Source organism: Rhodococcus sp. NPDC060084, from assembly GCF_042730335.1.
Taxonomy (GTDB): domain Bacteria; phylum Actinomycetota; class Actinomycetes; order Mycobacteriales; family Mycobacteriaceae; genus Rhodococcus.
Genome location: NZ_JBHWWX010000007.1, coordinates 1 through 115,343, shown reverse-complemented (window position 1 = coordinate 115,343; position 115,343 = coordinate 1). Strand labels below are relative to the sequence as shown.

Here is a 115,343-nt window from a genome sequence, read left to right as displayed (position 1 = left end):
CTCGGCAGCCCCGCAGCATGACCGGGGTGGCGGCTTTCCCGAGTCGCCACGAGACGGGCACACCGCCACAGCAGAGGACGTCGATCGTCCGAGACGGGGCCGTAGGATCGTGTGGTGAACGAACCGTCAACCGACCCTGTCGCCGCTGCCGTCGCGATACTCGACGAACGATGGCCGCTCACCGTCGACGAAATGGCCGCGGCGCTGTCGGATCGTGGTTTCGGCGACGTCTGCACGCTCGAAACAGCCCTCGAACTGGGCGACGCGTTCGACGACCCGCGAATCATGCACTTGAGCGACGGCCGGTTCGTCTTGCCGCGCAACCTGCTCGAGGGACGCATCTGGACGCACCGCCTCACGGCCGGGGAGATCTCGGCAGACGCGATAGAACTGTTCGACGTGATGATCCCGGTCTGCCTGCCGAGCGCGGACCCGGCGATGCGTGTCGTGATGCCGGGCGAGGAATCGTTCGAAGCACGGGGGTTGCCGGGCGTGGCCTGGGCCCGTCTCGGGGTGTTGCTCTTCCCGGAAGGCTTTCTCTCCGACACCACTCTCGGTGACCTGATCGCGGTGACCTGCGTCGGTGGGGAACTCGTCGTCGACCTGTATCCCGACCAGAATGCCGGTCGCGGGAGTCTGGGCGGGTGGCTGGCCGATCGCGCCGCCCGGTTGTCGGACCCTGAGGACGCGCTGTACCCCGACACCGATCTGTTCGTCGCCCTCGCCGACGACAAGGATCTGGCCCGGGACGCGTGCCTGCCCCTGAGCGAGCAACTCGAGGGGGCCGGACTCGTGCGGGACGGATTCCGGCTGGTGCGGTCCGGCACCGTCACTTCGGCACCGACAGGCGGATACCTGGTCGAAGTAGCCACCGACTCCTTCTCCCGTGCCTTCGATCTCGACACGCGGTCCGCACGGGGCGCCATGGCATTCCTCGCCCTTGCGGGATCGCTTGCCGTCGGCAGCGACAGCACCACCACCCTCGACTCGCATTTCGCGGAGCCCGACGACTTCGCGGGTCTCGCCGACGCGCGTGTTGCCCGGGTGTGCGTGGACGAAGCGCTCGGGCGGCTCGGGTTCGATCCGGTGGTGGTGGCCGCGGCCGCCGAACAGGTGCTGCGGCGAGGACCGCGCCGGACGCGTGCGAGTGCCCTCTGGATCGCCGGCCGGGCCGCCCAGGTGGGCGGTGACGTGGACGAGGCCGAACACCGCTACCAGCTCGCCCTGGCAGAGAGCCCGGACTGGGAACCTGCGCTCGAAGACCTCGCCACGATCGCTGCGATGCGAGGTGATGCGGCACGCGGTCTTCGCCTGCTCGAACGGGCCACCGGGGGCACATCCCACGGCATGTATCCGTTCCTTCGTCGTTTCGAGCCGGTCGAACATCCGGAGCTGGGGCGCAACGACAGGTGCTGGTGCGGATCGGGACGCAAGTACAAGGTGTGCCATCTGGGACGATCCGACGCATCACTGAGCGACCGTGCGGTGTGGCTGTATGCGAAGGCGAGCGTGGTCCTCGACGAACCGCGGTGGACCGGAGTGCGTGCGGAACTCGACGTCGCAGCGGGGACACACGTGGGCGAGTCCTCGGTGGATCGGCTCGTCGCCGATGTCGCGCTGTTCGATGCGGGGGCGTTCGACGAGTTCGTCGACAACTGGTCGGCGCTGCTCCCGGTCGACGAAGGTGAGCTCGCACTGCGATGGAGGGGAGCGTCCCTCGACGGGTTCGTGGTCGAGGCAACCGATCCGGGAGAAGGACTCACCGTCCGGAACGTGCGGACCGGCACCGTGTCCGACGTCCGGGACCGCACGGTCTCCGCCGTCCTCGACGGTGCCACGGTCGCGCTCCGGCTCCTGCCGGTGGACTCGGAACTACACAACTACGGCGGCGTGCACGTCGTGCCCGAGCAGCGTCGCGAGTTCGTACTCGATATTCTCGAGCGTCCCGAACCGGCTCCTTCCGATCTCGTCCGGGCCTTGACGTCCGAGTGACAGGACGTCCGAGCGACAGGACGTCCGAGTGACAGGGTCTTCGAGCTACCGAGAGTCGGCGGCAGCTACGTTGCGGAGGCGAACAGATCGCTGACGGCGTCGAGTGCGCTCGCGCACCGGACGTCGTCGGCATGGAGTTTCTGCATGAGTGTTGCCTCGGTGGGCGAGCACACGCCGTCGAGCACGTTCTCGGACACGACGGCACAAGCGATGTGGCCCGGCGTATAGGTCCGGGTCGTCTGCCAGCCTTGTTGAACTGCGATTGCACGCACCGCCGCCCATTGGGATATCTCCGAAGCATCGGGATAACCCACGAACAACAGGCGTCGCTGGGATGTCTGCATGTGTCGAGCCCCTGTCTTGTGCTGTACCTCAGAGTGGTGCGGCCTGGACTGTGATCGAAAAGTGACGTTACGCACACACCGTGTCCACGTGAAAACTATGACAGACACGCAGCCCTACTCGCCGGTACGGCGTGTCGCGCTCGATCGGTGGGGAAAGGCCAGGTGGGGGGGTATCGCGAGAAACCGCGGGGCCACCGCGCCGGATGTACCGGCGGGGTGGCCCCTGGTTGTGTTCGGGCTCGAGCGCGTGCGCTCGTCAGGCGGGCGCCGCCGCCGTCGGGAGCAACCTGGCGAGGACGTCGGCGAGGGTGATCAAGCCGACCACCCGACCGTCTTCTGTGACCGTCGCCAAATGATTGCGAGTTTCCCGCATGGTGCGCAACGCCTCGTATACAGGCACCGACATGTCGAGAGTCAACGCCGGCCGCATCAGATCCGCAGCGGTGACGTCGGCGTCCGCACGCAGGCTGTCCCGTACGTGCACGACTCCGTCGACAGGGCCGTTGCCGCGCACCAGCAGTCTCAGGTGACCCGTGCGACGGGCCGTCTCCTGGATCTCCGGCGCAGTGGCCTCCGGCCGCACGCTGCTCGGCGGATGGGGAGTAACGATGTCGGCGAGAGTGAGTGCCTCGAGCTCGAGCGCGCTGGTCAGGTGACCGTGGTACCTCTCGTCGAGCGTGCCGACAGTCGCGGAATGCTCCACGAGGTGACGCAGCGCATCCGAATCCTGGCCCGTGCTGACCTGGTCGACCGCATCGACACCGACCTTGCGGAGGCACCAGTTCGCCAGATGGTTCAGCTGGACGATGACCGGCCGGGTCAGCCACATGAAGCCACGCATCGGAATCGCGAGCATCGTCGCCGACTTCTCGGGATGCGCGATGGCCCAGGACTTCGGCGCCATTTCTCCGACGACGAGATGCAAGAACGTCACGACGATCAGCGCGAGGATGAACCCGGCGACATCGGCCAGCCACAGCGGCGCTCCCCACGCCCCGAACAGGGGTGTGAGCCAGTGGTGCACAGCGGGCTTGGTCGTCGCGCCGAGCGCGAGTGTGCACACCGTGATGCCCAGCTGAGATCCTGCGAGCAACACCGACAGTTCCGACGCGCTGCGCAGGGCCGCACGCGCGGACCGGCTGTCCGGTGCCGCGTCTTCGAGCCGGTGGCGGCGCGCGGCGATCAGGGCGAACTCCACGGCAACGAAAAACGCGCTCGCCGCGATCAATCCGACCGTGACGACCACGACAACCCAGGGATTACTCATCGTGTGCCGCCTCCTTGTTCTCGACGGTCACGGTTCTCGAGGGTTACGCGGAGCGAGGCCGGCACATGCTTGTCGATGTCGCGGACCTCCGCCACGAGCATTCGACGTGGTGGCCGTTCCTCGTGGACGAGGTCCGCGGGATCGGGATCGAGTGGGATCTCGACCGTGTCTCCGATCTCGGGCAGGCCACCGAATTCGGTGATGACCAAGCCGGCGAGTGTCTCGTAATCACCTTCGGGCAGTTCGTGTTCGAGGGTGCGGCTCACCTCGTCGAGGTGGGCGTCGCCCCGAATCAGCCAGCCGTCGCCGTCACGCACGATGACCTCGGCCGAGGCCGCCGGATCGTGCTCGTCGGCGATCTCACCGACGAGTTCCTCGGCGATGTCCTCGATCGTGACCACGCCGGCGAAACCGCCGTATTCGTCGATCACCAGCGCCATCTCGTCGTTCGCGGCGGTCAGTTCGGTCAGCACGTCCGGCAACGGCAACGTCGCGGGGACGATGACCGGTGGACGGCACACCGACGCAGCTGTGCCTGTCTGGACATCGGCGTCGAGAAGATCGTGCAGATGTACGACGCCGCGCAGGTCGTCGGACGACGTACCGACCACGGGGTATCGCGTGTGCCCGGTGCTCATCTTCGCGAGGATGTCGCTCACCGGTTCGTCGAGGTCCACGACGTCCACATGTGCGCGCGGGATCATGGAGTGTTCTGCAGTGCGGGTGGGGAAGTCGAGGATGCGGTCGAGAAGCGTCGAGAGTTCCTTCGGGAGTTCGCCCGCGTTGCGGGACTCGGCGACGATGTGCTCGAGGTCGCGGGGTGTCGCGGAATGCTCTACGTCGTGGACGGGTTCGATTCGCAGTGCTCGCAGAAGCAGGTTGGACGAAGCGTCGAACAGCCGGATCAGCCAGCCGAACAGCCTCAGGTAGATCGTCGTCGACAGTGCCAGCCACAGTGCGACCGGTTCCGGCCGTGCGATGGCGAGGTTCTTCGGGACGAGTTCGCCGAAGACCATCTGGATGACTGTCGAGAAAAGGACGGCAAGCACTGTGCCGAACACCACACCGACTGCGGTGGGGATTCCTAGTCCGCCGAATGCTTCTCCGAGCCCGCTACCGATGAGGGGCTCTGCGACGTAACCGACGAGAAGGCCGGTGACGGTGATTCCGAGCTGTGCGCCGGAGAGCATGAAGGAGGTGCGTCGTGTGACGGACAGGGCGCGTGCGGCGGAGGTGTCGCCGCTTTCTGCGCGGGCTTTCAAACGCGACCGGTCTACGGCCATGTAGGCGAATTCCTGGGCTACGAAGTAGCCGGTCACCGCGGTAATGGCCAGAACGACGGCGATACCGAACGCGATTCCGAGGGCGGTCAACACGGGAGGATCCGGGGCTCGGTGACAGGGGGGTCGTCACTGTTGGGCGGGATGGGTCTTCGAGGTTTGCGCTTGGCGCGACTCATGGCTCTCTCTGGTAACTCGCGGACAAAGGGTCTTCACAGGATAAGACGGATATGCCTGCCGCAAAGTTCCCCGTGCGCCGGAAGTGCGATCGTCGGCACACAGGTGCAGTCGTCGTCTCCCCGTGGGGCACGCATCGTCGTGCGGCCTGGGGCACGCATTGTCGCGAAGCGTGGGGCGACCGCACCTGCGGACGTGTGATTTACGTGACGATGTCAGGGGCGCGACGAGAACAACCCTTCGTACTCGGGCGCGGCGGGAGGCGGGCTCTGGGGCACCGATTCGGGCACTGTCTCGTCGTTCGGGTTGCTCGGCTGCAGGAAGAGCGGACCGGTGAACTCGCTGTCGTGGCTCATGCCGTCCTTCTTTCGGACTCGGGCTTTCGGACTCGGGCTTTCGGGAACGGGGCTTCGGAACTCGGGGCGAGGAAACGTCCTCGGCGGTGAGGGTTGCCGGGGCGGGTAGAGAGGGCGCGGGGTCCTGTGACGATCGGGCCCGCCGACGATCACGTGCGCTGGACGTTCAGGTGCGATGACGATCGAGTCCGCTCGGATGTGCTTGTGGAGCACGGGTGTTCATCGGGCTGCGTGGTGCGGGCTACGACCGTGCGCTGCATCACACCCTATATGTCGATGTCGGCTACGGCGACGCGACACGGCGTCCGGACGCGCCGCGCCTAGAATCTTCCGGTGCACACCGTGTCCGACACTCTCCGCTCGCCTCGACGACTCACGACCGAGGTTCTTGCCGGTTTGGTGACGTCGCTGGCGTTGATCCCCGAAGTCGTTTCCTTTGCGGTGATCGCCGGAGTCGACCCGAAGGTCGCGCTCTACACGTCCTGCATCATGGCGATGACCATCGCGTTCGTCGGCGGTCGGCCGGCGATGGTGTCCGCCGCGGCCGGTGCGACTGCATTGGTGATCGCACCCCTCGTCGCCTCGCACGGACTCGACTATCTGATCGCGGCCGTCTGGCTCGCCGGTGCGCTGCAGATCGTGCTCGCCGTCGCCGGAGTCGCGAAACTCATGCGATTCATCCCACGATCGGTGATGATCGGCTTCGTCAATGCCCTGGCGATCCTCATCTTCGCGGCGCAACTGCGACATCTGTTCGGGGTGCCGTGGCTCGTGTATCCGCTGGTCGCGGCGGGGATCGTCATGATCGTGGTCATCCCGAAACTCACGACCGCAGTGCCGGCCGCGCTCATCGCGATCGTCGCACTCACCGGTGTGGTCGTCCTCTTCGGTATCGACGTGCCCGACGTCGCCGATCAGGGCGAGCTGCCCGGGGGCTTTCCCACGTGGATGATTCCCGACGTCCCCTTCACCATGGACACCCTCGCGATCATCGCCCCGTATGCGGTGGGCCTGGCGCTGGTCGGACTCATGGAATCACTGATGACGGCGAAGCTCGTCGACGAGATCACCGACAGTCGTTCCGACAAGACCCGCGAAGCGTGGGGCCAGGGTGTTGCGAACTGGGCGGGTGCGCTCTTCGGTGGCATGGGCGGCTGCGCGATGATCGGCCAGACCATGATCAACGTCAAGGAGGGACGCGCGCGGACCCGGATCTCGACGTTCCTGGCCGGCTTGTTCCTGCTCCTGTTGTGTGTGACGGTCGGCGACGTGGTCGGGGCCATCCCGATGGCTGCGCTCGTGGCGGTGATGCTCGTGATCGCGGTGACCACCCTCGACTGGCACAGCATCGCACCGCGGACGTTGCGCTTGATGCCCCGGAGCGAAACCGTGGTGATGCTGGTGACGGTCGGCGCGACACTGGTCACCGACAATCTCGCGATCGGAGTGGTTTCGGGTGTGCTCACGGCGATGGTCGCGTTCGCTCGGCGCGTCGCGCACATGACCCGGGTGGAGACGGTCGACGAGGGGGAAGGCAGTCGCACCTACCGGGTGTCCGGCGAGCTGTTCTGGGCGTCGAGCAACGACCTGGTGTACCGCTTCGACTATGCGGGCGATCCCGAGCACGTGGTCATCGATCTCACCGATGCGGAGGTATGGGACGCCTCGACCGTGGCGACGTTCGATTCCGTACAGCACAAGTACGCGGAGAAGGGGAAGCGAGTGGAGATCGTCGGACTCGACGGCGTGAGCATGGAGCGCCTCGAGCGCCTGTCGGGAAATCTCGACTGACCCGATCGTTGTCGGAGTACGCGGGGCACGTCACCGACTCCGAAAACCGGACAATCCCCGCAATAACCTTCGCCCCGAGTCGATCTCGCCCCCCAGGCTGCGCAAGCGACGGAATGCGGTAACAATGGGATGCCAGTGGCAGACGTCACTGATACGACCGATGTACACCGCCTGATAGGAGAAGCACCGTGATCGATTTGGCCTTCCTGGCAGATTTCTTCAGCGCCGCCGCGAACCTCTTCGAGGCCCTGAACTTCTTCTCCGGTTCGGCTGAGGCTGCCGGTCTGTAGCGGGCTCGTAGAGCGCAGCGAGGGCCCGTGGGTTCGACCCACGGGCCCTCGCCGTTCCGTCGTCGGTGGGAACCGGTCGTCCGGGTCATCCCCCGAGATGTGCGACCGTCGCCTCCAGGGTGCTCGCCACCAGTTCGAGGTCGGTCTCGGTGTGCTCTCGGTCCTGCGGCAACTGCTGCCGCAGTTCCTCTCCCGTGACGACGACGAATGCTCGACGGCGCTCGTCGGTGTCGGCGGCGTCCACGACGTGGAACCGGCCCTCCTCGAGAACCAGCACGGGGTCCGGAGACGACGAGCTGAGCAGGTCGCGCAGATCATCGGCCGTCAGATGGGTTGACACATCGTCCTCCTGATTCGATGGGCGGGTACTCGTCGCTGCGTACCCGGCAACGCACGCCCTGAATCGGCGACCCGGCGCCGGAACGCCCACGCTGGATCGGTGGGAAACCTGACGTGAGTCGACCCGATCGGCTGCGATACAACTGATTGATGACAGAGACGCGATCGTCGGACTGTGCTGAAGCACAACGCAGGGTTCCTCGGCGGTGGAAGCAGATCGATCCCTCGCGTCGGGGTGTTGTGCTGGCTTGGGTCGCTTTCACTCTGACGTTCGGTGGCGCCCGACTCGTGACGTGGCTGATTCAGGTCGACACCAGCAACCTCGGTGACGTGAGCGCAGGCGGAGTGCACCTGCACCACTATCTGTGGGGGATCGTCCTGCTGGCAGGTGTTGCGATCTTCGGCCTGGTCGACCGGACTCCGAAAGCGCGAGCGTGGATGGGTCTCGCGTTGGGGGTGGCGCTCGCTCTCATCGTCGACGAGGCGGCACTGCTGATCACTCTCGAAGACGTGTACTGGCAATCCGAAGGATGGCCGTCGGTCGCGCTGGCGATCAGTGTGATCGGCATCGTCGGAACGGGACTGGTGCTGACCCGGAGCAGATCCGGAAACAATGGCGGGTCCGGGAATAGTGACGGATAACAACCATCCGACCCAATGGCGGAAACGCGGCCGCATCGCCGCCGCGCCGGTCTACAGTTTCCGAAACTGCCGGCGGACGAGCGGGCAGCGACAGTAACGGAGATCCGATGACTTCCGTATCGCGATACGTCGCCCGAGGTGTTCTCGCAGTGGGATGTGCTGTAGCCGTCGCCCTGGGCGCGGCGGGGACCGCTGCCGCCGACGAATGGCCGCCGATGCCCGATTATCCCACGCCGTTCGTGCCGTTCGAGACGAAGAACTTCCTCACCCCGACCGACCCGGGCTACTGGAATCCGCTCGACGCACGGGAGCGGCTCACGTCGCCTTTCGGGACCTCCACGCGAATCGTGTGCACCGCATTCCACGGCGTGACGTACGACTGCTGGCAGGCCGACGAGCACGGAAACCCGCACAAGCTCGTGAAATTGCCCGCGAACATACCCAGCGTGACCGGCAGTTCCATGCCGGGCGGAGGAAACAGCCATTACGTCTATCCGGGGTTCATCCCCGGCATCTGACGCACGCCTGCACCAGGCGGATGCGTTCGCCTGCGGTCGCGTACGGCATTCGATTACGGTCGAAGGACCGCGACGAAGGGCAGCCGCACGATGACCTCGAGCAACGAGTCTCCGCGAGTGGTGGTGGGAGTCGACGGGTCCGAATCGTCGATCAATGCTCTCCGATGGGCAGCGCGACTCGCGTCCGGCCTCGGCGCGGGCATCGACGCCGTAACTGCGTGGGAGCTTCCGAACACCTACGGATTCGTGGCGTATCCCGAGGACTACCGCCCCGACGTGGACGCGGCGAGCGTGCTCGGGACGGCTCTGACCGATGCGTTCGGAGAGAACCGTCCACCGGGTCTACGCGAGCGCGTCGCCAAAGGGAATCCGGCTCAGGTCCTGACCGAGGCGAGCCACGACGCAACCATGGTCGTGGTGGGCAGCAGGGGACACGGGGGATTCGCCGGACTGCTACTCGGTTCGGTCAGTTCGTATGTCGCCGAACATGCGGCGTGTCCCGTACTGGTGATTCGGCGAGGCGCCCGCGGCCTGGAAGAGCCCGTCGATCCGGCGACCGCCGATCGATGAACTCGAAATAACCTCGTCCGGAGACCTCGGCTCCTCGCCACACCGCCCTGTATGCGAACCCGGTGACGAATCCGCTGCCGAGACCGAACGTGAACTCGGTATCCATGGTCGCGTGCAGATCCAGCCACGCGTGTCCGTCGGCGTCCACGACGACGAATCGGGTCTCGGCCGGTACCTGCATCGGGACTCCGTACGGCGTCGGTTCGGGTGAGTCACGCAGTCGCACCACCTCGAACGAGACGTTCTCGAAACGGGTGCCGTACCTGTCGCGGGACCGGTGCAGCGCGGTGGTCATGAACGGGACTCCGCCGAGGGAGTACCGGCTCAGCAGGATCTGGTTGTCGGCATCGAGATTGACGATCTGGTACACGAAGTAGTCGAGCGGTGCCTTGAGTGCCGCGGGTAGTGGACGGTCGCGCAAGAGATACGGGCTGGGGCAGGCCCCGTATTCGAAGGAACACAACCCGTTCACCTCCGCGGTGGTCCCGCGATGGGTGATCGTCCCGTCGTACTCGGTCAGTAGCCCGAAGTGCTTGTAGACCGGGTTGTGTCGGTATTGGTGAGGCGCAAAGCGATATCGACGCCGCCGAGTCGACCGGCAAGCCGGTACTCCGGGTAGCTGCCGGTCAGCGTCAGGTCGTCACCGAACCGGACGAGTGAGCCGTCCGGTTCGGCAACGAAGGTGTCGCCGAATGCATAGTTGCCGAAGTGCGCGGGATGGGACGCCGCGGTCCCGGCCACCAGCGCCGCGTTGCGGCGAGGACTCCCGGCGATCGCGTCGTCGTTGTCGAATGCGACGGATCCCGTCGCGCCCACCAGGGACATCATCGAGAAGAACCGGTGCGGCTCCGGGAGATCCGGAATCATGACTCCGAAATGTGTCCATCCGTACCGGCGGGACCGCAGATGCGGCAGGAGGATTTCCGGTTCCGAGAAGGGTTGTCCGTCCGATGATTCGGCCGAATCGGCGATGCGGAGTGCAGAGCGCAGAATGCTCCGGATACCGGTGGACGCGATGCGATGCATGGCCGGGATACTGCCACGTGGATGAACGGGCAGCGTCAGGACACTGCGGCTCGCAGCAACCGCAACTGGCCGATTTCTGCGACGTTCTTCATCAACTCGGCGTCCACCCACGCGATCATGTGGGCGACGGTCTTGTCGGGGTCGTCCGGCCACGGGAACGGCGCGGGGGCGTCGAGATCGGCGTCACCGAGGGTGTCCAACAGGGCCGTCCACTCGTCGCGCAGGCCACGCAGCCAAGCGATCGCCGACGCACCGTCGCCCGGCCACCGGATCTCGGTGCGCTCGCGGGGAGTCCGGCCACGGGCATGGTCGATCGTCACCGACCACCACCAGCCCAGGTGCCAGGTGAGCCAGCCGATCGTCGGTACCGGCGCGGGGTCGGGCTCGGATTCGTCGAAGTCCGATACCCATTCGCCGTCGTCGCCGCGGCGCACCGACCAGCACAGCGGCGCGGGTTCCCACAGGAAGTCGCCGGGTTGCAACTGTCCGAGGTGCAGTTCGAACAGCGACCAGGTGAGGTCGAACTGCCAGCGCAGCACATCGAGTCGGGGCGAGGACATCGGCTCATCGTAGGGTGGCCGCGGTCCGTGGCGCAGCACCCGACCCGCGAAAGTGAGGCCGGCGACCGAAGCGGCGAAGTCCATCCCGGGGATTTTCCCAGGGGGCGGACCGCCGGTTCGGTCGCCGGGCACGATTGCCGGTCTCGCTCAGGCACGTCCGTGCGCGCGGATCACAGACCGGATCCGGAAAGTCCTGTGATGGGGGATCACCAGGGAAGGGTGTCGGGTGTGCTCGTGGCGGGGGCGTCGAGAAGCTTGTCGAGCCACAGCACCGCTTCGACGAGCATCTCGAGACGGCTCATCCAGTCCATGCCCAATCCGACGGGACCCAGTTTCACACGCGCTTCGGAAGCGCCACCGGCGAGCACGTCGGCGACGGCCTTCATGACGCTCGATTCAGGTTCTTCGAGGCTGCTGAGGTCGACCTCTGCGCCGCCCGTGGTGCGGATCGTGAGAGCGACACCCTCGTCGCCGCGTAGTCCCGGTCCGAGCTTGCTCACCAGAACGTCTGCGATGCTGCTGACGACCCACCGGTAGACGCCGTTGTAGGGAGGCGGGTGCGAATCGGTGCTCGAGATGAGCGCGCCGACGGCCTCGGTCAGTTCGTTGTAGGCCTTGCCGTCCGCGAGGGCGAGCAGATACCCGCCGACCTCCGCGTCCGTACGTGTGATGCCGAGTGATTCGTCGTTCATCTCGGTCGGGTGCCCGCGAGAGTGCGTTGCCACACATCCGGTTCCGGAACCGGTAGTACTCGCGAGAACAGTGGTCTGCGTCACAAGGACCTCGTACGCTGAGATCATGAAGCACATCAGCACCGGCCCGCACGATGTGACCGTCGATGTCGGGGACATGGTCGAACTGCACTTGAAGGAGAACACTTCCCGCGACTACTGCTGGTTCACCAACCGGGTGGGTGCGGGGCTGGTGCTGCACGACGTCCGGTGCGTGCCCTCCGAAAATCCGTTTCCCGGGGCGTCGATCGACCGGATCTTCTACCTCAAGGCACGGCGTCCCGGGCGCTGGCCGGTGTCACTGCGCATGCGGCGGCTGGCCGACCTCGACGCCGATCGCGCACAGATGACGGTGACGGTGCGCAACGGCGTCTCCGGTCAGCGCAACGCGTCCGGGGAATCCAAGTCGCGCGCCGAGTAGGTGTCGCACGCGTCGACCTGTCCGGTGCGGTAACCGGCGAGGAACCATTTCTGGCGCTGCTCCGACGAACCGTGGGTCCACGCTTCGGGGTTGACGCGACCCGACGCGGCGGACTGGATCCGATCGTCACCCACAGCCGACGCCGCCGACAGGGCGTCGCGGATGTCGGTGTCGCTGAGTGGCGACAGGAACGGCTGCCCGGTGTTCGGATCCGGCATCGTGTCCGCGTAGTACGCCCATACCCCTGCGTAGCAGTCGGCCTGCAATTCGGTGCGCACCGCACCGGACTCCGGCCCGCGCGGGTCTGCCTGCGCACGTCCGAGGTCACCGAGCTGGTTCTGGATGTGATGCCCGACTTCGTGTGCGACCACGTACTCCTGCGCGAGTGGTCCGGCACTGGCGCCGAAGCGGGTGACGAGGTCGTCGAAGAAACTGGTATCGAAATATGCCGTCTCATCGGCCGGGCAGTAGAAGGGGCCGATATCGCTGGTGGCATTGCCGCAGCCTGTCGAGGTCGCGCCGGCGAAGAGCACGACCTCGGGTTGCACGTACGGCACTCCGGTCTGCTGAGCGAGATTCTCATCCCACACGAGATCGAGGCTCCCCACCGTGCCCACGATGCGGCAGTCGACCTTCGCGTTGAAGTCGGCGCCCGTCTCGCATCCTTCGACGGTGCCGCCTGCCCCGTACCCGGTGGACTCGCCGGGGTCGCCGGAGCCGAGCAGCGACCCGGGATCTCCACCGAACAGCAGCGCGAGGATCAGGATCAGGATGCCGCCGGTGCCGCCGCCGAGCGCGATCTTGCCGCCGCGTCCGCCGCCCCCGGTACGGACTCGGCCCGGGTTCATCCGTGCGCCCTCGTTGAAGGTCATCGCATCGCTCTCTCGTCGCAGTGCCCAGAAGTCGCACAAGCTTGTCACGAGGCGATTCGGCATGCGTGTGCCCGCCCTGTTCTTGTCTTTCGTAGGATTACACCCGACGAACCCGTCGCTGTCGTTTCGAAAGGACTTCCGTGCTGCGCACCCATCTCGCCGGCTCGTTGCGAGCCGAGCACGCCGAGCAGACTGTCACCCTCACCGGTTGGGTCGCTCGGCGCCGCGACCACGGCGGGGTCATCTTCATCGACCTGCGCGATGCGTCGGGGGTGGCGCAGGTGGTCTTCCGCGACCCGGGAGTGCTCGAACAGGCGCACCGTCTGCGCGCCGAATACTGCGTCAAGGTCACCGGCGTGGTCGAGATGCGGCCCGAGGGAAACCAGAACTTCGAGATTCCCACCGGCGCCATCGAGGTCAATGCCACCGAACTCGAGGTGCTGAACGAGTCCGCTCCGCTGCCGTTCCAGCTCGACGACCAGGCAGGCGAGGAAGCCCGCCTCAAGTACCGCTACCTCGACCTGCGACGGGAAGGCCCGGGCAAGGCCATCCGGCTGCGCAGCAAGGTCAACGCCGCCGCACGGGCAGTGCTGGCCCAGCACGAGTTCGTCGAGGTCGAGACCCCCACGCTGACGCGCTCCACGCCCGAGGGCGCCCGTGACTTCCTGGTACCCGCCCGCCTGCAGCCCGGGAACTTCTACGCACTGCCGCAGTCCCCGCAGCTGTTCAAGCAGCTGCTCATGGTCGGCGGCATCGAGCGGTACTACCAGATCGCCCGCTGTTACCGCGACGAAGATTTCCGTGCGGACCGGCAGCCCGAGTTCACCCAGCTCGACATCGAGATGGCGTTCGTGACGCAGGACGATGTCATCCTGCTCGCCGAAGACGTGCTCGAAGCACTGTGGCGTCTCGTCGGCTACGAGATCCGGACGCCGATCCCGCGGATGACGTACGCGGATGCGATGCGTCGTTTCGGGTCGGACAAGCCCGACCTTCGATTCGGGATCGAACTGGTCGAGTGCAAGGAATTCTTCAAGGACACCACCTTCCGGGTCTTCCAGGCCGAGTACGTCGGTGCGGTCGTCATGGAAGGTGGCGCGAGCCAGCCGCGACGCCAGCTCGACGCGTGGCAGGAATGGGCCAAGCAGCGCGGGGCCAAGGGTCTGGCGTACGTGCTGGTGGGGGAGGACGGGGAACTCACCGGTCCGGTTGCCAAGAACCTCACCGACACCGAGCGCGCCGGACTCGCGGCACACGTGGGCGCGAAGCCGGGCGATTGCATCTTCTTCGCCGCCGGCGCCACCAAGCCGATGCGTGCACTCCTCGGCGCGGCACGCGGGGAGATCGCCCGCAAGCTCGACCTGATCGATCCGAACGCGTGGGCGTTCGTGTGGATCGTCGACGCGCCGCTGTTCGAACCGGCCGCAGACGCGACGGCGAGCGGCGATGTGGCACTGGGGCATTCGGCGTGGACGGCGGTGCACCACGCCTTCACCTCGCCCAAGCCCGAATTCATGGACACGTTCGACACCGACCCCGGATCGGCGCTTGCGTACGCGTACGACATCGTGTGCAACGGCAACGAGATCGGCGGCGGTTCGATCCGTATCCACCGTCCCGACATCCAGGAACGCGTGTTCAAGGTGATGGGCATCTCGGAGGAGGAGGCGAACGAGAAGTTCGGCTTCCTTCTCGACGCGTTCAAGTACGGCGCGCCCCCGCACGGCGGCATCGCCTTCGGCTGGGATCGCATCACCGCTCTGCTCGCCGGGATGGATTCGATCCGCGAGGTCATTGCGTTCCCGAAGTCGGGTGGGGGAGTCGATCCGCTCACGGACGCTCCGGGGCCCATCACTCCGGAGCAGCGTAAGGAGTCGGGTATCGATTACAAGCCCGAACCCGAAGCGGACAAGGCTGCACCTCCCGCCAAGAGCTGATTCGGCTACCGGCTGATCCGGCTGGGTCGAGGCCGCACGTCCTGAGGGGCGTGCGGCCTCCGCTTTCTCTGGGGGGCAGTTTTCCTCTGACCGGCGGAGTTCGAATCGGACGGAAGTCCTAGAAATACCGAATCCAACGCCGACTCGAAACCCCGCCACGAACCCGCCGCTCACAATGCGAGCGCTCTCGGCGTCGTCGTGCTCGCCGTTTGCGCCCCGGAGCAGGCGGGTACCTCGGTCGGGAGATCGCGGTGCCACCGTCGGCACCGCACCGGAGGAGGAACCTGCACATGCCCGACGCAAGCGTGATGATGTACAAGCCCCTTGCCCTGGCGGCGAGTGTCGGGGGAGGTGTGCTCGCGGGAGCGGTCTTCCAGCAGGTGTGGAAGCGAGTGGGGCAGAATCGCCCGAAGCCGGAACCACAAGACCTGTCACAGAGCACCCGCGACGTGCTCATCGCAGCCGCGTTGCAGGGCCTGATCTTCGGCATGGTGAAAGCCGGCGTGGACCGCGCAACCGCGAAGAGCTTCAGCAAGGTCACCCACAAGTCGCCGGCATAGTCACCTTCGGTCCGGAGCAGTGACGTGCGGCACCCCGCACGCCGCCGGGTCCGCCGCGAATACACGTTGAGCAACTCCACCTGGCAGAGTTGACCCGTCGCCGGTGCGACGGTCGAGCGAGTCGTGAACGACGGTGCGCCGACGGAAAGATCGAGAGGGCGGCGCTTCATGCACGACGTGGCCGAGGCGGATCCGGTCGGGGAGTACGACACCCCGTTCAGTCCGCAGTACGACGAGCTACACACCGCTTCCGGTGAGATCCGGGAGCACTGGAGCGAACTCGCCGGGGTGCTCGAGGGCCGCTCGCCCGCGGTGCTCGAGCGCTACCGGCGACGTGTACGCACCCTGGTCGACAATCACGGCATCACCTACAACCCGGTCGACTCGGTGGGCCCGGACGGAGAACCGACCGGCCCGGTGCGCTGGGAAGTAGACGCCTTACCCCTGGTTCTCGCCGCAGACGACTGGGCGGTCCTCGAACGAGGGCTCGTGCAGAGATCGCGCGTGCTCGACGCACTGCTGGCAGACCTGTACGGCCCGCAGCGCACACTCACCACGGGCTTGCTGCCTCCGGAGTTGGTCTTCGGCCATCCCGGATACCTGCGAGCGGCTCACGGAGTCACTCTTCCGGGGCCGCATCAACTCTTCATCCACGCGGTGGATGTGGCGCGGCATCGCGACGGTAGCTTCCGTGCGATCCGCGACCACACCCAGGCGCCGTCCGGTCTCGGCTACGCGATGGCGGATCGTCGGGTCGTCGCCCATGCGATGCCGGAGATCTACACCACCGCCGGCCCGCGGCCCCTCGCACCGTTCGGTCACGCGCTCAGGCTCGCGCTGCGCGATGTCGCGCCCAGCGGTGTCGAGGACCCGTTCGTGGTGGTGCTCAGTCCGGGTGCGCAATCCGAAACAGCCTTCGACCAAGCGCATCTCGCGAGCGTGCTGGGCGTGCCGCTCGTCGAGTCGGCCGACCTGACCGTGCGGGAGGGGAGGCTGTGGATGCGTTCGCTGGGGTCGCTGACCCGCGTCGACGTGGTGATGAGGCGCATCGACGCCGACTACGCCGACCCGCTCGACCTCCGGCGTGATTCGAGGCTGGGCGTGGTCGGACTCGTGGAAGTCGTTCGTCGCGGTGGAGTGTCACTGGTCAACCCGCTGGGCAGCGGAGTCCTCGAAAACCCCGCGCTCGCGGGATACCTTCGACCACTCGCCCGGGCGCTGCTCGACGAGGACCTCCTGCTCGAATCGGAGGAGACCCATTGGGGCGGAACCGCCTCCGGACTCTCGGAACTCACCTCGCGCCTTCCCGATCTGGTCTTGCGCTCCACCGTCACCGCGGAAACCGTTGTCGGTGAAACCTTGACCGCCGCGGAGCGGGAGGAATTGCTCGCCCGCATGAAGGCGCAACCGGGCAACTGGGTGGCGCAGGAACGTGTCGAGTACTCCCACGCGCCCAGCCTCGACGGAACGGCCGTGACGGCGTCTCCCGTGAGTCTTCGGTTGTTCACCGTTGCGCAGCGCGTCGGATACACGCCGATGCCCGGCGGACTGTGTGAGGTGCTGGTACCGGGCGCCGCGCCGGAAACCGAACCGCGAGTGGCGGCGAAGGATGTCTGGGTACGGACTGTCGCGGGTGGCGCCACCACCGACGCGGCGGGCTCTACCGCTCCGGAATCGCTGCCGCGCTTCGCGGCGCCTTCCACCGAGGTGGTGGCCTCGCCGCGCGTGCTCAACGACATGTTCTGGATCGGCCGCTACGGCGAGCGCGCGGAAGATACGGCGCGACTGCTCGTTTCGATGAGGGAGCGTTACCAGGACTACCGGAACCGGCCGTGGCTCGAGGGCAGCGACTGCTTGCCTGTTCTGCTCGGCACACTTGTCGCGACCTCACAGCTCAGCGAGGGTGTCGCGATGGTGGACGACCATCGCAACGTCGTGGCGGAGTTCCGCGCCCTCACCGTGGATCGTGCGCGGCCGGGCTCGCTCGCGCAGTCGTTCGGTGGGCTCGAGCGCGCTGCCCGCGCCGTGCGCGACCAGCTCTCGCACGACACCTGGACGGTCCTGGCCGACGTGCAGCGCGCCCTCGACGACCTCGCGGTCGATCCGGAAGACGACGGCGCGCAGCTCGGCGCGACCCAGTCGGCGGTGCTCAACGGCATGCTCGCCCTGTCCGGCCTCGGCGCGGAATCGATGGTGCGCGATCTGGGCTGGTACGTGATGGACATCGGCAAACGCCTCGAGCGGGGCCTGGCGCTGGTGTCGCTGCTGTCCTCGACCCTGACCCGCGAGCACACCCGGCCCACCGAACGCGCGCTCATGGAGTCGGTGCTCGCCGCGGCGGAGAGTTCGGTGACGTTCCGGCGACGCAACACCACGGTGCGGGTCGCCGCCGTCGCCCAGCTGCTCCTGTTCGATCCGGGTAATCCGCGCTCGCTCGCGTACCTCCTCGACCGGCTGCGCGAGAACCTGGTGGCATTGCCGCACTCGTCGGGCTCGTCCCTGCCGGAACGGCTCGTCGACGAACTCCTCGCGACATTGCGCCGCTGCGACCCGTCCGACCTCGAGACCGTCACCGACGGTGTCCGGGCGGAGTTCGCGCGCCTGCTCGACTCCACCCACGCCGGGCTGACGGAACTCGCCGTCGTCTTGATGAAGGGACCGCTGTCGTTGCCCGGCGGAACCCGGCCCCTGTGGGGCGGCACAGAGCGGAGGGACCTGCCATGACAGTCGCCGACGGATCCAGCGAGCCCGGTGTGCGGCGGTACCGCATCACGCACCGCACCACCTACCGCTATTCGGGCGCGGTGACCTCCTCCTACGGACGCGGATACCTGCTTCCCCGCGAAACCGACCGGCAGCAGGTGCTCTCCAGTGAGGTCACCGTGAGTCCCGCGCCGGCGGACATGTCCACCGGCGCGGACCTGTGGGGCAACCGCGACCTGTTCTTCCACGTCACCGACACGCACGAGGTGCTCGAAGTGGTGGGACGCTCCGAGGTCGCGGTCTCACCTCCGCACCCGGGGCGGTTGCGGACGCCGGCGTGTCTGGCGCCGTGGGAGACGGCCCGCCCGGCCGGCCCCGCCGGTGCGCTGGCCGTCGACTTCGTACTCGACGTGCATCCGCCGGAGGTCGACGACGACGTGCGTGCCTACGCCGAGAAGACGTTCACGGCCGGGCGGCCGATCGCCGAGGCGATCGTCGACCTGACACACCGGATCTTCACGGACTTCACCTACCGGTCGGGGTCGACATCCGTGTCCACCCGCGTTGCGGAAGTGCTGGCGGCCGGATCGGGTGTGTGTCAGGACTTCGCGCGCCTGGCGATCGCCTGCCTGCGCTCCCAGGGGCTCGCAGCACGCTACGTCTCCGGATATCTCGCGACCGACCCGCCGCCCGGGAAGGAACGCATGGTCGGGGTGGACGCGACGCATGCGTGGGCGTCGGTGTGGCTACCGGACGGCACGTGGCTGGACTTCGACCCCACGAACGATCAACTCGGCGACGAGCGGTACACGACCGTGGCGTGGGGACGTGACTACGCGGATGTGTCGCCGTTGCGGGGCGTGATCTATACGGAAGCGCAGGACAGCACGATCGAGGTATCGGTCGATGTCGCGCCGATCGACGAAGAATTCTCCGCTGCGGGAGGACGTTCCGATCAGGGCGATCGAAACCCCGTGGACATCGGCAACACCTCCGCGGGCACCCGGTCGTCGATCTCGTGAGATACCCGATGTGCTGCCCGGACGGTGCAGGTCAGGACAAAGCGGATGTGCCCTCGCGCGCGTGACCATCGAAGGTCCTGAGTGACCGAGGTCTTCTGCGAGCCCATTTAGTGACCGGGAACCTGTAGATTGGTTCGTGATGACTGCAACATTGGCGGACCCCGTGTCAGAGGTAGTGCAGGCAGCCGAGCAGCTGCTCACTCGTCGTACCGGGGCGCCGGTCAAACTGGCGGATCCCGTCGACCTCGGGGGCAGTGGCAGGTCGGTCGTTCTCCGGGTGCGGGTCGCCGCGAACCCCTTCTCGTTGCCGCGCACACTCGTGCTCAAGCAGGTGCCGCCGTCGCGCGGTGCCGGCCACGTCGACCTCCACGGTTCCGCGACAGACGAGCAGATCGCGTTCCTGCGCGAAGCGGTCTCCTACCAGTTCGCGACCGCCCTCGCCAAGGACCACCGTCCCGGTGCGGAACTGCTCGCGTACGACTTCGCGACCCGGTTGCTCGTCCTGAGCGATCTCGGCGACGCGACCCCTCTCGCGACCCTGATGCGCAGTGGTGACAGCGAGACCGTCGGCAACACGCTCATGGCGCTTGCGCAGGCTCTCGGCCGGATGCACGCCGCGACCGTGGGACGAGAAGAGGACTTCGCGGCGTTGCTGCGCCGCGCGGACGTCTCGCATGTCGCCGACACGGTGTCCGAACAGGCGATCGACGCAGTGCGCGGTGTGCCCGAACTGCTGGGTACCGATTTCGGTCTCACCGTGCCCGATTCGGTCCGGGAACGGGCCGAACGCGCCGCAAAGCTGTTCACCGGCGGTCGTCACCGGGCCTTCAGCCCGTCGGACCTGTGCCCGGACAACATCGTCGTCGGCGACGACGGCGTGCAGTTCCTCGACTACGAGTGGGGAGGCTTCCGGGACGCGACCCTCGATATCGCATTCGCCCTGACGTCCTTCCCCCTGTGCGTGTGTGCCGTTCCCATGACCGTGGAGCGGATGCGGGCGATGGCCGACGCGTGGCGCGCCGAGGTCGTCGGCATGTGGCCGCACCTGGCCTACGACGAAGTGCTGGCCGAACGCCTTCTGGACGCGCTGCTGGCGTGCGTCTGGCTCAGCACCCATCTCTTCCTGCCCGAGGACCACGCCCGGATCGCCTCGGTACGCGAGCACGAACTGTCGGTGCCGCGAATCGAAGCACTGCGTTCCCGCTGGATGCTGCTCGCCGATTTCGCGGCCGACACCGGCCACGACGACGTCGCCGGACATGCGCGCGAGGTGCTCGAACAGCTCGAGGCACGCGAAGCGGCCTGACGCCCACCAGTCCGGGTCACACCGGCGGTACGGGTTCGACGCATGCGGTGCCGTTCAGCACACGGAAGCCCGCTGCTCGTCGTGCGCCGGTCGACGGGTCGGTACGGTCGCCGAGGAAGAACCATTCCATCTGCACCGCATCCGGGGTCACCTCGAGCACCCCGAAGCCGTGCGAGTCCAGTTCGACGAACCGAACGTGCCGGTTGGTCGACCGCACGACCTCCTCCAGCGCCGGTGATGCCGTGCGCGGCGGGACCCCCAGCAACTCGTCGATGTTGGCCGACGTCACCGACGGCACCACGAACTCGGTGGCGACGGTGCCCGCACCCGGATAGGCGGCCGGATCGGCGGGAATGTCCATCGCCCACGACGTGTGGATATCGCCCGTGAGGAACACGACATTGCGTCGTCCCGCACCGCTGATCGCGTCGAGCAGACGCCGACGGTCGGCCGGGTACCCGTCCCACTGGTCGGTGCTGAACGGCACCCCGTTCGACGGCGCACCGAGCAGTGCGGTGAGCGCACCGGTCGTGCGCACGTCGAGGGGAGGGAGCAGGAGCGGTGCGAACATCACGGAGTTGCCGACGAGCTGCCATCGAGTCGGAGAACTCGTCAGGCCCGCGGTGAGCCAGGCCATCTGGTCCTTGCCCGTGATGGTGCGGCCGGGCTCGTCGACAGTCTTCCCGTCTACCGGCCGAGCCTGCTCGGAACGGTACGTGCGCAGATCGAGCATCGACAGTTCGGCGAGGTCACCGAACCGGAGCCGCCGGTACAGACGATCGCCTTCCCTCCGGACCGGCATCCATTCGTAGTAGGCCCGGACCGACGCGGCCTTGCGCGCGGCCCAGTCGCCCTCGGTCGCCGGGTCGTGGTTCTCGGCACCGCCCGACCACGCGTCGTTCGCGGACTCGTGGTCGTCCCACACCACGATCCACGGCACGAGGGCGTGTAGCCGCTGCAGATCGGGGTCGGTCTTGTACTGGCCGTGCCGCATCCGGTAATCGGCGGTGGTGACGATCTCGTGCGACGGACGATGCGCCCGTACTTCGGATCCCGTCGAAACGGGGAACTCGCCGGCCGCGTACTCGTACAGATAGTCGCCCAGATGCACCATCGCGTCCAGGTCGCCGCGTGCGGCGAGATGCCGGTACGACGCGAAGTAGCCACCCTCCCAGTCCGCGCAGGACACGACGCCCAACCGGAGACGCTCGACGTGCGCGTCGGCGGCCGGTGCGGTGTGTGTGCGCCCGGTGGGGGAGACGGCCCCGCCGGCGAGGAAGCGATAGTAGTACTCCGTGTCGGCGGCCAGGCCTGTCGCATCGACCTTCACGGTGTGGTCCGCGTCGGCTGTCGTCGACACCGATCCCGAGGCCACCGTGTCGGAGAAGTCGGCGTCCCGGGCGATCTCCCACTGCACCGTGGTCGCGGGGCCCACGCCCGAGCCGGGGACCGCATCGGGTGTGGGAGTGATGCGGGTCCAGAGGACGATCGCGTCGGGAAGCGGGTCACCGGAAGCCACGCCGTGTGCGAAGACAGGCGGAGCCGCCGACGCGCCGGGAGCGGTCGCCGCGGCCAGGGCAGACGTGCCGGCGACCACCGCGCCGGCTCGCAGGAGTGTTCGACGCGTCACACGAAGTAGGGGCACGGCGTCGATCTGACCATGCCGAGGGTCCCGATTCAGGGCAAACGGCAGATATGCACCGAAATGTCGCCGCTTGTTCACCGGGTACTGCGACCGCGACGGTCGGTGGGAGCTTGTAGCGTCGGAGTGGTGAGTGACGTATTCGGTGCGGAGGATCCTTCGGCAGAACCGGACGCCCTCTTCGAGGCGCCCCGCGCAGAGGAACCCGAACCCGAACCGGAGATACGCCGCGCACCCGCAGCGCCGACCGGGCCCTCCGCTCCGCTCGCCGCCCGCATGCGTCCCGCGAGTCTCGACGAGGTGGTCGGCCAGCAGCACCTGCTCGAACCCGGCGCTCCGCTCCGACGCCTCGTGGAAGGTTCGGGCGCGGCGTCCGTCGTGCTGTACGGCCCGCCCGGGACCGGGAAGACGACGCTCGCGTCATTGATCTCCGGTGCGACAGGCCGGCGGTTCGAAGCGCTCTCGGCTCTGTCCGCCGGTGTGAAGGACGTGCGTGCGGTCATCGATGTGGCGCGCCGCCGCCTCGCCCACGGCGAGCAGACGGTGCTGTTCATCGACGAGGTCCACCGGTTCTCGAAGACCCAGCAGGATGCGCTGCTCGCCGCCGTGGAGAACCGGATCGTGCTGCTCGTCGCGGCGACGACCGAAAACCCCTCCTTCTCCGTCGTCGCTCCGCTGCTGTCGCGCTCGCTGGTGCTCCAACTGCAACCGCTCGGCACGGAGGACATCCGGCAACTGCTCGAACGCGCCCGCGTCGACGAACGCGGACTCGGTGGCGTGGTGGACATCACCGACGACGCGCTCGATCACCTCGTACGTCTCGCAGGCGGCGACGCGCGACGCGCGCTCACCGCGCTCGAGGCGTCCGCCGAGACGGCGTCGGACCGGGCCGGCGACGGCGACGCCGTCATCGATCTGTCCACGGTCGAGTCGAGCATCGACAGGGCCGCGGTGCGCTATGACCGCGACGGCGACCAGCACTACGACGTCGCGAGCGCGTTCATCAAGTCGCTGCGCGGCTCCGACGTCGATGCCGCCCTGCACTACCTGGCGCGGATGATCGTCGCGGGGGAGGACCCCCGCTTCATCGCCCGGCGCCTGATGATCCAGGCCAGCGAGGAAGTGGGAATGGCCGACCCCACCGCGTTGCAGACCGCCGTCGCCGCATCACACGTCGTGCAGCAGGTCGGGATGCCCGAGGCTCAGCTCGCTCTCGCCCAGGCCACCATCCACATCGCGACAGCCCCCAAGTCGGGTGCGGTCACCGCTGCGCTGGGAGCGGCGATCGCCGACGTCAAAGCGGGCAAGGCCGGGATGGTGCCCGCGCACCTGCGTGACGGGCATTATCAGGGCGCGCAGAAGCTCGGCAACGCCGTCGGGTACCGCTACCCGCACGACCATCCGGACGGCGTGCTCGCCCAGCAGTACGCGCCCGACGAACTGGTCGGGGTCGACTACTTCCGGCCGACCAACCACGGAGCCGAACGTGAACTGGCGTCGCGGGTGCCGAAGCTCCGCCGCATCGTGCGAGGCGAGCGGTAGGCGGGCGTGACGTCCGTCGTACCGACCGGAAGCCGGTTGCGCCGGGACGTTAAGCTGAACGATGGCCGTTTCGCGCGGCCGGCAGGCCACACCGGGCAGTTCCCGGAACCGTCACACGACAAAGGACCATGACGTGCAGACCCACGAGATCCGTAGGCGCTTTCTCGATCACTTCGTGAAGGCCGGCCACACCGAGGTACCCAGCGCGTCGCTGATCCTCGCCGATCCGAATCTCCTGTTCGTCAATGCCGGCATGGTTCCCTTCGTGCCGTTCTTCCTCGGGCAGCAGACCCCGCCGTACACCCGTGCGACATCGGTGCAGAAGTGCGTGCGCACGCTCGACATCGAAGAGGTCGGCAAGACGACCCGGCACAACACGTTCTTCCAGATGGCCGGCAACTTCTCGTTCGGGGATTACTTCAAGGAAGAGGCCATCGCCTTCGCGTGGTCGCTGCTCACCGGCTCCGTCGACGACGGCGGATACGGCATCGATCCGGAAAAGCTCTGGGTCACCGTGTATCTCGACGACGACGAAGCGTTCGCGATCTGGCGCGACAAGATGAACGTGCCGGAGGCCCGCATCCAACGGCGCGGCATGAAGGACAACTACTGGTCCATGGGAATCCCCGGCCCGTGCGGCCCGTGCTCGGAGATCTTCTACGACCGCGGCCCCGAGTACGGCGTCGAGGGCGGCCCGGAGGCCGACGAAGACCGCTACATCGAGATCTGGAATCTCGTCTTCATGCAGAACGAGCGCGGCGAAGGCCGCTCCAAGGACGACTACCCGATCCTCGGACCGCTGCCGAAGAAGAACATCGACACCGGTATGGGCGTCGAGCGGGTGGCGTTCCTGCTCCAGGGCGTCGAGAACGTGTACGAGACCGATCTGCTCCGTCCCGTGATCGACAAAGCCGCCGAACTGACAGGCGCGGTGTACGGCGCCAAGCACGAGGACGACGTCCACTTCCGGGTGATCGCCGACCACGCCCGCACGGCCGCGATGCTCATCGTCGACGGCGTCAACCCCGGCAACGACGGCCGTGGATACGTTCTGCGTCGTCTGCTTCGCCGGATCGTGCGCTCGGCGCGTCTGCTCGGCGCCGACCGTCCCACGATGGCCGAGTTCATGACCGTCGTCCGCGACACGATGGCGCCGTCCTACCCCGAACTCGCGACCAACTTCTCGCGCATCGAGACGGTCGCGGTCGGTGAGGAGACCGCGTTCCTCAAGACGCTCGGCACCGGCAGCAAGCTCTTCGAAGGGGCGGTCGACGCCGCGAAAGCACAGGGCGAGACCGTGCTCGGCGGAACCGCCGCATTCACCCTCCACGACACCTACGGCTTCCCCATCGACCTCACGCTCGAGATGGCGTCCGAGGCCGGATTGACCGTGGACGAGGACGGCTTCCGGTCGCTGATGGCGGAACAGCGCCAGCGCGCGAAGGACGACGCGCGGGCCCGCAAGCACGCGCACGCCGACCTGACGGTCTACAAGGAACTCCTCGACCGTGGCCCCACCGAGTTCACCGGCTTCGGTGAACTCGTAACCGAGGCGCACGTGCTCGCCGTGATTACCGGGGGCGAACGCCTGCACACCGCATCCGCCGGGCAGAAGGTCGAACTGATCCTCGACCGCAGCCCCCTCTATGCGGAGTCGGGCGGCCAGATCGCCGACGTGGGAACGATTACCGGGCCGGGTCTGAAGATCAAGGTCGACGACGTCCAGAAGATCGCCAAGCAGTTGTGGACGCACAAGGTCACCGTGGTCGAAGGACAGGTGACCGAGGGCGACGCGGTGCTCGTGCAGGTCGACCCCGAATGGCGCAAGGGCGCGACACAGGGCCATTCCGGCACCCACCTCGTGCATGCCGCGCTGCGGGAGGTCCTCGGACCCAACGCCGTGCAGGCCGGTTCGCTCAACAAGCCCGGCTACCTGCGGTTCGACTTCTCCTGGCCCGGTGCGTTGTCGGAGCAGCAGAAGCAGGACATCGAGGTCGTCACCAACGAGGCGGTCGCAGCGAACTACCCGGTCAACACGTTCGTCACCGACCTCGACAAGGCCAAGAAGATGGGCGCGATGGCGCTCTTCGGCGAGAACTACGGCGACGAGGTGCGTGTCGTCGAGATCGGTGGCCCCTTCTCGATGGAGCTGTGCGGCGGCACCCACGTCCAGCATTCGTCGCACGTCGGGACCGTCACGCTCCTCGGTGAGCAGTCGGTGGGGTCGGGTGTGCGCCGGGTCGAGGCCTACGTCGGACTCGATTCCTACCGCCACCTCGCGAAGGAACGGGCATTGCTCGCAGGCCTGTCGTCGACGCTGAAGGTTCCCTCCGAGGAGGTGCCCGGACGCGTCGAGTCGCTGATCGAGCGGCTCAAGGCGGCAGAGAAGGAACTGGAGAAGACGAAGGCGGCCAACGTCGCGGCGGCAGCGGGCACTTACGCCGGCAAGGCGCAGCGAATCGGCGACCTGCTCGTGGTGGCCGAGGCGGCTCCCGAAGGCGTCACCGGCAACGACCTGCGCACCCTGGCATCCGATATCCGCGGCCGGCTGGGCTCCGAGCCCGCTGTCGTGCTGCTCCTGGGCAGTGCCGACGGAAAGGTTCCGTTCGTCGTCGCCACCAGCAAGCCCGCGCAGGCGATGGGCATCAAGGCCGGCGATCTCGTCGCGAGCTTCGGACCCGCGATCGGCGGACGCGGCGGCGGCAAGCCCGATATGGCACAGGGGGCGGGCTCGGATCCGTCCGGCATCCGTGCCGCACTCGATGCCTTCCGCGCCCGGCTCAGCGAGCTGGCCGGCTGAGCGTGGCTGACCTGCCGGGCCCGGATCGACCCGGGGCCGACGACCCCGGCCGAGGCCGACGAATCGGGATCGATGTCGGGAGCGTGCGGATCGGGGTCGCTTCGAGCGACCCCGATTGCATCCTCGCCACGCCCGTCGAGACCGTGCCGCGCTCGAAAGACCGCGGTCCCGACGCGCCGGATATCCGGCGCATTGTCCAAATCGTTATGGAATACGAGGCCGTGGAGGTTATCGTCGGGCTTCCGCAGACGCTGCGCGGTGAGCCCGGCAAGGCCGCGAAACTGGCGAGCGACTTCGCTCGCCGCATTCGCAGGCAATTGCCCGACGTTCCCGTGCGCATGGCCGATGAACGTTTCACCACGGTCACTGCGGCGCGTGCCCTCCGCGAGAGCGGGGTGAGCGCAAGGGGCGCGCGGCCGGTGATCGACCAGGCCGCGGCCGTGGCCATTTTGCAGGGTTGGTTGGACGAGCGGAGCGCAGCAGTGAACGAAGCCGACGGAGACCTCGGGGGAAGCCGGTGAACCGGCACGGGCAGTCCGACGACCGTTCCGAACCCACAAGGCAGGGGTTGTTCTCCGACCCGTACGCCGGTAGCTACCGGGGACCGGCGGATCGGCGTGGCGAAGGCGACTACCGCTACGACACTCCGCCGCAGCAACCGCACCCGACGCGTTCGCCGGACGACGACGAGACGAACGTGCTGCATTTCGAGGAGGGGGCGTTCGACGGTCCGCCTCCCGGTCATGCACCCGGCTCCGGCTATGCGCCCGAGCAGAGCGGACAACGACCCGGCTACGCCGACGACGAATACGCCGACGGGTACTCCTACGCACAGCGCGAGGGGTACCGCTACGACAACACCGGCGATGCCTACGACGACACCGGAGACGGATACGACGGCGACGGCTACAGCCGCCACCCCGCGCCTCGGGACGGGAACAATCCCTACCCCGCAGCCGCCCCGGGCCGCGACTCCGCCGCCGCCCCGCGCGACGAGTACGACGACTACGACGAGGACGACTACGACTCGTCCGCGTACGACGACGAGGACTACGCCGAGACACGCGCAGTACCCGCGGCTGTCGGCGCGCCGTCGCCCCGGGGCAAACGAACCGGAGGCGCCGTCGCCCGCAAGAAGCGCGGACGCATCCTCGGGTCGCTTGCCGCGGCGCTGGTGCTCGTCGTCCTCGTGGGCGGTGGTTACTTCGCCTACACCAAGCTTGCCGGGCCCGATCCCGCACCCGACTTCACCGGGCCTGCCGGACCCGAGGTCGTCGTGCAGGTGCAGCCGGGAGACACGGCACAGGAGATCGGCACCGAGTTCGTGGACAAGGGCGTCGTTGCCAGTTCCGCGGCGTTCTACGAAGCCGCCGTGCAGAACTCCGGAATGAACGCCCTGCACCCGGGCTACTACCGGGTGCCGACCAACGTCCCGGCGGTCGACGCTGTTACGGCGCTGGTGAGCGGCACCAGCCGCGTGGGCGCATTCGTCGTCTCCGAGGGCCGGCAGCTTCACGACATCCGCGACGTCAATACCGGCGCGGTGCGCAAGGGCATCTACACGCTCATCTCCGAAGCAAGCTGTTACGACGACGGTGGCACGCCGACCTGCCTGACCTATGAGGAACTCGAAGCAGCGGGCGCGAGCCCCGACCTCGAAGCTCTGGGAGTTCCGGAGTGGGCCCGCGAAGCGGTCGCGAACGTCCCCGACCGGGCACGCCAGCTCGAAGGGCTGATCGCAGCCGGAAGCTGGGATATCGACCCGAGCGCCGAACCGGTCGAGGTGCTGCGCAGCCTCGTCTCCGCGAGCGCCGCCAAATACGACGAGACCGGTATCACCGCAGCTGCCGCGAAGGTCGGGCTGACCCCCTACGAACTGCTGGTCGCTGCGTCGCTCGTCGAGCGGGAAGCGCTGCCTGCCGATTTCTCCAAGGTCGCCCGCGTCATTCTCAACCGCCTCGAAATCGGGCAGATGCTGCAGTTCGACTCCACGGTGAACTACGCACTCGACGAAACGGAACTCGCCACCACCGACGCGGACCGGGCACTCGTGACCCCGTGGAACACCTACGCGAGCGTGGGCTTGCCGGCGACACCGATCTCGTCGCCGAGCATCGGCGCCCTCCAAGCGGTAGAGAACCCCGAACCCGGTGAGTGGACCTACTTCGTGACGATCGACGAGAAGGGCACGACCCTGTTCGCGAACAACTACGAAGAACACCTCGTCAACACGCAGAAGGCTCTGGAAAGCGGAATTCTCAACAGTGGCAGATGATCTGAACGCGGTGGCCCGCAGGGCCGCGGTCCTCGGGAAGCCGATCGAACATTCGAAATCCCCGCTGTTGCATCTCGCGGCCTACCGGGCGCTCGGGCTGACGGACTGGACCTACGACCGGATCGAGTGCACCGGCGAGGAACTGCCCGGTCTGGTGTCGGGTCTCGGGGACGAGTGGGTCGGTGTCTCGGTGACGATGCCCGGCAAGTTCGCTGCCCTGGAATTCGCGACCGAGCGCACCGAGCGCGCCGTGACGATCGGGTCGGCGAACACCCTCGTGCGGGTCCCCGGAGGGTGGCGCGCGGACTGTACCGACGTCGACGGCGTCACGGGAGCGCTGCGCTCCGGCGGGGTACGCGACCTGAGGGGTGGATCCGCGGTCGTGGTGGGTTCGGGCGGCACCTCGCGTCCCGCGCTCGTCGGACTGACCGACCTCGGTGTCCGCAGCGTGACGGTGGTCGCGCGCGACGAGGGTCGCGCCCGGGCCACGTTCGACTGTCTCGGGGACGACATCGAGGCCCGGTGGGTGCCGTTCGACGCCCCCGGCCTCGGACAGATGTGCGCGGAGGCGGACGCCTTGGTGAGCACCGTGCCCGCTGTTGCGGCAGCGCCGTACGCCGACGCACTCGCCCGCGCTCCGTACATTCTCGATGCGATCTACGATCCGTGGCCGACGCCGCTCGCCTCGGCGGCGGAGGCCCGCGGGACGGTGGTCATCAGTGGACTGCACATGCTCCTCAACCAGGCGTTCGGGCAGGTGGAGCAGTTCACCGGCCGGCCCGCACCCCGAGAAGCCATGGCGCGCGCGGTGGGGCTGGACTACGCCTGAGACCGGCGGGCGGGTCGCGCAGCGGCACCGAGCACCGGTTACCGGCGACTTACCGTTCGGCCCGCTAGGTTCCCGGGGGTTTCGTCGCGGCCCCGGGCGACCCCGCGCCGCCGGAGGCCTCGGGTTCGCCGGCCGTCATGATCCGGGTGATCGCCTCGCGACCTGCGGGGCTCGGCAGCCCCCAGTCCGTCCGGTAACCGTAGAGTTCGGCGAGGGTCACCGAATGCCGGTTGCCGTCGGCGACTTCGACGTCGTCGGCACCGATCAGGCTCGGATGTGCCACCCCGCACGCCTCGGCCACTTTGAGGACGTCGCGTCGTAGCGCCCGCAGATAGCCGTCGACCCGGTCGGCCTTGGACGGAATATCCAGGCCCCGCTCGAGCCATCGATTGTGGCTGGCGACTCCGGTCGGACAGGTGTCGGTGTGGCACTTCTGTGCCTGAATGCAGCCGAGTGCGAACATCGGTTCACGGGCGACGTTGAGCATGTCGCAACCGAGGGCGAATGCGGCCACGGCATTGTCGGGCATGCCGAGCTTGCCCGATCCGATGAACGTGACGTCGTCGGCGAGGCCTGCTTCGGCGAACTGACGATAGACCCGCGCGAAGCCGCTCCGGAACGGCAACGACACTGCGTCGGTGAAGACGAGCGGAGCGGCGCCGGTGCCGCCCTCGCCACCGTCGATGGTCACGAAGTCCACGCCCCGCTCGCCGCTGCGCATCGACTCCACGAGCGAGTGCCAGAACGTCGGATCTCCCACGGCCGCTTTGATTCCCACCGGAAGACCGGTTTCCGAGGCGACGCGTTCGACGAAGTCGAGCATACTGTCGACGTCGTGGAAAGCAGTGTGCCGGGACGGACTCACCACGTCGTGGCCCATCGCGACACCGCGGATCTCGGCGATCTCGGGGGTGACTTTGGTAGCCGGCAGCAGGCCGCCGAGCCCGGGTTTGGCGCCCTGGCTCAGCTTGATCTCGATGGCCTTGACCGGCGCCGACTCCGTGAGTGCGACGAGCCGGCCGAGGTCGAACCGGCCCTCTTCGTCGCGGCACCCGAAATAGGCGGTACCGATCTGGAAGATCAGGTCTGCGCCGTGGCGGTGATAGCGCGAGAGCCCACCTTCGCCGGTGTTGTGCATACATCCGGCCGACGCGGCTCCCTTGTTCAGCGCGGTGACCGCGGCCGAGGACAGGGACCCGAAGCTCATTCCCGAGATGTTGACGAACGAACGAGGCCGGAACGCTTTCGCCCGGCCTCGTGGTCCGCCGAGAATCTTCGCCGAGGGCACCTCGAGTGCCTCACCGCTGTGTGGCGCGCCGGACGCGGGGACCTGTGAGAACGTGCGGTGCTTGATGATCGTGTATCCGTCGGTGTATTCCACATCGTTGTCGGTGCCGAACCCGAAGGTGTTGTTCTCCTGCTTCGACGAGGCGTACACCCATCGGCGCTGGTCGCGGGTGAACGGACGCTCCTCGTCGTTGCGGGTGATGATGTACTGCCGCAACTCCGGTCCGACGGCCTCGAGGAGATGTCGTCCGTGCCCGACGACCGGGAAATTGCGCAACAGCGAGTGCTTCCGCTGCAGCATGTCGTACGACGCCACCGCGGCCAGGGCCGCAGCCGGGATGCCGAGGGCCTTCGACCACTCCATGACCTCACGCTAGGCGGAATGAGTCGTCCTCGTGCCCACTTAACCGTTCGTCTTCTCGGTCGGATGTCGAATCTGCCGCCTATCGTTCGTGTAGTAGATGAACGGCCGGAACAGCCGGCCACCTCGAGAAGGATTCGGCAATGGTCCAGTACCTGCTCAGCATCTATCAGCCCGACGGCGATCCGCCGCCGCCCGAGGAACTCGAGCCGATCATGCGGAAGCTGGAGGTCCTCCAACGCGAACTGCGCGAGGCCGGAGCGTGGGTCTTCTCCGGAGGCCTTCACGCGGCAAGCACGTCGACCGTCGTCCGGGCCGGCGGTCAGGGCGTCGTAACGACCGACGGGCCCTATATCGAAGGCAAGGAGCACCTCGGAGGCTTCGACGTCATCGAGGCTCAGGATCTCGACGCTGCACTTGTCTGGGGACGCAAACTCGCCGAGGCCACCACGCTGCCGATCGAGGTGCGTCCCTTGCAGTGGGGATCGTGCGGCTGACTCCGATGTCGGTGACGTCTACACAGATCGAACGGATCTTCCGCGACGAGTACGGACGTGCAGTCTCGGTGCTCACCCGCGTCTTCGGCGACCTCGACCTCGCCGAAGACGCGGTGCAGGAGGCGTTCACCGTCGCGGTGAACCGCTGGCCGGGGGAGGGGATCCCGCCGAGTCCGGCGGGGTGGATCATCACCACCGCGCGACGCCGCGCCATCGACCACGCACGGCGGGAGGTCCTGCGGGACGCGAAACACGCCGACGCAGCGAGGCTTCTCGGCGTGCAGGAGGGCGACGTCCACGACGGTCTCCCCGGACCCGGCCTGCCCGACGACCGGTTGCGACTGATCTTCACGTGCTGCCATCCCGCGCTCGCCCCGGCGACCCGGGTGGCACTGACCCTCCGCCTGCTCGGCGGTCTCGGTACCGCGCAGATCGCGCGCGCATTCCTCGTTCCCGAACCTACGATGGCGCAGCGTATTTCACGGGCCAAGGCGAAGATCCGCGACGCCAGGATTCCCTACCGCACGCCGTCCGCGGCCGACCTTCCGGAACGGCTGGGCGCGGTGCACGCGGTGCTCTATCTGATCTACACCGAGGGGCACACCGCCGGGAGGGGAGCAACACTCGGCGATACCGACCTCAGTGCCGAGGCGATCCGGCTCCTCCGGCAGTTGATCGAACTCCTGCCCGACGACCCCGAAAGCACGGGACTGCTGGCGTTGATGCTCTTCGGCGAGTCGCGTCGCGCCGCACGGACCACCGCCGACGGGCGGATGGTGCTTCTCGCCGACCAGGATCGCACCCGCTGGGACCGGAACCTGATCCGGGAAGGACAGGTCCTCGTCCGGCGCTGCATCGAACTGAACCGGCCCGGTCCGTATCAGCTCCAAGCCGCAATCGCTGCCGTGCACGCCGACGCGGCGACCGCTGCTGCGACCGACTGGTCGCAGATCGTGCAGCTCTATGACCACCTTCTCGCGCTGCATCCCACGCCCGTGGTGGCGCTCCATCGGGCCATCGCCCTCGCGGAGACCGACGGGCCCGAGGTGGCCCTGCAGATCGTCGACGAACTGGACCTCGACCGCTACCACGTCTTCCATGCGGCGCGCGCGGATCTTCTGCGGCGTCTCGGCCGGCAGCGAGACGCGGCGGTCGCGTACGAGAAGGCCGCGACCCGCACCGCGAACAGCGTCGAGCGTGCCTATCTGTCGGGCCGGCACGACGAGCTCGGGCGGCGCCGCAGCAGTGGCGACTGACTGGGCCGGCGCGGCGTCAACCGGACGGGGGAGTGACAGGCACCTCCCCCTCCGTACGTCGCTGCCACGGCCAGCGCCCGTCGATCTCGAGTTGCAGCGACCAGCTGAGGAACGTTCTGATCAGGACGATCAGCGCGAGAACCCCGACAGAGGTGAAGGTAGGGGTCACCGCCACGGTTTTGATGATGTCGGCGGCCACCAGGAACTCGAGACCGAGCAGGATCGACCGTCCCAGACTGCGCCGGTACTGCTCGTAGACGGCGACTCCGGGGGAGCGCACCCGAGCCGCCACCGCGGTCCACGTGGCGGACGCGGCTCCCAAGACGATGGCCGCGACACCCACGACGTCGATCGCAGAACCGACGTGCTCGAGGACCGACGAAAGCTCCATATCCAGCGTTCCTTCCGGTGATCGGCAAGCGCTCCCCGTCGATGCTCGCAGAGTCCGCCGATTCTGCACCGGAACTTCCGGTCGGAGTTCGACGAAGTGCCGGTCGGCTCCGGCGACATCGGACCCCGATCGCCGCAACGACGCCGTAATGCGCAGGCAACTCCGGCGACGTGAGCGCCGCTTACGTTTGCGCGGCCACCTTCGTTCTGTTCGAACGTGGCCGAGGCACGGAGTCGGGAGATTCGATGAACTTGGTGAAGAATTCGGGAGTCCACATCGGACTCGCTGCTGTCGCGGGGCTGGCATTCGGGTTGATCGTCGGGGAATGGGCGGCGAATCTGCAGTTCGTCGGCGACATGTTCATCCGGTTGATCCAGATGTCCATCGTTCCGCTGGTGATGGCGTCGGTCATCGTGGCAACCGGATCGATGAGCGGCGCCGGGACGGGCAAGATCGCCTTCCGGACCTTCACATGGATGATCGGGTTCTCCCTGGTGGCAGCAGTGCTGGCCTGGGTTCTGAGTTCGGTCATCCGCCCGGGCGACGGCATGGTCTTCGGTGGCGAGCTGGATTCGGCGCTCGAGGCGTCTGCGGGTGATGCCCTCGGTTGGCAGGACACCGTCGTGAACTTCGTTTCGAAGAACATCTTCGACGCGATGTCGACGGCGACCATGGTTCCCATCATCGTGTTCTCGTTGCTCTTCGGTCTCGCGCTGCGCCAGCACATCACGAAGACGGGTGACGATCGCGTCCTCACGTTTGTCGATCAGGTGCAGCAGATCGTGCTGACGATGATCCGGCTGGTCATGTACGTCGCCCCCGTCGGTGTCTTCTGCCTGCTGGCCTCCCTCGCGGGGGATGTGGGGTTCTCGGTCGTGACCACCGGCCTGAAGTACCTGGGAACCACGCTTCTCGGCGTGCTCATCCTGTTTGCGTTCTTCACCGTGGTGGTGAGCGTGCGGACCGGGTTGAACCCGTGGAAGCTGCCGTCCAAGCTCGCCGAGCAGACGGCGATCGCTATCACCACGACCAGTTCGGCGGTGACCTTTCCGACGGTTCTCAAGAACACGGTGGAGAAGGTCGGCGTCAGCCAGAAGATCGCGAACTTCACGCTGTCGGTCGGACTGACGATGGGCTCCTACGGTGCCGTCCTCAACTACATGATCGTCGTGATGTTCTTTGCCCAGGCCGGAAACGTCGACCTGAGCATCGGGCAGATCGTTCTCGGCATGGGACTGGCGATCCTGCTCAATATGGGCACCATCACCGTGCCCGGCGGCTTCCCGGTGGTGGCGATGTTCCTGGCAACCTCGCTCGGTCTGCCCTTCGAGGCGGTGGGCCTGCTGATCGCTGTCGACTGGTTCACCGGCATCTTCCGGACGTTCCTCAACGTCAACGGCGACACCTTCGTCGCGATGCTGGTCGCCAACGCCGACGACGAGATCGACCGCGACGTCTACGACGGGCGCAAAGAGGTCACTGCCGACCCCCTCGACGTCGAAGAGTTCGACGACATGCTGGCGCGCGCCGACCGCGCGGACTGAACCGTCCGAGCTCGTCCTCGCGGCCGGACTGTTTCACCGGGGACCGGCAGGCTGAGGTTCGAGTTTGTCCACAGGTCGCCTGTTCCTCCCCGGAGTGCCGCCAAGGATCCCGGCCGGAGCCGGGGGTGCCGTCCGCTGCGGCACGCTGACGTCCGTGATGATCATCGGGGGTGTGGTCGCGGGGGCCGCGGTGGGTTCGGCGGTGTACGCGCTGGCAGCACGACTGGCGGGCAGGGTGCCCGCGGCAGGGATCTGTGAGGTCGCGTGTGCGGTGATCGGGGCCGTGGCGACCCTCGGCGGCACAGCCCCCGCCGCGCTCGCCTTCGCACTTCTCGGGTGGTGGAGTGTCGGCCTGGCCACGGTCGACATCCTGGTCCGGCGGTTGCCGAACATCCTCACCCTCGGCGGTGGCGCAGGGGTAGTTTCCGTCGCCTGGTTCACCGGCCACGGCGCCGCGGCGCTGGCGGGCGCCGCACTGATGACGACTCCGATGCTCGTCGTGCACCTGGCATCCCCGCGGTCGTTGGGAGCCGGCGACGTCAAACTCGCAGTTGCGCTCGGGGCCGCCACCGCCGTCGCCGGCACCCGGGCGTGGCTCGTCGCGGCACTGCTCCCGTCGGTGCTGACCGTGCTGGTCGTGGCGGTCCTCGGAGTCGTGCGTCGCCGGGCTCCGCGTGCGGAGCGTGCACTGCCCGGGGTGCCGCACGGGCCGTCGATGTGCGCCGCTGCGCTGCTCGGATTCTGCGTGGAGCAATGACCAGGGGTGGCGTCACCGCGCGGGCGGCGCCCGTGGAAGGATGACGGGGTGCTGCGTTGGATAACTGCCGGAGAATCCCATGGTCCCGCCCTCGTCGCGATGCTCGAGGGGATGATCGCCTCTGTCGAGGTGACATCGGACGACATCGCAGACCAGCTCGCGCGCAGGCGGCTCGGTTACGGCCGTGGCGCTCGCATGAAGTTCGAGGCCGACAAGGTCACCATCATCGGTGGTGTCCGGCACGGGCGCACCCTCGGTGGCCCGATCGCCATCGAGATCGGCAACACCGAGTGGCCCAAGTGGGAAACCATCATGTCCGCCGACCCCGTGGCCCCGGAGCTGCTCGAAGGGCAGGCGCGTAACGCGCCGCTCACGCGCCCCCGACCCGGTCATGCCGACTACTCGGGCATGCTCAAGTACGGATTCGACGACGCGAGGCCGGTGCTCGAACGTGCCAGCGCGCGCGAGACGGCGGCGCGAGTCGCCGCCGGAACCGTGGCCCGCAACTTCCTCCGGCAGGCATTCGGTGCCGAGGTCGTCTCTCACGTGATCTCCATCGGCGCCTCCGAGCCGTACGTCGGCCCCGAGCCCGGAGCCGCCGATCTCGCGGCAATCGACGCGAGCCCGGTGCGCGCGTTCGGTAAGGCCGCCGAGGAATCGATGATCGCCGAGATCGAAGCAGCCAAGCGCGACGGCGACACGCTCGGCGGCATCGTCGAGGTCGTCGTCCACGGTCTGCCCGTCGGACTCGGATCGTTCGTCAGCGGAGCCGATCGCCTCGACTCGCGACTTGCCGCGGCACTCATGGGAATTCAGGCGATCAAGGGTGTCGAGGTCGGCGACGGCTTCGAGACTGCGAGGCGACGCGGCAGCGCCGCTCACGACGAGATGCGCCCCGGGCCCGACGGTGTGCTCCGTTCCACCAACCGCGCAGGCGGTATCGAGGGTGGCATGACCAACGGCGAGACCTTGCGGGTACGCGCCGCGATGAAGCCCATCTCGACGGTCCCGCGGGCACTGTCGACCGTGGACATGACCACCGGTGACGAAGCGGTCGCCATCCACCAGCGTTCCGACGTGTGCGCGGTCCCGGCCGCGGGCGTCGTCGCCGAAGCGATGGTCGCGCTCGTCGTCGCGCAGGCCGCCCTGGAGAAGTTCGGCGGAGACTCGCTCCCGGAAACGGTGAGCAACATCGAGCACTACCTGAAAGGTGTTGCGGCGCGCCCGCCGCGGTAGAGGCATGGCGCCGCGTGCAGTGCTCATCGGTCCGCCCGGGGCCGGCAAGTCGACCATCGGCCGACGAGTCGCCCAGGCGCTCGACCTGTCGTTGCTCGACACCGATGCGGAAATCGAACGCACCACGGGCCGCACGATCCCCGAGATCTTCGAGCAGGACGGCGAACCGGTGTTCCGGCAGATCGAGGAGAAGGTCGTCGCCGAGGCACTCGCTCAGCACGACGGCATCGTCTCGCTCGGCGGTGGCGCCATCCTGTCCGACCGGACGCGGCAACGTCTGGCCGGGCATACCGTCGTGTATCTCGAACTCAGCGTGGCCGAGGGGTTACGGCGCACCGGCAACAACACCTCGCGGCCCCTGCTCAACGGGGGAGACCCCGCCCAGAAATATCGCGATCTGATGCGCCGCCGACGCCCGTTGTACCGGCAGTCGGCGACCATTCGGGTGCGGACCGACGGTCGCAGCCCCGGCCGCGTCGTCCAGCAGGTCCTCGCCAAACTCGGTGCGGCGGAAGATGCCGCTGCCGTCCAGACCACTCCAGAGAATCGGAGCACCACACCGTGACCGAACCGGTACGCATCGACGTCAACACAGCTCATCCCTATCCCGTCGTCATCGGACGTGGGTTGCTCGGCGACCTCGTCGGCGCGCTGTCCGGCACCCGGACCGTCGCCATCTTCCATCAGCCCACGCTCACCGAGACCGCCGAGGCGGTGCGGGAGGCGCTCGCCGAGACGGGAATCGACGCCCACCGCATCGAGATCCCGGACGCCGAGGACGGCAAGGAACTCGCGGTCGCAGGCTTCTGCTGGGAGGTTCTCGGCAGGATCGGCCTCACTCGGTCCGACGCGATCGTGAGCCTCGGCGGCGGAGCAGCCACCGACCTCGCGGGGTTCGTGGCCGCGACCTGGATGCGCGGGGTGCGGGTCTACCACGTACCGACGACGCTGCTGGCGATGGTCGACGCCGCCGTCGGCGGGAAAACCGGGATCAACACCGAGGCGGGCAAGAACCTCGTCGGGGCGTTCCACGAACCGTCCGCGGTGTTCGTCGACCTCGCGACACTCGAAACGGTGCCCCGCAACGAGATCATCGCCGGACTCGCGGAGGTCATCAAGACCGGATTCATCGCAGACCCGGTGATTCTCGACCTCATCGAAGAGGATCCGGCAGCCGCGGTCGATCCGCTCGGTACGGTGCTTCCCGAATTGATCCGTCGTTCCGTCGAGGTCAAGGCGAAGGTTGTCGCGGCCGACCTCGAAGAAGCCGATCTCCGCGAAATCCTCAACTACGGACACACTCTCGGGCACGCGATCGAGCGGCGCGAGCGTTACCGCTGGCGTCACGGCGCCGCCGTGTCGGTGGGTCTGGTGTTCGCCGCGGAACTCGGGCGGCTCGCAGGCCGGCTCGACGATGCCACCGCGGAGCGTCATCGGACGATCCTCGAATCCGTCGGGTTGCCCACCACCTACGATCCCGACGCGTTCGGCGATCTCCTCAAGGGAATGCAGAGCGACAAGAAGAACCGCGCGGGGTTGCTGCGTTTCGTCGTGCTCGACGGTCTCGCGAAGCCCGGACGGCTCGAGGGACCGGATCCGGCCTTGCTGGTAGCCGCGTATTCCGAGGTGGCACGCCAAGGTTCGGCCGACGCCGGGACCATTCTGCTCTAGCGGTTCGGCGCCCGAGAGCGACGGGTGGCACGATCGTCGTATGAAACGTGAAGTCGCCGCCGCGCTCGAGTTCGAAGTCACCGAGCCGACCCGGATCGAAATGAAGATCGCTGTGGCGAACCCGGACGACGCCGAGGTTCGAGAGTCGATGCGGGTCGTCCACAACGACGACGAGATCACCGCCCGGGAGGTCGTGGTCGAGCACGGAACCAGAATCCACATGCTCGACTGCGCACCCGGCAAGGTGACCGTCGACTACTCGGCCACCGTGAACGGTTCGTTCCCCTCGACACCGGTAACCGAGGCCGACCTGTCGATGTATCTGCGCCCCAGCCGGTACGCGGAGGCAGACAAGTTCTTCGGGTTCGCCGCGTCGCGGTTCGGGTCTCCCGAACCGGATGCCGAGACGCTCGCGCGGATCGTCGAGTTTGTCGAACAGCACCTGATCTACACGCCGGGAGCCAGCCGCGGTACCGACAGCGCCGCCGACACCCTGCTCGCCGGTGCCGGGGTCTGCCGCGACTATGCGCACCTGACGATCGCGCTGCTGCGGGCGGTAAACATTCCCGCGCGACTGGTCTCCGTCTTCGCTCCCGGCTGCAGCCCGATGGACTTCCATGCCGTCACCGAGGCGTACGTCGACGGCGCCTGGTGCGTCGTGGATCCGACGCGGCTGGCCCCGCGCTCGTCCCTCGTGCGGATCGCCACCGGCCGGGACGCCGCCGACACCGCGTTCCTCGACAACCACGGCGGCAGCCTCACCTTGAAGAGTTCGAAGGTGACCGCCGTCGTGGTCGGGAGCCTGCCGGTCGACGAATACGCCTCGCCGGTTTCGCTCGGCTGACCCCCCTTCAGCCCGGCGGAGCCCAGGACGGATCGCGGCCGGTGAGTCCGAGCAACCTGTGTAGGGCGGGCGCGTCGCCCGGTACCGAGACGGCGGGGCCGAACAGCGCACCCTCCGTGCGTTGTTCGTCGGACACGGTTCCGGCGAACGCGAGGCACGCGGCGATCTCGTCGGGCTCGCACGCATAGGGCTGCCCGGTCGCGACGGCGAGGTCCCAGCCGTGCACGACGAGTTCGTCGAGTGCGACGAGCCCGGCGATCTCGCCTGGGAGATCGATGCCGCCCGCGCGGGTGGTGCCCGCCCACGCATCGGGATCACGCCACGCGTCGGCGAGGGCGCTCAGCCTCGCGGTGGCAACATCGTTCCAGCCGCCCGGAAGCTCACCCGTCGGGAGTGTCGGTGGCGTGTCGGTGAGGCCCTCGAAGTCCTTGCTCGCCGCCGCGGTGAAGGCGAGCGTCAGCCCGAGCACGTGGTCGACGAGCATCCCGACCGTCGCCTCGGTGCACGGTGTGGCCGCGAGCAGATGCTCGTCGCCGATCCCGTCGAGAACCCGGTCCATGCGGCGTGTCGCTACGGACAAATCGATCATGTCGGTCATCGGTATCTCCTCTGTGCGAAGGTCACCTGTGTTCCGACCGGCGACGCGCCCCGAACTCACCGCGTATCGGTGCGCGAGGGGCTCAGAAAAGTGAGGATCCGGCCGGTCTGTCCGAGGATGGCGTGACCGGCATCGGGCAGAACCTGCACGTCCGCATCGGGGAAGCAGCGCCGTGCACGCTCGGCGGTCTCGCCGGAATCGAACATGACGTCCCGTGTGCCCACCACCACCAGGACGGGCGCGGTCACGGTACCGAGCGCGTCGTCCGGAAATACCGGGAGTTTCTCCGTCCGGGGCCGGAACGCGCCGAACGTCTGTGCCACGTCGTCGAGCACAGGGGCGACCTCGGGGCCGGTCAGGCCCGTGACCCGTGCGACGGCGCGCCGCCGGCCCCACCGTCCGAGCGGCAGCGTCGCCATCGCGGGCAGCATGCGCAGGGGCGTCGCGCGGCCGATGCCGCCGGGGCAGAGGAGAACCAGGCGTGTCACGCGGCCGGGTCGCCGGATCACGTAGTCCAGCGCGCTCCATCCGCCGAGCGACATGCCGACCATCGCGCACGTGGTGATACCCAGTCCGTCGAGCACCTGGTCGAGCCACCGGGCGGGCTCGTCGGTGTCGAGCCGAGGTCGCGCCGGCGCGCTGAGTCCGGGTTCACCGACCAGGTCCACGGCGTAGGTGCGGAAGCTCCCGGCCCACGAGGCGATGTCACCGAGCCACGTCGACGTGTTCGCGCCGGCGCCGTGCAGCAATACGAGGGGAGGCGCATCCTTCGGGCCGGACGCCACCACGAAGGTCTCGCCTGCGTCGGTCGGGATCCGAACGTGCTCGGAGGGCACCGGCCACGTCGCGAGGTGCTCGCGATAGCGCTGCAGCACCTGCTCGGCGGCGGTGGCGGACTTGTAGATGGAGTTCACGACGCGAGGATCCCTTCGATGTAGTCGAGCAGCCGGGCGGTGTCGGCGAGCCCTCCGAGGACGACGACTTTCATGCGCCCGCGTTCCTCGTCGTAGACGGTGTCGATCCGCAGTGGTGGTCCGGCGTCGCGAGTGCCCGCGGCGGCGGTCAGCACCGTGGTGAGGCGGTGTGCAGTCTCCGGGCTCACGGCATCGATGTCGACGATGCTCGAGACGTCGGTGTGGCGTTGTCTTCGCACCGTCTCGCGCGGCGGCGCCGGTACCGCCCTGCCGGTGAAAGCGTCGAGGTCGGTGTGTGCGATGCGGTACTGCTTGCCGATGCGCACTGCGGGAAGCTTGCCGTCGCGGACGTAGTTCCGGACGGTGCGTACGTGCAGGCCGAGGCGTTCGGCGACCTGCTCGACGGAGAGCAACGTTTCTTCCATGAAAATACCGTATCGCTCCCTATCGTGATGTCAATAGGGAGCGATACGGTATTTTGGGGAGGGTAGGAACGGTGGTCAGGTGGTGAGTACCAGGAGGAATCCGCCGCCACCGGCGTCGATCCGCGTCGTGACCGACAGCCCCGGCGCGAGTCGCGACAGCCGGTCCACGAGCCAGTCACCGGCCTCGACCGCATCGGCCTTGCTCGGACAGCGGGCGACGGCGACGCGGCCACCCTTGCGCGTGAGTTGCTCGACCACACCGATGATGGGGGCGGGATCGACGACGAACAGGTGATCGGGCCACGGCACGACGGGTTTGACCGCACCCTTCTTGGTGTTGCACGCCCGGTGCGCGAGTCGTTCCTGGCCGCCCTTCGCGCCCTTCTTCGCCGTCGTGATGCTGTCGACGCTCGGACCGCGCGGATCGTTGACCGACATGGTGGCGTCCACCGGCTCGTCACACAGCCAGCATCGCCACGCGTCGCGTTCGCCCACTTCGTCCATCTTGCTCATGGTGTCGACGCTACACAGCGGCGTGAGCGGGTCACCGTGCCGATAGCCCGGGGGCGAGGGACGACCGGCAGGTCAGCGCTCGGGACGTGGCGCGTGCGGGTCGACCGCGGGGAACACCTCGGTGGGTGCGTCGTCGTTGCGCCAGGCGGGGTCGGCGGCCGGCGCGCTCGCAACCGTGGCCGGTTCGCGCTGCTCCCGGGGCGCCGTCCGGTCGCTCTCGTCGGTCTTCTCGCCGCGACCGGCGAAGAACCGGCCGGCGGTCACTGCGGCCATCGCCGGCAGGAACACCAGGAGCACCGTGAACGCGGCACCGGAGGTCAGTTCGAACAGAATCGACTTCACGCCGATCGGGATGGCGGTGAGCGTATCGACGAGCCAGGTGAGGAACCCGGCCACGATGCCGGTGACGGCGCCGGCCGCGAGCCACCGCATCGTCAGGTCCTCCCCGTCGTCCGGGTCGGGGTACGCCCTCCGGTCGCGGATTCCGTCGATGCCGGCCCACACGACCGCCGCCAGAATGACGACGGCCAGACCCAGCCATCGCAGAATCGATCCCTGCAACGGCCACTGCATGAGGGCGGCACCGAGTAGGGCGCGCACGATCACGTGGACGAGGGAAAGCCCCAGTCCGCGAACCAACCACGGTTTCATGTACCCGAGAGTAACGGCTTCGGGCGGGAAAGTGTGTCTCGTCCCACACCGGGGCGCGGGGTACGTTGGGCGAATGTCCGCCGACCACGCCTCCCGTCGTCGCGCACTGCGTGCCCTGCTCGCCGAGCGCGACCTCGACGCCCTGCTCGTGACCGACCTTCTCAACATCCGGTACCTGACCGGCTTCACCGGTTCGAATGCCGCTCTCGTCGTCGCCACGGACGACGACTCCGACGAAAGCCGCACCGTGATCAGCACGGACGGCCGGTACGTGACCCAGGTCGCCGCCCAGGTTCCGGACCTGCGCGCGGACATCGCGCGGGCCTCCGCCGCGCATCTCGTCGCCGCCGCGACCGAACCGCCCGCGACCTGGGGCTTCGAAAGTCACGTCGTCACCGTCGACGAGCGTTTCCGGTGGGACGGGCTCGGGAGCGCCGCGCGTTTCGTCCCTGCGCCGGGACTCGTCGAGGAATTGCGCATAGTCAAGGACGAATACGAGGTGGGCCTGCTCCGTGAGGCGTGCGCGGTCGCCGACCGCGCACTGGCCGATCTGATCGAGGCGGGTGGTCTGCGGCCGGGGCGTACCGAGAAGGAGGTCGCGCGAGATCTCGAGTGGCGCATGTTCGAGCACGGCGCGGACGGCATCTCGTTCGAGACGATCGTCGCGTCGGGCGAGAACTCGGCCGTCCCGCACCACCGGCCCACCGGCGCGGTCCTCGCGGCGGGAGATTTCGTCAAGCTCGACTTCGGTGCCCAGGTGGGCGGATACCACTCCGACATGACCCGCACGTACGTGCTCGGGCACGCTCAGGACTGGCAGCGTGACGTGTACGACCTGGTACTGAGGGCGCAGCGCGCCGGGCGGGAGGCACTCGCGCCGGGTGCGGAGTGCGCCGCGGTGGACGCGGCCGCGCGCAGTGTCGTCGCCGCTGCCGGGCATGCGGATCTGTTTCTCCACGGCCTCGGGCACGGGGTCGGACTCGAGATCCATGAAGCGCCGGGAATCGGGGCGGCGGCGACCGGTACACTTGTCGCCGGTGCGGCGGTGACCGTCGAGCCGGGTGTGTACTTCTCGGGGCGCGGAGGCGTGCGGATCGAGGACACGCTCGTGGTGCGGGAGCAGACTCCGGAATTGCTCACGCTCACCGACAAGACATTAACCGTCGTTTGAGGCGGTTTCCCCGACTCTAGGAGACGCGAAGTAAGTGGCTGACACCAGTGATTTCAAGAACGGACTCGTTCTGAAGATCGACGGCCAGCTCTGGCAGATCATCGAGTTCCAGCACGTGAAGCCGGGCAAGGGCCCCGCGTTCGTGCGTACGAAGCTCAAGAATGTGACGTCGGGCAAGACCGTGGACAAGACCTGGAACGCCGGTGTCAAGGTCGAAACCGCTACGGTCGACCGCCGTGACATGACGTACCTGTACAACGACGGCACCGATTACGTGTTCATGGACTCGCAGACCTTCGACCAGATCTCGATCAGCCCCGAGCTGCTCGGCGACGCCGCGAAGTTCCTCCTCGAGAACATGGCCGTGCAGGTCGCGACGAACGAGGACGTTCCGCTGTTCGTGGAGCTGCCCGTGACGATCGAGCTCGTCGTCAAGCACACCGACCCCGGCCTCCAGGGCGACCGCTCGACCGGCGGCACCAAGCCGGCGACCCTCGAGACCGGCGCCGAGATCCAGGTCCCGCTGTTCATCAACACCGGCGACAAGCTCAAGGTCGATTCCCGTGACGGCAACTACCTGGGGCGAGTGAACTCCTGAGTGTCCGGTACCCAGAAAAAGCTCGGGGCCCGTCACAAGGCCCGTAAACGCGCTGTCGATCTGCTCTTCGAAGCAGAAGCACGCGACGTTCATCCCGCCGACCTCGCGGCCGACCGGGTCGAACTCGCCATCGCGGACGACCAGGTCGCACCGGTCCCGCCGTACGCGCAGACCATCATCAACGGTGTCGCCGACAACCTCGACGAAACCGATCGCGTCATCGCCGACCATCTGCACGAGTGGACACTCGATCGGCTGCCCGCCGTCGACCGAGCGATCCTCCGCATCGCGGTGTGGGAGTTGTTCCACGCCACGGACGTGCCGCCGGTCGTCGCGGTCGACGAAGCCGTCGAACTCGCCAAGCAGTTGTCGACCGACGATTCGCCGGCATTCGTCAACGGCGTACTCGGCCAGATCGTGGTGGTCGCGGACCAGGTGCGCGCCGCAGCCGCAGCCACCCTGGTCCGGCCGCCTGCCGAGGCGCCCTCGCAGGACTCCGACGAGTCCTGACGGGACTTCGGTTCCACCTTCGTTGAGCGGGTTCCCGTGGGCATCGTCCCATCGGAGCCCGCTCACGTGCTTTTCATCCCGCGTTTCCACCGCCGGGGATGTCGACGTCCTGTGTTGCGCTTCACCCGCGCACCGCGCTTTCGGGCAGGTGCACGCTGCTAGGCTCGAACACTGTCAGGCATCCTTTAACGATCCGTCCAGTGAGGCGGAGAAGGAGGTCGCTGCATGACCGTGTCCGAGGACGGGTCCACAGCTTCTACCCATTCTGCGTCTCCCGCCGACGCACCCGCGCGTGAGCTTCTCTCCGCGGCGGATGTGCACCGCACCATCGCGCGAATCGCGCACCAGATCATCGAGAAGACCGCGCTCGACACCCCCGCCGAAGCGCGGCGTGTCGTCCTCCTGGGCATCCCGACGCGCGGCATCACGCTCGCGAACCGGCTCGCCGACCGCATCGAAGAATTCTCCGGTGTCCGCGTGCCCGTCGGTTCACTCGACATCACCTTGTACCGGGACGACCTGCGCACCAAGCCGCACCGCCCGCTCGAGCGCACCTCGGTGCCCGACGGCGGCGTCGACAACACCCTCGTCGTGCTCGTCGACGACGTCCTGTTCTCGGGCCGTTCCGTGCGCGCCGCTCTCGATGCGCTCCGCGACCTCGGGCGTCCGGAAGCCGTACAACTTGCCGTGCTGGTCGATCGCGGCCACCGCGAACTCCCGTTGCGTGCCGACTACGTCGGGAAGAACGTTCCCACCGCGCGCAGCGAAGACGTGCGAGTGCTGCTCACCGAACAGGACGGCCGCGACGCCGTGGAGATCTCGGGAGGCAAGACCCAGTGAAACACCTGCTCACCATCGCAGATCTCGACAAGGATTCCGCGACAGGGCTTCTCGACGAAGCAGAACGTTTCGAGCAGGCGTTGCTCGGCCGTGAGGTCCGCAAGCTTCCCACGCTGCGTGGCCGCACCGTCATGACGGTGTTCTACGAGAATTCGACGCGCACCCGCGTCTCGTTCGAAGTCGCGGGCAAGTGGATGAGCGCCGACGTGATCAACGTCTCGGCCTCCAGTTCCTCCGTCCAGAAGGGCGAATCGCTGCGCGACACGGCGCTGACGCTGCACGCAGCCGGAGCGGATGCGCTCATCGTCCGGCATCCCGCCTCCGGCGCGGCGCACCGGATCGCGCAGTGGACCAACGAGTCCGGATCGGGCCCGGCCGTGATCAACGCCGGCGACGGAACACACGAACATCCGACGCAGGCGCTGCTCGACGCGCTCACCCTGCGTCAGCGGCTCGGCGGAATCGAAGGACGCCGCGTCGCGATCGTCGGCGACGTGCTGCACAGCCGCGTGGCGCGTTCCAACGCTCTGCTGCTGAGCATGCTCGGCGCGGAGGTCGTGCTCGTCGCTCCCCGCACCCTGCTGCCGGTCGGTGTGGAGACGTGGCCGGTGCGTGTCGCGGAGTCGCTCGACGCCGAACTGCCCGGACTCGACGCGGTGCTGGTGCTGCGCGTGCAAGCGGAGCGGATGAACGGCGGGTTCTTCCCGTCGGCCCGGGAGTACTCGATCCGCTACGGCCTCAGCGCCAAGCGCGCCGCGGTGCTTCCCGAGCATGCTGTGGTCCTGCACCCGGGACCGATGTTGCGCGGCATGGAAATCGGGTTCCCGGTCGCCGACGCACCGCAATCCGCCATCCTGCAGCAGGTCGGCAACGGCGTGCACGTGCGCATGGCGGTGCTGTTCCGGCTGCTCGTCGGTACGGAAGGCAACCTGTCGTGAACGCCGCTTCGGAACACACCCACGGAAGAGGAGATACCCCGGTGACGCCGCAGGTGCTCATCCGCAACGTCCGGCTCTACGGCGAAGGGGATCCGGTCGACGTCCTGCTCGGCGACGAGCAGATCCTCGCCGTCGGACCGGGACTCGACGCCGACGCGAACGTCGAAATCCTCGACGGCACCGATCGCATCCTGCTGCCCGGTTTCGTCGATCTGCACACTCATCTGCGCGAACCCGGACGCGAGGACACCGAGACGATCGACTCGGGTTCGGCCGCGGCCGCCCGCGGCGGCTACACCGCCGTGTTCGCGATGGCGAACACCGATCCGGTTGCCGATTCGGCGGTCGTGACCGACCACGTGTGGCGTCGTGGCCAGGAGGTCGGCCTCGTCGACGTGCATCCGGTCGGTGCCGTGACGGTCGGTCTCCAAGGCAGGCAACTCGCCGAGATGGGGTCCATGGCCTCCGGCATCGGGCAGGTCAAGTTGTTCTCCGACGACGGAAAATGCGTCGACGATCCGCTGCTCATGCGCCGCGCGCTCGAGTACTCGTCCTCGCTCGGAGTGCTCATCGCCCAGCACGCCGAGGAACCCCGCCTGACGGTCGGAGCCGTGGCACACGAGGGACCCACGGCCGCACGCCTCGGCCTCGCCGGGTGGCCGCGCGCCGCCGAGGAGTCCATCGTCGCCCGGGATGCGCTTCTCGCGCGCGACGCCGGCGCACGCGTGCACATCTGTCACGCGTCCACCTCGGGCACGGTCGCGCTCGTGGAATGGGCTCGCTCGCAGGGCATCGCCATCAGTGCGGAAGTCACGCCGCATCACCTGCTGCTCGACGACTCGCGGCTCGAGACCTACGACGGCATCAACCGTGTCAACCCGCCGCTGCGTGAGCGGTCGGATGTCGAGGCCTTGCGCCGGGGACTGGCGTCCGGGGTCATCGACTGTGTCGCCACAGACCACGCTCCGCACGCCGATCAGGACAAGTGCTGCGAGTTCTCACAAGCGCGTCCCGGAATGCTCGGCCTCGAAACGGCGTTGTCCATCGTTATCGAGACAATGGTGCGTCCCGGTCTGCTCGACTGGCGCGGTGTCGCGCGGGTGATGAGCGAGCGCCCCGCAGAGATCGTCGGGCTCGACGACCAGGGGCGCCCGCTGGAGGTCGGTGAGCCGGCCAACGTGGTGCTCGTCGATCCGGACACCGAGTGGACGGTGCACGGGCCGGACCTGGCGAGCATCGCCGGCAACACCCCGTACGAGGACATGACCTTGCCGGGACGGGTCACCGCGACAGTGCTGCGCGGCCGGATCACCGCCCGCGACGGCGCGGTATACCCCCGGACCGACGGAAAGTAGGAACACGAGATGGACCGGATAGTGCTCACCGTCGGATTCCTGGCGTTGTGGGTCGTGCTCGTACTGCTGATGTGGAAGGGCTGGCGCGGCCGGGCCCGACGACAGCAGGACGCGATCGGGGAACTGCCGGTGGTGCCCGCGGAACTGGGGGAGCGGCTCATCGAGCCGAGCACGGGCCTGTACGTCGGCAGCACGCTGGCGCCGAGCTGGCAGGACCGCGTGGCGGTGGGCGACCTCGGCTTCCGCGCCAGTTCCGAACTGAGCCGGTACCGGACGGGAGTGCTTCTGGAACGGCACGGCGCGTCGCCGATCTGGATTCCCGAGGAGTCGATCCGCGCGATCCGGACCGAACGCGGCTTGGCGGGCAAGGTCATGACGAAGGACGGCGTGCTCGTGATCCGGTGGCAGCTGCCGTCGGGGACCGAGGTCGACACGGGCTTCCGTGGGGACGACAAGTCGATCTATCCACAATGGACTCGGGAACAGACTCGGGACGAGAACGAAAAGTGACGATCACAACGACGATGACGATCACAGCGACGACGAACATCACGAAGACGAACACGACACGCGAGATTTCCGCCCGTACGGCCGGTTCTGGTGCGGTCGAGAAGAACGGAGACAACGCATGAGCGGCGGAACATTCGGAGCCGGCACCGCGGTGCTGGTCCTCGAAGACGGACGGGTTTTCCGTGGCACGCCTTTCGGTGCGGTCGGACAGACCCTCGGCGAGGCCGTGTTCAGCACGGGCATGACCGGATACCAGGAAACACTCACCGACCCCAGCTACCACCGGCAGATCGTCGTGGCCACCGCGCCGCAGATCGGCAACACCGGCTGGAACCACGAGGACAACGAGTCCGTCGGGCCCACCGGTGACGCCGCAGATTCGAAGATCTGGGTGGCCGGGTTCGTGGTGCGGGACCCGTCGCGACGTGTCTCGAGCTGGCGGGCGAGCGGATCGCTGCAGGACGAACTCGCGCGGCAGAACGTCGTCGGGCTCGCGGGGATCGACACCCGCGCACTCGTGCGGCACCTGCGCACCCGCGGCTCGATGCGGGCCGGCGTGTTCTCCGGCGACGCTCTCGTGTGGAAGGGCGACGACCTCGACGTCGACGCACTCCTCGACCGGGTCAAGAGCCAGCCGTCGATGCTCGGCGCCGACCTCGCCGGTGAAGTGAGCACCAGCAGTGGATACGTGGTCGAACCCACCGGCGGCGACCCGCGCTTCACCGTTGCCGCGATCGACCTGGGCATCAAGACCAATACGCCGCGGATGTTCGCCGAACGCGGCATCCGCGTGCACGTGCTGCCGTCCAGCGCGACGCTCCACGACATCCTGGACCTGAAGGCCGACGGTGTGTTCCTGTCCAACGGCCCCGGCGACCCGGCGACCGCGGACGGGGCGGTGCACCTGACCAAGGAAGTGCTCGGACAGGGCCTGCCGCTGTTCGGCATCTGCTTCGGAAACCAGATCCTCGGCCGCGCGCTCGGCCTTAACACCTACAAGATGAAGTTCGGTCACCGCGGCATCAACATCCCGGTCGTCGAACACGAGACCGGCCGCATCGCCATCACCGCGCAGAACCACGGTTTCGCGCTCGAAGGTGAAGCGGGCCAGGAGTTCGATACTCCGTTCGGCCGCGCGGTGATCAGCCATACGTGCGCCAACGACGGTGCCGTCGAAGGCGTCAAGCTCGCCGACGGTTCCGCGTTCTCCGTGCAGTACCACCCGGAGGCAGCGGCCGGGCCGCACGACGCCTCCTACCTGTTCGACCGTTTCACCCGCATGCTCGAGGGAGAGAAGAACTGATGCCACGCCGTACCGATCTCTCTCACATCCTGGTCATCGGCTCCGGCCCGATCGTCATCGGGCAGGCCTGCGAGTTCGACTACTCCGGCACCCAGGCGTGCCGGGTCCTCCGCGAGGAGGGCATGCGCGTCTCGCTGGTCAACTCCAACCCGGCGACGATCATGACCGACCCGGAGTTCGCCGACGCGACCTACATCGAGCCGATCACCGCCGAGTACGTCGAGAAGGTCATCGCCGCGGAAGCTGCGAACGGCACTCCGATCGACGCGGTGCTCGCGACGCTCGGCGGCCAGACCGCGCTCAACACCGCCGTTGCGCTGTCCGAGCAGGGCATCCTCGACAAGTACGACATCGAGCTGATCGGCGCGGACTTCGACGCGATCCAGCGCGGCGAGGACCGGCAGAAGTTCAAGGACATCGTGGCCAAGTGCGGTGGCGAGTCCGCCCGCTCCGCGGTCTGCTACACGATGGACGAGGTCCGCGCGACCGTCGCCGAACTCGGATACCCGGTCGTGGTGCGCCCGTCGTTCACGATGGGCGGCCTCGGTTCCGGCATGGCGTACAACGAAGCCGACCTCGAGCGCATCGCCGGTGGCGGTCTCGCCGCGTCGCCGACCGCGAACGTGCTGATCGAGGAGTCGATCCTCGGCTGGAAGGAATACGAACTCGAGCTGATGCGGGACGGCCGCGACAACGTCGTGATCGTGTGCTCGATCGAGAACGTCGATCCGGTCGGTGTGCACACCGGTGACTCGATCACCGTGGCACCGGCGATGACGCTCACGGACCGCGAATACCAGAAGATGCGCGACCTCTCGATCGCCATCCTGCGTGAGGTCGGCGTCGAGACCGGCGGCTGCAACATCCAGTTCGCCATGGACCCGAGCGACGGCCGCCTCGTCGTCATCGAGATGAATCCGCGCGTGTCGCGGTCGTCGGCGCTCGCGTCGAAGGCCACCGGCTACCCGATCGCGAAGATGGCCGCCAAGCTCGCCATCGGTTACACACTCGACGAGATCGTCAACGACATCACCAAGGAAACGCCCGCGTGCTTCGAGCCGACGCTCGACTACGTCGTGGTCAAGGCTCCGCGGTTCGCGTTCGAGAAGTTCCCGGGCGCCGACGGCACCCTCACCACCACGATGAAGTCGGTGGGCGAAGCGATGTCGATCGGCCGCAACTTCGCCGAGGCCTTCGGCAAGGTGCTGCGTTCGCTCGAGACCAAGCGTGCCGGATTCTGGACCGGCCCGGAGGTCGAGGGGTCGCTCGACGAGCTGCTGAAGGCGATCGAGACGCCCACCGACGGCCGGATCTACCAGGTCGCCCAGGCGTTCGAGCTGGGTGCGACCCTCGAGCAGGTCTTCGAGGCCACCAAGATCGATCCGTGGTTCCTCGAGGAGATTTCGCAGATCGTCGGGATGGGGGACAAGGTCCGCGCCGCCGAGACGTTCGGTGCCGAGGAGCTGCGTTACGTCAAGCACCACGGTTTCTCCGACCGCCAGATCGCGGCGCTGCGTCCGAGCCAGTTCGCGGACGAGGACGCGGTCCGCGCGCTGCGCAACGAGCTCGGCGTGCATCCGGTGTACAAGACGGTCGATACCTGTGCGGCGGAGTTCGAGGCGAAGACCCCGTACCACTATTCGACCTACGAACTCGATCCGAACGCGGAGACCGAGGTCGCGCCGCAGCCCGACAAGCCGAAGGTGCTGATCCTCGGCTCGGGTCCGAACCGCATCGGCCAGGGCATCGAGTTCGACTACTCGTGCGTGCACGCGGCACTGACGCTCTCGGATGCCGGCTACGAGACCGTGATGGTCAACTGCAACCCCGAGACGGTCTCCACCGACTACGACACCGCCGACCGCCTGTACTTCGAGCCGCTCACCTTCGAGGACGTCCTCGAGGTGTACCGGGCGGAGTGCGAGTCCGGCACGGTCGCCGGGGTCATCGTGCAGCTCGGCGGACAGACGCCGCTGGGGTTGGCGCGGCGGCTGAAGGCGGCGGGAGTCCCGATCGTGGGGACGAGCCCCGAGGCGATCGACCTCGCCGAGGACCGCGGCGAGTTCGGACGGGTGCTCGAAGAGGCCGGTCTGCCCGCCGCGAAGTACGGCACCGCCACCACCTTCGACGGTGCTCGTGACATCGCGGCCGAGATCGGTTACCCCGTGCTCGTGCGCCCGTCGTACGTGCTCGGCGGCCGCGGCATGGAGATCGTCTACGACGAGAAGTCGCTCGCGGACTACATCTCCCGCGCCACGGAGATCTCCGACGACCGCCCGGTCCTCGTGGACCGCTTCCTCGACGACGCGGTCGAGATCGACGTGGACGCCCTGTGCGACGGCACCGACGTCTACATCGGCGGGATCATGGAACACATCGAGGAAGCCGGAATCCACTCCGGTGACTCCGCGTGTGCCCTGCCGCCGATCACCCTCGGACGCTCCGACATCGAGAACGTGCGCCGCTCGACGGCAGCGCTCGCGGCCGGGATCGGGGTCAAGGGCCTGCTCAACGTCCAGTACGCGCTCAAGGACGACATCCTGTATGTCCTGGAGGCCAATCCTCGGGCGAGCCGCACGGTGCCGTTCGTGTCCAAGGCCACCGCGGTCCAGCTCGCCAAGGCGTGCGCTCGGGTGATGCTCGGTGAGTCCATCGCCGAACTGCGCGAGGCCGGGATTCTGCCGGCCGAGGGCGACGGCAGCGTGATTCCGCTCGGGGCACCGGTAGCCGTGAAGGAAGCGGTGCTGCCGTTCAACCGGTTCCGCCGCGCCGACGGAACCGGTATCGACACGTTGCTCAGCCCGGAGATGAAGTCCACCGGCGAAGTGATGGGCATCGACGACGATTTCGGTACGGCGTTCGCGAAGAGCCAGACCGCCGCCTACGGATCGCTGCCCACCTCGGGCACGGTGTTCGTCTCGCTCGCGAACAAGGACAAGCGGTCGATGATCTTCCCGGTCAAGCACCTCGCCGACCTCGGATTCCACATCGCTGCCACCGTCGGGACCGCAGAGGTCCTGCGCCGCAACGGTGTTCCCTGCGAACACGTCTACAAGGTGTCCGAGGAGGAACGCCCCGAAGGTGCACCGGACGTGGTCGATCGCATTCGTGCCGGCGACATCGCCATGGTGATCAACACGCCGTGGGGTAATTCCGGACCCCGCGTCGACGGGTACGAGATCCGCAGCGCGGCTGTCGCGGCGAACATTCCGTGCATCACGACGGTGCAGGGTGCGTCGGCGGCGGTGCAGGGCATCGAGGCAGCCATCCGCGGTGACATCGGCGTCAGCTCGATTCAGCGGATGCACGCACGACTGCGCGAAGCCGCGGTCGCCGGACAGTCGTGACCACGTTCGGAGGGCGGCTCGCGGATGCGCTCGCGAGCCGCGGGCCGCTCTGCGTGGGCATCGACCCGCATCCGCAATTGCTGACGGCGTGGGGTCTCGGAGTCGACGCCGACGGACTCGACAAGTTCAGCGAGCTGTGTGTGGAAGCGTTCGACGGGGTCGTCGCCGTGGTCAAGCCGCAGGTCGCGTTCTTCGAGGCGTTCGGTTCGGCGGGTCTGGAAGTTCTCGAACGCACCATCGCCGTACTGCGCGGTTCCGGGACGCTCGTCGTCGCCGACGCCAAACGCGGTGATATCGGCTCCACCATGGACGCGTACGCCCGCACCTGGCTCGCCGACGAGTCGCCGCTGTGCTCGGACGCGGTGACCGTCTCGCCCTATCTCGGTTTCGGTGCGCTCGCTCCGGCACTCGATCTGGCGGCGCAGACGGGCCGTGGGATCTTCGTGCTGGCAGCGACCTCGAATCCGGAGGGAGCGCAGGTGCAGCGGGCCCGGCTCGACGACGGTCGCACTGTCGCTCAGGCGATGGTCGACGAGGCCGCGGCGTGCAATACCGGAGCCGGCCGCCTCGGGTCGGTCGGTGTGGTGGTCGGCGCGACGCTGACCGACGCTCCCGACTTGCGGGCCTTGAACGGCCCCATCCTGATGCCGGGAGTGGGGGCGCAGGGCGGAACCGCCGACGACGTCCGACGGCTCGCAGCGGGCAATCTGAGGGCCGTGGTGCCGAACGTGTCCCGGGAGGTGCTGCGCGCGGGACCGTCCGTCTCCGCGTTGCGGGAGGCTGTCGCCCGCACGGTCGAACGATTCGCGTTCCTTCAGGACTAGTTCCTCCACGACCGAGTTCCTCGAGGGCTGAGGGGGTCGAGGTCCGTACGTGCACGTGTACGGTCCTTGACCTGCGGATCCGCGCGCCGCGACACGCGGAACCGCAAGATTTTTTTCCGGGGTTCTCGATGACACCCTCCACGGCCGGCAGTGATCTTGCGCGCTCACCCGGCGGTGGCGGCGTGTATGTCCATCGAGACGCCGTGACCTGCGACTTTTCACCGTTCGGGCAGGTCGGCCCGCAAAATTCGCGGGATCTTCCGGCGGCGTGTGGGCCCCGGAATCGGCACGCACTACCGCACGGATTTTCGAGCGTCGCGGCGGGGGGGCGGTTCGCATTCGACGGAAGTCGTGAGTACGGTCGCTATCGCCGCTGGTTACAGCGGTGAAGACTGAATTCCAACGATGAGACGGAGGAACCGTGGCCCTTCCCCAGCTGACCGATGAGCAGCGCGCCGCTGCTCTGGAGAAGGCGGCTGCTGCCCGTCGTGCCCGGGCAGAGCTCAAGGAGCGCCTCAAGCGCGGCGGCACCGACCTGAAGCAGGTGCTGAAGGATGCCGAGAACGACGAAATCCTCGGCAAGATGAAGGTTTCCGCTCTGCTCGAGGCCCTGCCGAAGGTCGGCAAGGTCAAGGCGCAGGAGATCATGACCGAACTGGAGATCGCTCCGACCCGCCGTCTGCGCGGACTCGGCGATCGCCAGCGCAAGGCCCTGCTCGCCAGGTTCGATTTCGACGCCTGAGACCGTGGTAGCTGACGCACACCCCGTGACGGACAGCGCACCCGCAGCGCGGAGGGGCCGGCTGATCGTTCTGGCCGGCCCCTCCGCGGTCGGTAAGTCGACTGTCGTGCGCCTTCTGCGCAACCGGGTGCCGAATCTGATGTTCAGTGTCTCCGCGACCACTCGCGCCCCACGACCGGGCGAGGTGGACGGGGTGGACTACCGCTTCGTCACCCGCGAGGAATTCGACCGCATGATCGACGACGGCGAGTTGCTCGAATGGGCCGACATCCACGCAGGCCTGCAACGTTCGGGCACACCCGCAGCGCCGGTACGCGAGGCGCTCGCCGCCGGGCGACCGGTGCTCGTGGAGGTCGATCTGGTGGGGGCCCGCGCAGTGCGGGCCGCGATGGACGAGGCCGTCCTGGTCTTCCTCGCACCGCCGAGCTGGGAGGTGCTCGTCGAGCGCCTCACCGGACGCGGCACCGAATCCGCCGACGTGGTGGCCCGCCGCCTTGACACCGCGCGCACCGAACTCGCCGCTCAGGACGAGTTCGATGTCGTCGTTGTCAACGATGATGTCGACCGTGCGTGCGAAGAATTGGTATCCTTGTTAGTCGGTCCCGAAAACGGGTGACCGGAGCGTGCTTGCGGGCGCCCGACCGGTGCCGTTTGCAGAGTCCGCCGACGCTAGATTTCTATCCCGCGAAAACTCAGGAGAACACCGAGTGAGCAGCATGCAGTCAGCAGCGATCGACCTCGAGGGCAACGCCCTTCCGGTCTACGACACTCCGCTGGGTATCACCAACCCGCCGATCGACGAGCTGCTCGAACGCGCCTCCTCGAAGTACGCCCTGGTGATCTACTCGGCCAAGCGCGCCCGGCAGATCAACGATTACTACAACCAGCTCGGTGACGGCATCCTCGAGTACGTCGGCCCGCTCGTCGAGCCGGGTCTGCAGGAGAAGCCGCTGTCCATCGCGCTGCGCGAGATCCACGCGGATCTGCTCGAGCACACCGAAGGCGAGTGAGCCTTCACGCCGCGGACGGCGCTCCGGAAACCGGACAGCGCCGCCGCGTCGTCGTCGGAGTCGCCGGCGGGATCGCCGCGTACAAAGCGTGCGCACTGATCCGGGCGTTCACCGAGAACGGCCATCACGTGCGGGTCGTTCCCACCGAATCAGCACTTCAGTTCGTCGGGCGCGCCACCTTCGAGGCACTCTCCGGTAACCCCGTGCACACCGGCGTCTTCGCCGACGTGCCGGAGGTACCGCACGTGCGGTTGGGGCAGGAGGCCGACCTCGTCGTCGTCGCGCCCGCCACCGCCGACCTCATGGCCCGGGCGGTATCCGGCCGCGCCGACGATCTCCTCACGGCAACTCTTCTCACCGCGCGGTGCCCGGTGATGTTCGTGCCCGCGATGCACACCGAGATGTGGGAACACCCCGCCACGGTCGACAACGTCGCAACTCTGCGTCGTCGCGGCAGTGTCGTGGTCGAGCCCGCCTCGGGTCGTCTCACCGGCAAGGACACCGGAGCGGGGCGTCTGCCCGAACCCGACGAGATCTACGCGCTGGCGGCACTGATGCTCGAACGTGCCGACGCGCTGCCTCGCGACCTGGTCGGCCGGCGCATCGTCGTCTCCGCCGGTGGCACGCGCGAACCTCTCGATCCGGTGCGGTTCCTGGGCAACCGCTCGTCGGGCAAGCAGGGCTATGCGCTTGCCCGCCTGGCCGCGCAGCGCGGCGCGGACGTCACCCTCGTGGCCGGCGCGGTCGCAGGCCTCGACGATCCTGCCGCCGTGGACGTCGTGCGGGTGCAGACCGCCGCGCAGATGCAGGACGCGGTCACCAAGCATGCCGCGACCGCCGACGCCGTCATCATGTCGGCCGCGGTCGCCGATTTCCGCCCCGCCGCCTTCGCCGAAAGCAAGATCAAGAAGGGTGCGGGCGAACCGGACTCGATCGCGCTGACGAAGAACGACGACATCCTCGCCGGACTGGTGCGCTCCCGTGCCGACGGTGGACTGTCCAAGGACACCGTCATCGTCGGATTCGCAGCCGAAACCGGCGACGAACACGGCGACGTCCTGACCTATGCGCGTGAGAAACTGGCCCGCAAGGGCTGCGATCTTCTCGTCGTCAACGCCGTGGGCGACGGCAAGGCATTCGAGGTCGACCACAACGACGGATGGTTGTTGTCCGCGGACGGCTCCGAGACGGCGCTCGCCCACGGATCCAAGGCTCTGATGGCAAGCAGGGTCCTCGATGCACTGCGACCGCTGCTGGCGCAGGTAGAACGGACGTAGAGTCCGATGATTTTAATACTCGCGCCGACGCTGCCGGGACAGTAGCGTCGGCACAGTGGCCGGGCTCGACCCGACCGGGAGTGCGTGCCGCTCCACAGCGTTCGTCCAGAGCTAGACACATCAGTCGAGAGGGAGTTCTGTGAGCAAGACCGGCGGTCGGCTTTTCACCAGCGAGTCCGTGACCGAGGGGCACCCGGACAAAATCTGCGACGCGATCAGCGACTCGGTCCTCGACGCGCTGCTCGCGGACGACCCGCGTGCCCGTGTCGCAGTGGAAACGCTCGTGACCACCGGTCAGGTGCACGTGGTGGGTGAGGTGACGACCTCCGCGTATGCCGATATCCCCAAGATCGTGCGCGACCGCGTGCTCGAAATCGGGTACGACAGCTCGTCCAAGGGCTTCGACGGCAACTCCTGCGGCGTGAACATCGCGATCGGCGCGCAGTCGCCGGAGATCGCCGGGGGCGTCGATGTCGCGCTCGAGGCTCGTAGCGGCACGCTGACCGACGACGAGGTCGCGCTGCAGGGCGCCGGCGACCAGGGCCTGATGTTCGGATACGCATGCTCGGAAACCCCGGAACTGATGCCGCTGCCCATCTCCCTCGCGCACCGGCTCTCGCGCCGGCTGACCGAGGTGCGGAAGACCGGTGTGCTCCCGTACCTGCGGCCGGACGGCAAGACCCAGGTCACCATCGAGTACGAAGGCGACAAGCCGGTCCGCCTCGACACCATCGTGATCTCCACTCAGCACGCCGCGGATATCGACCTCAACAACCTGCTCACCCCGGATCTCCGGGCGCACGTCGTCGACGCCGTACTCGCGGACCCGAACCTCGCCGATCTCGACGTCGCCGATGTCCGGCTGCTGGTCAACCCGTCCGGATCGTTCGTGCTCGGCGGCCCGATGGGCGACGCCGGCCTGACCGGACGGAAGATCATCGTCGACACCTACGGCGGCATGGCCCGCCACGGCGGTGGCGCGTTCTCGGGTAAGGACCCGTCGAAGGTCGACCGTTCCGCCGCGTACGCCATGCGCTGGGTCGCCAAGACGGCCGTCGCCGCGGGACTGGCGGACCGGATCGAGGTGCAGGTCGCATACGCGATCGGCAAGGCCGCTCCCGTCGGCCTGTTCGTCGAGACCTTCGGCACCGAAAAGGCCGATCCCGCGCGGATCCAGCAGGCGGTCAACGAGGTCTTCGACCTGCGCCCCGGCGCGATCGTCCGCGACCTGGATCTTCTGCGCCCCATCTACGCCCAGACGGCTGCGTACGGTCACTTCGGCCGCACCGACATCGAACTGCCGTGGGAGAACACCGACCGCGCCGACAAGCTTCGCGCGGCCGCCGGACTCTGACGGTCACGGTCGCACCCGGGTGGCTGCCGCCACACGCGCTGCCGACAAGCGCGCTGCCGACACACGCGCTGCCGAGGTCGACCCGGTAGGGCGCGTTCTGCCGCTGCTCTCCGTGCCGCACCTGGACCGGGAGTTCGACTACCTCATCCCGCACCACCTCGACGCGGACGCCCGGCCGGGGGTCCGCGTCCGAGTGCGTTTCGCGGGCCGGCTCGTCGACGGGTTTCTGCTCTCCCGCACCGCGACGAGCGAACACCCGGGCAAACTCGGGGCGCTCGACCGCGTCGTGTCGGCCGAACCTGTTCTCACGCCCGAGATCGCTGCGCTCGCCGACGAAGTGGCGACCCGCTATGCCGGTACCCGCGCCGACGTACTCCGGCTCGCCGTACCACCGCGTCACGCCCGGGTGGAAGCGGAAGAACCGCGACCGGTCGATCCGCCGGCGGTCCCGGCGTTCGATCGTGGTCCCTGGGCGCGTTACCGGCACGGTGAGAACTTCCTCGAAGCTCTCTCGTCGGGTCGCGCACCTCGGGCGGCGTGGCAGGCACTTCCCGGGGAAGACTGGCCGACCCGCCTCGCGGAACTCGCGGCGCTCACGGCGGCGGCCGGTCGTGCGGCGGTGCTGGTGGTTCCGGACCAGCGCGACCTCGACCGTGTGCTCGCCGCCTGCGTGCACGTCGCCGGCGCAGAACACGTGGTAGGACTGACCGCGGGTCTCGGTCCGGCCGAACGGTATCGCCGATGGCTGGCGGCTCTGCGCGGCTCGGCCCGGATCGTGGTGGGCACCCGCGCCGCGGTGTTCGCACCCACACCCGACCTCGGGCTCCTCGTCGTCTGGGACGACGGTGACGACCTGCATTCCGAGCCCCGGTCGCCGTACCCGCACACCCGGGAAGTCGCCGCGCTGCGGGCGCACGCCGTGGGCGCGGCCGTCGTCATTGCCGGGCACGCGCGGACCGCCGAGACGCAGGCGCTCGTCGACTCGGGCTGGGCACACGACCTGCTCGCCCCGCGCGAGGTGCTCCGGGCGTGGGCGCCGAAGATCACCGCGCTCGCCGACAGCGATCAGGCGATCGAGCGTGACCCCGCTGCGCGCGCCGCCAGATTGCCGGCGATCGCGTTCGCGGCGGCGCGGGCAGCACTCGGATCGGGACATCCGGTGCTCGTGCAGGTCCCGCGCCGCGGGTACGTGCCGGCCCTCGCCTGCGGTAAGTGCCGCGCCCCGGCGCGGTGCCGACGGTGCAACGGCCCGTTGGCGCTGCCGGCGGCGGCGGGGCCGGACGGTGCCGCGATACCGGCGTGCAAGTGGTGCGGGGTCGCCGACGCCACCCACCGGTGTCATGCCTGTGGTGCGCGTTCGCTGCGGGCCGTCGTCGTCGGTGCCGGCCGCACCGCCGAAGAACTCGGGCGCGCGTTTCCCGGGGTACCGGTGATCACGTCGGGCGGCGGCGAGGTCAAAGCCACCGCGCCGGGAGGTGCCGCACTGGTGGTGTCGACGGTCGGCGCGGAACCCGTCGCCGACGGGGGATACGGTGCCGCGCTGTTGCTGGACGGGTGGGCGCTGCTCGGGCGTGCCGACCTCAGAGCCGCCGAGGAGGCGATGCGGCGGTGGCTGGCGGCGTCGGCGCTGGTGCGGCCGTTCGCGGACGGTGGGCAGGTGGTGGTGGTCGCCGACTCCGGGATTCCGACCGTGCAGGCACTGGTGCGGTGGGATCCGGTAGGTCACGCCAGGCAGGAGGTCGCCGAACGCACCGAAGTCGGCTTCCCTCCCGCCGTGCACATGGCTGCGCTCGACGGTGGCTCCGCCGCAGTCGCGGAGCTTCTCGAGGCGACCCGTCTGCCCGACGGAGCCGAAGTGCTCGGACCCGTTCCGCTGCCTCCGGGACAGCGACTGCCGTTCGGCTCGGACGGCCCGGAACCCGAGGAGGTGCACCGCATGATCGTGCGGGTCGCCCGGCATCGGGGCCGGGACCTGGGCGCCGCGCTGCGGGAAGCGCAGGCGACCCGGACCGCGCGCCGTGCGGACGGCCCTTTACGTGTTCAAGTGGACCCGCCGCGTATCGGTTGATCCCGCCACGGTCAGGTGAGCGAGCGAACCTCGGCCACAGCGTATTCCGCGACCGATGCGGACACGACGGATGCGGCTGCGTCGCTGTCGGGTCCGGATCCACGGAAGCGCTCGACGGCGGAGGGGGAGTCCCACCGCTCGAACACCACGACGCGAGACGGATCGATCAGGTCTGCGGTGACAGAGAATTCGAGGCACCCGGGGGCGAGGCGCGCCTGTTCCACGACATCGGCGCATCCCGCGAGGTAGCTCCCGCGTGCGCTCGGGTCGACGACGATGTGTCCAGCGACGATGATCATGTTTCTCCTCGTGGTCCGGCCTCTCACACGGTGTGACCGGCGCAACAGCGAGAACTCATCGCTGTCACCGCACACGAACGGTGCCGGGCAACTACGATCGCTTGCCATGCGCCCTCTTGCTCAGGCCTCACCGTCGCCGCCCTGACCGCACTCGCTGTTTCCGGCAGCGGGATCGCCGCCGCGGCACCGGCACCCGTTCTCGACGACAACGGGGCGATCGTGGCGCCGAGCAGCACGCAGATCTCGTTTGCGCATTCGCCGACCGGGTTCCGCGCGGGCACCGCCAACGAACACGAATCCCGTGCCGGGGTCTCGATCGTCAAGTTGTATCTGGCCGAGTACGTCTTCCGGTACGGCGACGCCGCCGACCATGCCGACGCCACGGAGATGATCCGCGCGTCGAACGACGCGATCGCCAACCGGCTTCATGCGAAGTACCCCCAGGCGATCTCGACGACGGTAGAAGAGTTCGGGCTCACCGATACCTACGTGCCCGGTTACTGGGGCAACGGAACGTCGACTCACGACATGGTCACCTATCTCGAAACGAAGAAGCGCACCGATCCGAATTCGCCGGTACTCGCCGCCATGGCATCGGCATACGGGACGGCCGCCGACGGGTACGCGCAGAACTACGGCACCGCGCTGCTGGCGGGTGTCATCGGAACGAAGTGGGGATGGAGCGACGATCGCTCGTTCAATGCCTCGGCATCGTTCGGGCCGGACTTCTCGGTGGGCGCCTCGACATACGGGTCGGCCGCGCAGCTTTCGGAGCACGTCCTGGGCGCGTTCACCGACGGCGGGCCTGCCGCACCGGAGTCCGGTTACCGCCTTACCGAGTGCGCGGCGGCACGCTGGCTCGCGGACGACCCGGTCCTCGCCGTACCCGCCCAGCAACTGCTCGACGGGCTTCCTCCCGCTGTGGCAGAGGCCTTCTGCGAAGGCTGAGGCTCTCGTAGGTCGCAGCACGCCGATCCGGTAGTTACAGGAGCCCGGTGGTTACCGGCACCCGGTGGTGCCGACAGCCCAATAGTTACAGCAGCTTTCCGGCCTCTCCCGTCGACTTCTCGTCGACGGGAGGGGCCGGTTCTGTTGTGCTCGTTCGCTCGTGTTCCGGCTCGGGAAACTGTCCCTCGTTCAAGTGACAGCGCGATGATCATCGGCGGGCTTAGTATCTTTAACAGATACAGTTGGAGTCGTTTGTGATCGAACCCTTGTTTCGATGACGTGGCACGACCGCGTTGCGACAGGAGGCGCCACATGGTGGTCCGACGAGTGTGGTCGGCCGGGCTCGCGGCTCTGTGCGTTGCCGCGTTCACGGCGGGAGTGGCGGGTGCGCAACCGCTCGTCGGGGTGACGGGGTCCTCATCCTCTGTGCCCGTGGTGCCGGGGCCGCCGGCGGTAACCCACGCGGAGGCTGCCGAATACGCGGAGAACAATCCCGGCGCGGTGCCGCCGCAGACGAACGACTTCTCGTGTGTGCTCTCGCCGGAGAACCCCCGGCCGGTGGTGCTTGCGCACGGGACCGACTCCAACAGCTACTCCGACTTCGCCGCACTCACACCCCTTCTCGCTGCATCCGGGCGGTGCGTCTTCGCGGTGAACTACGGTTTGGCGGCCGGGGCCGAGTCGTACGGCACGGGTGAGATCCGGGTGTCCGCAGCACAATTCGGCGAGTTCGTGGAGCGGGTCCGGGCCGAGACCGGAGCTACCGAAGTCGACGTCGTCGGGTATTCGCAAGGCGCGGTCGTCACCCGCTATTACATCAACAAACTCGGAGGCGCCCAGGTGGTCGACCGCTGGGTCGGGGTGGCGTCTCCCAGCTACGGCGGCACCTTCTACGGTCTCGCGACCGCGATCGCCGCGTTACCCGGCGCAACCGACTTCCTCGAGGGCGAATTCTCGGTGGCGCTTGCGGAGCAAATCCAAGGTTCGGTACTGCTCACCGAATTGAACGCGCCGAGCGACACCGTTCCCGGCGTGCAGTACACCACCATCGGAACCCGGTTCGACGAAGTGATCCAACCCGCCGACAACGTTGCGTTGCGCGGAGAAGGTGCGGTCAATCTCGTCGTCCAGGATCTGTGTCCACAGAATCGGACCGGCCACTTCAACATGGTCTACGACGAATTCACGTTGCAACTGATCCGGCATGCCCTCGATCCCGATCGAGTCGCACTGGGCACGTGCACCCGGGTTGCGCTGGGAACCGGAATCCCGGAGGTCGTCCGCCAGGCCAACTTCTGAGCGCACCGGTCACCGCGGAAACGGTCGGCATCGACCGGTCACCAGCGGTTGCGCACCTTTTCCGCGAAACCGAGGAGGTTCTCGATCTCGAGCCGGCTACCGCCGTCGAGGACGACGAAGCCGGTGTAGCGGCCGAACACCTGATGCTGGGTCGAACGGAGAACGAGAGCGTTCACGTCCGCGGCCCGATCGTGAATCGGCACGAACTCCATCTCGAAACGGTGGTCGTTGCTGGTGAATCGCCACGGCGCACCGTCGTACGTGCCGACCGGCAGGTGGAACTGCACGCGGTCGAGTTTGTGGGCCACACCGTCATGGAAGACCACGTTCTCGCTCGCCGCGCCGGTGTCCCCGAACCCGTAGCCGATGTTGAAGCCGAAGGGCAGTCCGTCGTGCAGGCCGGACGCCGAACCCCAGTACCAGGTGTTGTCGTAGGTCCAGACTCCCCGGCCCCAGTCGAATACGCCGAACGCTGTCGCGGGGTCGAACAGGTGCTCGCGGCCGTCGACCGTCACGCTGCCCCGGGCGGGCAGGCAGTTGATCTTCTGGTTGTAGTAGAAGGCCTTCGGGCTGGACGGGAACGGGGTGGCGATCACCATCCGGTCCATCGGCGGCTGAGTCAGCACCAGCTCACCCGACAGCCCGCGGCCTCCGCCGAACCCGGGATGGTCGACGATCAGCCGTCGTGCCTGTCCCTCGTTCCGATACTCGATGTGCACGTCGCCGCGGCGAACCACCACATCGCCCGAGTCGGCGCTCGCCGGCAAGCCCAGACGGCCGCGCGGAAAGGGGATCATCGTGTTCTCCGTGACGTCTGCCGGCCCGGCGAGGTCGAGCCAACTGACGCCGAGCAGACCCATGTAGCCGTTGTCGGCCACGGTCAGAGCGATGCCGTAGGGGCCGGAATCGCCGTCGGACAGGACGCAGTAGTAGTCCCATTCCTTGACGCGCAGACCGGACGCCGCGACCTTCCGGCGGTCGTACCGACGTTCCTCGCTCGCGCTCCATCCGGTCTCGATGAGCGTTCCGCCGTCGTCGAGGAGAGGGCCGGTGGTGAGGCGTCGTTGCTGCATACCCGGCGAGACTACTGGGCCGTGGTGGCGACACCGTGTCGGTGTGGGCGACCGACTCCCTAGAATGGGGGAGCCATCGTCGCCGAACCCTGGAGCAGTATTCGTGACACACCCGCCGGTTAGCTTCCGCATCGCAGTGCGCCCACCCGCACCGGCGGTGCTCTGACATGCGGGTGGTGTTCGCAGGTACTCCCGGCCCCGCGGTGCCGGCACTGCGGCGGCTCATCGCCTCGCCCCGCCACGAGGTCGTCGCGGTCGTGACGCGGCCCGACACCACCGCCGGTCGCGGCCGGAAGGCGGTCCGATCCGAAGTGGGGCAGGTCGCCGACGAGCACGGTATCGAGGTGCTTGCTCCGCAGGCACCTCGCGACCCCGAATTCATCGCCCGTCTCACCGAACTCCAGCCCGATTGCTGCCCCGTCGTCGCATACGGAGCGTTGATCCCGCCCGCCGTGCTGGAGATCCCCCGGTACGGCTGGGTGAACCTGCACTTCTCTCTGCTCCCCGCATGGCGCGGAGCAGCACCGGTGCAAGCCGCGATCGCCGCGGGTGACGAGATCACCGGAGCCAGCACGTTCCGGCTCGAAGCCGGTCTCGACACGGGCCCGGTGTACGGCGTGGTGACCGAGATGATCCGGCCCACCGACACCGCCGGTGATCTGCTGGGTCGTCTCGCGGAGGCCGGTGCAACGCTGCTCGAATCGACGCTCGACGGTCTCGAGGACGGCATCCTCGTTCCGGCGCCGCAACCCGCCGAGGGTGTTTCCCACGCCCCGAAGGTCACCGTGGACGCCGCACGGGTCGACTGGACGCGGCCTGCGCACGTGGTCGACCGCCACGTCCGCGCGGTCACCCCGGCGCCGGGCGCGTGGACCATGATCGGCGACCTGCGAGTCAAGCTCGGGCCGGTGACCCCCGTCGACGAGACGCTCGACCCCGGCGAACTCGCGGTCCTCAAGAACGGCCTGCTCGTCGGGACAGGGTCCACCGCGGTGCGGCTCGGCACCGTTCAGCCCCCCGGCAAGAAACCGATGGCAGCAGCAGATTGGGCGCGCGGCGCCCGACTCGACTCGAAAGTACGTGCGCAATGAGTGAAGCTCGCAAACCGGCCCGGCGTTCAGGGCAGAAGCCGGGCGGACATACCGGGCGCAACACCGCCCCACGGCAGACTCGCCGTCCCACCCAGTCGGCGGTGGATCCGGCTCGCACCGCGGCGCGGGACGTACTGCGCGCGGTCCGCGAGCGCGATGCCTACGCCAATCTGGTGCTGCCGGCCCTCCTTCGCGAACGCAAACTGGACTCTCGTGACGCGGCGCTGGCCACCGAACTCACCTACGGGGCGGCACGCGCGCAGGGACTGCTCGACGCCGTCATCGCCGATGCCGCCAACCGTCCCGTCGACGAGATCGACGGCGCGCTGCTCGACGTGCTGCGGCTGGGCACCTATCAGTTGTTACGGACCAGGGTCGCCCCGCACGCCGCCGTGGCGACCAGCGTCGACCTCGTCCGCACCGAATTCGGTTCGGGCCGAGCAGGATTCGTCAATGCCGTGCTGAGGCGAGTGGGGGAACGAACCGAGGACGAGTGGATCGACCTGCTCGCACCCGACCCCGAGCGCGACCCGGTGGGGCACCTGGCGTTCCGGTACGCGCACCCGCTGTGGATCGCCCAGGCATTCGTGCATTCCCTCGGTGCCGACGCAGGGGAACTCGCCGACGTGCTCGCGGCCGACGACGCCCGTCCGATCGTGCATCTTGTCGCCCGGCCCGGTGTGATCACCGCTGAGGAGCTTGCACTCGTGACCGGCGGCGAGATCGGTCCGTGGTCGCCGTACGCGGTGCACATCGAACACGGCGATCCCGGTCGGCTCGAGCCGGTCCGCGAGGGCATGGCCGCGGTGCAGGACGAAGGCAGCCAGCTCGTCGCGCGAGCGCTCACGCTGGCTCCGCTGCTCGGCGAGGACACGGGGCGCTGGCTCGATCTGTGCGCCGGACCCGGTGGCAAGGCGGCACTGCTCGGCGCTCTCGCCGCGCTGGACGGATTCTCGGTGGATGCGGTCGAACCCGTCGAGCACCGTGCCGACCTGGTCCGCAAGACCGCGCGTGATCTCCCGGTGGTCGTGCATGTCGCGGACGGCCGCGACTCGGGTCTCGAGCCCGGGTACGACCGGATCCTGGTCGATGCACCCTGCACCGGACTCGGGTCGCTGCGCCGCCGGCCCGAGTCGCGCTGGCGCCGTAGGCCCGAAGATGTGGCCGACCTCGTCAAACTGCAGAAAGAGCTTCTCGGCGCGGCGATCGGTCTGCTGCGTCCCGGTGGCGTGGTGTTGTATTCCACCTGCTCGCCGCACGTCTCGGAGACCGTCGGGGTGGTGTCCGACGCGGTCCGCCGGTACGGGGTCGAACAACTCGACACGAGGGAACTCCTCCCGGGTGTGCCGAAACTCGGTGACGGACCGGGTGTGCAGTTGTGGACGCACCGGCACGGCACGGACGGGATGTTCATGGCGGCTCTGCGCAAACCGCGCGACTGAGACATCCCGACGGGACAACACGTACGAGGACTCTGCCGGACCCGTCGGGTGTCCTGTCGCACGGCTAGGGTTTTGGTATGCCCGATATCGTCACCCTGACCATGAATCCGGCCCTCGATGTCACCACCTTCGCCGAGGAAGTCGTACCCACCCGCAAGCTCCGGTGCGAGGAGCCGTTCTACGACGCGGGGGGTGGAGGCATCAACGTCGCCAAGGTCGCGCGTGTGCTCGGTGCGTCGGCGGGAGCGGTGTTCCCGGTAGGTGGCGCACGGGGCCGGCAGATGAGCGGGCTGCTCGACGACGACCACGTCGACGCGTATGTCGTGCCCATCGTCGACGACACCCGCGAATGCTTCACCGCGATCGACCGCAAGACCGGGCTCGAATACCGGTTCGTCACACCGGGGCCGGACCTGACTCGCGACGAACAGGAGCGTTGCCTGGCGGTGCTCACCGAAGCAGCCCGGGGCGCACAGTATCTCGTGGCCAGCGGCAGCTTCCCGCCCGGCGTCTCCGGGGCGTTCGTCCACCGGGTCGCGGAAGTCGCCCACGCCGCCGGGGCGCGCTTCGTGCTCGACTCGTCGGGAGAGGCTCTGGCGAGCATCGAGTCCGGGGTGTTCCTCGTCAAGCCGTCGCTGGGCGAACTGTGCGAGTGGGTCGGCCGTGACCTGCCCGGCACGGACGACCGGATCGAGGCCTCGCGCGAACTGGTCGAGCGCGGGGTCGCAGAGATTGTGGTGGTGTCGCTGGGCCCCGACGGCGCGATCATGGTCACCGCCGACGACGCCGTCGAGGTGCCCGCGCTGGAGGTGGAGGTACGGAGCGCCGTGGGTGCCGGTGACAGCATGGTCGCCGGACTCGTCGTCGGACTACTGCAGGAACGCACGCTGCGCGACGCTCTGGCGCTGGGTGTCGCGTGCGGCACCGCAGCGCTGTTGACCGCCGGAAGCCGCGTATGCCGTCGTGAGGACATCGATCGGTTCGACGCGGTCGCCCGGAGCACGTAGGCAAAGCGCCGTGGTACCCGGCTCGCTCGGTTAGCATGGGAGGATGGATCTTCGGCCGAAGTCCTCGCGCACCCGACATGCGGGAGAGCGGGAATGAGTAACGGGCGGCCCGCCTATCTGCAATGGGCCTCGATCGGACTGGTAGCGATCGGAGGCCTGTTCGGGGCCGGCAGCCGCGAAGGCGTTTCGCTGGCTATCCCGAAACTCGGCGAAGTCCCGATCGCGATCGCCGTCGTGAACATCGTCGGTGCATTTCTCCTCGGCTATCTGTACGAAGCCGTCACCCGGATCGACAGCGCGAAGCCCACGGGGAAGAATCTGAAGCTCCTTCTGGGAACCGGATTCTGCGGCGGTTTCACCACTTACAGTTCGCTTGCGACCGACACGGCGGTGCTCTTCCGGGACGGATACATCTGGCAGGGCGTGGTGTACGTGGTCGGGACACTGATCGTCGGTGCGTGCGCCACCTGGGCGGGAATTGCGGTTGCCAGTAGCGTCAACGCGCGCATGACGCCGCCCGCCGGGGGAGGGATGACATCGTGACGCCGCTCATCTTCATCACGCTGAGTATCGCGGGTGGGGTCGGAGCAGTCGTGCGCTTCGTCCTGGACGGTTTCATCCGTGCACACATGAAGACGAAGTTCGCGTGGGCGACGACCATCATCAACGTGTCGGGATCGCTCGTCCTGGGATTCCTCACGGGACTCACGGTCGAGCATCTCGTCTCCACCGACGCCAGCTATGTCATCGGAACCGGATTCCTCGGTGGATACACCACATTCAGTACGGCGAGTTACGAGACGGTGCAACTGATCAAGGAGCGCCGATACGGGGATTCGTTCATCAGCGGTGTGGTGATGCTGGTGCTGGCCCTCGCCGCCGCAGGAATCGGGTTGTGGATCGGCACGTCGATCTGAATCCGAGTTCGCCGGGGGAGCGCCCCGGTCCGTTGCTCCGGTTCACGTCCGTGCGGCCTCGCTGTGGGGACCGGGAAAATCCAGTCGGTGCTCGGCCTCGATGATCCGGACGGTGCCGGACTTGCTGCGCATCACGATCGATTGAGTGCCCGCGCGGTTTCCGCCGAAGTACCGCACTCCACGCAACAGCGGCCCGTCGGTGACTCCCGTGGCGGCGAAGAACACGTTCGCGCCGCCGACCAGGTCCGTCGTGTGGAGGACCCGATCGGTATCGTGCCCCGCGGCCCGAACCTGCCCGCGTTCGCCGGCGTCCCGGGGAGTCAGTTGCGCTTGAATCGTTCCTCCCAGGCACCGCACCGCCGCTGCCGCGAGGATGCCTTCCGGTGTGCCGCCTATGCCCATCGCCATATCGATACCGGAGGTCGGACGCGCAGCGGCAATGGCCGCGGCGACGTCCCCGTCCGGCAGCAACCGCACCCGCGCGCCGGCCCGGCGGATCCGGTCGACCAGTTCGGTGTGACGCGGCCGGTCGAGCACGGCCACGGTCAGGTCCGCGACCGACGTGCCGAGCGCGGCGGCGACGCGCGAGATGTTCTCGGAGACCGGAGCGGTGATGTCCACGGCGTCTGCCGCGTCCGGGCCCACGGCGATCTTGTTCATGTAGAACACCGACGAGGGGTCGAACATGGCCCCGCGCTCGGCTACCGCCACGACGCTCAGCGAATTCGGCGCGCCGGCGGCCATCAGGGTGGTGCCCTCGACCGGGTCGACCGCGAAATCGCACTCCGGTCCCGTGCCGTCGCCGACCAACTCGCCGTTGAACAGCATCGGTGCTTCGTCCTTCTCGCCTTCGCCGATCACGACGACGCCCCTCATGGTCACGGTCGACAACATGACGCGCATCGCGTCGACCGCCGCACCGTCCCCGCCTTCTTTGTCGCCGCGTCCGACCCACCGGCCGGATGCCAGTGCGCCGGCTTCCGTCACACGGACCAGTTCCAAGGCGAGATTGCGGTCCGGGAACAGGGGTCCCGCTTCTCCGGTGGGGCTCATGTCGTGGATGCTCCTCCGAACGCGGTTCGTTGCGCGTGCTGTCGTCAGGGACGCTCGGCAGAGGGAATGTAGTGCGCGATCACCAGGAACACCCACGTGGTGAGAATGTACGGCCACGTGTAGGTGGGAACCCCGAGGTCGTGCATCCACAGGGTGACGACTGCGGTGACGACGGTGCCGATCAGCGCGAGGACCCAGGAGACAACACTCTCCTTCAAGAAGGTCACGGAGAGCGCGATCGCGGTGAGCACACCGGAATACCCGCTCAGACCGTTTCCTGTCTCGGTGAGGCTCTCGCCCAGTGCGAGGGCACACAGCGTGCCGACGACACTACCGAGCAAACCCGCCAGACCGACCTTCCAATTCGCAATGAACAGGCCGATGAGGATGAGGGCACCGGCCCAGACATTGTCGACCAGAACCACTTCCGAGACGTTGGTCAGCAACGACCGGAAGAACGCCACCGTGGTCGAGTCGATGGTCATCGACGACGATTCGACCCACCAGCGTTCGAAACCGAAATGGATGATCGTCGCCACGATGCAGAACGGTGCCGTCGTCGACGGGAGTCCGTAGATCTTCAGCGGTGTCCGCATGAACAGTGCATTGACCAGCCACGTGACCGGTGCGGCAAGCGCCCCGCCGACGAGTGCGATGGGGTACGAGAACCACTGGCTGCCGAGGGTGGCAAAGGTCGCAGCGCCGACCAGGGCCCCGGAGAAACCTTGCATACCGAAGATCAGGTCGGACGCTTTCGTACGGATGACCCACCCGGTAAAGGTCTGTGCCACACAGCCGATCGCCACCAGCACTGCCATCTGCCAGCTGGCGACGACGAAGGCCACCATGATGAGCAGCGAGGTGTAGATGTTCGCCTGGAAATAGATCTGTGACGGACCGTGGCCGAACCCCACCAGCCAGGAGCGCGGTGAGGCCATGGAATCCTGCGGTGCAGTTCCCGTAGTCATGTCCAGCTCCTTCGCCGTGCATCCGGTATGGATCGGTGACCGTCGAGCGCCCCTACATCTTGCGGATCGCCGGAGCGGCGAACCCCGTGAGTGCTTCGTGAGCCGCTCCCGCCGCCGCGTGAGTGGCGCGGGCCACCGTGACAGGATCGTTGGCGACCAAGCGCATCCAGACACCAGCGTCGTTCGGCAGCGCACTCACACCGAACAAGCCGTCCGGCAGAGTGGCGGCCAGCGCGTCGTGGAGCAGATCCGCGAGCACGGCGACCGGCACCAGCGGAGTGAACACGTACAACATCGCGAGGATGTCGTGGTCGGCCAGGACGCCGAGACTCGGTGCTGCGGCGGAATCGTGATCCTCGCCGGGACACAGCCGGACCCGGTCGAGTGCCACGAGACGACCGCCGGGCCGCCGGACTTCGACGTCGGACGCGTAGACCTCGTACCTGTGGCGCTCGTCGCGGGCGAGCCGTCCGGCATACACGGTCTCCCCGAGAAGGAGCGTGGCCGATTCGTCGAGCGTCACCGAGGTGTGCTGGTAGAAGCGCGATCCGGCGAACGGAACCACGGGTTCGGGCAGGTACTCGGTGTACGCACCGGCCCCCACCGAGACGTTCGTGACGGACGACGCGTAGTCGTAGTCCATCCGATACACCCTGGTTTGCGCCTGCGTCGTCACATGTGCCGAGGTGCCTGTCCCGAATGTGAGATCGGTGCGCAACCGGTCCGCCTGGAGAATGCCGCCGCCCGAGGACATCACGTACGTGTACGGAACATCGGGGCGCAACGGATCGAAGTACAGCGGGCGCATGATCTGCAGCGGTGACTTCTGATAGTGCTGCACGAGTTCGGTGCGGTCCCGGTCCTGGTTGTGCTCGAAACCGAGTTGGAGGATACCGACCTTGCCCGGGCTCCCGACCGGGAGAGGCGAGTCACCGCCCGCATACCGGAGTACTTCGGCCGGCACCCGGACGGGCTCGAAGTAGTCAGGCTGGAGCCGATATCCACCGGGGTGCACCGGGCGGACGGGTAACGGGCTCACGGGTGCCAAGCCCCGGGGCGCGTTCGGATCCGCCCCGGGATCGAGGGCCCTGCCCGTCGAGATGTCGGCCGTCATCAGACGAGTTCGGTCCGTGCGTCGTTCCACAACGACAAGATCTGGTCGAGGAGTACGTCCAAGCCTTCGCCGGTGAGCGAGTTGGTGAGGACGACGGGGGCGCCATCGCGTACCCGGATGGCGTCACTCTCCATCACGCCGAGATCCGTCCGGACATACTGTGCGATATCGATCTTGTTGATCACCAGGATGTCGCTGTCGGTGATGCCCGGACCCCGCTTACGCGGCATCTTCTCACCTTCCGCCGTGTCGAGGACGAACACGAAGACGTCGGCCAGCGAGGGCGAGAACGTGAGAGTGAGATTGTCCCCACCGGATTCGTAGATCAGCGTGTCGATATCCGGGAATCGCTGCAGCAATTCCTCTCCGACGGCGAGATTCATCGTCGGGTCGTCGCGCACGGCCGTGTGCGGGCACGCGCCGGTCTCGACGCCGACCACTCGCTCGGGGTCGAGCACCCCGTCGAGTTCGCGCCGGACGTGCTGTGCGTCCTCCTGGGTGTAAATGTCGTTCGTGATGACACCCGGAGTGCGTCCGGCTGCGATGAGCAGGGGCACGAGCGCTTCGGTCAGTGCCGTCTTCCCCGATCCCACCGGTCCCCCGATACCGATCCTCAATGCATTGTCACCCATAGTTTTTCGTTCCCCTCGGATCTTCACGGGGCCGGCACTTCGGCCGGCCGCTCTTCGGTATGCGCGGTCAACTGGCGAACAGGCGCGCCTCGGCCCGTTCGTGCTGTGCGGACATGATGTCGGCCATCGGTGCGAAGCCTCCGAGATCGTGAACGTCACGTTCGGCGGCATCGTGTGCCACCTGCTCGATGACCGGGCCGACGGCGTGCAGAATCACCTGCGCCTGCCGGTGATCGGTCAGCCGGAGGCGCAGCGCGGCGCCCACGAAACTCACCGCGAATGCGGAGAGGTCGGAGGCCACCGCGATGCGCGTTCCGACGCCGGTCGCCGAGTAGATGAGAGCGGACACCACCGGCTGGCATCCCGGCGTGGCCCGCGCCTTCACTCGCCGTTGGTACTCGTCCAGCGCATCGCTGCCGAGCACCACGTCGGCAAGATCCGCGAGCTGGTGACCGCTGCGTACGGACGCCCGTCGCATCTCGGCATTCAGCTTGGACGCGAACAGGCGGTGATCGATTTCCTCGACGAGGTCCCAGTCACCCGCCCCCGCCGCCCGATGTGCGGCGGCGAGGGCTGTCGCGTCCCCGGGCCCGACCGTGTGGACGAGCAACGAACACAACAGGTCCTGCACCTCACCGGGGTCGACGAGGCGGGCCTGACTGTAACCCTCCAGTCCGTGCGACATGGTGTAGAAGCCGCTCGGGAACGCCGAGTCCGAGAACTGCAGACTCGTCAGCAACTGGCGAATATCGGACGTCACCGTGTCCCCTCAGGCCAGGAAGAACATCTGTGTGAGCGGGAGGGTCTGCGCAGGATCGATCGCCGCCGGTTTTCCGTCGTACGTGACGTCGTAGGTCTCGGGATCGACTTCGACGACCGGGGTGGCGGTGTTGCGCACCATGTGCTGCTTTCCGATGTTGCGGCACCTCTTCACCGGCAGCACCTGACTCTCCAGCCCCAGCTTTTCGGGCACACCGTTCGCGATCGCCGCCTTCGACATGAACGTGGCTCTCGTGGACTGCAATGCCTTGCCCTGCGCACCGAACATCGGGCGGTAGTACACCGGCTGCGGCGTGGGCAGCGACGCGTTCGGTTCACCCATCAGACCCCAGTTGATCAGGCCGCCTTTGACGATCACCTTGGGCTTGGCGGCGAACGACGTCGTCGGCCACAGCACGATGTCGGCCATCTTCCCTTCTTCGAGCGACCCGATGTAGTCCGAGACGCCCTGGGTGATCGCGGGGTTGATGGTGATTTTCGCCAGGTAGCGCAGCACGCGGAAGTTGTCGTTGTCCGGTGAGTCCTCCGGCAGCTTGCCGCGCTTGTCCTTGCAGTGGTGTGCGATCTGGAACGCACGCATGAAGGACTCGCCGATACGGCCCATGGCCTGTGAATCGGAGGACACCATCGAGATGATGCCTTCGTCGTGGAACACCGTTTCGGCGGAGATCGTCTCGGCACGCACGCGAGAGTCCGCAAATGCGACGTCTTCCGGGATGTCGTGCGACAGGTGGTGGCACACCATCACCATGTCGAGCAGTTCATCCACCGAATTGGCCGTGTAGGGGAGCGTCGGGTTGGTGGAGGACGGCAGCACGTTCGGGTGACCCGTGACCTTGATGAGGTCGGGTGCGTGTCCGCCGCCGGCGCCCTCGCTGTGGAACGTGTGGATCGTCCGGCCGTCGATCGCGTCCAGAGTGTTCTCGACGAAGCCCGACTCGTTGAGGGTGTCGGTGTGTACGGAGATCTGGATGTCGTAGCGGTCGGCGACGTCGAGTGCGTTGCTGATCGCGGCCGGTGTGGCGCCGTAGTCCTCGTGCACCTTCAGACCTGCCGCGCCGGCTTCGATCTGCTCACAGAGCGCCTCCGGCAGGGATCCGTTCCCCTTTCCGAGGAAGCCCATGTTGACCGGCATCGCTTCAGCGGATTCGAGCATCCGGTGGAGGTTCCAGACGCCGGGGGTGGTGGTGACACCGTTGGTGCCGTCCGTCGGTCCGGTGCCGCCACCGAACAAGGTGGTGATTCCGTTCGCCAGGGCCGTCACGCCCTGCTGCGGGGAAATGTAGTGCACGTGGGAGTCGAAGCCGCCGGCCGTCGCGATGCAATGTTCGCCGGCGAGGAGTTCGGTACCCGGCCCGACGACGAGTCGGGGATCGACGCCCTTCTGAAGATGCGGGTTGCCGGATTTGCCGACACCGGCGATCTTCCCGTCCCGCACGCCGATATCGCCCTTGAGGACGCCGAGCACCGGATCGAGGATGATGGCGTTCGTGATGACGAGGTCCAGCACTCCCTGGGCATCGGTTCCCTGGGGGTCGGCACCCATTCCGTCGCGTGCCGTCTTGCCGCCGCCGTAGACGATCTCGTCGCCGTAGTTGCCCTCGTTGAAGTCTTTTTCGATCTCGATGACGAGGTTCGTGTCGGCGAGGGTGACTCGGTCACCCGTCGTGGGTCCGAAGAGGTCCGTGTACTGCTTGCGCGAGATGATTGCCATTACTTTGCGCCCTTCTTCTTCTTCGAGGTGCTCGAGCTCTCTCGCGCCTTGGGTGTGCCGTCCTGGTACTCGAGTTCCTTCATGAGCGCCATGGCACGGATCTTTGTGCCCTCGGAGTCCAGACCGCCGTCGACGAGGTTGTTGAAGCCGATGACGTGGCGGTTGCCGGCGTACGCGACGAGGGTCACTTCACGGGTGTCGCCGGCCTCGACGCGCACCCCCAGCCCGGAAGGCAGATCCAGGTGCATTCCGTAGGCGAGTTCACGATCGAACAGCAGCGCCTTATTGACCTCGAAGAAATGGAAATGGGACCCGATCTGGATTGCACGATCTCCGGTGTTGCTCACCTGCAGGGTGACGCTGCGCCGCCCCGCGTTGATCTCGATGTCGGCTTCGCTGTGGTCGTATGTGGGCTTGGCTACCATGATGATTCCTTCCTCGCGGAGCGGTTGCGTGTTGCAGCGCGCCGTCGGGTCGATCTGCCGGTCAGTGTGAAGACGCGGTAGCGGGGTGTCGGTGGCTGTGTTCGGTGCCGGGATCGTCGCCGGGACGGCTCCGATCTGCGTGCTCGTGTCCGTGTCCGTGTCCGTGGCCGTGCGCGCTGTCCGGCGAGTCGTCGAAAGCGTGCGAATGGGCGTAGCCGTGGCCGTGGTCCGCCATCAGGCCGGACTCGACTCCGGTACGGCCGTGGGCGAGTTCGTGCACTGCGTCGCGGATGCGCGCATCGATGATGCGGATCGCTGCCTGTTCGCTCATCAACGGTCCGTAGAACTCACAGCCGGTAAACCTGCTGTCGTCCAAAGGAACAGGGGACTCCCGGCGAAAGCCTGCCGGAACGACTACGGCGTGCGGGTTGCCGAGCCGTCGCAGCCGTTGCAGAACGTCGACAAGATCGTCGTCGGTGTGTGTCGTGGCAACCTCCACTACGTTGCCTGCTCCGTGGGTGCGCACGAGGTGCGCGACGCGGTGCAGTTCCGCCTCGTCGAAAGGGTCGGAGGAAGGGGCCTGGATCACCATCGCGGCGTCGGACGAGCGGCTCCGAATACCCGTGGCCGCCAGGCGCAGCCACGAGATCAGATGGTCGGGGCTGCCGAACGGCGCCGCCAGCGCGAGACGTTCCGGCGCGCTCGCTGCCAGCCACCGCACCGTCTTGGCGGTGTCGGCCACCAAGGTCGGATTACGCCCCATCGTCATGGGAACGACCACGATCGGGCCGTCTCCGGACGCCAGATGGCGGGTGAGCAGATTGTGGAGCGGCCGGCCGATCGGGGTGACGAACCACCGGTTGCGAGCCTGTTCGAGGTATCGCACGTCCGCGCCCTCGGCGCTTTCGTGGCCCGCGACCAGAATCGTGGTGGTGTCTTTCCCGGCGGGTTCGGCCACGTCAGTTCCCGATCGGGTCGTGGCAGGAGACCAGCTTGCTCCCATCGACGAACGTCGCTTCGACCTGCAAGAGCGGCAGGCGTTCCCGCACGCCCCCCATGCAGTCCTTCTCCGCGACGATCGTTCTTCCCAGTTCCATGACTTCCGCAACCGAGCGTCCGTCGCGAGCGCCTTCCAGGATCGCCTCGCTGATGAGCGCGGTCGCCTCGCTGGCGTTGAGCTTCGTGCCACGTTCGCGTCGGCGGCGTGCAAGTTCTGCAACCTGGTACACGTAAAGCTTTTCGATTTCTCGTGGAGTCAAATCCATTTTCTGCTCCCGCAATGCCGTAGGTTCCGATTCGATGAGCATCTCCCGGCGACGAGCCGGAGCTCGCTGTCTCGGACGATACGCCAGAGCCGCAATGAAGTTCGGCCTTTGGTTTTTTCATCGGACGCGGGCAGCGCCGACGCCGAGACCGATAAGCGCGGCAACACCCGGCGAACCTCCAGATATAGGAACAGCGGTCGTTGTCGTCGTCCGTGAATTGAATATCTATTCATATGTGCAGTCGTTCAGCCTGCATACGTGGCGCCCGACGCTGTAGTGACGTGCGTCTGCTGCTCCGACCCTCCACCGGGGAACGAAAGGCTTCGTGTGCCGGATCCGTGGAAGACTGCATTTCGGCCGATCCGAAGAATGGTCGACTCGGTGGTGCGAATCGGCTGCACAATTTCCGGACGGAACAAAAGCCCGAAACGGACGGATCGCAATTCTTTGTCGTGCGTTCAGTTTCGGAGTCGAGCGAGAGTCGGTGAATTGCGCGTGGACCGCCGGCGGTCGGGTCGCCGTATCGGGTAACGGCAAGCCCGGACATATTTCACGAGGTCCAGAATTGCGGCCAACCGGATTTCCGTACCAGCGTCGTGGTTCTTCGACGGCGGACACATCATCGCCGAATCCGGTCGTGACATCGATAAGGCGTGCGGCGCACAGTCGCCGCACGCCCCTCGACCGCTCGGGTGTGCTATCCGCTCTCGACCGGCACGACGGTCATTTCGACGAGGTCGTCGCCCAACGCCGACAGGGCGCTTCGCACGCTGGTCAGCGACTCCGCAGGGGTCAGGATTTCCGCGCGGACCCGTGGGGTGACATCCATGGTTCGTTTCTGTCCTCGGACCATCTGGTCGACCGACGAAGCCGTCGTGACGAATACCTCGGACAACATCGCGCGGCGGGCACCTGCGGCGAGCACTTCCCGTTCCACGCCCGCGGCCCCGCCCGAGTCGAGAACGGCGGTGACCAGGTACAGCGTGTTTCCGGGCTCCAACGGTTTCGCAGCCCCGGAAACTGTTGCCCCGTCGGCCGTGGGATCGGGGGGAGTGGGACCCTCGTGGTACGCGCTCATCCCTTGCTGGCTGAGGTCGAGGTGTTCTTCTTCCTCGGCACTGACGCGCAGTCCGATCGTCTTGTCGATCGCGAAGGCGATCACCAGCGTGAGCACCAACGCGTAGGCGATCACCGAGGCCAGTGCGACGACTTGATATCCGAGCAGCGTCAATCCGCCACCGTGGAACAGACCGTCTCGGCCGATCGCGTTGATGGCTTCTTCCCCGAAGAGCCCGACGCACAGGGTGCCGAACACGCCGCCGATGAAGTGGACCGCCAGCACGTCGAGCGCATCGTCCACGCGCAGAAGCCGTTTCAGGCCGAGGGCCAGGTAGCAGACAACTCCGGCGAGGGCGCCGATGACTACCGCGGCCCAGCTGCTGACATAACCTGCGGCGGGGGTGATGGTCGCCAATCCGGCGACCGCGCCGGTCACGGCTCCGAGCACGGTCGAATGGCCTTCCCGGTACCGCTCGAACACCAGCCAGACAAGCATCGCAGTGGCACCCGCCAGCTGGGTGTTGACCAACGCCTGCGCGGCAACTCCGTTGGCCTGCAGTCCGTCACCGGCGTTGAAACCGAACCAGCCGAACCAGAGTATTCCCGCTCCCACGATCACCAACGGGACCGAGTGCGGCAGTGGTGCCCGGTTGGGCCGCACCTTGCGCCGCCCGAGGACGATCAACAGACCGAGTGCGGCAGCCCCCGCCGACGCGTGGACAACCATTCCACCTGCCCAGTCCTGCGCTCCCATCTTGGTCAACCATCCCGTGGGGGCCCACAACCAGTGCGCGACGGGTGCGTACACGATCACCGACCAGATGGCGATGAACACTGCCCACCCGAAGGCCTTGAGGCGATTGGCCACTGCGCCGGTGGCCAGCGCCGGGGTGATGATCGCGAACATCAACTGATACGCGAAGAACGCCAGCGTCGGGATCGCCACGGTTTCGGTCACCACGTGGAGGTCCGGCTTGGGGGCGTCGTCGATGTTGGTGAGTGCGACGAATCCGAGATCGGCGACGATCCCGTTACCTCGGTCGTTACCGAACGCGATGCTGTACCCGAAGGCGAACCAGGTGAGCGAGATGATGCCGAGCCCGATCAGATTCTGCTGCAACATCACGAGGGTGTTGCGCTTGCTCACCATGCCGGCATAGAAGAACGCCAGGCCCGGTGTCATGAACAGCACAAGGGCTGCGCACACCAGCACCCACGCGGTGTCACCGGTGTTGATCACGTCTTGGGACAAGGTCGTAGAGGTCATCGACGGGCCTGCGCTTTCGGGCGAGGTGTGTGATCAATCGCGAACGGCTCTGCTGAACAAGGCATTTCGGACTTCTGTCGACCTGGAGATGGTGCCTGCGGGCTTCGCCCTGCATGGTGTCGAGCGGTATGCATCGAGCGACCTCCGATCCTTGCACCGGTCAGTCACGCTTTTCTCGGCACGCCGGCGCACTGTCGCCGGAAGGACGAGACTTGCAGTCCGACGCGAGCATATACACCGTGTTTGTGTCACGCGGGTCAATCGCGTCAACTCGAACGGGCCGCTCATGAACAGGTTCTCGCGGTACACCTCGCGATCGCCCGGATAGTCCGTTCTTCGCCGTCGATCCCGTTATCCCGTACCCGTACGGTCGTGTAGCCCTAGACTTGCGCCGTGGACGCTGTCCAGTGGCTCGGGATCATCATCCTTGGGTTGACGCTGCTGGATGTATTCCTCACCGCCCTCAATTACGACGACGCAGGCTTTCTCACGCGCGCTGTGACGTCGTGGGTCTGGCGTGTCATCAGACGAGTGACGCGAAAGATGTCACGCGGACGGCGACCCGCCGTACTCCGTCAGGTCACGGGCATTCAGCTCATCGTCACGGTGGGCATGTGGGTGGGCGGCACGATCCTGGGATACGCCTTCATCTACGTCGGCATGATGAGGGAGCAAGACTTCCTGTACAACGGCGGCACCGACGATGCCTTCGGCGCAATTTATTTCAGTACAGCCCAGCTCTCCACGGTGGGCACGTCCCAAGTCGTTCCCGACACCGATGTATCCCGGATCATCTCGGTCCTGGAGACTCTCACCGGTGTCGTGCTCGTCTTCCTGATTCTCACGTTTCTTCTCGGGGTCTACGGAGTGATCAGCGCCCTGCGCGGTCTGTCCGCGCAGTTCTACAATCCCGGAAACAGCGTCGGCGACCCGGTCGCGAGCCTGAAGCCGTACTTCCCGGGCGGCGAATCGCGCGACCTCGACTCCAAACTCTCGTCCATCGCCGACAGTTTCAGCAGCTACACCGACGGTGTCCGGCTGCACCACTCCGCCTACTACTTCCAGAGCGGCCGCGACACGTTCTCGCTGCCGTATTCGATCCGGATGCTGAGCGGGGTCGTCGGGGCACTTCGGTGGGGGTTGCCCAGATCCCACCCGGTGACTGTCGAGCCGATGCTGCTTCCGCTCACCGACCAGTTCCTGAAGTTCGCGGACTACATGCATCCTCTGCTCGGGTGGACGAGCACCGATGTTCCCGAGACGAGGTCGCGTGGGGAGTTCCGCCGGCTGATCGGGGAGGACATCGAGCTGCACCGGACGGACGGACATCGCTCGGCGCCTCCTGTCGAGAGCGAGGATCCGTGGGTTGCCCGGTTCGCCCGGGTGAATCGGAAGATGGGCGAACTCGTTCACCTCGAACCACTCACCGATCTCGACGAGGCCTACGAACGGTACGTCGAGTGGCTGCCGTTTGCGTACCGGGCGCAACAGTTCACCGATGCGGTCGGCCGGGACCTCGATTATCAGCCGGTGTACGCGCCCGGCTGGGCGGATGTTCCGGAAACCACTGCTCCGGGAACCCGGAAGCCCGCCACCGGCGGCGTACGAGCCTTCTTCGCCAACCGGTTCACGCTCATCGATCCCGGCTACATCCGGCTATTCGGGTCCTTGCGCGTGCTCATCGCGGCGGTGGTCTCGGTGGCGGTGGTGGCGATCGGCCTCGAACTCGCAGGGAAAGCCCCGATGCCCACGGCCATCTTCGGCGGAATGATCGCGATGTTCGCGGGCGGGGTTGCGGCGCAAAGCGGTGCGCGCCCGGGACTCGCCAAGTTCGGCGGGATGCTGACGCTCGTCCCCGTGGTCGTCGCGGTCGGTTTGATCACCCTGGTTCCACGCGAACGGTTGCCGTCGGTGCTCGCCGTCGCCGCCCTCGCCTTCGTGGGTGTGTTGCTGTCCCGGTTCGGACCACAAGGGGCCGGGCTCGGCCGCGTGTTGTTCATGACGTTCTACTTCAGCCTGCTGCTTCGGCTGAGCCCCGACGATTTCTGGCTGTACGCACTGACGGGGCTGGTGAGCGTCACCGCGTCGGTACTCGTTCAGTTCATTCCGCTCGGTCACGGACACGTCGGGCTCGTACGGAGCGGCGTCCGGGCGTTCGAGAACAGTGTTGCGCACAGCATCGATCCCCTCGTCGATACGGTGTCGGCAGCCCGGTGGGATCCGGATCTGCGCAAACGTATGCACAGCGGACTCGACCAACTCCACCACACCGCGTCCTTTCTGGGAGGTCAGCTCACCAAACAGGACCCGGCCCTGCACTTCTCCGCAGAGCAGCAGAACAACCTGCGAATACGTCTCTTCGATGTCGAGCTCGCAACGGTCAATCTGTCTGCGGCGGCTCGGGATGCGACCGGGTCGGGCATGCCCATCCCGGTCCGGGCTCGGCTCGCCGGCGAACTCGAACAGCTCCAGCTCCACATTCGTAGTTATCCGGACCTTCCGGCGTGGATGGGCGATTCCGGAGACGAGAACGACGCGATCCGTCCACCCGACGACGTGCCCGATCCCATCGACTGGCCTCTGCCGGCGCAGCGGTTGCATCATGCCGTGCGCGAACTCCGGTTTGCTGTGGACGCGTTGCATACCGCCCGCCCCGAAGACCTCATCGGCAGCCCCGGCGACACCGATGGTGCAGGCTCGACTTCCGCGGTCGGAGCGGGATCCGCTGCGGGTGAGCAGGAATCGTCCTCCGCTCCGAGCGGAGGACGCGCGCCGGCCGGCACGAACGCCGGGCCGATCCGACGCGCGGTGCAGGCCGCACTCGCGACCGGGCTGGCCCTCTGGATCGGAGGGTCCGTATCGGAGACCTACCAGTATTGGGCCGCGCTGCCGGCGTTCTTCGTACTGGGTGAGACGGACGGGGAGACGTTTCTCAAGGGGATGCAGCGCATCGTCGGAACCGTGGCCGGAGCCGCGATCGGGTTCGGCTTCGCGATCGTGGTCGGGACCGACACTCCCGTGGTCCTCCCGCTGCTGGCCCTGTGCATCTTGGCGTCGACGTACTTCCGTCCTGTGTCGTCCGTCCTGTCGGCGCTCTGGATCACGGCGTTCGTCGCGTTGCTCTACGACCTGCTGGGAAGACTGGATACCGAAACCATCGAACTGCGTGTCGTGGAGACGGTGATCGGAGCGGGGCTCGCGCTGGTGGTCGCCGCGGTCGTTCTGCCCACCCGTACCCGCACCCGCTTGTCGTCGGACACGTCTCAGTTGGTGCGGACCGTCCAGGACGTCACCGGCATCTGTCTCGCACACCTGCGGTCCGGATCCACGGGGACCCTGGACAGGCAGGAACTCGCACGCCGGGAACTCGCGCTGACCACGCTGGTCCAGAAGGTCGAGGCCACCGCCGTCCCGCTGCGCCGTTCTTCCGGGGCGCTCGATGTCCGGGGGATCGAAGGGCGGCTCACCGCACTGTGGGCTCTGTTGTTCTACACGCGGCATCTGGTGTCCGCCACCGAGCGTCTCTCGGCCGACGAGAACGTCCTGACCGACTCGCAGTGGGGCGCGATCCAGGATATCGGTGAGGACAACTTCGAGGCCCTGCTGACAGCGTTGGCGGGGGAGACGCCCTCCGCGGTGCAGGAGGACATGCAGGCCACCGACGAGTACGACATCCCGCACGACAGCACGTTGTCCCGTGTGCTCCAGTCTCTCGAACGAATCGATCAGACCGTGACCTTCATGGTCGAAGAGGTGTTGCCGAGTGAAGGGCGACTGTCGCGGTTCACGTCGTCGTTCCGCCGGGTCTGAACCCGAATCTCGGGAGACTGTCCGAATACACTGCCGGGCAGTCGTTTCTGTTTCGTCTCGATCCGCGGCGACGCCGCCGGGCGGAGCGTCCGTGCTGGTGACCGGCACGTGCGACGCGCTCGTCTAGACTCGATCGATGTGGCCCACCCGATGATTGCCCCCTCGATTCTGTCCGCCGATTTCGCTCGTCTCGCCGACGAGGCGCAGGCCGTCGCCGGTGCCGACTGGCTCCACGTCGATGTGATGGACGCCCATTTCGTGCCGAACCTGACTCTCGGTCTGCCCATCGTGCAGTCGCTGCTGAAGGCGACGGACATCCCGCTCGACTGCCATCTGATGATCGAGAACCCGGGCCGGTGGGCCCCGCCCTATGCCGAAGCGGGCGCACACAACGTGACGTTCCACGCCGAGGCGACGGACGATCCGGTGGCCGTGGCCCGCGATATCCGCGCCGCAGGCGGTAAGGCCGGACTGTCCGTCAAACCGGGCACCCCCATCGAGCCCTACCTGGAGATCCTCCGCGAGTTCGACACGCTGCTCGTCATGAGCGTCGAACCCGGTTTCGGCGGCCAGGCGTTCATTCCCGACGTACTCGACAAGGCGCGCGCGGTGCGGAGACTGGTGGACTCCGGCGAACTGCGCCTCCTGGTGGAGATCGACGGCGGAATCAACGCGGACACCATCGAAGCGGCGGCGGAGGCCGGCGTGGACTGCTTCGTGGCCGGTTCCGCCGTCTACGGTGCCGAGGATCCGGCCGAGGCGGTGCGCAAGCTGCGCGCACAGGCGGCGGCCGCCTCGCCGCACCTGACGCTCGCGACGTGACGCCCCCCGAAGTCACCGAGGCATTCCAGTTCGCGCTGGATGCGTCGGAGGCCGTGCGGGGAACCACCAGCCCGAACCCGCCGGTCGGCGCCGTGATCCTCGACGCGAACGGGCAGGTCGCCGGGGTAGGTGCCACAGCACCTCCGGGTGGTCCGCACGCGGAAGTGCGGGCCCTGGCTGCGGCCGGCGACCGGGCACGCGGCGGCACCGCCGTGGTCACCCTCGAGCCGTGCAACCACACCGGACGCACCGGCCCCTGCGCCCGCGCGCTCATCGACGCCGGAATCGTGACGGTGTACTACTCCGTCCCGGACCCCGGTCCGGTGGCAGGGGGAGGAGCAGAGACCCTGCGTGCCGCGGGGATCACGGTGCATCCGGGACTCGGGGCCGACGCCGTCATCCACGGCCCGTTGCGGGCCTGGCTTCACCGGGCACGCACCGGCCGGCCCCATGTCACGTGGAAGTACGCGGCGACGCTCGACGGCCGGAGCGCCGCGCAGGACGGAACCAGCCAGTGGATTTCCGGACCGGAAGCGCGTGCCAGGGTGCACGACGAGCGCAGTCGGCTCGACGCGATCGTCGTCGGCACCGGGACGGTTCTGGCCGACGATCCGTGGCTGACCGCCCGGCTGCCCGACGGAGATCTCGCACCGCACCAACCGCTGCGCGTGGTCGTGGGGATGCGGGAGATCCCGACCTCGGCACGTGTGCTCGACGACGCGGCGCCGACGCTCGTGCTGCGTACCCGCGACATCGGGGACGTCCTCGACGCCCTCGCCGACCACCCGGACGTGCTGCTCGAGGGCGGGCCGCGACTTGCCGGGGCGTTCCTCGCCGCGCGCAGTGTCGACCGGATACAGGCCTACCTCGCGCCGATGTTCCTGGGTGCGGGAACGCCCGCTGTGCAGGACGCCGGCGTACACAGCATCACCGAGGCGCTACGGTTTCGTCGGGAGCGCATCGACACCGTCGGCGCGGACGTGTTGTTGACCCTGGTCCCGGAACGGGATCTGTGAGACCGGTCCCGGAACGGGATCTGTGAACCGAACCCGGCCTCGGCCGGGAGTGAAGGAGCCCGAACGTGTTCACCGGCATCGTCGAGGAACTGGGTGAGATCGTGGCGCGAGAGGATCTCGCGGACGCAGCGCGCTTCACCGTGCTCGGCCCGGTGGTGACCTCCGACGCGAAACACGGCGACTCGATCGCCGTCAACGGCGTGTGCCTGACGGTGGTGGACGTGCAGGCCGGCGACTCCTTCACGGCGGATGTGATGCAGGAGACACTGAACCGGTCTTCGCTGGCGCGGCTCGCCGCGGGAAGCCGGGTCAACCTCGAGCGTGCTGCCGCGCTGAACAGCCGGCTGGGCGGGCACCTCGTGCAGGGACACGTCGACGGCACCGGCACCGTGATCTCCCGGGCGCCGTCCGAGAACTGGACGGTGGTGCGAATTTCGCTGCCGGACAGCATCTCTCGATACGTGGTCGAAAAGGGATCGATCACCGTGGACGGAGTGTCCCTCACCGTCTCCGCGCTCGGTGGCGATCCGGGTGACGAGTGGTTCGAGATCTCGCTGATCCCCACCACCTTGTCGCTGACCACTCTCGGTTCAGCCGAGCCCGGCACGCTGGTCAACCTCGAGGTCGATGTGATCGCCAAGTACGTGGAGCGACTGCAGAACGCCCGTTAGGTAGTCGTAGGGTGGACACGACAAGTGGACGCGAAGCACGAGTCGTCCGGATACGAGATTTGGAGCCCAGGCAAGTGACGAGGTTCGACACCATCGAGCGCGCGGTCGCCGATATCGCCGCCGGTAAAGCGGTAGTCGTGGTCGACGACGAAGACCGTGAAAACGAGGGTGACCTCATCTTTGCGGCGGAGAAAGCCACACCCGAACTCGTCGCCTTCATGGTGCGATACACCTCCGGGTACCTGTGCGTCCCGCTCGACGGCGACGACTGCGACCGGCTCGGGCTGCCTCCGATGTACTCGACCAACCAGGACAAGCACGGCACCGCCTACACGGTCACCGTCGATGCGAAGGAAGGCATCGGCACCGGCATCTCCGCGTCCGACCGTGCGGCGACCATGCGCCTGCTCGCCGATGCAGACTCGCGCGCCGACGACTTCACCCGGCCCGGCCACGTCGTGCCGCTGCGTGCCAAGGAGGGCGGTGTCCTGCGCCGCCCCGGGCATACCGAAGCCGCCGTCGATCTCGCCCGCATGGCCGATCTCCGTCCCGCCGGTGTCATCTGCGAGATCGTCTCGCAGAAGGACGAGGGCGAAATGGCCCGCACCGACGAACTGCGTGTCTTCGCGGACGAGCACGAACTCGCACTGATCTCGATCGCCGACCTCATCGCGTGGCGCCGCAGGCACGAGAAGCACGTCGTGCGGGTCGCAGAGGCGAGAATCCCCACCCGGCACGGGAGCTTCACGGCCGTCGGATACCAGAGCATCTACGACGAGGTCGAGCACGTCGCGCTGGTGATGGGAGATATCGCCGGACCGGACGGCGACGGGGCAGACGTCCTGGTGCGGGTGCACTCCGAGTGCCTCACCGGCGACGTCTTCGGTTCACTGCGGTGCGACTGCGGACCGCAGCTCGATGCGGCTCTCGAGATGGTCGCGCAGGAAGGCCGGGGCGTCGTGCTCTACATGCGCGGACACGAGGGCCGTGGAATCGGCCTGATGCACAAGCTCCAGGCCTACCAGCTTCAGGACGCCGGCTCGGACACCGTCGACGCGAACCTCCAGCTCGGCTTGCCCGCCGACGCCCGCGACTACGGCATCGGCGCGCAGATCCTCGTCGACCTGGGTATCTCCTCGATGCGCCTGCTGACCAACAACCCGGCCAAGCGCGTCGGCCTCGACGGCTACGGTCTGCAGATCACCGATCGGGTCCCGATGCCGCTGCGCGCCAACCGCGAGAACCTCACCTACCTGCGGACCAAGCGCGACCGCATGGGCCACGACCTCGTCGGACTCGACGAGTTCGAAGCCGGGGACGCCTGATGAGCGGGGAAGGTCTGCCCGACCTGCAACTCGGTGACGCCGCGGACCTCCGCCTCGCCGTCGTCGCAGGCAGCTGGCACGCCGAGATCTCCGGTGCCCTGATCGCCGGCGCCCTGCGCGTCGCCGATCGCGCCGGCATCACCGACGTCACGGTCGAGCGGGTCGCGGGGGCTGTAGAACTTCCCGTCGTCGCACAGCAACTGGCACGAACCCACGATGCCGTGGTCGCACTGGGCGTGGTCATCCGCGGCGGAACTCCGCATTTCGAGTACGTGTGCGACGCGGTCACCTACGGACTGACGCGGGTTGCTCTCGACGAGAGCACACCCGTGGGCAACGGGGTGCTCACCACCGACACCGAGGAGCAGGCGCGTGACCGCGCGGGACTGCCCGGCTCGGCCGAGGACAAGGGCGAGCAGGCATGCGCGGCCGCACTCGACACCGCCGTGACGTTGCGCCGGCTGCGGGAGGCCCGGACATGACCTCTGCCGACACCCGATGGGAACTCGAGGTCCGACCGGCGAAGATGCGCCTGTGGGTGATCCTCGGTGCCGTCTTCGTCCTCGCCGTACATATCGGCGCCGCGCTGGTCCTGCGCGGCGGCGGCGATTCGGGCGTGCATCTGCGACTGGCGGACCAGATCGCCATTCTCACGATCGGGATCGCGTTGTCGGGCGCCCTGCTGCTGTTCACCCGGCCCCGGTTCCGTGCCGGCGCGGACGGCGTCGCGGTGCGCAACGTCGTGGCCGAGAGACACGTCCCGTGGGACGAGGTTCGCGGTCTGTCGTTCCCCGAGGGCGCGCCGTGGGCGCGTCTCGAACTGCCGTACGACGAATACGTGCCCGTGGTCGCGGTGCAGGCGAGGGACGGCGGAAGTGCGGTCGACGCCCTGGACCGGTTCCGGGAACTCGAAGCCCGGTACAGCCGGGGTGTCGTCGGCGACGACTAACCTGGACTCGTGCCCGACCCCTCCACATACCGCCCGGCTCCCGGCACCATTCCGACGGAACCGGGGGTCTACAAGTTCCGAGACCCGCACGGCCGGGTCGTCTACGTCGGTAAGGCGAAGAACCTCCGCTCGCGTCTGAACTCGTATTTCGCCGACGTCGCATCGCTGCATCCGCGTACCCGGCAGATGGTCACCACCGCCGGCAGCGTCGAGTGGACCGTGGTGCGCACCGAGGTCGAGGCGTTGCAACTCGAGTACAACTGGATCAAGGAATTCGATCCTCGGTTCAACGTCCGCTATCGCGACGACAAGACGTACCCCATGCTGGCGGTGACCCTCAACGAGGAATACCCCCGCCTCTTCGTGTACCGAGGACCGCGCCGCAAGGGCGTCCGGTATTTCGGGCCCTATTCCCACGCGTGGGCGATCCGCGAAACCCTCGACCTGCTGCTCCGCGTCTTTCCCGCCCGCACCTGTTCCGCCGGGGTGTTCAAACGACACACCCAGATCGGCCGTCCCTGCCTGCTCGGCTACATCGACAAGTGCTCGGCCCCGTGTGTCGGCAGGGTCGACGCCGACGAACACCGCCGCATCGTCGAAGCGTTCTGCGACTTCCTCGCCGGCCGTACCGACAAGATGGTCCGCGAAGTCGAACTGAAGATGCAGGCGGCCGCCGACGAACTCGACTTCGAGACCGCAGCCAGGCTCCGCGACGATCTCGGAGCGCTTCGCAAGGCGCTCGAGAAGCAGGCGGTCGTGCTCGGTGACGGGACCGACGCCGACATCGTCGCGTTCGCCGACGACGACCTCGAGGTCGCCGTGCAGGTGTTCCATGTGCGCGGCGGACGGGTCCGAGGCCAACGTGGCTGGGTCGTCGAGAAATCCGGCGACGTGCTCGACCGCCCCGACGACAGGAACACCCCCGGCGAAGCGACCGAGCACGTCGGCGACGTGGAAGAGGTCTCCTTGCTCGTCGAACAGTTCCTCACGCAGTTCTACGGCGAGGAAGCCGCACTCGTATCCGGTGCGCCGGCCGACGAGGAGACACACGAAGGCGGTGCGGTGCCGCGGGAGGTCCTGGTGCCCGCACTGCCCCCGGAACCGGAGGAGATGACTCGCTGGCTCGGCGGTCTGCGCGGCGGCCCGGTGCGCCTGCGGGTGCCGCAGCGCGGCGACAAGAAGGCCCTTGCCGACACGGTGCAGCGCAATGCGAAGGAGGCGCTGGCGCAGCACAAGCTGCGACGCGCCGGTGATTTCACCGCGCGCTCGGCGGCATTGCAGGGAATCCAGGAAGCACTCGACCTCGATTCGGCGCCGCTCCGCATCGAGTGCGTCGACATCAGCCACGTGCAGGGCACCGATGTGGTCGCGTCGCTGGTGGTGTTCGAAGACGGACTGCCCCGCAAGTCCGACTACCGGCACTACGGCATCAAGCATGCCGCCGGCGACGGGCACTCCGACGACGTCGCGTCCATCGCGGAGGTCACGCGCCGCCGGTTCCTGCGTCACCAACGCGACACGACACCGGCCGATGCCGGCAACGGCGGCGATTTCGCGCCCGAAGCCGCGCTGGATCCCGCGACCGGCCGCCCCCGCCGATTCGCCTATCCGCCGAACCTCTACGTCGTCGACGGCGGTGCCCCGCAGGTGGCGGCGGCCGCAGAGGTCCTCGACGAACTGGGGATCACCGACGTCGCCGTGATCGGCCTCGCCAAGCGACTCGAGGAGGTGTGGGTACCGGGGGAGGAAGACCCGGTGATCCTGCCGCGCACCAGCGAGTCGCTCTACCTGCTGCAGCGCATCCGCGACGAAGCGCACCGCTTCGCGATCACCTTCCACCGCAGCAAGCGTTCCCGCCGTATGACCGCCTCGGCGCTCGACGGGGTCAAAGGCCTCGGGGAGACCCGTCGCAAGGCGCTCGTCACCCACTTCGGCTCGGTCGCGCGGTTGCGCGAGGCGGACGTCGAGGAGATCACCGCTGTGCCGGGTATCGGCAAGACCACCGCACAGGCGGTTCTCGATGCGCTGCAGGCCGAGCGCACCCCGCCGGGTTCCAGCAAGGACGCCGACCCGGGTGCGCCGGTCCCGTCCGTGGGCGATGATGACCCGGTCGGCGTGTCGGCGTCGCGAGCGGAGGCTGAACAGTGACGGAAGTGGATCGTAGGTCCCGGGAGCGGGACGAGCACGGGACGAGTCCGGCAGGGGAGAAGGAAGCGCGTGCAGAGGTGATCCTCGTGACCGGACTGTCCGGTGCGGGACTGAGCACCGCTGCGACCGCGCTCGAGGACCTCGGCTGGTACGTCGCCGACAATCTGCCGCCCCAGCTCGTGATCTCGATGGTCGATCTCGCGGTGCACGCCGAGCCTCCCCTCGAACGGCTCGCGGTGGTCATGGACGTGCGCAGTCGCTTGTTCACGGGCGATCTCGGGCGGGTTGTGACCGATCTCGCCGCGAGGCCGGTGAGCACCCGCGTGCTGTTCCTCGACGCCACCGATGCCGTCCTGATCCGCCGGTTCGAGCAGGTCCGGCGCAGTCATCCGCTGCAGGAGGACACCGCCGACCGGACCCTCTCCGACGGCATCGCCGCCGAACGGGCTCAGCTCGCTCCGGTGAAGGGCGCCGCCGATCTCGTCATCGACACCTCCACGCTGTCCGGGCCCGAACTGCGCCGCAAGATCGAAGCGGCATTCGGCGACGCGGCGTCCGACACGATCAGGGTCACGGTGGAGTCGTTCGGCTTCAAGTACGGACTCCCCATGGATTCGGATCTCGTGTGCGACGTGCGGTTCCTCCCGAATCCCCATTGGATCGCGGAACTCCGCCCGTATACCGGGCAGGACCCCTCGGTCCGCGATTATGTACTGTCCCGCGACGGTGCCGAAGACTACTTGCGCACCTATCACCGGCTCCTGGAATTGACCACGGCCGGTTACCGTCGGGAGGGGAAGCGCTATATGACGATCGCGGTGGGATGCACCGGCGGTAAACACCGAAGCGTGGCGATGGCAGAAGCACTCGCCGCGCGCCTCGAGCGGGAGCCCGGGCTCGCGGTGCACGTCGTGCACCGGGATCTGGGGCGCGAGTGACCGCGCACCCTCCGACTCCACCGCCCGGCGACGCTCGCTCCGGGCCCGCGATCACCGCACTCGGCGGGGGGCACGGACTGTATGCCACGTTGAGCGCGGTCCGGCGGCTCACCGATCGCGTCACCGCCGTGGTGACGGTCGCCGACGACGGCGGATCGTCCGGCCGGCTCCGCGCCGAACTCGGCGTGATCCCGCCCGGAGACCTGCGGATGGCCCTCGCGGCGCTGGCCGCCGACACCCCGGACATTCGTGTGTGGACCGAGGTCGTGCAGCACCGCTTCGGCGGCACCGGCGCCCTCGCGGGACATTCGGTGGGCAACATGATCCTCGCGGGGCTCACCGAGGTGGTGGGCGATCCGGTGGAGGCACTGGACATGCTCGCCAAGGTCCTCGGACTGCGGGGACGGGTGCTTCCGATGTCGCCGATCGCACTCGACATCGAAGCCGACGTCTCGGGCCTCGAAACGGACCCCCGGGTGAGCCGGTGCATCCGCGGGCAGGTCGCGGTCGCGACCACCCCCGGCAAGGTGCGGCGGGTGCGGCTGATCCCCGCCGATCCACCGGCGTGCCCGCTCGCGGTCGACGCCGTGTGCGAAGCGGACATGGTGGTGCTCGGACCGGGTTCGTGGTTTTCGAGCGTGATCCCGCACGTGCTCGTCCCGGAACTCCACGAGGCCCTGACGCACACCTCGGCGACGAAGGTCCTCGTGCTCAACCTCGCTGCCGAGCCGGGGGAGACCGCAGGTTTCTCCGCGGAACGGCACCTGCACGTCCTCGCGCAGCACGCTCCGGACTTCCGGGTCGACCACATCGTCGTCGACGCGGGCTCGGTGACCCCGGGGCGGGAACGGGACCACCTGAGTCGCGCGGCTTCGCACCTGGGCGCGGACGTCTCGTATGCCGACGTGTCCGAAGACGGAACCCAACGACACGACCCCGCCAAGCTGGCGGTCGCACTGGAAACGTATCTGTCACCGATTCGCGGCAGCGCCCGCGCCGGAATCGGCGACCGGAGGGAGATCATCTCGTGGCAATGACAGCGGAGGTCAAGGACGAGCTGAGCAGGCTGTCGGTCACCCGTACCAGCAATCGCAAGGCCGAAGTGTCCTCCCTTCTGCGCTTCGCCGGCGGGCTGCACATCGTCGCCGGCCGCGTGGTCGTCGAAGCCGAGGTCGACCTCGGTTCGATCGCGCGTCGGCTGCGCCGCGAGATCTTCGAGCTCTACGGCTATGCCGCCGACGTCCACGTGCTCGGCGCGGGTGGCCTGCGCAAGAGTTCGCGGTACGTGGTGCGGGTCGGAAAGGACGGCGAGGCCCTCGCGCGCCAGACCGGACTGCTCGACGGCCGCGGACGCCCGGTGCGAGGACTGCCCGCCCAGGTGGTCGGTGGCAGCGTGTCCGACGTAGCCGCGGCATGGCGGGGAGCCTTCCTCGCACACGGCTCGCTTACCGAGCCCGGACGGTCGTCGGCGCTGGAGATCAGCTGCCCCGGACCCGAAGCCGCGCTCGCGCTCGTCGGTGCGGCTCGCCGCCTCGGCGTCACGGCCAAAGCGCGGGAGGTACGCGGCGCCGACCGCGTGGTGATCCGCGACGGTGAAGCCATCGGAGCGCTCCTCACCCAGATGGGAGCCCAGGACACCCGGTTGACCTGGGAGGAGCGCCGGATGCGCCGGGAAGTACGGGCGACCGCGAATCGGCTCGCGAATTTCGACGACGCCAACCTGCGCCGATCCGCGCGCGCGGCAGTCGCGGCTGCGGCCCGCGTCGAGCGGGCTCTCAACATTCTGGGCGACGACGTTCCCGAGCATCTGGCCGCTGCCGGCACGCTCCGGGTCGAGCATCGCCAAGCCTCCCTCGAGGAGCTCGGGCAGCTCGCGGACCCGCCGATGACCAAGGACGCGGTCGCCGGACGCATCCGGCGTCTGTTGTCGATGGCCGACCGCCGAGCGAAGGACCTCGGGATTCCCGATACCGAGTCGGCGGTGACCGCGGAGTTGCTGGACGACGCGTAGAGGCGCACGCTTGTGGGGAGTTCGTCACACAGGGCGGATCTCACACGGTGGCCCCGGCGCATTAGGGTAGGGGTCACAACGGCACAATCATCAGCACAATTATCGAGATCTGGGCAAAGGAGCTCTACTGTGACTGTCCGCGTAGGCGTGAACGGGTTCGGACGTATCGGGCGCAACTTCTTCCGCGCAGTCGAAGCGCAGAAAGCGCTCGGCACCACTGACATCGAGATCGTCGCCGTCAACGACCTGACCGACAACGACACTCTCGCAACGCTCCTGAAGTACGACTCGATCCTGGGTCGCCTCGACAAGGATGTGCGTGTCGAAGGCGACTTCATCATCGTCGGAGAGCAGAAGATCAAGGCGCTCGAAATCAAGGAAGGCCCGGCCGCGCTTCCGTGGGGCGACCTGGGTGTCGACGTCGTCGTCGAGTCCACCGGTATCTTCACCGACGCCGCCAAGGCCAAGGGGCACCTCGACGCAGGTGCCAAGAAGGTCATCATCTCCGCGCCCGCCAAGGGTGAGGACATCACCATCGTGATGGGCGTCAACGACGACAAGTACGACGGCAGCCAGAACATCATCTCCAACGCCTCGTGCACCACCAACTGCCTCGGACCGATCGCCAAGGTCCTCGATGACAGCTTCGGCATCGAGCGCGGTCTCATGACCACGATCCACGCCTACACGCAGGACCAGAACCTCCAGGACGGCCCGCACAAGGATCTGCGTCGCGCCCGCGCCGCAGCCCTGAACGTCGTTCCCACCGGCACGGGTGCCGCCAAGGCCATCGGCCTGGTTCTTCCGCAGCTGCTCGGCAAGCTCGACGGCTACGCGCTGCGCGTGCCGATCCCGACCGGCTCGGTCACCGACCTCACCGCCAACCTCCGCACCAAGGCGTCGATCGAGGAGATCAACGCCGCGATGCAGGCTGCGGCAGAGGGACCGCTCAAGGGCATCCTGAAGTACAACACCGATCCGATCGTCTCCTCGGACATCGTCACCGACCCGCACTCCTCGATCTTCGACGCGCCGCTGACCAAGGTCATCGACGATCAGGTCAAGGTTGTGGCCTGGTACGACAACGAGTGGGGCTACTCGAACCGCGTCGTCGACCTCATCGGCCTCGTCGGCAAGTCGCTCTGAGACCCCGAACCGGACAGGACACCCGAACAGTGGCAGTTCAGACCCTGAAGGATCTGCTCGACGCCGGGGTGGAGGGGCGCGGTGTGCTGGTGCGCTCCGACCTCAACGTCCCCTTGGACGGCGCGACGATCACCGATCCCGGCCGCATCATCGCGTCCGCCCCGACGATCGAAGCACTGGCGGAAGCCGGCGCCAAGGTCGTGGTCGTGGCGCACCTCGGCCGGCCCAAGGGCGAGCCGGATCCGAAGTTCTCGCTCGCGCCCGTCGCGGCGAAGCTCGGTGAGGTGCTCGGCCGCAACGTCCAGCTCGCCGGCGACGTCGTCGGGCAGGACGCTCTGGCTCGCTCCGAGGGCCTGACCGACGGCGACATCCTCCTGCTGGAGAACATCCGCTTCGATCCGCGGGAGACCAGCAAGGACGAGTCGCAGCGTCAGGCGCTCGCCCGCGATCTCGTCGAGCTCGTCGGCGACGACGGTGCTTTCGTCTCCGACGGTTTCGGTGTCGTGCACCGCAAGCAGGCGTCGGTGTACGACGTGGCGAAGCTGCTCCCGCACTACGCCGGTGGCCTCGTCGCTGCCGAGGTGGCAGTGCTCGAGAAGCTCACCACCGACACCGAGCGTCCCTACGCGGTCGTGCTCGGCGGATCGAAGGTCTCCGACAAGCTCGCAGTGATCGAGGCGCTCGCGCCGAAGGTCGACACGCTGGTCATCGGTGGCGGAATGTGCTTCACATTCCTTGCGGCACAGGGCATTTCGGTCGGCAATTCCTTGCTCGAAGAGTCGATGATCGAGACCTGCAAGGGACTGCTGGACCGCTACGCCGATGTCCTGCACATCCCGCAGGATGTCGTGATCGCCGACAGCTTCTCGGCCGACGCCGAAGCGAAGACCGTCCCGGTCACGGAGATTCCGGACGGCTGGATGGGTCTGGACATCGGACCGGAGTCGGTGCAGCGGTTCGCGTCGTTGCTCTCGGCGGCCAAGACCGTGTTCTGGAACGGCCCGATGGGCGTGTTCGAGTTCCCGAAGTTCGCGGCGGGCACCAAGGGTGTCGCCGAGGCCATCGTCGACGCCACCGGCAAGGGTGCGTTCAGCGTCGTCGGCGGTGGCGATTCCGCTGCGGCAGTGCGCCAGCTGGGCCTGCCGGACGACGGGTTCTCACACATCTCCACCGGCGGCGGTGCCTCCCTCGAATACCTCGAGGGCAAGGAACTGCCCGGCATCTCGGTTCTGGAGGCCTGAGCGCGATGGCACGCACACCGCTGATCGCGGGCAACTGGAAAATGAATCTGAACCACCTCGAGGCCATCGCGCTGGTGCAGAAGATCGCGTTCACGCTGCCCGACAAGTACCTCGAGAAGGTCGATGTCACGGTCATCCCGCCGTTCACCGACATCCGTTCGGTACAGACGCTGATCGACGGCGACAAGATCAAGCTCACCTATGGTGCGCAGGATGTCTCCGCCCACGATTCCGGCGCGTACACCGGGGAGATCTCCGGTGCGATGCTCGCCAAGCTCGGCTGCACCTACGTCGTGGTCGGGCACTCCGAGCGACGCACGATGCACGCCGAAACCGACGAGATCGTGCGCGACAAGACGAAGGCCGCGCTCAAGCACGGCCTGACTCCGATCGTGTGCATCGGCGAGGGCCTCGACATCCGTGAGGCCGGCGACCACGTCGCATACAACGTCGCACAGCTGAAGGGCTCGCTCGCCGGGCTGTCCGCCGACGACATCGCCAAGATCGTCGTCGCGTACGAGCCGGTGTGGGCGATCGGCACGGGCAAGGTGGCCTCGGCCGCCGACGCCCAGGAAGTCTGTGCGGCGGTGCGCTCCACCCTCGCCGAACTCGCCTCGCCCGAGGTGGCGGCGTCGGTCCGTGTCCTCTACGGCGGATCGGTGAACGCCAAGAACATCGGCGAGCTCATCGCGCAGACCGATGTCGACGGTGGCCTCGTCGGAGGCGCCTCGCTCAAGGCCGACGAGTTCGCTCAGCTCTCCGCAATCGCGGCGGGCGGCCCGCTCCTGTAGGCCGGCCCGAGCAGCAGTACGGCTCACTCGATCGTGGGGCGCAGGATCTTCGGATCCTGCGCCCCACGGCGTTTTCCGAGTGTGCACCCGAACCGAAAGGCATCACGCGTATGACCGCCCCCGCCGACACCGGCCCGAGCACCCGCAGCGTGGTGTTCGGGTTGGCAGCGGTGCTGCTCGTCGCCGCTTGCCTGCGCCCGGCCATCACCGCGATCGGGCCGCTGCTCGAGGACATCGGCGCCGACACCGGGCTCGGCAACACGGCGCTCGGCGTGCTCGGCGCCGTGCCGCTGTTGTGCTTCGCGGCGGTCTCCCCGTGGATTCACCGCCCCGCGATCCGTTACGGGACGCAGCGCATGGTGCTCGTCGCGATGCTGGTCCTGACGGCCGGAATCCTGCTGCGGTCGATTCCCGGCGCGCTGTGGCTGTGGGGCGGCACGATCGCGATCGGTGTGGGAATCGGCATCGGCAACGTGCTGTTGCCGGCAGTCGTCAAACGCGACCATCCCACGCGAATCTCGACGGTGACCGGCGTGTACTCGTCGGTGACGACCGGCGCCGCCGGACTGGGCTCCGGTTTGGCGGTGCCCTTCGTCGCCCTGACAGGCAACTGGCGTGCCGCGCTCGCGTTGTGGGCCGTGGTGTCGCTGGTCGCGGCGGCCGTGTGGGTCGTGCGCGGACGGGTCCTGCCGACACCGCTGCCGGCCGCCCCGGACACGACACCCGGCGTGTCCATGTGGCGTTCCGCCACCGCGTGGCAGGTCACCGCGTTCATGGGTCTGCAGTCCACCACGTTCTATCTGCTGGTGACGTGGCTGCCGTCCATCGAGACCGGTCTGGGTGTCGACCGCGCGGCCGCCGGATGGCACCTGTCGGTCTATCAGGTGGTCGGCATCGTGGCAGGTCTGGGCGCCACCGCTCTGATGGGACGCCGCACCGACCAGAGTCGGCTCACCGCTGTCGCCGGTTCGGCCCTCGTCGTCGCGATGATCGGTGTGCTGTGGGCGCCGCACCTCGTCCTGTTGTGGGTCCTGGTCGCGGGGATGAGCAGTGGCGCGACGTTCATCATCGCGGTGTCGCTGTTCGGTCTCCGCACCCGCACAGTCGCCCAGACCGCGCAGCTCTCGGGCATGGCGCAATGCCTCGGCTACCTGCTCGCGGCGTGCGGGCCGGTGCTCGCCGGCGCGATCTTCGACCTCACCGGCACCTGGACCACGGTCCTGCTGCTGGTCGCGGTGTGCGGGGCCGGGCAAGCTGTGGTCGGGGCGTTCGCGGGTCGCGACCGGTATACCCACGACGAGCCCTGAAGGCCCACGATCCGCGAGGACGGCGAACCGGGTGCGGCAATTCTGGGATTCGCCGGGACCGGGTAAGCTGACGGCCGACGTCACCCACCATCGAAGGACACCGAACGCCGACATGGAACTGTTCCTGGACATTCTGCTGATCGTCACGAGCCTGCTGCTCATCCTGCTGGTGCTGCTGCACCGCGGCAAGGGCGGCGGTCTGTCGAGCCTGTTCGGCGGCGGGGTCCAATCCAACCTGTCCGGTTCGTCGGTAGCCGAGAAGAACCTGGACCGGCTCACCGTGTTCACCGGCATCGTCTGGGTCATCGCCATTCTCGGTATCGGACTGCAGATCAAGTTCAGCTGATCGGCAGCGGTCGCATATCGGCCCCGGGGCGCCGATACTGGCCGAATGACGGATACCGTGCCGGTTTCGGCCACCGAACCTCTGCGTGACGACATCCGCCTGCTGGGCGGCATCCTCGGTGATGTCGTTCGCGATCAGGCGGGCGACGAGGTGTTCGAACTCGTCGAAGCAGCGAGGGTCGCGAGTTTCCGGATCCGGCGGTCCGAGATGGACCGCGCCGATCTCGCCGAGCGTTTCGCTGCCGTCGAGACCGCAGATCTGCTGCCGGTCGCCCGTGCGTTCAGTCACTTCGGGCTGCTCGCCAACCTCGCCGAGGACCTTCATCGCGAACGCCGGCGCGCTGTCCATCTCGAGGCCGGTGATCCCCCGCAGGACAGCGCTCTCGCCGCGACCTACGCCAAGCTCGATGCGGTCCCGCTCGATGCGGACGGGGTCGCCGATGCGCTCGCGGACGCACTCGTCGCACCGGTGATCACCGCGCACCCGACCGAAACCCGCCGCCGCACCGTATTCGACGTGCAAACCGCCGTCACCGACCTGATGCGGCGCCGCGACCGCACCGTCGACCCCTACGAGCGGGACAGCATCGACCGTGCCCTGTACCGGCACATCCTCACCCTCTGGCAGACCGCACTGATCCGGCTGGCGAGGCTTCGCATCAGCGACGAAATCGACAACGGCCTGCGCTACTACGATCTGGCGTTCTTCGAGGTCGTGCCCACTCTCAACGCCGAGGTACGCCGTGCGCTCCGGGAGCGGTGGCCCGATGCCGCAGTGCTCACCCGTCCGCTCGTGCGTCCCGGCACGTGGATCGGCGGCGACCGTGACGGAAACCCCAACGTCGACGCCGCGGTCGTCACCACGGCCGCCGACCGCGCGTGCGCGACCTCCCTGCGCCATCACCTGGCCGAACTCGCCGTGCTCGAACAAGAGTTGTCGATGTCGGTGCGCACCACGACCATCACCGCCCGCTTGCAGGAACTCGCCGACATCTCCGGCGACGAGAATCCCGCGCACAGCGACGAGCCGTACCGGCGGGCCGTGCGGGGAATCCGCGGACGCCTCACCGCGACCGGCGCCCGGCTGCTCCCGGACGTCGACCTCCCACACACCGTCGAGCCGTCGCGCGAGCCGTACCGCACCCCCGCGCAACTGCTCGCCGATCTGTCGGTCGTCGACGCGTCGCTGCGCGCCGGCGGGGGAGCGGTCATCGCCGACGATCGTCTCGCCCGACTGCGCGGCGCAGTCGAGGTCTTCGGGTTCCACCTCGCTCCACTGGACCTGCGGCAGAACGCCGACGTCCACGAGCGCGTGGTAGCCGAACTGCTCTCCTGGGCGGGTGTGACAGACCGCTACGCAACGCTGCCGGAGGATGACAAGGTCGCGTTGCTCACCTCCGAACTACGCATCCGGCGGCCCCTGACCACCCCCGACGCGCAGTTGTCGGACGAAACGGCCAAGGAACTCGGCATCTTGCGCGCCGCAGCGAGCGTCGTGCGCCGCATCGGGCCCGCCGCGATCGAGCACTACATCATCAGCATGTGTACCTCGGTCTCGGATCTGCTCGAGGTGGAAGTCCTCCTCAAGGAAGTCGGGTTGCTCGACCTCGACTCCGGATATCCGCGGAGCAGCGTGCAGGTGATTCCGCTGTTCGAAACCATCGAAGATCTGCGCAGCGGCGCGTCGACGCTGACAGCGGCCCTCGCCGTACCGGAATTCCGGAGCCTGGTCGACGCGCACGACGGGCTGCAAGAGGTCATGCTCGGCTACTCCGACTCCAACAAGGACGGCGGATATCTCGCCGCCAACTGGGCGTTGTACCGAGCAGAACTCGACCTCGTCGAGGCGTCCCGCGCCGCGGGTGTTCGCCTGCGTCTGTTCCACGGCCGTGGGGGAACCGTCGGCCGCGGCGGCGGTCCCAGTTACGACGCCATCCTCGCCCAGCCGCCCGGTGCGGTGCGGGGCTCGCTCCGGGTGACCGAACAGGGAGAGGTGATCGCCGCCAAGTACCGCGAACCCGTGCTCGCCCGTCGCAACCTCGAGGCGCTCGTCGCCGCGACTCTGGAATCCACACTGCTCGACGTCGAAGGGCTCGGCGCGGATGCGTCGGCTGCCTACCGGATCTTCGACGAACTCGCGGACCTGGCCCGAAACGCCTACCGGCGTCTGGTTCACGAGACGCCCGGATTCGTCGAGTACTTCACGACCTCGACGCCCGTCGCGGAGATCGGAGCGCTCAACATCGGCAGCCGGCCGGCGTCGCGCAAACCGACCGCGGCCATCGCCGACCTGCGTGCGATCCCGTGGGTGCTCGCGTGGACACAGAGCCGGGTGATGTTGCCGGGCTGGTACGGCACGGGCAGCGCGGTGGCCGAGTGGGTCGGCGACGATCCCGAGAAGCTCGAGTCCTTGCGAGCCCTGTATCGGCGCTGGCCGTTCTTCCGCACGGTGCTCTCGAACATGGCGCAGGTGATGGCCAAATCCGATCTCGGAATTGCCGCGCGCTACTCGGAGTTGGTCGAGGACACCGATCTGAGGGGACGAGTGTTCGGCCGGATCGTGGAGGAACACGCCCGGACCGTCGACGCCTACCAGCGGATCACGGGCTACGACTCGCTCGTCGCCGACAATCCTGCATTGGAACGGTCACTGCACAACCGGTTCCCCTACCTAGAACCGCTCAACCACCTGCAAGTCGAGTTCCTGCGCAGATTCCGGGCGGGCGAGGACACCGAACAGGTTCGCCGGGGAATCCAGCTGACGATGAACGGACTCGCCACCGCGCTCCGGAACAGCGGCTGACCGGCCGCCGAAAGAAAATCTCGCGCGCGTGTCGATTTCGGTAGGGAGAGTTCGTCGTCATGGTGTACGGCGAATCGTCGTACCGAACCACGAGGAGACGATCATGAAGTACATGCTGTTGATCTACACATCGGCTGCCGACGAGAGCACCTGCACGGTCGAGGACTGGCAGGACTACGAAAAGGCGATGCGGGACGCGGGGGTGCTCGTCACCGGCCACGCACTCCAGGACCTCACCACCGCGACCGCCGTACAGGTGGCGGCGGACGGTCGTCGCACGGTCACCGACGGCCCGTATGCGGAGACCCGGGAGGTACTGGGCGGCTACGACGTCATCGATGTACCGGACCTCGACGTCGCGATCGAGTGGGCGTCCCGGTGTCCGGGCGCCCGGGACGGCGGCACCGTGGTGGTGCGCCCGATCGCCGAGTTCGGCGACTAGCCGTGCCCGATGCGGGTGTCTCGGCCGAAGCGGTGTTCCGCGAGGAGCACGGGCGGCTTCTCGCGGCGCTGGTGCACCGTTTCGGCGATCTGGACCTGGCCGAGGAAGCCGCATCGGACGCCCTCGAGGCGGCACTCGTGCACTGGCCGGTCGGCGGGGTGCCCGATCGGCCGGGCGCGTGGCTGCTCACCACCGCCCGTCGCCGGGCACTCGACCGGGTACGCCGCGACCGCGTCTACACGCAACGTCTGGCCGAACTCGCGATCGACATCGAGCGGCGCGGCTCCTCGGATCCGCGCGGCGACGAATTGCCCGACGAACGACTCGAACTGTTCTTCACGTGTGCCCACCCGGCACTGGCTCCCGACGACCGTGTCGCGCTGATCCTTCGTTGTCTCGGAGGTCTGACCACCGGCGAGGTCGCGCGCGCGTTCCTCGTTCCGCACGCCACGATGGCGCAGCGGATCGTGCGGGCCAAGAACAAGATCCGTGGCGCGCGAATCCCGTTCCGGGTTCCTCGTCCGGACGAACTCGACGAACGGCTGCCGGTGGTTCTCGGTGCCCTGTATTCGATCTTCACCGAAGGGTATGCGGCCAGTAGTGGCACCGATCTGCAACGGCCCGATCTGGCAGACGAATCGCTTCGGCTGGTGCGGATCCTGCACGGGCTCATGCCTTCGCAACGTGAGGTGGCCGGGTTGCTCGCGCTGGAACTGCTCGTCCATGCCCGTCGCCACGCCCGCACCGATTCCGACGGTGAGATCGTGCTCCTCGACGCCCAGGACCGGACCCGGTGGGACACGGCGATGATCGACGAGGGTCGTGCGCTGGTGGTGACCGGGCTGACCGGTGGGCCCCCCGGCCCGTACGCGGTGCAGGCGGCGATCGCCGCGCTGCACGACGAGGCGCCCGACGCCGAGTCCACCGACTGGCGACAGATCGTTGCGCTGTACGGAGTGCTGCTCGCACTCATGCCGTCGCCGCTGGTTGCCGCGAACCGCGCGGTCGCCGTGGCGATGTGCGACGGCCCGGAGTCGGGCCTGGCACTGCTCGACGGCCTGGCCGGCGAACCGGTCCTGCGCGAGCATCACCCGTACCACACGGCCAGGGCCGATCTTCTCGTCCGCCTCGGCCGTGATGCCGAGGCCGAGTCCGCGTTCCGGCAGGCGCTCGATCTCGCCGGCACCGAACCGGAACGTCGCCGAGTGCGTTCCCGACTGGCTTCGCTCGGGGATCGACCGGGGTGAACGTCCCGGGCTGCGTCCGTTGCCGGAGAGTGCCGGGTGCGGCCGTATCGCGGTGGGAAGATGTGAAACAAACGGAGCGTCGCAACCAGAGAGGCCGATGTCGTGTGCGGACGATATGCAAGCACGAGTACCCGGGACGACCTGCTTGCGGCCTACGATGCCGTGACGGCGGTCGGTGAGGAGTTGCCACCGTCCTACAACGTCGCCCCCACCCAGCGGGTCAACGTGGTGCTCGAGCGCGTCCCACGCGACACGCCCGGCGGTGATCCGGTGCGCATGGTGTCGTCCCGGGTCAGTTGGGGTCTGGTGCCGTCGTGGGCGAAGGACCCGAAGATCGGCTCGCGCATGATCAACGCCCGTTCGGAGACGATCACGCAGAAACCGGCGTTCAAGGCTGCTGCGTCCCGGCGGCGATGCATCCTGCCGGCGGACGGCTACTACGAGTGGATGAAGAACGAGGAGGGCAAGAAGATTCCCTTCTTCCTGCACGCCGACGCGCCGATCTCGATGGCCGGGCTCTACGAGTTGTGGCCCGATCCGGAACGGCCCGAGGATGATCCGGATCGCTGGTTGTGGACGTGCACGGTGCTGACGCGCCCGGCCACCGATGCGGCCGGGCATATCCACGACCGCTCACCCGTGGTGCTTCCGGAGACGTTCGTCGACCCGTGGCTGGACGTGGCGCTGACCGACCGTGACGACGTGGAGGCGCTGCTCAACTCGATCCCGGAACCTCATCTCGAGCCGTACGAGGTCGGTACCGCCGTCAACTCGCCCCGGAACAACACGCCGGATCTGCTACGGCCCGTCCATCATTGACCGGCCCGGAGGAGAGGTCTCACCGATATTCGTCGACCAGCGACAAGTAGTCGCTCCACCGAGGCGGCCGGCCTCCGGTCAAGGCGGCGTCCAAGCGATCGAGGTAGTACTGCCAGACCGGACCGATCTCACCGGCTTCCGATCGTGGGACGTGTGAGTGCGTGAAGTCGAGGGTGGTGACGCGGCCTACGGTGTGCAGCGCGACGGCGAGCAACCATCCGTCGACGTCGACGGAGAAACGGGACGGGGGAGTGCATTCGACGATGCGCACGTCGGCGGTGGCCGAATCGTGCTCGTCCACCATCGTCAACCGCACCCGCCCGGTGGAGGGATCTCCGGTGTATGTGCCGTACCAGCGGGACAATTCGCGGGGTTCGGTGAGTGCTGTCCAGATCTCGCTTGCGGGCAACGCGAAACTGCGACGGTAGACCAGTCCGACCAGCGACGCGTCGTCGGGACAGTCGCTTTCCGGCCGTACTTCTCCCATCACCGTGGTCGGCGTGCCCATCGGATTCTCCCTCTCGTAGACCCTCCCAGTGTGGTCCACCGGACCGCCGACGGGTGACCGAACCGGCGCGGCCGGTAGGTCCCGGCCGGTCGCCCCATCTCCCGAATTCCGACCGGTTCGTCCGTACACTCCCATAAGTTGTCTTTGCACCGGCGGAGGGGGGCGGCGTGGCCTGCGAACACGACGGTTCATGGAACCGACGGCAGTTTCTGACCGGCTTGATCGGCGGTGGTGCCGCACTGGCCGCACTGGCCGCGCTGGGCGTGGTGGGCGCGCCCGCGGCGGGGGCTCAACCCGCGGCCCCGGCACCACCGATCCGGGACACCATCAACGGTGTGCTCTCGTTCGTGGTTCCCGGAAACGACCCCTATTCGCATCATCAGGGGGTGGCGACGGACCGGCCGGGTGGGGTGACTCCGGGCACGGCAGCGTCGCTCGAGCGCACCCTCGACCGAGCGCTCGCGATTCCGCTGTTCGGAGGAGTGGGAGTTCCCCTTCCGGGCGCAGCCGGAGTTGCGGTGCTGCTCAACATCTTTGCTGCCACCGCCGATCCGGGCGCTTCGAACGGGCCGTTCGCGGCGCCGTTCGCCAACCTGGACTTTGCGAAGAAGGCGCTGGTGTTCGAGTGGCTCGACACCGACCCACGCTTCGAGAATTTCATCATCAGGTTCGTGGTCAACGCGCTGCCCACCCTCGCCGCGTTCGCCGCGTTCTCGGAGGTGTCGGCGTTCGATCCGGTCGAACGGAAGACGACCGGCCGTCCCGTCGGCTGGGACCTCAGCAACTACGCCGGGCCGAGCGATGGGTGGGACGAAGTGATCGGGTACTACCGCGGGATCGACAAGGTGGAGGCGTAGATGACCGACGTAATCGTGATCGGGTCGGGCGGGGGCGGCCCCGTGGTCGCGAAGGAACTCGCCGCCCGCGGGCTCGATGTCCTCGTCCTCGAAGCCGGGCCACGCTTCGCCGACCCGGAGAACGAGTGGACGCATTTCGAGGACGACGCCAACAACCCGATCACAGGATTTCTGCGGCAAGGACCCGGTGATCGATCCCGGACGCCGTGGCTGCGCGACGTTCCTCAGCAATCGTATGTGTGGCAGGTCGCCGGCGTCGGGGGCACCACCCTGCACTTCTTCGGTAATTCGCCTCGGGCGGCAGCAGGTGCATTCGCCGGATACGACGGTCCCGACCGGGACATGTACGACACCGCGCATCTGTTCCCGTTCGGTTACGACGAGTTGCGGCGCTACTACGAATGGGTCGAGGCGACACTCCCGGTGCAGACGGCGCCGATGGGCGCCAAGGAGCAGGTGTTCCTCCGTGGCGCCGCCGCCCTCGGCCTGACACACCAGACCACGCTCGACACGACAGGACCGTCGTACCGTGCGCAGCAGAACGCGATCCTGCAGCCCGGCGGAACCGCCGGACGCACCCGCGACCCCGCGCTGCTGCACTACCCCGACGCACGCGGATGCACCATGTGTGGGCACTGCTATCAGGGTTGCTACCTGCCGCTCGGAGCGCCACGAAATCTGAAAGCCAAGCGCTCGACCGATAATTCGTACGTTCCGATGATGCTCACCGCCGACGCGTGGTCGCCCCACGGCCGTGCCGTCACACTCGTCTCCGACGCCGTCGTCACGAAGATCCTCTTCGAGGAGGTCCACGGGGAGACCACCGCGCGTGGGGTGCGGTTCACGACCACCGCCGACGGCGCGGAGCACGAGGCCACGGCTCCCGTCGTCGTTCTCGCCGCAGGATGTGTCGAGTCGCCGCGACTGTGGCTCGGTTCCGGTCTCCCCAACCCGAACGGATGGGTCGGCCGTGGCTTGACCGATCACCACATGGACGGCGTATTCGGGGTCTTCGACGAGTACACGGGCCAGACCAGAGGCCCCGGCTCGAATGCACGCGTCGACCTTCCCGGCTACGGCGGGGTCGAGCAACTCGGTCTGCCACCGGCGCTCATCGCGTACGCACTGAACTTCAGCGATTCCGGGATCCACGGATACGGAAGAGCGGGGGGCGTGGTCGACTCCGCGGGAGCGGACACCATGGGAAGGCTCGTGGGCCGCGATCTGCTGAATACGATGGCCGACACCGACCGGGTGCTCGCGGCACTCGTCATCACCGACGACGACGTCGAACCGGAGAACCGGGTGACGTTGTCGCCGGTGCTGCTTCCGAGCGAAGGCGGGCTCGCGCCGAAAGTGACCATGGCCCACAGAAATCGATCGGCGCGCACGAAGCGCAATCGCGAATACTCGACCCGGAAGGCTGTCGAACTGATGCGCGCGGCGGGCGCCAAGTCGGTGCACCGATGCGACTGGCCGCCGTTGATTCTGCATTCGCAGTCGAGCATGCGGATGGGCCTCGAAGAACACAACTCGGTACTCGACGCCGATGCGGAATCACGTTGGGTCAAGCGCCTGTTCATCACCGACAACTCGGCGCTCGCCAACAGCCTCGGCGGCCCCAACCCCACGCTGACCACGCAGGCTGTCGCCACCCGGACGGCGGAGAAGATCATCGAGAAGTACTTCGGCGGTGAGGTGTGGGTGGGGCGTGAGAATCCGGTCTCGTCGATCGACGACCGGGTCACCGCCGCGGTGATCGAGCGAGGGCTGTAAGGGACAGCGAGACCGAGCTAGGGGAGCGCCGGTTCTTCCTGCGGCGTGGGAACCGCAGGGTCCGGTGGTGCGTCGAACGTGACAAGGGCCGACAACGACGGCGGCCCACCACAGGAGGAGCCCACCCGCATGGATCCACGAACGACGCGATGTGTTCCCGGACGCTCTCGGCTCGCTGCCTCACGCGCGACGCGCGGACCCCGCTCGTCCATAAAGTTTCGTTGCGTCAGGGAGGGCACCGACGACACCGCACCGCAGATCCCGGCCGACGATCCGGACTGCGACAGCGACCCTCGATAACTCGGCGGCGCGGAACCGCCGCCGATCAGGACGTGGGAAGTTTCGCGGCCGCAGCCGGGTCGACGAACCACACGGTGCGCTCACGCCCGTGCGCTCCGGCGGCGGGAATGTCCTCCGGGTCCGCTCCGCCGACCGACGCGGCTACGGCGTCGGCCTTGTTCTCACCGGCGACCAGCAACCACACCTGACGGGCGCGTTGCACAGCGGGCAGCGTCAAGGTCACCCGCGCCGGCGGCGGCTTCGGTGAATCGTCCACTCCGACGACGAATCGCTCCGTTTCGCGCACCGCAGCGGTGTGCGGGAAGAGGGAGTTGATGTGCCCCTCGCCGCCCATGCCGAGCAGGTGCACGTCGAAGTCGGGCACGGACCCGTCTGCGGACTGTGCCGCGAGGAGTCGGGCATAGCGCTCGGCGGACTCCGCCGGCGTGGTGCATCCGTCCTCACCGAGAGCAGGCATGGTGTGGATGCGCGCCTCGTCGATCGGCACGTGGTCGAGCAACGCAGCCCGCGCCTGTACTTCGTTGCGCTCGGGGTCGCCCGGGGGCAGGAACCGCTCGTCGCCGAAGTACACGTTGACGGCCGACCAGTCGATCCCGCCCTGCTCACGCCCGACGTGTTCGAGCACGGCGATGCCCGTTCCGCCGCCGGTGAGCACCACGTGGGCCTGGAGCCGTTCGGTTTGTGCTGCCACCACCGCATCGACGAAAGCCTTTGCCGCGGCGCGTGCGACGGCATCGGAGTCGGCGAAGGTCAATACCTCGGTCGGGGTCTTGGCGGGATCAGACATATTCCACCTTCGGCAGGGCCGACAGCGCGGCCTCGTAGATGACATCGGGGTCGAGCCGGCGCAGTTCTTCGGCGAGGCACTCCGCGGAGTCCCGCCGTGCCAGCGTGATCAAGGACGCAGGTTTGTCGGTTCGTTCGAGCGTCGCGACACGCCCCTCCTGCGGACGGCCGAGCACGATCGTCTGCGTGGTGGTGCGCAGTTCGACGCGCAGGTCGCCGGTCGCGCGCTGCACCGGGCAGTCGATGCGGCTCGCGAGCCATCCCGCGAGAAGGTCGATGGCCGGTTCGGTCTGCAGGCCCGAGACATGGGCTGACACGACCTGCTCGTACGGCGGTTGTTCGAGCGCGGAGACCAGCAGCGCGCGCCAGTAGGTGATCCGGGCCCATGCCAGGTCGGTGTCACCCGGGGTGTATCCGGACAACCGCGAGAACAGATCGGCGCGCGGATCGAGGGCGTTCGTGGTGTCGGTGAGCCGGCGCACCGCCAACCTGCCCACGGGGTCGTGTGCGGGAACCGGCGGCGCCTGGCCGGGCCACCACGCCACGACAGGCGTGTCGGGCAGCAGGAAGGGCACCACGACCGACTCCTGGTGCTCGGCGAGTTCGCCGTGGAGCGCGAGGATCAGCACCTCGGACGCGCCGGCCTCACCACCGACGCGGATCTCCGCGTCGAGGCGCGAGGGGCCTTCGGCCCGCCCCCGCCCGACGACGATGACGCGGCAGGGATGCTCGCGGGCGGCATCGGTGGCGGCCGAAATCGCCGCCTCGATTCCCCGGGCTTCGCCGGCGCACACGACGAGTGTGAGAACCCTGCCCTGAGTGACGATTCCGCCGGTCCTGCGAAGTTCGACCAGCTTCTTGCTGACGTCCACCGCGGAGGTGTTGCGCAATTGCAGTCTCACGGCCGTCTCCATTCCCGGCCGGAGCGGCGCAGCATCTCGTCGGACGACGCCGTGCCCCAGCTTCCCGCCTCGTACGGTTCGGGCCGGCCCTTCGTGGCCCAATGGTCGAGAACCGGATCGAGGATCTTCCAGGACAACTCGACCTCTTCGTCCACGGGGAACAGGGACGGTTCTCCGAGCAGCACGTCGAGCAACAGTCGTTCGTACGCCTCCGGGGAGGACACCGTGAACGCCTGACCGTAACTGAAGTCCATGCTCACGTCGCGCACCTCCATCTCGGAGCCGGGCACCTTCGACCCGAAGCGCATCGTGACACCTTCGTCGGGCTGCACCCGGATCACGAGTGCGTTCTGGCCGAGGTCGGAGGTCATCGTCGTGTCGAACGGCAGGTGGGGCGCACGCTTGAACACGACGGCGATCTCGGTGACCCGGCGGCCCAGCCGTTTTCCGGTCCGCAGGTAGAACGGGACCCCGGCCCACCGCCGGGTGTCCACCTCGAGGGTGATCGCCGCATACGTCTCGGTCGTCGAATCCGCCGCGAAGCCCTTTTCCTCGAGCAGCCCGACGACACGTTCGCCGCCCTGCCAGCCACCGGTGTACTGACCGCGTGCGGTGGTCTCGTCGAGGGGTTCGGCAAGCCGGGTCGCGGACAGCACCTTGATCTTCTCGGCGCGCAGTTCGGACGGCGCGAAGCTGATCGGCTCTTCCATCGCCGTGAACGCCAGCAACTGCAGCAGATGGTTCTGGATGACGTCGCGCGCCGCCCCGATCCCGTCGTAATATCCCGCTCGTCCGCCGAGACCGATGTCCTCGGCCATGGTGATCTGGACATGGTCGACGTAGTGCGCGTTCCAGATCGGATCGAACAACTGGTTCGCGAACCGCAGCGCCAGGATGTTTTGAACCGTCTCCTTGCCGAGATAGTGGTCGATGCGGAACACCGAATCCTCGGAGAACACTTCGCCGACGACCGCGTTGAGTTCACGCGCACTCTCGAGGTTGTGGCCGAATGGTTTCTCGATCACCACCCGGCTCCACGAGTCGTCGTGCGCCGCCGCGAGACCCGAGCGTGCCAGTTGCCCGCACACCACCGGGAACGCGTCGGGCGGAACCGACAGGTAGAAGGCGTGATTTCCGCCGGTACCCCGCTCCTGATCGAGCTTGTGCAGGGTCTCGGCGAGCTCGGCGAACGCCGCGTCGTCGTCGAACGAGCCCTGGACGAAGCGGATGCCTTCGGCGAGCCGCTGCCAGACCTCTTCGCGGAACGGGGTGCGCGAATTGTTGCGCACCGCGTCATGCACCACTTCACCGAACTCGGCGTCGTCCCACTCCCGGCGGGCGAATCCGACAAGAGCGAATCCGGGCGGCAGGAGCCCGCGGTTGGCCAGGTCGTACACCGCCGGCATCAGCTTGCGCCGGGCGAGATCGCCCGTGACGCCGAAGATGACGAGAGCGCACGGACCCGCGATACGGGGTAGCCGGCGATCCCTGCTGTCCCGCAGCGGGTTCACCCACTCCGCCGTCCCGGATTCGCTCACGTTCAGCCCTCCGCGCCGGGTGCGTGGGCGGTGAGCTGCTCCGACGTGGCCGTCAGCAGCTCGTTCCAGGACGCTTCGAACTTCTCGAGACCTTCTTCTTCGAGCTTGCGGAACACGTCCGGAAGGTCGATCCCCGCGGAAGCGAGCGCGTCGAACACCTGCTGCGCTGCGGCGATGTTGCCGGTGACCGTGTCGCCGGTGATCTCCCCGTGGTCGGCGACCGCTTCGAGGGTCTTCTCCGGCATCGTGTTCACGGTGTTCGGAGCAACCAACTCGGTGACGTACATCGTGTCGGAGTACTCCGGGTTCTTCACCCCGGTCGACGCCCACAGGGCACGCTGCGGGAGCGCGCCCGCCTCTGCGAGCTGCTCGAAACGTGCACCGGACTCGAAGGCCTTGCGGTACGAGTCGTACGCCAGCCGGGCGTTCGCGACGCCCGCCTTGCCGCGCAGCGCCAGGGCCGCGTCGGTGCCGATCTCCTCGAGACGCGCATCGATCTCGGTGTCGACCCGGGAGACGAAGAACGATGCCACCGAATGGATCTTCGAGAGATCGTGGCCGGCGGCCTTGGCCGCGGTCAGCCCGTCCAGGTACGACTCGATGACCCGCTCGTATCGCTCGACGGAGAAGATCAGCGTGACGTTCACACTGATGCCCTCGCCGATCACGCGTGCGATCGCCGGCAGCCCGGCCATGGTCGCGGGGATCTTGATGAAGAGGTTGGGGCGATCGACGACGCGCCACAACTCCAGCGCCTGCGCGACGGTCTCGTCGGTGGCGTGAGCGAGGCGCGGATCGACCTCGATCGACACGCGGCCGTCGAGCCCGCCGGTCGCCTCGTACACGGGAGCGAGCACGTCGCACGCCGACCGGACGTCGTCGGTGGTGACGGCGAGGATGGTTTCCTCGACGTCCGCACCGCCCGCTGCCAGCTCACGAACCTGCGCGTCGTACGCGTGTCCCTTGGACAACGCCGCCTGGAAGATCGACGGATTGGTGGTGACGCCGACGACACTCCGGGTGGCGATCAGTTCGGCGAGATTGCCGGACTCGATCCGCTCACGCGACAGGTCGTCCAGCCACACCGAAACGCCCTGGGCGGAGAGGGCGGCGAGTACCTCGTTCTGCGCGGTGGTCTGCGAAGTCATCCGATCATCCCTTCACTGTGGTCAGCGAGCGGTGCGCAGCGTCGACAACGGCTTCTGCGGTGATTCCGAACTCGCGGTACAGGGTCTTGTAGTCGGCGGAAGCGCCGAAGTGCTCGAGCGACACGGCCTCGCCGGCGTCGCCGATGAGCCGGTACCACGGGAGCGCGAGGCCGGCCTCGACGGAGACACGGGCACGAACCGACGGCGGGAGCACCTCGTCGCGGTATGCCTGATCCTGCTCGAGGAACCAGTCGAGCACCGGCACCGAGACGACGCGGGTGGGCACACCCTCGGCCTCGAGGGTCTCGCGCGCGGCCACGGCCAGTTCGACCTCCGAACCGGTTGCGAGCAGCACGACCTCGGGGGTTCCGGTGGACGCTTCGACGAGCACGTATGCGCCGCGGGCGACACCCTCGGCGGCCTTCTCCCGGGTTCCTTCGAGAACCGGCACGTTCTGGCGGGTGAGTGCCAGCGCGGTCGGGCCCGTCTTGTTCTCGAGAGCCGACTTCCATGCGAAGGACGTCTCGTTGGCATCGGCCGGACGGATCACCGCGAGGTTGGGGATCGCGCGCAGCGCGGCGAGGTGCTCGATCGGCTGGTGCGTCGGGCCGTCCTCACCGAGTCCGATCGAGTCGTGGGTCCACACGTAGATCGCCGGTGTCTGCATGAGCGCGGCGAGACGGACCGCGGGCCGCATGTAATCGGAGAAGACGAGGAAGGTGCCGCCGTAGGCGCGGGTCGGGCCGTGCAGCGCGATGCCGTTGAGGATCGAACCCATCGCGTGCTCGCGGATACCGAAATGCAGGGTCCGGCCGTAGGGCTGGGCAGTCCACTCGTCGGTGGAGATCGACTCGGGACCGAACGAGTCGGAACCGGGGATCGTGGTGTTGTTGCTGCCGGCGAGGTCGGCGGAACCGCCCCACAGTTCCGGCAGGATCGGGCCGAGCGTCGCGAGCGCATTGCCCGAGGCCTTGCGGGTCGCGGGACCGCTGTCGGTCGGATCGTAGAGCGGCAGGGCGTCGACCCAGCCCTCCGGGAACTCACCCGCGAACAGACGGTCGAACAGTTCCTTGCGCTGCGGCTCCCGCCGAGCCCACGCGTCGAAGTCGGCCTGCCACGCCTCGCGCACCTTGGCGTTGCGCTCGATGACGCCGCGGGCGTGCTCGATCACAGCCGGATCGACGTCGAAGTTCTTCTCGGGATCGAAGCCGAGCACCTTCTTCACGGCGGCGACCTCGTCGGTGCCGAGCGCAGCGCCGTGCACGTCGCCGGTGTTCATCTTGGTCGGAGCCGGATAGCCGATGATCGTGCGCACGGAAATGAGCGACGGACGATCGGTGACCGCCTTGGCGGCCTCGACGGCCTCGAGGATCCCGGTGACGTTCTCGCCGCCGTCGACGGTCTGCACGTGCCAGCCGTACGCCTCGTACCGCTTCGCCACGTCCTCACCGAGCGCGATCGTGGTGTCGTGCTCGATCGAGATCTTGTTGGCGTCGTAGAAGACGATCAGATTGCCGAGTTCCTGCACGCCGGCGAGCGACGAAGCCTCGGACGTGACGCCCTCTTCGATGTCACCGTCGGACGCGATCACGTAGACGAAGTGATCGAACGGGCTCTCACCCGGAGCGGTGTCCGGATCGAACAGGCCGCGCTCGCGACGGGCGGCCATGGCCATACCGACGGCGGACGCGAGGCCCTGCCCGAGCGGTCCGGTGGTCATCTCGACGCCCGCGGTGTGCCCGTACTCGGGGTGTCCCGGGGTCAGCGAGCCCCACGTGCGCAGCGCCTCGAGGTCGGCGAGTTCGACGCCGTATCCCGACAGGTACAGCTGGATGTACAGGGTCAGGCTCGAGTGGCCGCACGACAGCACGAAACGGTCGCGACCGACCCACTTCGGATCGGTCGGGTCGTGACGCATCACGCGCTGGTAGAGGGTGTAGGCGAGCGGAGCGAGGCTCATCGCGGTGCCGGGGTGCCCGTTGCCGACCTTCTGCACCGCATCGGCGGCGAGCACGCGGGCCGTGTCGACCGCCTTGGTGTCCAGGTCGGTCCAGTCGGCCGGATGCGCCGGCTGAGTGAGGGTGCGGATCTCGTCTGTGATCGACACGAGCAGAGTTCTCCTGACATGGGGTGTACGGGGTGCCTGCGGGTAGAAGTTGGCCCGCGCGCTCCTTAAGAGTAGTGCGCGCCGCGGAGCGGGTCGATTCGGTCGGGGCGGGTCCGCCGTCTACCATCGTTTGTAGTAGAAGGAGCGTCCGGACCCGGGCGACCGTGAACGGGCGAGCGAAAGTGCGGATTCGCGTGGTGCAAGGAGACAGTGTGCGGGCAGGGCAACGGCCGAAGGGACACGGATTCGGCGCCCCCGAAGCGCCAGGCGCTCCCCGCCCCGACACCGCGTGGGGACGTCTCTCGGGCACCGTGCTCGCCTACATCGCGCTCACGAAGCCGCGTGTCATCGAGCTGCTGCTGGTCGCAACCATCCCCGCGATGCTGTTCGCCGACCGGGGCCACGTCGACATCGTCCTGATCCTGAGCACCCTGTTCGGTGGCTGGATGGGTGCGGCGAGCGCCAATTCGCTCAACTGTGTGGTCGACGCCGACATCGACAAGGTGATGAAGCGGACCGCGCTTCGTCCCCTCGCACGTCAGACCGTGCCGACCCGCAATGCGTTCGTCTTCGGCGTCCTGCTGGGTGTGGCTTCCTTCGCGTGGTTGTGGTGGCGGGCGAACCTGCTGTCGGGTCTGCTGGTCGTCGCGACCATCGCGTTCTACGTCCTCGTCTACACGATGGTGCTCAAGCGTCGTACCTGGCAGAACGTCGTCTGGGGCGGCGCGGCAGGATGCATGCCCGTGATGGTCGGCTGGGCCGCCGTCACCGGATCGCTCAGCTGGGAACCGGTCGTATTGTTCCTCGTCATCTTCTTCTGGACGCCGCCGCACACGTGGGCGCTGGCGATGCGGTACAAGGAGGACTACAAGGCGGCCGGCGTGCCGATGCTGCCCGTGATCGCGACAGAGCAGCACGTCACCAAGCAGATCCTCCTGTACACCTGGGCGACCGTGATCGCGACCCTCGTGATCGTGCCCGCCGCCGGCATCATCTACGCCGTGTTCGCCGTCCTCGCCGGAGCGTGGTTCCTGTTCGTCGCGCACCAGCTCTACAGCAGCGTGCGGGGCGGCGCGTCGGTCAAGCCGCTCAAGCTGTTCCTGCAGTCCAACAATTACCTGGCGCTGGTATGCCTCGGCCTCGCGGTCGACTCGGTGCTGGCCCTGCCGACGATCGGCTCCTACTTCTGATCCCGGATCCCCTGATCACGACGAAGCCCCCGCTCCACACCGGAGCGGGGGCTTTGCGTTGTGCGGTCGTTGCTCAGGGAATCAGGACGACGGAGCCGGTCGTCCGGCGGGCAGCGAGATCCGTGTGCGCCCGGGCGGCGTCCGCCAGCGGGTAGGTCGCACCGACACGGACGTGCAGGGATCCGTCGGCGATCGCCGCGAACACGTCCCCCGCCCGCCAGAGCAGCTCTTCGCGGGTGCGTGTGTAGTGCGCGAGGGTAGGGCGGGTGACGAACAGTGAACCCGCGGGGTTGAGGCGCTGCAGGTCGAACGGCGGAACCGGGCCGCTCGCCGCACCGAACAACGCGACCATGCCGCGGATACGGACCGAGGCGAGGGACGCCTCGAACGTTGCCGCACCGACCCCGTCGTACGCCGCGGCGACGCCCTCACCGCCGGTGAGTTCCCGGACCCGGGCTGCGATGTCGTCGTCGTAGCGCAGGACTTCGGCCGCACCGGCGTCGCGGGACAGGGCTTCCTTGGCATCGGACGAGACGGTGGTGATCACCCGTACGCCCTTCTTTGCGGCCAACTGGGTGAGCAGCAGACCCACGCCGCCGGCACCCGCGTGCACGAGCACGGTGTCGCCGGCCCGGGCGGGATACACCGACTCGATCAGGTAGTGCGCGGTCATGCCCTGCAGCAGCGCAGACGCCGCCTGCTCGGTGGGCACGCCGTCCGGGACCGGTACCGCCACGGCCTCGGGGACGCAGACGAGTTCCGCATACGAGCCGGGGGCCGCGCACCACGACACCCGCGTGCCGATCCGCCCGTCCTCGACGCCCTCGCCGACTGCGACGACCGTTCCGGTGCCCTCCGAGCCCGGAACGTACGGCAGGTCGGTGGGGTACATACCGGTGCGGAAATAGGTGTCGATGAAGTTCACGCCGATGGCGTCGGTGCGGACGAGCAGGTCGCCGGGGCCGGGCTGCGGGTCGGGACGTTCCACCGGAACGAGGACGTCGGGACCTCCGAACTGTGCCACTTCGATTGCGCGCATTCCGTCACAGTATTCTGCTTTCATGAGCGCCGAAACAGAGGTCGCGGCCGCACCGGCCGCCATCGTCTCGTCCATTCGCACCTTCGTCGCCGAGCACGGCGGCTCCGGCAAGGCCGTGCTGCAGCCGATCGGCCGGTCCGGGGTCCGGGTCACCGTCGTCGCCGCCGACGGGACGCTCGGTGATCGGGTCGCGAAGGACTTGCCGACCGCCCACGCCGTCATCGACGCGTTGCCGGACGTCACCGTCTCCGAGTGGGACCGGGAACTGACCAGCATCGTCAATCCGCAGCCCGGGCACTGGAAGAAGATGGCCGGCTGGGTCGCCCGTCAGGCGCGGTTCCCGAAGGCACGCAACGAGCACCCGATTCGCTCCTGACACCTGCCCGACACAGACCTCGGGGCCGTCCACATCGTCGATGTGGAC

109 protein-coding genes (1 of these 109 running past the window's edge) are annotated in these 115,343 nt (G+C 67.6%); 72 read left to right on the top strand and 37 right to left on the bottom strand.

What is annotated here, in order from left to right; genetic code table 11:
* Positions 1 to 21 carry the 3' end of a pirin-like bicupin family protein gene (locus ACFWBU_RS06465; RefSeq protein WP_169652174.1) on the top strand. The gene continues 774 nt to the left of window position 1, outside the view, so only the last 21 of its 795 coding nucleotides appear in the window; its start codon lies off the left edge, out of view; it ends in the stop codon at positions 19 to 21.
* A gap of 93 nt (positions 22 to 114) precedes the next feature.
* The gene (locus ACFWBU_RS06460; RefSeq protein ID WP_378527824.1) at positions 115 to 1,992 is read left to right on the top strand and encodes an SEC-C metal-binding domain-containing protein; all 1,878 of its coding nucleotides are present in this window, start codon (positions 115 to 117) and stop codon (positions 1,990 to 1,992) included.
* A 65-nt stretch (positions 1,993 to 2,057) separates the two neighbouring features.
* Here the strand turns inward: ACFWBU_RS06460 and ACFWBU_RS06455 are convergent, their stop codons facing one another.
* From ACFWBU_RS06455 to ACFWBU_RS06440, 4 genes are all read right to left on the bottom strand, one after another.
* The gene (locus ACFWBU_RS06455; RefSeq protein WP_169621768.1) at positions 2,058 to 2,336 is read right to left on the bottom strand and encodes a hypothetical protein; all 279 of its coding nucleotides are present in this window, start codon (positions 2,334 to 2,336) and stop codon (positions 2,058 to 2,060) included.
* Positions 2,337 to 2,592: 256 nt separating this feature from the next.
* Positions 2,593 to 3,603 carry a hemolysin family protein gene (locus ACFWBU_RS06450; protein WP_378527823.1) on the bottom strand — a complete coding sequence of 337 codons (1,011 nt, stop codon included), beginning with the start codon at positions 3,601 to 3,603 and terminating at the stop codon, positions 2,593 to 2,595.
* Positions 3,600 to 4,979 carry a hemolysin family protein gene (locus ACFWBU_RS06445; protein WP_169652171.1) on the bottom strand — a complete coding sequence of 460 codons (1,380 nt, stop codon included), beginning with the start codon at positions 4,977 to 4,979 and terminating at the stop codon, positions 3,600 to 3,602. The genes ACFWBU_RS06450 and ACFWBU_RS06445 overlap by 4 nt, the downstream gene beginning before the upstream one ends.
* Positions 4,980 to 5,275: 296 nt before the next feature.
* Positions 5,276 to 5,416: a hypothetical protein gene (locus ACFWBU_RS06440; RefSeq protein WP_169652170.1), complete on the bottom strand. Its 141-nt coding sequence runs from the start codon at positions 5,414 to 5,416 to the stop codon at positions 5,276 to 5,278.
* Positions 5,417 to 5,749: 333 nt separating this feature from the next.
* On the opposite strand from ACFWBU_RS06440, the gene ACFWBU_RS06435 reads away from it, so the two are divergent.
* On the top strand, positions 5,750 to 7,207 hold the full coding sequence (locus ACFWBU_RS06435) for a SulP family inorganic anion transporter (protein WP_169652169.1): 1,458 nt from the start codon (positions 5,750 to 5,752) through the stop codon (positions 7,205 to 7,207).
* 375 nt (positions 7,208 to 7,582) lie between these two features.
* Here the strand turns inward: ACFWBU_RS06435 and ACFWBU_RS06430 are convergent, their stop codons facing one another.
* The gene (locus ACFWBU_RS06430; protein WP_169621773.1) at positions 7,583 to 7,837 is read right to left on the bottom strand and encodes a hypothetical protein; all 255 of its coding nucleotides are present in this window, start codon (positions 7,835 to 7,837) and stop codon (positions 7,583 to 7,585) included.
* Between the two features lie 149 nt (positions 7,838 to 7,986).
* On the opposite strand from ACFWBU_RS06430, the gene ACFWBU_RS06425 reads away from it, so the two are divergent.
* The 3 genes from ACFWBU_RS06425 to ACFWBU_RS06415 all read left to right on the top strand — a co-directional run bounded on the left by ACFWBU_RS06425 (position 7,987) and on the right by ACFWBU_RS06415 (position 9,566).
* A complete protein-coding gene (locus ACFWBU_RS06425) occupies positions 7,987 to 8,478 on the top strand; it encodes a hypothetical protein (RefSeq protein WP_367113048.1) in 492 nt (163 codons plus the stop codon).
* Positions 8,479 to 8,585: 107 nt separating this feature from the next.
* On the top strand, positions 8,586 to 8,996 hold the full coding sequence (locus tag ACFWBU_RS06420; RefSeq protein WP_169621774.1) for a hypothetical protein: 411 nt from the start codon (positions 8,586 to 8,588) through the stop codon (positions 8,994 to 8,996).
* Between the two features lie 90 nt (positions 8,997 to 9,086).
* Positions 9,087 to 9,566, top strand: coding sequence for a universal stress protein (locus ACFWBU_RS06415; RefSeq protein WP_169621775.1), 480 nt, complete (start codon positions 9,087 to 9,089; stop codon positions 9,564 to 9,566).
* Here the strand turns inward: ACFWBU_RS06415 and ACFWBU_RS06410 are convergent.
* From ACFWBU_RS06410 to ACFWBU_RS06395, 4 genes are all read right to left on the bottom strand, one after another.
* Positions 9,463 to 10,065: a DUF6670 family protein gene (locus ACFWBU_RS06410; protein WP_378527844.1), complete on the bottom strand. Its 603-nt coding sequence runs from the start codon at positions 10,063 to 10,065 to the stop codon at positions 9,463 to 9,465. The genes ACFWBU_RS06415 and ACFWBU_RS06410 overlap by 104 nt on opposite strands.
* A 17-nt stretch (positions 10,066 to 10,082) precedes the next feature.
* Entirely contained in the window at positions 10,083 to 10,592 is a 510-nt protein-coding gene (locus ACFWBU_RS06405; RefSeq protein ID WP_378527822.1) for a DUF6670 family protein, read from the bottom strand.
* Positions 10,593 to 10,627: 35 nt separating this feature from the next.
* The gene (locus tag ACFWBU_RS06400) at positions 10,628 to 11,152 is read right to left on the bottom strand and encodes a DinB family protein (protein WP_296550802.1); all 525 of its coding nucleotides are present in this window, start codon (positions 11,150 to 11,152) and stop codon (positions 10,628 to 10,630) included.
* 206 nt (positions 11,153 to 11,358) lie between these two features.
* Positions 11,359 to 11,844, bottom strand: coding sequence for a hypothetical protein (locus ACFWBU_RS06395; RefSeq protein ID WP_378527821.1), 486 nt, complete (start codon positions 11,842 to 11,844; stop codon positions 11,359 to 11,361).
* Positions 11,845 to 11,950: 106 nt separating this feature from the next.
* Between ACFWBU_RS06395 and ACFWBU_RS06390 the strand changes: the two genes are divergently transcribed.
* Positions 11,951 to 12,304 (top strand): protease inhibitor I42 family protein, encoded by a 354-nt coding sequence (locus ACFWBU_RS06390; protein ID WP_169621778.1) that lies wholly within the window; start codon positions 11,951 to 11,953, stop codon positions 12,302 to 12,304.
* Here ACFWBU_RS06390 and ACFWBU_RS06385 read toward each other — a convergent pair.
* Positions 12,262 to 13,176 carry a neutral zinc metallopeptidase gene (locus tag ACFWBU_RS06385; RefSeq protein WP_240952456.1) on the bottom strand — a complete coding sequence of 305 codons (915 nt, stop codon included), beginning with the start codon at positions 13,174 to 13,176 and terminating at the stop codon, positions 12,262 to 12,264. The genes ACFWBU_RS06390 and ACFWBU_RS06385 overlap by 43 nt on opposite strands.
* A gap of 140 nt (positions 13,177 to 13,316) precedes the next feature.
* On the opposite strand from ACFWBU_RS06385, the gene aspS reads away from it, so the two are divergent.
* From aspS to ACFWBU_RS06360, 5 genes are all read left to right on the top strand, one after another.
* Complete coding sequence (aspS, locus tag ACFWBU_RS06380; protein ID WP_169621780.1) at positions 13,317 to 15,113, top strand: aspartate--tRNA ligase; 1,797 nt, start codon at positions 13,317 to 13,319, stop codon at positions 15,111 to 15,113.
* A 290-nt stretch (positions 15,114 to 15,403) separates the two neighbouring features.
* Positions 15,404 to 15,673 (top strand): DUF4235 domain-containing protein, encoded by a 270-nt coding sequence (locus tag ACFWBU_RS06375; protein WP_169621781.1) that lies wholly within the window; start codon positions 15,404 to 15,406, stop codon positions 15,671 to 15,673.
* Between the two features lie 168 nt (positions 15,674 to 15,841).
* Entirely contained in the window at positions 15,842 to 18,397 is a 2,556-nt protein-coding gene (locus ACFWBU_RS06370; protein WP_378527820.1) for a circularly permuted type 2 ATP-grasp protein, read from the top strand.
* Positions 18,394 to 19,398, top strand: a complete 1,005-nt coding sequence (locus tag ACFWBU_RS06365) for a transglutaminase domain-containing protein (protein WP_378527819.1) — start codon at positions 18,394 to 18,396, stop codon at positions 19,396 to 19,398. Before ACFWBU_RS06370 ends, ACFWBU_RS06365 begins: the two co-directional genes overlap by 4 nt.
* A 139-nt stretch (positions 19,399 to 19,537) precedes the next feature.
* The gene (locus ACFWBU_RS06360; protein ID WP_169621784.1) at positions 19,538 to 20,704 is read left to right on the top strand and encodes a kinase; all 1,167 of its coding nucleotides are present in this window, start codon (positions 19,538 to 19,540) and stop codon (positions 20,702 to 20,704) included.
* A 16-nt stretch (positions 20,705 to 20,720) separates the two neighbouring features.
* Here ACFWBU_RS06360 and ACFWBU_RS06355 read toward each other — a convergent pair whose 3' ends face one another.
* Positions 20,721 to 22,334, bottom strand: coding sequence for an alkaline phosphatase D family protein (locus tag ACFWBU_RS06355; protein WP_169621785.1), 1,614 nt, complete (start codon positions 22,332 to 22,334; stop codon positions 20,721 to 20,723).
* Positions 22,335 to 22,475: 141 nt separating this feature from the next.
* On the opposite strand from ACFWBU_RS06355, the gene ACFWBU_RS06350 reads away from it, so the two are divergent.
* The 5 genes from ACFWBU_RS06350 to ACFWBU_RS06330 all read left to right on the top strand — a co-directional run bounded on the left by ACFWBU_RS06350 (position 22,476) and on the right by ACFWBU_RS06330 (position 29,792).
* Positions 22,476 to 23,888, top strand: a complete 1,413-nt coding sequence (locus tag ACFWBU_RS06350; RefSeq protein WP_169621786.1) for a replication-associated recombination protein A — start codon at positions 22,476 to 22,478, stop codon at positions 23,886 to 23,888.
* 133 nt (positions 23,889 to 24,021) lie between these two features.
* Positions 24,022 to 26,688 carry an alanine--tRNA ligase gene (gene alaS, locus ACFWBU_RS06345; protein ID WP_169621787.1) on the top strand — a complete coding sequence of 889 codons (2,667 nt, stop codon included), beginning with the start codon at positions 24,022 to 24,024 and terminating at the stop codon, positions 26,686 to 26,688.
* A 2-nt stretch (positions 26,689 to 26,690) separates the two neighbouring features.
* Positions 26,691 to 27,209: a Holliday junction resolvase RuvX gene (gene ruvX / locus ACFWBU_RS06340; protein ID WP_169621788.1), complete on the top strand. Its 519-nt coding sequence runs from the start codon at positions 26,691 to 26,693 to the stop codon at positions 27,207 to 27,209.
* Complete coding sequence (gene mltG, locus ACFWBU_RS06335; RefSeq protein WP_169652164.1) at positions 27,206 to 28,963, top strand: endolytic transglycosylase MltG; 1,758 nt, start codon at positions 27,206 to 27,208, stop codon at positions 28,961 to 28,963. The genes ruvX and mltG overlap by 4 nt, the downstream gene beginning before the upstream one ends.
* Positions 28,953 to 29,792: a shikimate dehydrogenase gene (locus ACFWBU_RS06330; protein WP_169621790.1), complete on the top strand. Its 840-nt coding sequence runs from the start codon at positions 28,953 to 28,955 to the stop codon at positions 29,790 to 29,792. The genes mltG and ACFWBU_RS06330 overlap by 11 nt, the downstream gene beginning before the upstream one ends.
* A gap of 64 nt (positions 29,793 to 29,856) precedes the next feature.
* Here the strand turns inward: ACFWBU_RS06330 and ACFWBU_RS06325 are convergent, their stop codons facing one another.
* Entirely contained in the window at positions 29,857 to 31,443 is a 1,587-nt protein-coding gene (locus tag ACFWBU_RS06325; RefSeq protein ID WP_378527818.1) for an FMN-binding glutamate synthase family protein, read from the bottom strand.
* Positions 31,444 to 31,583: 140 nt separating this feature from the next.
* Here ACFWBU_RS06325 and ACFWBU_RS06320 point away from each other — a divergent pair, with 140 nt between their 5' ends.
* Both ACFWBU_RS06320 and ACFWBU_RS06315 read left to right on the top strand, forming a co-directional pair.
* Positions 31,584 to 31,937, top strand: a complete 354-nt coding sequence (locus ACFWBU_RS06320; protein WP_169621792.1) for a YciI family protein — start codon at positions 31,584 to 31,586, stop codon at positions 31,935 to 31,937.
* 5 nt (positions 31,938 to 31,942) lie between these two features.
* Positions 31,943 to 33,193: an RNA polymerase sigma factor gene (locus ACFWBU_RS06315; RefSeq protein ID WP_378527842.1), complete on the top strand. Its 1,251-nt coding sequence runs from the start codon at positions 31,943 to 31,945 to the stop codon at positions 33,191 to 33,193.
* A gap of 16 nt (positions 33,194 to 33,209) precedes the next feature.
* On the opposite strand, the gene ACFWBU_RS06310 is transcribed toward ACFWBU_RS06315, so the two are convergent.
* A complete protein-coding gene (locus ACFWBU_RS06310) occupies positions 33,210 to 33,584 on the bottom strand; it encodes a DUF1622 domain-containing protein (protein WP_169621793.1) in 375 nt (124 codons plus the stop codon).
* A gap of 245 nt (positions 33,585 to 33,829) precedes the next feature.
* On the opposite strand from ACFWBU_RS06310, the gene ACFWBU_RS06305 reads away from it, so the two are divergent.
* The 6 genes from ACFWBU_RS06305 (at position 33,830) to ACFWBU_RS06280 (ending at position 39,636) form a co-directional block, all read left to right on the top strand.
* Complete coding sequence (locus ACFWBU_RS06305) at positions 33,830 to 35,128, top strand: dicarboxylate/amino acid:cation symporter (RefSeq protein ID WP_378527817.1); 1,299 nt, start codon at positions 33,830 to 33,832, stop codon at positions 35,126 to 35,128.
* Between the two features lie 157 nt (positions 35,129 to 35,285).
* Positions 35,286 to 35,885 (top strand): prepilin peptidase, encoded by a 600-nt coding sequence (locus tag ACFWBU_RS06300; protein ID WP_378527841.1) that lies wholly within the window; start codon positions 35,286 to 35,288, stop codon positions 35,883 to 35,885.
* Positions 35,886 to 35,933: 48 nt separating this feature from the next.
* Positions 35,934 to 37,121 (top strand): chorismate synthase, encoded by a 1,188-nt coding sequence (gene aroC / locus ACFWBU_RS06295; RefSeq protein ID WP_169621796.1) that lies wholly within the window; start codon positions 35,934 to 35,936, stop codon positions 37,119 to 37,121.
* Positions 37,122 to 37,125: 4 nt separating this feature from the next.
* On the top strand, positions 37,126 to 37,686 hold the full coding sequence (locus tag ACFWBU_RS06290; protein WP_169621798.1) for a shikimate kinase: 561 nt from the start codon (positions 37,126 to 37,128) through the stop codon (positions 37,684 to 37,686).
* Positions 37,683 to 38,792, top strand: coding sequence for a 3-dehydroquinate synthase (gene aroB / locus ACFWBU_RS06285; protein ID WP_296550781.1), 1,110 nt, complete (start codon positions 37,683 to 37,685; stop codon positions 38,790 to 38,792). Before ACFWBU_RS06290 ends, aroB begins: the two co-directional genes overlap by 4 nt.
* A 40-nt stretch (positions 38,793 to 38,832) precedes the next feature.
* Positions 38,833 to 39,636 (top strand): transglutaminase family protein, encoded by an 804-nt coding sequence (locus ACFWBU_RS06280; protein WP_169621801.1) that lies wholly within the window; start codon positions 38,833 to 38,835, stop codon positions 39,634 to 39,636.
* Positions 39,637 to 39,643: 7 nt separating this feature from the next.
* Here the strand turns inward: ACFWBU_RS06280 and ACFWBU_RS06275 are convergent, their stop codons facing one another.
* The 5 genes from ACFWBU_RS06275 to ACFWBU_RS06255 form a co-directional block, all read right to left on the bottom strand.
* Positions 39,644 to 40,234 carry a TIGR03086 family metal-binding protein gene (locus tag ACFWBU_RS06275; RefSeq protein WP_169652160.1) on the bottom strand — a complete coding sequence of 197 codons (591 nt, stop codon included), beginning with the start codon at positions 40,232 to 40,234 and terminating at the stop codon, positions 39,644 to 39,646.
* 56 nt (positions 40,235 to 40,290) lie between these two features.
* Positions 40,291 to 41,148 (bottom strand): alpha/beta fold hydrolase, encoded by an 858-nt coding sequence (locus ACFWBU_RS06270; protein WP_169652159.1) that lies wholly within the window; start codon positions 41,146 to 41,148, stop codon positions 40,291 to 40,293.
* On the bottom strand, positions 41,145 to 41,573 hold the full coding sequence (locus ACFWBU_RS06265; RefSeq protein WP_169652158.1) for a helix-turn-helix domain-containing protein: 429 nt from the start codon (positions 41,571 to 41,573) through the stop codon (positions 41,145 to 41,147). The genes ACFWBU_RS06270 and ACFWBU_RS06265 overlap by 4 nt, the downstream gene beginning before the upstream one ends.
* Positions 41,574 to 41,648: 75 nt before the next feature.
* A complete protein-coding gene (locus ACFWBU_RS06260; protein ID WP_378527840.1) occupies positions 41,649 to 42,077 on the bottom strand; it encodes a hypothetical protein in 429 nt (142 codons plus the stop codon).
* Positions 42,078 to 42,158: 81 nt separating this feature from the next.
* Complete coding sequence (locus ACFWBU_RS06255; RefSeq protein ID WP_296550780.1) at positions 42,159 to 42,737, bottom strand: B-4DMT family transporter; 579 nt, start codon at positions 42,735 to 42,737, stop codon at positions 42,159 to 42,161.
* A 73-nt stretch (positions 42,738 to 42,810) separates the two neighbouring features.
* Here ACFWBU_RS06255 and ACFWBU_RS06250 point away from each other — a divergent pair, with 73 nt between their 5' ends.
* The 16 genes from ACFWBU_RS06250 (at position 42,811) to ACFWBU_RS06175 (ending at position 60,584) form a co-directional block, all read left to right on the top strand.
* A complete protein-coding gene (locus ACFWBU_RS06250; protein ID WP_378527816.1) occupies positions 42,811 to 43,908 on the top strand; it encodes a M24 family metallopeptidase in 1,098 nt (365 codons plus the stop codon).
* Between the two features lie 34 nt (positions 43,909 to 43,942).
* Positions 43,943 to 44,506: an elongation factor P gene (gene efp / locus ACFWBU_RS06245; protein ID WP_169621808.1), complete on the top strand. Its 564-nt coding sequence runs from the start codon at positions 43,943 to 43,945 to the stop codon at positions 44,504 to 44,506.
* Positions 44,507 to 45,016 carry a transcription antitermination factor NusB gene (nusB, locus tag ACFWBU_RS06240; protein WP_169621809.1) on the top strand — a complete coding sequence of 170 codons (510 nt, stop codon included), beginning with the start codon at positions 44,507 to 44,509 and terminating at the stop codon, positions 45,014 to 45,016.
* Positions 45,017 to 45,241: 225 nt separating this feature from the next.
* Complete coding sequence (gene pyrR, locus ACFWBU_RS06235) at positions 45,242 to 45,856, top strand: bifunctional pyr operon transcriptional regulator/uracil phosphoribosyltransferase PyrR (protein ID WP_169652154.1); 615 nt, start codon at positions 45,242 to 45,244, stop codon at positions 45,854 to 45,856.
* Complete coding sequence (locus ACFWBU_RS06230; protein WP_169621811.1) at positions 45,853 to 46,794, top strand: aspartate carbamoyltransferase catalytic subunit; 942 nt, start codon at positions 45,853 to 45,855, stop codon at positions 46,792 to 46,794. The genes pyrR and ACFWBU_RS06230 overlap by 4 nt, the downstream gene beginning before the upstream one ends.
* 41 nt (positions 46,795 to 46,835) lie before the next feature.
* Complete coding sequence (locus tag ACFWBU_RS06225; RefSeq protein WP_169621812.1) at positions 46,836 to 48,149, top strand: dihydroorotase; 1,314 nt, start codon at positions 46,836 to 46,838, stop codon at positions 48,147 to 48,149.
* Positions 48,150 to 48,158: 9 nt separating this feature from the next.
* Positions 48,159 to 48,659: a transporter gene (locus ACFWBU_RS06220; protein ID WP_169621813.1), complete on the top strand. Its 501-nt coding sequence runs from the start codon at positions 48,159 to 48,161 to the stop codon at positions 48,657 to 48,659.
* A gap of 118 nt (positions 48,660 to 48,777) precedes the next feature.
* On the top strand, positions 48,778 to 49,962 hold the full coding sequence (carA, locus tag ACFWBU_RS06215; protein WP_169621814.1) for a glutamine-hydrolyzing carbamoyl-phosphate synthase small subunit: 1,185 nt from the start codon (positions 48,778 to 48,780) through the stop codon (positions 49,960 to 49,962).
* Positions 49,962 to 53,309 (top strand): carbamoyl-phosphate synthase large subunit, encoded by a 3,348-nt coding sequence (gene carB, locus ACFWBU_RS06210; protein WP_169621816.1) that lies wholly within the window; start codon positions 49,962 to 49,964, stop codon positions 53,307 to 53,309. Before carA ends, carB begins: the two co-directional genes overlap by 1 nt.
* On the top strand, positions 53,306 to 54,133 hold the full coding sequence (gene pyrF / locus ACFWBU_RS06205; RefSeq protein ID WP_169652152.1) for an orotidine-5'-phosphate decarboxylase: 828 nt from the start codon (positions 53,306 to 53,308) through the stop codon (positions 54,131 to 54,133). The genes carB and pyrF overlap by 4 nt, the downstream gene beginning before the upstream one ends.
* A gap of 421 nt (positions 54,134 to 54,554) precedes the next feature.
* The gene (gene mihF / locus ACFWBU_RS06200; protein ID WP_006551450.1) at positions 54,555 to 54,875 is read left to right on the top strand and encodes an integration host factor, actinobacterial type; all 321 of its coding nucleotides are present in this window, start codon (positions 54,555 to 54,557) and stop codon (positions 54,873 to 54,875) included.
* Between the two features lie 64 nt (positions 54,876 to 54,939).
* Positions 54,940 to 55,491 carry a guanylate kinase gene (gene gmk / locus ACFWBU_RS06195; protein WP_296550808.1) on the top strand — a complete coding sequence of 184 codons (552 nt, stop codon included), beginning with the start codon at positions 54,940 to 54,942 and terminating at the stop codon, positions 55,489 to 55,491.
* Between the two features lie 100 nt (positions 55,492 to 55,591).
* Complete coding sequence (gene rpoZ, locus ACFWBU_RS06190) at positions 55,592 to 55,885, top strand: DNA-directed RNA polymerase subunit omega (protein WP_169621973.1); 294 nt, start codon at positions 55,592 to 55,594, stop codon at positions 55,883 to 55,885.
* Positions 55,882 to 57,162, top strand: coding sequence for a bifunctional phosphopantothenoylcysteine decarboxylase/phosphopantothenate--cysteine ligase CoaBC (gene coaBC / locus ACFWBU_RS06185; protein WP_169621819.1), 1,281 nt, complete (start codon positions 55,882 to 55,884; stop codon positions 57,160 to 57,162). Before rpoZ ends, coaBC begins: the two co-directional genes overlap by 4 nt.
* Positions 57,163 to 57,301: 139 nt before the next feature.
* Positions 57,302 to 58,516, top strand: a complete 1,215-nt coding sequence (gene metK / locus ACFWBU_RS06180; protein WP_169621820.1) for a methionine adenosyltransferase — start codon at positions 57,302 to 57,304, stop codon at positions 58,514 to 58,516.
* Positions 58,517 to 58,535: 19 nt separating this feature from the next.
* A complete protein-coding gene (locus tag ACFWBU_RS06175; RefSeq protein ID WP_169621821.1) occupies positions 58,536 to 60,584 on the top strand; it encodes a primosomal protein N' in 2,049 nt (682 codons plus the stop codon).
* Between the two features lie 11 nt (positions 60,585 to 60,595).
* Here ACFWBU_RS06175 and ACFWBU_RS06170 read toward each other — a convergent pair whose 3' ends face one another.
* Positions 60,596 to 60,883, bottom strand: coding sequence for a putative quinol monooxygenase (locus ACFWBU_RS06170; RefSeq protein ID WP_169621823.1), 288 nt, complete (start codon positions 60,881 to 60,883; stop codon positions 60,596 to 60,598).
* 219 nt (positions 60,884 to 61,102) lie between these two features.
* Between ACFWBU_RS06170 and ACFWBU_RS06165 the strand changes: the two genes are divergently transcribed.
* Positions 61,103 to 61,831, top strand: coding sequence for a hypothetical protein (locus ACFWBU_RS06165; RefSeq protein WP_378527814.1), 729 nt, complete (start codon positions 61,103 to 61,105; stop codon positions 61,829 to 61,831).
* Between the two features lie 312 nt (positions 61,832 to 62,143).
* Entirely contained in the window at positions 62,144 to 63,130 is a 987-nt protein-coding gene (locus ACFWBU_RS06160) for an esterase/lipase family protein (protein WP_378527813.1), read from the top strand.
* Positions 63,131 to 63,168: 38 nt separating this feature from the next.
* Here ACFWBU_RS06160 and ACFWBU_RS06155 read toward each other — a convergent pair whose 3' ends face one another.
* Positions 63,169 to 64,203, bottom strand: coding sequence for a DUF2804 domain-containing protein (locus ACFWBU_RS06155; RefSeq protein ID WP_378527812.1), 1,035 nt, complete (start codon positions 64,201 to 64,203; stop codon positions 63,169 to 63,171).
* 167 nt (positions 64,204 to 64,370) lie between these two features.
* On the opposite strand from ACFWBU_RS06155, the gene fmt reads away from it, so the two are divergent.
* The 5 genes from fmt to crcB all read left to right on the top strand — a co-directional run bounded on the left by fmt (position 64,371) and on the right by crcB (position 68,660).
* On the top strand, positions 64,371 to 65,294 hold the full coding sequence (gene fmt, locus ACFWBU_RS06150; protein ID WP_169621827.1) for a methionyl-tRNA formyltransferase: 924 nt from the start codon (positions 64,371 to 64,373) through the stop codon (positions 65,292 to 65,294).
* Positions 65,291 to 66,736 carry an RsmB/NOP family class I SAM-dependent RNA methyltransferase gene (locus tag ACFWBU_RS06145; protein ID WP_169652150.1) on the top strand — a complete coding sequence of 482 codons (1,446 nt, stop codon included), beginning with the start codon at positions 65,291 to 65,293 and terminating at the stop codon, positions 66,734 to 66,736. Before fmt ends, ACFWBU_RS06145 begins: the two co-directional genes overlap by 4 nt.
* A gap of 77 nt (positions 66,737 to 66,813) precedes the next feature.
* Positions 66,814 to 67,743: a 1-phosphofructokinase family hexose kinase gene (locus ACFWBU_RS06140; RefSeq protein WP_169621830.1), complete on the top strand. Its 930-nt coding sequence runs from the start codon at positions 66,814 to 66,816 to the stop codon at positions 67,741 to 67,743.
* Positions 67,744 to 67,836: 93 nt separating this feature from the next.
* Positions 67,837 to 68,286, top strand: coding sequence for a CrcB family protein (locus tag ACFWBU_RS06135; protein ID WP_169652149.1), 450 nt, complete (start codon positions 67,837 to 67,839; stop codon positions 68,284 to 68,286).
* Complete coding sequence (crcB, locus tag ACFWBU_RS06130; RefSeq protein WP_169621833.1) at positions 68,283 to 68,660, top strand: fluoride efflux transporter CrcB; 378 nt, start codon at positions 68,283 to 68,285, stop codon at positions 68,658 to 68,660. The genes ACFWBU_RS06135 and crcB overlap by 4 nt, the downstream gene beginning before the upstream one ends.
* A 42-nt stretch (positions 68,661 to 68,702) precedes the next feature.
* On the opposite strand, the gene glpX is transcribed toward crcB, so the two are convergent.
* The 10 genes from glpX to ACFWBU_RS06080 form a co-directional block, all read right to left on the bottom strand.
* On the bottom strand, positions 68,703 to 69,713 hold the full coding sequence (glpX, locus tag ACFWBU_RS06125; RefSeq protein ID WP_378527810.1) for a class II fructose-bisphosphatase: 1,011 nt from the start codon (positions 69,711 to 69,713) through the stop codon (positions 68,703 to 68,705).
* A gap of 44 nt (positions 69,714 to 69,757) precedes the next feature.
* Complete coding sequence (locus ACFWBU_RS06120) at positions 69,758 to 70,681, bottom strand: urea transporter (protein WP_169652147.1); 924 nt, start codon at positions 70,679 to 70,681, stop codon at positions 69,758 to 69,760.
* Positions 70,682 to 70,733: 52 nt separating this feature from the next.
* Positions 70,734 to 71,795: an urease accessory protein UreD gene (locus ACFWBU_RS06115; protein WP_378527807.1), complete on the bottom strand. Its 1,062-nt coding sequence runs from the start codon at positions 71,793 to 71,795 to the stop codon at positions 70,734 to 70,736.
* The gene (ureG, locus tag ACFWBU_RS06110; protein ID WP_378527806.1) at positions 71,795 to 72,427 is read right to left on the bottom strand and encodes an urease accessory protein UreG; all 633 of its coding nucleotides are present in this window, start codon (positions 72,425 to 72,427) and stop codon (positions 71,795 to 71,797) included. The genes ACFWBU_RS06115 and ureG overlap by 1 nt, the downstream gene beginning before the upstream one ends.
* Before the next feature lie 67 nt (positions 72,428 to 72,494).
* Positions 72,495 to 73,187, bottom strand: a complete 693-nt coding sequence (locus tag ACFWBU_RS06105) for an urease accessory protein UreF (RefSeq protein ID WP_378527805.1) — start codon at positions 73,185 to 73,187, stop codon at positions 72,495 to 72,497.
* Positions 73,188 to 73,196: 9 nt separating this feature from the next.
* On the bottom strand, positions 73,197 to 74,921 hold the full coding sequence (gene ureC, locus ACFWBU_RS06100) for an urease subunit alpha (RefSeq protein WP_378527804.1): 1,725 nt from the start codon (positions 74,919 to 74,921) through the stop codon (positions 73,197 to 73,199).
* Positions 74,921 to 75,346: an urease subunit beta gene (gene ureB, locus ACFWBU_RS06095; protein WP_169621843.1), complete on the bottom strand. Its 426-nt coding sequence runs from the start codon at positions 75,344 to 75,346 to the stop codon at positions 74,921 to 74,923. The genes ureC and ureB overlap by 1 nt, the downstream gene beginning before the upstream one ends.
* A gap of 61 nt (positions 75,347 to 75,407) precedes the next feature.
* Complete coding sequence (locus tag ACFWBU_RS06090; RefSeq protein ID WP_378527803.1) at positions 75,408 to 76,304, bottom strand: sirohydrochlorin chelatase; 897 nt, start codon at positions 76,302 to 76,304, stop codon at positions 75,408 to 75,410.
* Position 76,305: 1 nt separating this feature from the next.
* The gene (locus tag ACFWBU_RS06085) at positions 76,306 to 76,611 is read right to left on the bottom strand and encodes an urease subunit gamma (RefSeq protein WP_169621845.1); all 306 of its coding nucleotides are present in this window, start codon (positions 76,609 to 76,611) and stop codon (positions 76,306 to 76,308) included.
* 697 nt (positions 76,612 to 77,308) lie between these two features.
* Positions 77,309 to 78,937, bottom strand: coding sequence for an ammonium transporter (locus ACFWBU_RS06080; protein ID WP_169621846.1), 1,629 nt, complete (start codon positions 78,935 to 78,937; stop codon positions 77,309 to 77,311).
* 393 nt (positions 78,938 to 79,330) lie between these two features.
* Here ACFWBU_RS06080 and ACFWBU_RS06075 point away from each other — a divergent pair, with 393 nt between their 5' ends.
* The 20 genes from ACFWBU_RS06075 to ACFWBU_RS05980 all read left to right on the top strand — a co-directional run bounded on the left by ACFWBU_RS06075 (position 79,331) and on the right by ACFWBU_RS05980 (position 102,768).
* On the top strand, positions 79,331 to 82,747 hold the full coding sequence (locus tag ACFWBU_RS06075) for an FUSC family protein (RefSeq protein WP_378527801.1): 3,417 nt from the start codon (positions 79,331 to 79,333) through the stop codon (positions 82,745 to 82,747).
* Positions 82,748 to 82,885: 138 nt separating this feature from the next.
* Entirely contained in the window at positions 82,886 to 83,569 is a 684-nt protein-coding gene (gene rpe, locus ACFWBU_RS06070) for a ribulose-phosphate 3-epimerase (RefSeq protein ID WP_169621848.1), read from the top strand.
* Positions 83,566 to 84,585, top strand: coding sequence for a bifunctional diaminohydroxyphosphoribosylaminopyrimidine deaminase/5-amino-6-(5-phosphoribosylamino)uracil reductase RibD (gene ribD, locus ACFWBU_RS06065; RefSeq protein WP_169621849.1), 1,020 nt, complete (start codon positions 83,566 to 83,568; stop codon positions 84,583 to 84,585). Before rpe ends, ribD begins: the two co-directional genes overlap by 4 nt.
* Positions 84,586 to 84,650: 65 nt before the next feature.
* Positions 84,651 to 85,256: a riboflavin synthase gene (locus tag ACFWBU_RS06060; RefSeq protein WP_169621850.1), complete on the top strand. Its 606-nt coding sequence runs from the start codon at positions 84,651 to 84,653 to the stop codon at positions 85,254 to 85,256.
* 74 nt (positions 85,257 to 85,330) lie between these two features.
* The gene (locus ACFWBU_RS06055) at positions 85,331 to 86,581 is read left to right on the top strand and encodes a bifunctional 3,4-dihydroxy-2-butanone-4-phosphate synthase/GTP cyclohydrolase II (RefSeq protein ID WP_169621851.1); all 1,251 of its coding nucleotides are present in this window, start codon (positions 85,331 to 85,333) and stop codon (positions 86,579 to 86,581) included.
* A complete protein-coding gene (gene ribH / locus ACFWBU_RS06050; protein ID WP_169621852.1) occupies positions 86,581 to 87,063 on the top strand; it encodes a 6,7-dimethyl-8-ribityllumazine synthase in 483 nt (160 codons plus the stop codon). The genes ACFWBU_RS06055 and ribH overlap by 1 nt, the downstream gene beginning before the upstream one ends.
* On the top strand, positions 87,060 to 87,530 hold the full coding sequence (locus ACFWBU_RS06045; protein ID WP_169652143.1) for a PH domain-containing protein: 471 nt from the start codon (positions 87,060 to 87,062) through the stop codon (positions 87,528 to 87,530). The genes ribH and ACFWBU_RS06045 overlap by 4 nt, the downstream gene beginning before the upstream one ends.
* Positions 87,531 to 87,539: 9 nt before the next feature.
* Positions 87,540 to 89,678, top strand: a complete 2,139-nt coding sequence (uvrC, locus tag ACFWBU_RS06040) for an excinuclease ABC subunit UvrC (RefSeq protein ID WP_378527799.1) — start codon at positions 87,540 to 87,542, stop codon at positions 89,676 to 89,678.
* 77 nt (positions 89,679 to 89,755) lie between these two features.
* On the top strand, positions 89,756 to 90,616 hold the full coding sequence (gene rapZ / locus ACFWBU_RS06035; protein ID WP_296550807.1) for an RNase adapter RapZ: 861 nt from the start codon (positions 89,756 to 89,758) through the stop codon (positions 90,614 to 90,616).
* Positions 90,613 to 91,653: a uridine diphosphate-N-acetylglucosamine-binding protein YvcK gene (yvcK, locus tag ACFWBU_RS06030; protein ID WP_346765166.1), complete on the top strand. Its 1,041-nt coding sequence runs from the start codon at positions 90,613 to 90,615 to the stop codon at positions 91,651 to 91,653. The genes rapZ and yvcK overlap by 4 nt, the downstream gene beginning before the upstream one ends.
* On the top strand, positions 91,644 to 92,627 hold the full coding sequence (gene whiA, locus ACFWBU_RS06025) for a DNA-binding protein WhiA (protein ID WP_378527798.1): 984 nt from the start codon (positions 91,644 to 91,646) through the stop codon (positions 92,625 to 92,627). Before yvcK ends, whiA begins: the two co-directional genes overlap by 10 nt.
* 129 nt (positions 92,628 to 92,756) lie before the next feature.
* Positions 92,757 to 93,773, top strand: a complete 1,017-nt coding sequence (gap, locus tag ACFWBU_RS06020; RefSeq protein ID WP_169621860.1) for a type I glyceraldehyde-3-phosphate dehydrogenase — start codon at positions 92,757 to 92,759, stop codon at positions 93,771 to 93,773.
* A 29-nt stretch (positions 93,774 to 93,802) separates the two neighbouring features.
* Positions 93,803 to 95,014, top strand: coding sequence for a phosphoglycerate kinase (locus ACFWBU_RS06015; RefSeq protein WP_169621861.1), 1,212 nt, complete (start codon positions 93,803 to 93,805; stop codon positions 95,012 to 95,014).
* Between the two features lie 5 nt (positions 95,015 to 95,019).
* The gene (gene tpiA, locus ACFWBU_RS06010; protein ID WP_296550761.1) at positions 95,020 to 95,805 is read left to right on the top strand and encodes a triose-phosphate isomerase; all 786 of its coding nucleotides are present in this window, start codon (positions 95,020 to 95,022) and stop codon (positions 95,803 to 95,805) included.
* 110 nt (positions 95,806 to 95,915) lie between these two features.
* A complete protein-coding gene (locus tag ACFWBU_RS06005) occupies positions 95,916 to 97,112 on the top strand; it encodes a CynX/NimT family MFS transporter (protein WP_378527797.1) in 1,197 nt (398 codons plus the stop codon).
* Between the two features lie 112 nt (positions 97,113 to 97,224).
* Positions 97,225 to 97,458: a preprotein translocase subunit SecG gene (secG, locus tag ACFWBU_RS06000; protein ID WP_072698320.1), complete on the top strand. Its 234-nt coding sequence runs from the start codon at positions 97,225 to 97,227 to the stop codon at positions 97,456 to 97,458.
* Between the two features lie 45 nt (positions 97,459 to 97,503).
* Complete coding sequence (gene ppc / locus ACFWBU_RS05995; RefSeq protein WP_378527796.1) at positions 97,504 to 100,260, top strand: phosphoenolpyruvate carboxylase; 2,757 nt, start codon at positions 97,504 to 97,506, stop codon at positions 100,258 to 100,260.
* Positions 100,261 to 100,363: 103 nt separating this feature from the next.
* Positions 100,364 to 100,702 (top strand): YciI family protein, encoded by a 339-nt coding sequence (locus ACFWBU_RS05990; RefSeq protein ID WP_296550758.1) that lies wholly within the window; start codon positions 100,364 to 100,366, stop codon positions 100,700 to 100,702.
* 2 nt (positions 100,703 to 100,704) lie between these two features.
* Positions 100,705 to 101,949 carry a DUF6596 domain-containing protein gene (locus ACFWBU_RS05985; RefSeq protein ID WP_169621868.1) on the top strand — a complete coding sequence of 415 codons (1,245 nt, stop codon included), beginning with the start codon at positions 100,705 to 100,707 and terminating at the stop codon, positions 101,947 to 101,949.
* A gap of 102 nt (positions 101,950 to 102,051) precedes the next feature.
* Positions 102,052 to 102,768 carry an SOS response-associated peptidase gene (locus tag ACFWBU_RS05980; protein ID WP_169621870.1) on the top strand — a complete coding sequence of 239 codons (717 nt, stop codon included), beginning with the start codon at positions 102,052 to 102,054 and terminating at the stop codon, positions 102,766 to 102,768.
* A gap of 19 nt (positions 102,769 to 102,787) precedes the next feature.
* Here ACFWBU_RS05980 and ACFWBU_RS05975 read toward each other — a convergent pair whose 3' ends face one another.
* Positions 102,788 to 103,276 carry an SRPBCC domain-containing protein gene (locus ACFWBU_RS05975; protein ID WP_169621871.1) on the bottom strand — a complete coding sequence of 163 codons (489 nt, stop codon included), beginning with the start codon at positions 103,274 to 103,276 and terminating at the stop codon, positions 102,788 to 102,790.
* 167 nt (positions 103,277 to 103,443) lie between these two features.
* Between ACFWBU_RS05975 and ACFWBU_RS05970 the strand changes: the two genes are divergently transcribed.
* Both ACFWBU_RS05970 and ACFWBU_RS05965 read left to right on the top strand, forming a co-directional pair.
* The gene (locus ACFWBU_RS05970) at positions 103,444 to 104,133 is read left to right on the top strand and encodes a hypothetical protein (protein ID WP_378527795.1); all 690 of its coding nucleotides are present in this window, start codon (positions 103,444 to 103,446) and stop codon (positions 104,131 to 104,133) included.
* Positions 104,134 to 105,909 carry a GMC family oxidoreductase N-terminal domain-containing protein gene (locus ACFWBU_RS05965; protein ID WP_169621874.1) on the top strand — a complete coding sequence of 592 codons (1,776 nt, stop codon included), beginning with the start codon at positions 104,134 to 104,136 and terminating at the stop codon, positions 105,907 to 105,909.
* A gap of 325 nt (positions 105,910 to 106,234) precedes the next feature.
* Here ACFWBU_RS05965 and pgl read toward each other — a convergent pair whose 3' ends face one another.
* From pgl to tkt, 5 genes are read right to left on the bottom strand one after another with little or no spacing between them, the layout of a single operon-like run.
* Positions 106,235 to 106,996, bottom strand: a complete 762-nt coding sequence (gene pgl, locus ACFWBU_RS05960) for a 6-phosphogluconolactonase (RefSeq protein WP_169652140.1) — start codon at positions 106,994 to 106,996, stop codon at positions 106,235 to 106,237.
* The gene (opcA, locus tag ACFWBU_RS05955; protein WP_346765167.1) at positions 106,989 to 107,897 is read right to left on the bottom strand and encodes a glucose-6-phosphate dehydrogenase assembly protein OpcA; all 909 of its coding nucleotides are present in this window, start codon (positions 107,895 to 107,897) and stop codon (positions 106,989 to 106,991) included. The genes pgl and opcA overlap by 8 nt, the downstream gene beginning before the upstream one ends.
* Complete coding sequence (zwf, locus tag ACFWBU_RS05950; protein WP_169621877.1) at positions 107,894 to 109,435, bottom strand: glucose-6-phosphate dehydrogenase; 1,542 nt, start codon at positions 109,433 to 109,435, stop codon at positions 107,894 to 107,896. The genes opcA and zwf overlap by 4 nt, the downstream gene beginning before the upstream one ends.
* A gap of 2 nt (positions 109,436 to 109,437) precedes the next feature.
* A complete protein-coding gene (gene tal / locus ACFWBU_RS05945; protein ID WP_378527794.1) occupies positions 109,438 to 110,583 on the bottom strand; it encodes a transaldolase in 1,146 nt (381 codons plus the stop codon).
* 4 nt (positions 110,584 to 110,587) lie between these two features.
* The gene (tkt, locus tag ACFWBU_RS05940; protein WP_169621879.1) at positions 110,588 to 112,690 is read right to left on the bottom strand and encodes a transketolase; all 2,103 of its coding nucleotides are present in this window, start codon (positions 112,688 to 112,690) and stop codon (positions 110,588 to 110,590) included.
* A gap of 212 nt (positions 112,691 to 112,902) precedes the next feature.
* On the opposite strand from tkt, the gene ACFWBU_RS05935 reads away from it, so the two are divergent.
* Positions 112,903 to 113,880, top strand: a complete 978-nt coding sequence (locus tag ACFWBU_RS05935; protein ID WP_169621880.1) for a heme o synthase — start codon at positions 112,903 to 112,905, stop codon at positions 113,878 to 113,880.
* Positions 113,881 to 113,953: 73 nt separating this feature from the next.
* Here ACFWBU_RS05935 and ACFWBU_RS05930 read toward each other — a convergent pair whose 3' ends face one another.
* Positions 113,954 to 114,919: a quinone oxidoreductase gene (locus tag ACFWBU_RS05930; RefSeq protein ID WP_169621881.1), complete on the bottom strand. Its 966-nt coding sequence runs from the start codon at positions 114,917 to 114,919 to the stop codon at positions 113,954 to 113,956.
* 22 nt (positions 114,920 to 114,941) lie between these two features.
* Here ACFWBU_RS05930 and ACFWBU_RS05925 point away from each other — a divergent pair, with 22 nt between their 5' ends.
* A complete protein-coding gene (locus ACFWBU_RS05925; RefSeq protein WP_169621882.1) occupies positions 114,942 to 115,295 on the top strand; it encodes a hypothetical protein in 354 nt (117 codons plus the stop codon).
* The last annotated feature ends 48 nt before the right edge of the window (positions 115,296 to 115,343 follow it).

What these genes read in the sequence shown, in the direction of transcription:
- ACFWBU_RS06455 (WP_169621768.1), bottom strand. Translation starts at nt 2,336, where the DNA reads ATGCAGACATCCCAGCGACGCCTGTTGTTCGTGGGTTATCCCGATGCT.
- ACFWBU_RS06450 (WP_378527823.1), bottom strand. Translation starts at nt 3,603, where the DNA reads ATGAGTAATCCCTGGGTTGTCGTGGTCGTCACGGTCGGATTGATCGCG.
- ACFWBU_RS06440 (WP_169652170.1), bottom strand. Translation starts at nt 5,416, where the DNA reads ATGAGCCACGACAGCGAGTTCACCGGTCCGCTCTTCCTGCAGCCGAGC.
- ACFWBU_RS06425 (WP_367113048.1), top strand. Translation starts at nt 7,987, where the DNA reads ATGACAGAGACGCGATCGTCGGACTGTGCTGAAGCACAACGCAGGGTT.
- ACFWBU_RS06420 (WP_169621774.1), top strand. Translation starts at nt 8,586, where the DNA reads ATGACTTCCGTATCGCGATACGTCGCCCGAGGTGTTCTCGCAGTGGGA.
- ACFWBU_RS06415 (WP_169621775.1), top strand. Translation starts at nt 9,087, where the DNA reads ATGACCTCGAGCAACGAGTCTCCGCGAGTGGTGGTGGGAGTCGACGGG.
- ACFWBU_RS06405 (WP_378527822.1), bottom strand. Translation starts at nt 10,592, where the DNA reads ATGCATCGCATCGCGTCCACCGGTATCCGGAGCATTCTGCGCTCTGCA.
- ACFWBU_RS06400 (WP_296550802.1), bottom strand. Translation starts at nt 11,152, where the DNA reads ATGTCCTCGCCCCGACTCGATGTGCTGCGCTGGCAGTTCGACCTCACC.
- ACFWBU_RS06395 (WP_378527821.1), bottom strand. Translation starts at nt 11,844, where the DNA reads ATGAACGACGAATCACTCGGCATCACACGTACGGACGCGGAGGTCGGC.
- ACFWBU_RS06390 (WP_169621778.1), top strand. Translation starts at nt 11,951, where the DNA reads ATGAAGCACATCAGCACCGGCCCGCACGATGTGACCGTCGATGTCGGG.
- ACFWBU_RS06385 (WP_240952456.1), bottom strand. Translation starts at nt 13,176, where the DNA reads ATGACCTTCAACGAGGGCGCACGGATGAACCCGGGCCGAGTCCGTACC.
- ACFWBU_RS06375 (WP_169621781.1), top strand. Translation starts at nt 15,404, where the DNA reads ATGCCCGACGCAAGCGTGATGATGTACAAGCCCCTTGCCCTGGCGGCG.
- ACFWBU_RS06370 (WP_378527820.1), top strand. Translation starts at nt 15,842, where the DNA reads ATGCACGACGTGGCCGAGGCGGATCCGGTCGGGGAGTACGACACCCCG.
- ACFWBU_RS06365 (WP_378527819.1), top strand. Translation starts at nt 18,394, where the DNA reads ATGACAGTCGCCGACGGATCCAGCGAGCCCGGTGTGCGGCGGTACCGC.
- ACFWBU_RS06360 (WP_169621784.1), top strand. Translation starts at nt 19,538, where the DNA reads ATGACTGCAACATTGGCGGACCCCGTGTCAGAGGTAGTGCAGGCAGCC.
- ACFWBU_RS06325 (WP_378527818.1), bottom strand. Translation starts at nt 31,443, where the DNA reads ATGGAGTGGTCGAAGGCCCTCGGCATCCCGGCTGCGGCCCTGGCCGCG.
- ACFWBU_RS06320 (WP_169621792.1), top strand. Translation starts at nt 31,584, where the DNA reads ATGGTCCAGTACCTGCTCAGCATCTATCAGCCCGACGGCGATCCGCCG.
- ACFWBU_RS06315 (WP_378527842.1), top strand. Translation starts at nt 31,943, where the DNA reads ATGTCGGTGACGTCTACACAGATCGAACGGATCTTCCGCGACGAGTAC.
- ACFWBU_RS06310 (WP_169621793.1), bottom strand. Translation starts at nt 33,584, where the DNA reads ATGGAGCTTTCGTCGGTCCTCGAGCACGTCGGTTCTGCGATCGACGTC.
- ACFWBU_RS06305 (WP_378527817.1), top strand. Translation starts at nt 33,830, where the DNA reads ATGAACTTGGTGAAGAATTCGGGAGTCCACATCGGACTCGCTGCTGTC.
- ACFWBU_RS06300 (WP_378527841.1), top strand. Translation starts at nt 35,286, where the DNA reads ATGATCATCGGGGGTGTGGTCGCGGGGGCCGCGGTGGGTTCGGCGGTG.
- ACFWBU_RS06290 (WP_169621798.1), top strand. Translation starts at nt 37,126, where the DNA reads ATGGCGCCGCGTGCAGTGCTCATCGGTCCGCCCGGGGCCGGCAAGTCG.
- ACFWBU_RS06280 (WP_169621801.1), top strand. Translation starts at nt 38,833, where the DNA reads ATGAAACGTGAAGTCGCCGCCGCGCTCGAGTTCGAAGTCACCGAGCCG.
- ACFWBU_RS06275 (WP_169652160.1), bottom strand. Translation starts at nt 40,234, where the DNA reads ATGACCGACATGATCGATTTGTCCGTAGCGACACGCCGCATGGACCGG.
- ACFWBU_RS06265 (WP_169652158.1), bottom strand. Translation starts at nt 41,573, where the DNA reads ATGGAAGAAACGTTGCTCTCCGTCGAGCAGGTCGCCGAACGCCTCGGC.
- ACFWBU_RS06260 (WP_378527840.1), bottom strand. Translation starts at nt 42,077, where the DNA reads ATGGACGAAGTGGGCGAACGCGACGCGTGGCGATGCTGGCTGTGTGAC.
- ACFWBU_RS06255 (WP_296550780.1), bottom strand. Translation starts at nt 42,737, where the DNA reads ATGAAACCGTGGTTGGTTCGCGGACTGGGGCTTTCCCTCGTCCACGTG.
- ACFWBU_RS06250 (WP_378527816.1), top strand. Translation starts at nt 42,811, where the DNA reads ATGTCCGCCGACCACGCCTCCCGTCGTCGCGCACTGCGTGCCCTGCTC.
- pyrR (WP_169652154.1), top strand. Translation starts at nt 45,242, where the DNA reads ATGACCGTGTCCGAGGACGGGTCCACAGCTTCTACCCATTCTGCGTCT.
- ACFWBU_RS06220 (WP_169621813.1), top strand. Translation starts at nt 48,159, where the DNA reads ATGGACCGGATAGTGCTCACCGTCGGATTCCTGGCGTTGTGGGTCGTG.
- carA (WP_169621814.1), top strand. Translation starts at nt 48,778, where the DNA reads ATGAGCGGCGGAACATTCGGAGCCGGCACCGCGGTGCTGGTCCTCGAA.
- carB (WP_169621816.1), top strand. Translation starts at nt 49,962, where the DNA reads ATGCCACGCCGTACCGATCTCTCTCACATCCTGGTCATCGGCTCCGGC.
- rpoZ (WP_169621973.1), top strand. Translation starts at nt 55,592, where the DNA reads ATGCAGTCAGCAGCGATCGACCTCGAGGGCAACGCCCTTCCGGTCTAC.
- ACFWBU_RS06170 (WP_169621823.1), bottom strand. Translation starts at nt 60,883, where the DNA reads ATGATCATCGTCGCTGGACACATCGTCGTCGACCCGAGCGCACGCGGG.
- ACFWBU_RS06160 (WP_378527813.1), top strand. Translation starts at nt 62,144, where the DNA reads ATGGTGGTCCGACGAGTGTGGTCGGCCGGGCTCGCGGCTCTGTGCGTT.
- ACFWBU_RS06155 (WP_378527812.1), bottom strand. Translation starts at nt 64,203, where the DNA reads ATGCAGCAACGACGCCTCACCACCGGCCCTCTCCTCGACGACGGCGGA.
- fmt (WP_169621827.1), top strand. Translation starts at nt 64,371, where the DNA reads ATGCGGGTGGTGTTCGCAGGTACTCCCGGCCCCGCGGTGCCGGCACTG.
- ACFWBU_RS06145 (WP_169652150.1), top strand. Translation starts at nt 65,291, where the DNA reads ATGAGTGAAGCTCGCAAACCGGCCCGGCGTTCAGGGCAGAAGCCGGGC.
- ACFWBU_RS06140 (WP_169621830.1), top strand. Translation starts at nt 66,814, where the DNA reads ATGCCCGATATCGTCACCCTGACCATGAATCCGGCCCTCGATGTCACC.
- ACFWBU_RS06135 (WP_169652149.1), top strand. Translation starts at nt 67,837, where the DNA reads ATGAGTAACGGGCGGCCCGCCTATCTGCAATGGGCCTCGATCGGACTG.
- glpX (WP_378527810.1), bottom strand. Translation starts at nt 69,713, where the DNA reads ATGAGCCCCACCGGAGAAGCGGGACCCCTGTTCCCGGACCGCAATCTC.
- ACFWBU_RS06120 (WP_169652147.1), bottom strand. Translation starts at nt 70,681, where the DNA reads ATGACTACGGGAACTGCACCGCAGGATTCCATGGCCTCACCGCGCTCC.
- ACFWBU_RS06115 (WP_378527807.1), bottom strand. Translation starts at nt 71,795, where the DNA reads ATGACGGCCGACATCTCGACGGGCAGGGCCCTCGATCCCGGGGCGGAT.
- ureG (WP_378527806.1), bottom strand. Translation starts at nt 72,427, where the DNA reads ATGGGTGACAATGCATTGAGGATCGGTATCGGGGGACCGGTGGGATCG.
- ureC (WP_378527804.1), bottom strand. Translation starts at nt 74,921, where the DNA reads ATGGCAATCATCTCGCGCAAGCAGTACACGGACCTCTTCGGACCCACG.
- ureB (WP_169621843.1), bottom strand. Translation starts at nt 75,346, where the DNA reads ATGGTAGCCAAGCCCACATACGACCACAGCGAAGCCGACATCGAGATC.
- ACFWBU_RS06085 (WP_169621845.1), bottom strand. Translation starts at nt 76,611, where the DNA reads ATGGATTTGACTCCACGAGAAATCGAAAAGCTTTACGTGTACCAGGTT.
- ACFWBU_RS06080 (WP_169621846.1), bottom strand. Translation starts at nt 78,937, where the DNA reads ATGACCTCTACGACCTTGTCCCAAGACGTGATCAACACCGGTGACACC.
- ribH (WP_169621852.1), top strand. Translation starts at nt 86,581, where the DNA reads ATGAGCGGGGAAGGTCTGCCCGACCTGCAACTCGGTGACGCCGCGGAC.
- ACFWBU_RS06045 (WP_169652143.1), top strand. Translation starts at nt 87,060, where the DNA reads ATGACCTCTGCCGACACCCGATGGGAACTCGAGGTCCGACCGGCGAAG.
- tpiA (WP_296550761.1), top strand. Translation starts at nt 95,020, where the DNA reads ATGGCACGCACACCGCTGATCGCGGGCAACTGGAAAATGAATCTGAAC.
- ACFWBU_RS06005 (WP_378527797.1), top strand. Translation starts at nt 95,916, where the DNA reads ATGACCGCCCCCGCCGACACCGGCCCGAGCACCCGCAGCGTGGTGTTC.
- secG (WP_072698320.1), top strand. Translation starts at nt 97,225, where the DNA reads ATGGAACTGTTCCTGGACATTCTGCTGATCGTCACGAGCCTGCTGCTC.
- ppc (WP_378527796.1), top strand. Translation starts at nt 97,504, where the DNA reads ATGACGGATACCGTGCCGGTTTCGGCCACCGAACCTCTGCGTGACGAC.
- ACFWBU_RS05990 (WP_296550758.1), top strand. Translation starts at nt 100,364, where the DNA reads ATGAAGTACATGCTGTTGATCTACACATCGGCTGCCGACGAGAGCACC.
- ACFWBU_RS05975 (WP_169621871.1), bottom strand. Translation starts at nt 103,276, where the DNA reads ATGGGCACGCCGACCACGGTGATGGGAGAAGTACGGCCGGAAAGCGAC.
- ACFWBU_RS05965 (WP_169621874.1), top strand. Translation starts at nt 104,134, where the DNA reads ATGACCGACGTAATCGTGATCGGGTCGGGCGGGGGCGGCCCCGTGGTC.
- pgl (WP_169652140.1), bottom strand. Translation starts at nt 106,996, where the DNA reads ATGTCTGATCCCGCCAAGACCCCGACCGAGGTATTGACCTTCGCCGAC.
- tal (WP_378527794.1), bottom strand. Translation starts at nt 110,583, where the DNA reads ATGACTTCGCAGACCACCGCGCAGAACGAGGTACTCGCCGCCCTCTCC.
- ACFWBU_RS05930 (WP_169621881.1), bottom strand. Translation starts at nt 114,919, where the DNA reads ATGCGCGCAATCGAAGTGGCACAGTTCGGAGGTCCCGACGTCCTCGTT.
- ACFWBU_RS05925 (WP_169621882.1), top strand. Translation starts at nt 114,942, where the DNA reads ATGAGCGCCGAAACAGAGGTCGCGGCCGCACCGGCCGCCATCGTCTCG.